This is a genomic window from Flavobacterium sp. B114r, assembly GCF_056824125.1.
Window position 1 is genome coordinate 4,036,998 of sequence record NZ_CP124858.1, and the last position, 115,343, is coordinate 4,152,340.

Here is a 115,343-nt window from a genome sequence, read left to right on the forward strand (position 1 = left end):
TTCCAACTGTTCAACAACACTGTCTATTAATCGGGCAGAATGATTCTCTGGGATCAGATCATTTAAATTCAATGGAAAAAGATCTTGCTGGTGAACCGAATGAGGCTTAAAAACTGGCTGCATAATCATTGATTTTAGTACTTAAATATAAGAAAAATCAATGTGTAAAACAAAAAAAAACTGCCCGAAATTACTTTTCGGACAGCCTCTTTTTTGTGATCTTTAAAAATCTGCGTACAAACCATTCTTAAAGGCTTTAGACAAACATTCTCTAAAAAATTACTCTTTTTTCTTTTTCTTTATTATTTTATTGGCCACTGTGTAAAGTGCTATTAATACTAGAAAATGTATTAAATAAGATTTAGATTCTCCTTTTCCGTTTACTACAGAAAAAACTCGATTCCATCTTACTTTGTTTATACCGCTTCCGTCCTTGTCCCAGCTAAACCAGATAAAAACTGGTTTTCCTATAACATGATCAAAAGGAACATACCCCCAAAATCTTGCGTCTAATGAGTTTTGGCGATTATCACCCATCATCCAGTAGTAATCTTGTTTAAAAGTATAAGTGGTACTGGTTTTTCCGTTTATTGCAATGTCATTTCCATGAACTTTTAAATCATTGTGTTCATATTCTTGGATAATTCGCTTATAAAAAGGAAGTGTTTTTACATCTAATTTTATAGTTGCTCCTTTTTTAGGAATATAAATAGGTCCAAAATTATCTATATTCCAGCCTAAAGAAGGAATATTAGGAAATACACCTCCGTCTTTTCCTTTTGGTTCCAAATATTTTTTTACACCTTTTACTACTGGATTGTTTGCTAATGCAGCGGCCTCCTTATCTGTTAATGTCAAATAATACTGTCCCTCATTTGTAAGTGCAAAATTTCCGTTTTCGTACTTCATACCTTCTCTGGCTCCATATCTGTGCACAAGAGCATCCTGACTAATAGTTGCTCCTTGAGTATCTATAATAAAATTATATTGGGTCTCTGCACTTTCCGGTAATTGTGGTATTTTGCCATTGATATAAACGTTTCCTTCACGGATTTCTAAAGAATCGCCGGGTATTCCGACACATCGTTTTACTAAATTTGTTTTTTTATCAATTGGCTTGTAATAATTTCTATCCGGATGAAAGTTATCCATATCACGCAAAGTATCCGCAGGCTGATTAAAAACTACAATTTCATTACGTTTAATCTTTTCTATTGCAGGAAATCTAAAATAAGGCAATTGAAATTTGTTTAATAAAGACGTTTCTTTTTTTGTCGCATCATCACTAAATAGATATGATTTTACACCCGTTAGAGGGATTGAGTCGTGTACCATAGGCAATGCAACTGAAGTCATTGGAGTTCTTGCTCCAAAATTAATTTTGCTTACAAACAAAAAATCACCAATTAGCAATGTTTTTTCCATTGAGGAAGACGGAATCGTAAAGGGCTGTACAACATAAGTATGCACCAATGTAGCCACGATTATAGCAAATAAAAGAGAACTTATAGTATCTTCGGTTTTAGTACCTGGTTTTAAATCTCTATTCTCAATATAGGTCAGTTTGTCACTGGTATAGTTTAAAAAAGTAATATAAAATCCTAATGTCAGCAAGACTAACGCAGTATCTAATCTTGAATTTTTACCAAAACTTCTAATGGTTTCGATCCATACGACAGGAATTACCAAAAGATTAATAATGGGAATAAAAAGCAACACAACCCACCAACGCGGACGATTTATGATTTTCATTAAAATGATTAAATTATAAATGGGTATAAAGGATTCAACAGGCCTTCTCCCCGCTTTTAAATAAAGTTTCCATGTAGATAATCCATGAACAAGCTGCAGGATTAAAATAAAAACGAGCCATTCTGATACATTCATAATTTTTTTGATTTTTATAAGTTGCTTTTATCTGTAACCATTCTATAAGTAGTCTTTTAACTAAATTGTTACACATCGTCTAAGTTAAAAATCAGTTAAGACTTCTGATCTTTTGATTTTTGTTAAAAAGACGTGTCTTTTATACGATCTGTAAAAGATTTAAACAAGATAACTTCTGGTCTATTTGATGCTATTCTCAATAAAAATCAACTAATTATAGTGTATATATTTCTTATATTCGCTTTGAATAAAAACCATTCAGGAAATAGAAAGCAAATAAGACTTTTCCAGATGCAACACTAATGAACTTGGGCATTTGAGAAAGTTTTGTAATTATTATTTGCAAGATAGATGGAAATAAAACAATCAACATAAATGGAAATATTAATAATAACCGGACCGCCTTATTCAGGAAAAGGAACGCAGTGCAATGTATTAAAAGAACTTCTTGATTTTGAACATATTTCTACAGGAGACAGATGCAGGGAAGAAAAACATAATAAGACCGAAATAGGAAAGATAATATCTGAATACGAAGAAAAAGGAGATTTAGTTCCTGACGCTATAATAAAAGATCTTTTTGATAAGATATTGGAGGAAAACAAAACAAAACCTGGAATAATTTTAGACGGTTATCCCAGAACCAAACCTCAGGTAGACGATTTAATTGGGCTGGTGAATTCAAAAAATATGAAAATTGGAAAAGTTCTAAATATCGATGTTCCAAAATCTGAATTATTGGTCAGAGCTAAAAAAAGAGCCGAAACGTCTGATCGCAAAGATGACAAAGACCCTCAAATTCATATAAAGAGAATTGAGATTTTTGAAGAATCCACAAGACCCGCAATTGAATATATGAAATCAAAAATGAAAGTACTTACTTTTGATGGCCTTGGAACGATTGAAGAAATTACGGAAAGAATCAAAGCGAGTTTGTAATAGCTATTATTTACAATAAATACATTTTTTTTTTGAGAGACAAACGAAAACAAAAAAGCAGAGAAAAAACATCTTTAAAGAACAAGGAGAAAAAAACAGAACGATTACATTATCGCCTTTTAATATTTGCTATGATTTTTTGTATAGTAAATTTAACTTTTATTGAAAATAAAACTATTGGGCACGATCCCAGGTATCAAATTTATGTTTTTTGGTTGCCAACAATTATCGGAATACTATTTTTTGGAATTTATAGAAGAAAATTTTTAATTAGAAAATACCAAAGCTTTAAAGAAGTATACCTTAAAATATATGTGATTGGATTTTATTTGTTACAAGGGATTTTAGTTTCGTATTTAAGTTTTGGTCAAATCGCAGGTATAGTCTGGAATTATATAAATAAAAAGGAAGCAGAAAAAAATCCGACTGAAATAGTAATTTGCAATGTTAAAGGATTTTACACTAAAAAAAATCCAGATATAAGTTTTACTTTTAAAGATAAAATCGAAGTTTTTTCGATTACTTCTGAAATGAACCGCGAAAATTATAATCGTAATCCGAAAGATTTTGCATTAGAAGTAATAGTACAAGAAGGAATCTGGAATTACTATATTGTTAAACATTGGAGTTTAAAGAGGATCAATTAACGATCTGTTACAGTTCGATTTTTGCCATATTATATAATAATAATAAATCAATGTTTACATACATTATAATAGTTTGTAAAAAACAATTATAAAAAAAAAGCTGTCAGGTTTAGACAGCTTTTTTTTCTTATCGAATTAGTTTCACAAATGCATTATAAACATCATCCTTAATAGAGGTTCGCAAATAAACTTCATTTTCATCCTTTGTCTTAAATTCAAATTGAATTAAAGCAGCGTCAGAATAATAAAACAAGGATTCATCCTCTGCAAATTCAAGATTTGAAATAGGTTTCGTTGTTAGTTTTACTTCAAATGCAATTTCACCATTTGCTAAATCTATTTGAAAAAGTTTCGCTTTATGCGTATATCCCCAAATGTTGTCGCTTTCTTCAATGATATAGACGATATTATCACCTTTAAAGTCGGTTTTCCAGATCTGAGTTCCTGTTTTTGAATCCAAAGCATATATCGAAGAGGTCTCTGCTCCTTGTGCTGCAAAATATATTTTTTTGTCTTTACAGAAGATACGTTCCTTGATGCTGTATTGATTTTCATCTAACTTAAATTGCCATAAAACATCAAGTTTATTAGGGCTTAAAGCAAAAAGTGTATTCTTATCATTTGCTACAAATATATTTTCGCCATCTGTTACAGGTTTTCCGGACATATTTTCCTCAAACGTTTTTTGATTAAGGAGTTTTCCTGTATTTGCTTCAAAACTATAGAGATTCTTCGCAGTCTGGGCAAAAACTTTGTTATCAAAAAAGAGAACCGGAATGTCATTTTGTGAAGAATCCAGCTTGTAGTTCCATATTAAACTTCCGTTTTTTATGTCAAGAGCGTAAATGTTATTATTTGGACTTTGTGTAGTTATATATAGTTTTCCATCATTTATAACAGGAACTTGATTTTTTAATATAATTTGATCTGTAATATTGCCTAACCTTGATTTCCAGAAAAGTTTACCGGTCTGGTTATCAATTGCGAAGATTTCACCATTAATAAAAGGAACGTACAAAACTCCGTCTTGCAATGTTATTTGATTGGCGCACATCTCAGTATTAGAGTCTGATGCTTTTACAGTCCAGTTAAGTGATTCAGAATCCATATTAAATGAAAAAAGAGAACCGTCGTAATCATAAACCAGGATCGAATTTTTATCTAATGGAACTTTTTTAAGCGGATTTACAGATGTATTAAAAACCATATCATCAAGCGTTAAAATCTGATTATTTGAATAATTAGTTTTACTAGATTTTGAGATGGTTGGCATTTGCGCAAACATATTTATGACAGTAAACAGGAATAAAAAAGTTATTAGTTTATTTTTCATTTTAAGATTTGGGTTTGATAAAATATCTAAATCAAATATAGTAAAAAATTAAAACTAAATTTTAAAAGAAAATACGCTACATAAAACACATGTTAAGACATTGGAAAGTTTAATCGAATTACCATTTTTTATCGTATTTTCGTTTCCTTTAAAATGCTCTTTTTCTTATTTTGTAAGCGTATAAAAGCTTTAGAATATTGCTGTAATTTTGAAAAATCACAAAGTGTTCAATCAAATAACAGAAAAAAAATAAAACTTAAGCAATTAGAATTTGCTTGTTTATTTAAAACAAATATAACTATCAAATGAAATTTAAGTCGGCTCTCATTTTATTCATTTTAATTGTCAATGTTTCATGTATGAACGAAAGTGATTATTATAATAGAGGAATAGAAAAAAGTAAATTGGGAGATCATCAGGGAGCAATATCAGACTTTTCAAAAGCAATAGCGTTAGACAAAACTTTTGCGGAAGCTTATCGAAGAAGAGGAAGTGAAAAAGCCTATGTAGCAGATTATAGTGAAGCTATAGAAGATTATTCTAAAGCGATCGAACTTAATCCTGAAAACTCTTCTTCTTATTATGGCAGAGGATTAGTAAAAATTGATTTAGCGAATTATCAAGGTGCTATACAGGATTTTACAAAAGATATAAAACTGCATCCTACTTCCTGGCCTGCCTATACCGATAGAGCTTTGGCTAAATATTATTTAAAAAATTATCAAGGTGCAATCGATGATTGTACAAAAGCAATAGAAATACACCAGTATATGGCGGCAGAAGCTTATTACAACAGAGCACTTGCTAAATTGAAACTAGGAGATAAAACCGGGGCTTGTTTTGACTTGAAAAAAGCTGACGAGCATAATTTAATAGACGGACAAAGATGTCGCGATACATTAGAAAAATATTGTAAATAGCTTAAGTTATACTATAAAACTCCTTAGTTTCTTAAGGCGTTTTTTAAATTAGTTTCACAAATGTATTATAAACATCATCCTTAATAGAGGTTCGCAAATAAACTTCATTTCATCCTTTGTCTTAAATTTAAATTAAAGCAGCGTCAGAATAATAGAACAAGGATTCATCCTCTGCAAATTCAAGATTTGAAATAGGTTTTGTTGTTGGTTTTACTTCAAATGCAATTTCAACCTTTTTACTAATTAGATATGAAATTTATTAAGAATTTTAATAAAAAGAATGATCCCAAATGATTTCTACTTACCTTAAAAAAGGTTACTGTTTTGTAGTAAAAATATTTCTTATATTCGCTTCGAAAAAACTCAAATACTATTTAAAAATCAGTAAAGAAAGTGATGCATCTACCACTTTTACGTTAATTATTACTGATTTATGCTACATTCTATAAAAATGCATTTAAAAATTTTAATTATGAAGTCAAACTTTGTTATCACAACACTTTTTATTGTTTTTTCTAATTTTCTCTTCGCACAAAGTAATTTCTCAGACAATCCCTTAGATGCAGTTTTTGAAACAAAAGATTCGAAAATTTTTTGGGAAGCATTTGACAAAATGCAGAAATCAGGACAAAATCCATTTATTGAATATATGCAAAAAGGCTCTCCGGGTGTTAAGGGATTTACTGAAAACAGAATAATCAATGCAGACTCTCTTTTTGCTGTTGTGAAGAAAAGAAAATCAGACTATGAGCTTTCAAGAAATGTTCTTGACGGTATATCTTCCAAAGAAAAAAGAATAAGGGCTATTTATAGCGCATTAAAATATTGGTATCCGGATGCAAAATTTCCTCCTGTTTACTTTGTTTATGGCAGATTTAACTCGGGAGGCACTACTTCTCCCGATGGAATTATTATTGGAATCGAAATGCTTAAAAATCTCGATGGAGTTTCAGGTTTAATTGCGCACGAACTCATCCATTATCAACAAAATATAAAAGGTCAGGATATGCTCTTGAAGTGGTGTTTGCTTGAAGGAGGTGCAGACTTTATTGGCGAACTTATTTCTGGAGAATCTATAAATCAGTTTTCATATAAATACGGACAGCAAAACCTGGATAAATTAGCTCAGGAATTTGTAATGAGATTAAAAAATGTTGATTACCAAGATTGGCTATATGGAACCTCTAAGAAAGATGATCGGCCAAATGATCTAGGATATTGGATGGGCTATAAAATAACCGAATCTTATTTTAACAAACAGAAAGATAAGCAAAAAGCAATTGAAGAAATATTAAATATAAAAGATCCATTGCTGTTTTTAAAACAAAGCGGTTTTTTAGATGCGTATATTGAAAAGTACCAAAAATCAAAAAAAAAAAGTTATGATGATTTTTTCTTGAAAAACTAAAGGTTAGCTTATTTCGCGACGTTAAACAAAGCAAAACTTGAGTTAGAACAATTTTACCTTAATTAATATTCAAATGAAAATCAAAAGAAACACAAACATATGAAATTATCATATCAAATACTTTTAACGACCAATCCAATGGGATTTGCAATCAGTGCCCGCAACAATAGGACATAAAAAAACTCCTTAATTTCTTAAGGAGTTTCTTGGTGGGCGATGAGGGGTTCGAACCCCCGACCCCCTCGGTGTAAACGAGGTGCTCTGAACCAGCTGAGCTAATCGCCCTATTTTACTAGGCTGCTATCGTTATGTGATTGCGAGTGCAAATATACAGCTAGATTTTGTATTTGCAAGCCTTTTTTGAAAAAAAATAAAACATTTTTATATAGTATTATTTATCAGTCTTATATGCGAATTCAAAATGCTTTTGTAATTTTCGTAAGAAATGTAAAATCTAAAACAACAAACTAAAGCATGAAAAACGCCTTAATTTCTTAAGGAGTTTCTTGGTGGAACGTTAGGGATAGTAATCAAACACTTAACTCCAATTTTTGATTTTTTTTCAAAAAATATAATCAAATTTTTGGTAAATTTGCCTTTGTGCTTGTTCTAATATTTTCTTTCAAAAGAAATACCATTAAATCGATATACACCACTTGGACTTGCTCCTCCAAACCACAATTCTCCTTGTTTGGTTTTATATATAGTCCAAATATGTTTACTCTTGACCCCATCCTTTTTAGTGTAATTTTTTACGGATTTGCCATCATATCTCCACACACCAGATTCTAAAGTCCCAAACCAGATGTTTCCCAATTTATCCTCTCCAATAGAAAAGACTCTTTCAAGAGAATTTCCCTTACTGTCTTCCTTTTTTAGTTTTTGTTGCTCTGTAAAATTGATTGCTTTTATTCCTTCATATTTCAAGACGCCAATTCCATTATTCCCAATCCAAAGATTCCCTTTGCTATCCTCCATGATACTACGAATATGTAAATGTCCTGTTTCGTCATTTAATCCCAAAGAAGCATCGTTTATTATTTTAAAATTAGAACCATTATAGCCAATCACAGCACCGAAAGTCCCAAACCAAAGCATTCCATTTTTACTTTTGACAAAAGTTGTTGAAATTGAATAATGATTCTCCTGCCCTGACTTTGTTTTAACTGTCAATGCGCGATACGAAAGCTTTTTTCCGTCATACTGATAAACACCTGGATTTCCTTCCTGTTTGTTGTAAGACTCTATTTCATTACCTTTAAACCAAAGGTCACTGTCATTTAATTTCCACTTGTTTTTTGAATTATAATCTTTTTCTTTAAAAATAGTCATTTGGCCCCCATCATAAGTACTTAATCCTTTGCCACATTCAAACTAGACAATGCCATTCCTGTCTTCATAAATATTTCTGACCTGATTATGACTTAATCCATTTTCTGTCGTGAAATATTGGAGGTTTCCATTTTGAAGTAAACACACTCCTTCGTTGTAACTGCCAAACCAAATATTTCCTTTGCTATCTTCTAAAATTGAACGAATTCCTGTAGTGTATTTCAATCTTATGGTGTTGTTCTTATTCTCAACAGGTTGATTACTTTTTTTAGTTTGATTAGTACAAGAGATTGTTGCAAAAATCAGAAATATGCAGCAAAGGTTAAATATATATTGACTATCTAATTTTAGTTTCATCTTAATGTTTTATTCGTGGCTCACAATTTGTACATACCGTTTCAGAACGATATCTTACTATTATGTTCATAAGGCAATTTACTATAAAGTTTCAAAAATGCCTCTGCAGAATCATTTAATGCTAAAAAAAAGCATTTACATCAAAATTCAGATGTTTCAGTAATATAGAATACCTTTTTGGACTAACTAATATTTACGCTTAATTTTTAATGCTCCACAGGTTTTCGTGTTGATCTACTTATGCTTAATTTTTACGGATCAATCCATATAAACAATAAAACTCATAAAAGTATAAAACAAAAAAAACTCCAAAATCAAGTGACTTTGGAGTTTTTATAATTTTGTGGGCGATGAGGGGTTCGAACCCCCGACCCCCTCGGTGTAAACGAGGTGCTCTGAACCAGCTGAGCTAATCGCCCTGTTTTACCAGGTTGCTATCGTTATGTGATTGCGAGTGCAAACATACAGCTAGATTTTGTATTTTCAAGCTTTTTTAGAAAAAAAATGAAATAAATTTTAGCTTTTTTATTTACTAATCTATTTTTCAAGTTTTTAAAAAATAAATAAAAATTGATAAATCTTTATATTTAGTTAAAAACACAAATCCCTTGCCCTAATTTATAATATTACTTTGTGTTCACTTGCTATAGTCCTATATTTGCATACCTTAATTGTATACTCAAATGGCAAGATTTAAAGAAAATGATTTACCAAAATCAAAAATTACCGCTACTTCACTCAACAAAGCAACAATAATATTCAAATACGCCGGAAACCACCAATGGAAATTTTATGTTGGATTGGTTTTTCTTTTGCTTACAGGAGCCACTGCCCTCGCCTTTCCTAAATTAATGGGAATGTTGATTGACTGCGTAAAAAACAAAAATAACGATCAGGCCAATCAAATCGCATTGGGATTAATTGTTATTTTATTTCTTCAGTCCTTCTGTTCGTTTTTCAGATTGTCATTGTTTGTCAATTTTACCGAAAACACATTGGCAAACCTGCGTTTGTCTTTATATACGAATTTAGTAAAACTGCCAATGACCTTCTTCTCTCAAAAAAGAGTTGGAGAATTAAACAGTCGAATCAGTGCTGATATTACTCAGATACAAGATACATTAACGTCGACAATCGCAGAATTTTTGCGTCAGTTTATACTAATTATTGGTGGGGTTATTTTATTGGCTACAGAAAGTTTTAAATTGACTTTATTAATGTTAGCCGTAGTTCCGTTAGTAGCTGTCGCTGCTGTAATCTTTGGTCGTTTTATTAGAAAATATTCTAAACAAGTACAAGATCAGGTTGCCGAAAGCCAGGTTATTGTCGAAGAAACAATGCAAGGAATCAGCATTGTAAAAGCATTTGCAAACGAATGGTATGAAGTTGCCCGTTATAAAGGAAAAATTAGCGAAGTTGTAAAATTGGCTATAAAGGGCGGAAAATACCGTGGTTATTTTGCATCATTTATCATATTCTGTTTATTTGGTGCCATCGTTGCGGTAGTTTGGTACGGCGTACGTTTGAGCATCGCCGGAGAAATGAGCGTGGGTCAATTGATCTCATTTGTATTGTATTCTACATTTGTAGGTGCTTCATTTGGAGGAATTGCCGAACTATATGCGCAAATTCAAAAAGCAATTGGTGCTACAGAGAGGGTTTTTGAATTATTAGAAGAAACTCCAGAGAAAATAAGCGCTACACAAAACGGAGCTTCTTTAGAAAAAATCAAAGGAAATGTTTCTTTCAAAAACGTAGCTTTTAGTTACCCTTCAAGAAAAGAAGTTCAGGTTTTAAAAGATGTAAACTTTACGGCTGAATTCGGGCAAAAAATCGCCATTGTTGGTCCTAGTGGAGCAGGAAAATCAACCATTTCTTCCTTACTTCTGCGTTTTTACGATATTGAGTCCGGAGAGATTACAGTTGACGGAAAAAACATCTACGATTATGATTTAGAGAATCTTCGTGGTAATATGAGTATTGTTCCTCAGGACGTAATTTTATTTGGAGGAACTATCAAAGAAAATATTGCTTATGGAAAACCTGATGCTACAGACGAAGAAATTATGTTGGCTGCTAAACAAGCCAATGCTTTGAATTTTGTAGAAGGTTTCCCTGAAAAATTTGAAACAGTTGTTGGAGAACGCGGTGTAAAACTATCAGGCGGCCAACGTCAGCGTATTGCGATTGCAAGAGCATTGCTGAAAAATCCAAGTATTTTAATATTAGATGAAGCGACATCATCTTTAGATAGTGAAAGTGAAAAATTAGTACAAGAAGCGTTAGAACTGTTGATGGAAGGAAGAACAAGTATTATTATTGCTCACCGACTTTCGACTATTAGAAATGCGGATAAAATTTTAGTTTTAGACAATGGAAAAATAACAGAAGAAGGTACACACCAGGAATTGATCAATCTTGAAAATGGTACTTATAAAAATTTAAGCAATCTTCAGTTTAGTAACTATTAAAGAGACGAAAACACTATTAACTATTTTAAATTAAAAAAATGCCACACCTTAGAATCGTTTTAATCCTACTATTTATTATTATAAACACAATTAATGTCCTGGCTCAGGAAAAACCTTTTAACGTTGTAAATATCACTCCTGACGGATCAAAATACATCAAATTTGGAATGAACCTTCAGGTTTGGGGAAGATATTCTGAATTGAATCCTAACAGTAAAATAGGAATAAATGAAGTCGACGAAACTTTTGATGTTGTTATCAGGCGTCTGCGTTTGCAGGCAATGGGAATGCTGACAGACAATATATTTTTTCATCTTCAGTTAGGTCAGAACAATATTAATTTTACACAGAATAACGGACCTTCAAATGCACCACTTTCTGTTATGGATGCTTTGGGGGAATATCATTTTAGCGATAAACTTCATATTGGTGGTGGTTTGACAAGTTGGGGATCCGGTACAACACGTTATTCCTCAAATAGTTCGTCAGCCCAACTGACTTTAGATACACCAATGTACCAACAAATTGCAAATATATCCTCTACTTTTGGCAATCGTAACTTGAGTATTTATGCAAAGGGGTATCTTGGAGATTTTAGCTATAGAATTGCGGTTACTAACCCTTACAGAAATACTACGAACAATATCGGTTTTAATTCTACTGTTAGTCCGGAAACACCAAGAGCACAATATGCAGGGATTTTAACCTATCATTTTTTAGAAAAAGAACAAAATCTTGAAGCTTATAACAGAGGAACTTATCTAGGAACTAAAAAGGTTTTTAATGTTGGATTAGGCTATATGACGCAAGCCAATGCAATGTGGCGTTTAGATACTGATGGTTCAGGTTTGGTTCATCACGATGATATGAAAGTATTAGGATTAGATGTTTTTTATGATAGTCCAATTGGAAATAATGGTTCCGCAATTACAGCTTACGCAGCCTTTAATAACAATAATTACGGAAAGAATTATATACAATCTATCTCAATCCCTAATCCTGCGATTGCTGATCCTTCATTAATAAATGGTTCAGGAAGCGGTTTTATAGGTGTAGGAACAGGAAATATCTATTATGCACAAGTTGGTTATTTATTTAAAAATTCAGATAATGACGCAAAAAAAGGTCGTTTTCAACCTTATTTAGCCGCACAAATAGCTGATTTAGACGCTTTGAATACGCCAATGAGCATGTATGAAATTGGTGCTAATTATTATACGACAGGAACTTTTGGGCCAAAATTCAGTTTGAATTATCAAAACAGAGCCGTTTATGATAAGGCCTTATTAAATCCTAAATACACTCAGGCAGACCGTTTAGGCATGGTCGTTTTACAATGTCAGGTTTCTTTCTAAATAAAAAAATACAAGCGCAAAAAAAGCTCCAACGAAAGTTGGAGCTTTTTTTATGTAAACTATAAACTATAAACTATAAACTGCAAACTGAGACTAAAAACTATTTCCCCTTTCTACGTTTACGTTCTGCTTTTATCATTGATAATTCGCGACTTGTTTGTCCTGCTACAGAAGTATTTTCTTCTGCACGACGAATCAGGTAAGGCATAACATCTTTGACAGGACCAAACGGCAGGTATTTTGCAACATTATAACCGTTTTCAGCCAAATTATAACTGATATTATCACTCATTCCGTACAATTGTCCGAACCAGATTTTATTATCGTTTTTAGCAATTCCGCTTTCTGACATCATTTCCATCAATTTATAAGAACTCGACTCGTTGTGAGTTCCTGCAAAAATTGACATTATCTCTAAATGCTCTAACATATAATGTACAGCAGCATCATAATTAATATCTGTTGCTTCTTTAGAAACACAAATTGGCGAAACATAATTTTTCTCTTCCGCTCTTTTGTTTTCTTTTTCCATATAGGCACCGCGAACCAGTTTCATTCCAATAAAAAAGCCTTCTTTCTTAGCGGTTTCGTGCAGGTTTTTCAAATAATCCAAACGGTCCCAACGATACATCTGCAAAGTATTAAAAACAATCGTTTTTTCTTTATTGTATTTGCGCATCATTTCAGTAACGAGATCATCGGCAGCATCCTGCATCCAGCTTTCTTCACCATCAATTAATAAAGCAACATCTTTTTTATGTGCTTCACTGCATATTTTGTCAAAACGAGCAACTACCCTATTCCACTCTTCCTGTTCAGCCGGATTCAAAGTTTGTTTTTCGCCCAGTTTCTCGTACAGTTCAAAACGCCCTAAACCAGTTGGTTTAAATACAGCAAAAGGAATTGCAAGGCGTTCTTTGGCAAAATCAACTGTTCTTAAAGTCATTTCTAATGCCGCATCAAACTGTTCTTCCTCTTCTTTTCCTTCTACAGAATAATCCAATACAGACGAAACCCCTTTGGTAAACATTTTGTCTACTACACTAAGGCAGTCATTTTCGTTTATACCACCACAAAAATGGTCGAAAACAGTTGCACGAATTAATCCTTCTACCGGAAGATTTGCTTTTATGGCAAAATTGGTAACAGCAGTTCCTATTCTTACTAAGGGCTGGCTGTCGATCATTTTAAAAAGAAAATAAGCTCTGTCAAGTTCCGTATCGCTTTTTAACGAAAATGCAACTTGAGTGTTATCGAATATTTTTTCCATTAAGGTCAGTTTTTTGTGCAAATATAGACAGAGTTTTAAATATTATTTACCAAAACATCGCATATTTTTCAATATCGTTAATAACATTATTAAAAATATTACATAATTAAGCATAGGTTTCTTGCCGCAATAGGATTTTAGTTTACTGAAAAATAAAATAAACCGTCTAAAACTCAAATAAAATCGTTCGTTTTAAAACAAATTAGAACAAAACTTTGAATATTATTTAGTTAAAAATGCCTTATTTTGCGTTTTCAATTAACTACAGAAATATGCAATCTATTCAAGCCAATAATTATCTCGTTCATTTTAATCAAAATGCATACGAAGCACTAAATAATCACTTAAAAGAAAATAAATACTCTAATTTGTTTATTATAGTTGATAATGATACAAATGAGTATTGTTTGCCAAAGTTTTTGCCCTTACTTGAAACTGATTTAACAATCGAAATTATTGAATTTGAATCAGGAGAAATCAATAAAAATATTGAAACTTGTATCGAAATCTGGAAAGTATTAACAGAACTAGGTGCAGATAGAAAATCTCTTGTGATAAACCTTGGCGGAGGTGTTGTAACAGATTTAGGTGGTTTTGTTGCTTCAACTTTCAAACGTGGAGTTGATTTTATAAACATTCCAACAACCCTATTGTCAATGGTAGATGCTTCTGTTGGAGGAAAAACGGGAGTTGATTTAGGGAATCTTAAAAACCAAATAGGTGTAATTAACGTACCTCAAATGGTATTAATTGACACTCAGTATCTTGAAACCTTACCACAAAGCGAAATGCGATCCGGTCTTGCAGAAATGTTAAAACACGGACTTATATATGATGCTGGTTACTGGAAAAAGTTTTTAGATTTAAAAGCAATTGACTTTGCTGATTTTGATGAATTAATTTATCGTTCTGTTGAAATTAAGAATGATATCGTTATACAAGATCCAACTGAAAAAAATATTCGTAAAGCATTAAATTTCGGACACACATTAGGTCATGCAATCGAAAGTTATTTTCTGGAAAGCGAAACTAAAAAAACATTGTTACACGGTGAAGCCATTGCTATTGGAATGATTTTGGAAAGTTACATCTCATTGCATAAAAACTTGATCACAGCAGAAGAATACGCTGAAATAAAAACGGCCATTAAAAGCATTTATGATGATGTTATTATAGAGGAAAATGATATCGATCCGATCCTGGAATTACTGATTCACGACAAAAAAAATGAGTACGGTTTAATTCAATTTGCATTAATTGAAGGAATCGGAAAAATAAAAATTAATCAATCCGTTGAAAATAAATTGATTCTAGACGCGTTTCAGGATTATAAATCTTAAACTTTTTTTAATAAAAAGCTTTGCATTAGGTATAGATTATTTTTTACATTTGCCACGATGAAAACAAACAATAAACAAAGACAATTCAGTTCTTATAGAAACCGTCTCAATAGTTCCTTGCTAAGGATGTTGAACCGTTTTTATAATAGTAAAAGTCCGTTCTATTGCGATGTTTTTTTATACTCGAAAGCAGAACATGAAAAACTGCAAATTGTATTTGCGAATATTAGGGTTTGAATTTTAGATTTAGCACAGTTTTCTAAATTAAAAAATACATTTCTAAATATCAAAAAATACAATGAATACAAAATATTCTGATCTAATAAATCAAACGTACTATTTTCCACAAACGGAATTTAAATTAAACAAAGACAATCTGCAATTTCACAATATCGATTTGATGAAGTTAGTGGAGCAATACGGTACGCCATTAAAATTTACTTATTTACCACAGATTTCCGAGAACATCAATAAGGCAAAAGCCTGGTTCAGAAAATCAATGGAAAAGAATAAATACGATGCAAAATATTACTATTGTTATTGTACAAAAAGCTCTCATTTTGAATATATTATGAATGAAGCTTTCAAGAATAACATTCACATAGAAACATCATCAGCATTTGATGTTAATATTGTAGAAAACTTGCTTGAAAATGGCAAAATCAACAAAAGTACTTATGTTATTTGTAATGGTTTTAAAAGAGACGAATACATTACCAATATTGCACGATTAATCAATAGCGGACATAAAAATACTATTCCAATTATTGATAATTATGAAGAATTAGATTTACTTCAGGCTGAAATTAAAGGAAAATTCAAAATTGGAATCCGTATCGCAGCTGAAGAAGAGCCTAAATTTGAGTTTTATACCTCTAGATTAGGTATTGGATACAAGAACATAGTTTCTTTTTATAAAAAACAAATCCAGGAAAATGACCGATTAGAGCTTAAAATGCTTCACTTTTTCATTAATACCGGAATAAACGATACTTCTTACTACTGGAATGAGTTAGTAAAATGTATTAAAGTATATATTGCGCTTAAAAAGGAATGCCCTACTCTTGATGGTCTTAACATTGGAGGTGGTTTCCCTATTAAAAACTCTCTTGCATTTGAGTACGATTATCAATATATGATTGATGAAATTATCAATCAGATTAAAATAGCTTGCGATGAAGCCGAAGTTGATGTTCCAAACATCTTTACTGAATTTGGATCATTTACTGTAGGTGAAAGCGGTGGCGCAATCTATCAGATTTTGTATCAAAAACAACAAAATGATAGAGAAAAATGGAATATGATTGATTCGTCATTCATTACCACTTTGCCGGATACTTGGGCGATAAACAAACGATTTATCATGCTGGCGGTTAACCGCTGGAACGATACTTACGAACGGGTTTTATTAGGAGGTTTGACTTGCGATAGTGACGATTATTACAATTCAGAGCAAAATATGAATGCCATTTATTTGCCTAAATACAGCAAAGAAAAACCATTATATATTGGTTTCTTTAATACTGGTGCGTATCAGGAAACCATTGGAGGTTACGGAGGTTTACACCACTGTTTGATTCCACAGCCTAAACATATTTTAATAGATCGTGACGAAAACGGCATTTTAGCCACTGAAGTTTTCTCAGAACAGCAAACTTCTGATGATGTATTGAAAATTTTAGGATATACTAAAAAAGTATAAAAAAAAACCTGCAAATTAAAAGTTGATATCTATAAAATTATTAATTTGCAGTATCATCCAAAAAGGTTAAACTTTTAATTCAAAAACAAAAAAAAACAAAAAAAAAATGAAAGGACCAATCAGTCAGTTTATTGAAAAACATTACTTACACTTTAATTCCGCTTCTTTGGTTGATGCTGCAAAAGCATACGAACAACAATTGGCAAATGGTGCTAAGATGATGGTAAGTATGGCTGGCGCTATGAGTACAGCAGAAATTGGTAAAATTTTTGCTGAAATAATCAGACAGGACAAAGTTCAGATTATTTCATGTACAGGAGCCAATCTAGAAGAAGACATCATGAATTTAGTGGCACACTCTCACTACGAAAGGGTACCAAACTATCGTGATTTAACTCCGGAAGACGAATGGGCTTTGCTTGAAAGAGGACTAAATCGTGTTACTGACACTTGTATTCCTGAGCATGAAGCATTTCGTCGTTTACAAAAACACATTTACAAAATCTGGAAAGATGCAGATGACAAAGGAGAACGTTATTTTCCTCATGAATTTATGTATAAAATGTTGTTATCCGGTGTATTAGAAGAATATTACGAAATAGATTTAAAAGATAGCTGGATGTATGCAGCTGCAGAGAAAAACTTACCTATTATTGTACCAGGTTGGGAAGATAGTACGATGGGGAATATCTTTGCGTCATACGTGATAAAAGGAGATTTGAAAGCTTCTACAATGAAGTCAGGAATCGAATACATGGTTTTCCTTTCAGACTGGTATCCAAAAAACAGTACTAACGGAATTGGATTTTTTCAAATTGGTGGTGGTATTGCAGGAGATTTTCCTATTTGTGTGGTGCCAATGTTGTATCAGGATATGGAAATGCATGATATTCCGTTCTGGAGTTATTTCTGTCAGATTTCAGATTCGACAACTAGTTACGGATCTTATTCAGGAGCCGTTCCAAACGAGAAAATCACTTGGGGTAAATTAGATATTAAAACCCCAAAATTCATTATTGAGTCGGATGCAACCATTGTTGCCCCGTTAATTTTTGCTTACTTATTAGATTTATAGGATATTTATGAAAAGAGTTATAGTAGACTACGCTAAACTTACCAACGAAATTTTGAACCTTTTGGTAGAAAAATTTCCTGATGGTTATGATGATTCGGATGTTATCCGTTTTAGAAATGCTAAAAACGAATTAATCGAAGCTGTTGAAGTTCGTACTGAAGACACTATTTATTTAGTAAAAATTAGTACTAAACTTGCTGATAGAATTGAGAATTACGACGAAGATGACGACATCGATCTTGATGTTGACACAATCGAACCGGTAAAAGGTCTTGATCTTGATGATGATAGTGATGATGACGAAGACGATGATGCAATTGATAAACCAGATACTGATGGCGCAGATGATGATGACGATGAGGATAGAGATCCGGATGATATTGCTGACGAAGATGATGAAGAAGATGAAGATTAATCTACATCTTTCAAAATAAACTAAAGGAACTCTATTGGGTTCCTTTTTTTATTAAATAACAAAAAAAATAATTAAATATAAGAAAATTACTATAGTTGGTATTTTTTGCTATATTTAACGATCGATAAATATCAGCTCAATGACTTCAGAAGTTTTACACGCCAAATTAAAAGAAAATTTTGGATTTGAAAAATTCAGGCCCAATCAGGAAACGATAATAAATACTATACTTTCCGGCCAGGATACTTTAGCTATTATGCCAACAGGCGGCGGAAAATCAATTTGTTTTCAGTTGCCCGCTTTAGTTTTACCCGGAATCACAATTGTTATTTCTCCTTTAATCGCCTTGATGAAAGATCAGGTTGATAGTTTAAAGACCAACGGAATCAATGCCTGTTATATAAATAGCAGTCAATCGAGTGAAGAACAGCAATTTTATATAGACAACTTAAAATCAAATAAATTTAAGCTTGTTTATATTGCGCCTGAAAGTTTATCTTATTTAGATGTTGTTTTTAACGAATTGGTTGTCAGTCTAATTGCAATTGATGAAGCGCATTGTATTTCGTCCTGGGGACACGACTTTCGTCCGGCATATACGAATTTGGGATATTTAAAAAGCCGCTTCCCTTCTACTCCGGTACTTGCTTTGACGGCAACAGCAGATAAGGCAACTCGTACAGATATTACAAAACAGCTAAATTTAAGAAATCCAAAAACTTTTGTGGCTTCTTTTGACAGGATAAATTTAAGCTTAGAAGTGCGTCCGGCACTGGATCGTGTTAAGCAAATTATTGATTTTGTCGAAAACAAACCCAACGAATCCGGTATTATTTACTGCCTGAGTCGAAAAACAACAGAAGAACTTGCTTTAAAACTTCAAAAAAATGGAGTTAAAGCAAAAGCCTATCACGCTGGTTTAGAAAATAAACTTCGCGCAAAAACACAAGACGAATTTATAAACGACGACTGCCAGGTCGTTTGTGCAACGATTGCTTTTGGAATGGGAATCGATAAATCAAATGTTCGTTGGGTAATTCATTATAATCTTCCCAAAAATATCGAAGGGTATTATCAGGAAATTGGTCGTGCCGGTCGTGATGGATTACCAGCAGAAACAGTTTTATTTGAAAGTTATGCAGATGTGATTCAGCTTCAGAAATTTGCTTCTGAAGGATTGAACTCAGATGTTCAGCTGGCAAAACTGGAAAGAATGAAACAATATGCCGATGCTTTGAGCTGCAGGCGAAAAATCCTGCTTTCTTATTTCGGTGAATTAGTAAAAGAGAATTGCGGTAACTGCGATATTTGCAAAAATCCTCCAACTTTTTTCGATGGTACGATTCTCGCGCAAAAAGCACTGTCGGCTATAAGCCGTTTACAGGAATCTGAGCCTTTGGCTGTGATTGTTGATTTTCTGCGTGGTTCTAAAAATGCATATATCTACGAAAAAAATTATCAAGACTTAAAAACGTACGGAATTGGCGATGACATATCATGGTACGATTGGAATCAATATCTTATTCAGTTAATAAATCTTGGGTATTGCGAAATTGCATTTCATCAGCATAATAAAATTTTGCTGACTCCTTTTGCGAAGAAAGTGTTATTTGAAGGTGAAAAAGTCAAGTTGAATACTGTCGTCAAAAAAGTAATTGACAAAAGTGAAATCAAGGAAACAAAAACTAGAGCAGCCAAAAATTCTCTTTTTGAAATTCTGCGAAAATTACGTTATGAAATTTCTAAGGATGAAGAAGTTCCCGCTTATGTAATTTTTAGTGATGCCGCTTTAAGACAAATGGAAACTTTGCGCCCAATGAGCGATGAAGAGTTCCTTGCAATCGATGGTGTTGGTAAAGCAAAACTTGAAAAATATGGTCAGGAGTTTATAGATGCCATTGTTTATTACGAGAATGCAAAAAAGACAAAAATTAAATCTAAAAAAGAAGGTAACACATATAAAACAACTTTAGAGTTGTTCCAAAATGGAGTTTCTGTAAAAGAAATTGCTGAGCAGCGAAATTTAGGATACACAACTATTATTTCGCATTTAGCAAAATTATATGTAGACGGAAGTGATATTGATTTAAGTTCGTTTGTTTCAGAAAAAGAAGTGATGCAGTTGCATAAAGCCCAAATTGAACTTGAATATCCAACGGCATTAAAACCATATTTTGATCACTTTGAAGAAAAACTTTCTTATGATAAAATTAGGTTAGGTCTTGCTGTGGTGGAGAGAAATAAATAATTTTTAATGAATTATTCTTTTTCGTATCAAATCACCAACTTTACTCAAGCTTATTAAAAGCGACAAATCCGACAGATTTTTAAAACCTGTCGGGTTTACTTTTCCGTGTGATTCTGTCATTTCGAACGAAGAGATACCCGAGCGATAGCGAACAGACGAAGTAAATCACGCTAGAAACTCCGTACAGAATATCGTCATTTTTTTTGATCAGCTTACGCGACTTCTCTCCCGAAGTTTCGTCAGTAAGAAATGACATAAAATTGAGCTAAACAAAAAAATCCTGTAAAGAATAAACTTCACAGGATTTTTTTATTTTTAAAAAGTAAACTTATAAATACCGCTCTTCAAAAACTTTTTGATGGTGCTTTTGATGTCCGATAATCACAAACCCTAAAGCACCGGCAGAAATATGAAACGTTGATGCGGTTCCTATTCTCCTAAATTGTTCCTGAGATAAGCTTTTGTAAAACAACAAAGTTGAATGCCTTAAAGCGGAAAATTCAGTCAGTAAATCCTGAAGACTTCTTTTGTTTGCATCTGTATTATCTACATAATCATTTTCTTCAAATCCCGGTAATGCAGTTTTATCATTTCTTGAAAACCGCAGAGCTCGATAAGCAAAAATGCGTTCGCAATCAATTAAATGTTGAATAATTTCCTTAATCGTCCATTTGCCTTCGGCATAGCGATAATCGAATTTATCCATTGGAATATTTTGCACAAATCTGATAAAATCATGAAGAGAAATTTCAAGCTCTTCAATCAAATTTATTTCTCCGGCTTCAAGAACATAATTGGCAAAAGGACCGGAATATTCTGTTTCTAATAATTGACTTGAATTCATTTTTTACAATTTTTAATATCCTTAAACTCTTTCAATCCGAATCTTTATGCTGAGTTTCTACTCGCATTCGTGTTCCCGAAAAGTGATCTTGTTACAATTTTTTCATACACTTTTACAAGCTCTTCATTTACTATTTCTTCTTTGTTCAATTCATTAATTCTTAACAAAGCATATTGTTGTATTGTTAACAGTGGCAATACAATACGTTCTCTTACCTGAATAGATGCTATACCATCAGGGTAATTTTCCATAAGCGTTTTATGTCCTGCAATTTTAAGCAACAAACGTTTTGTTTCCTGAAATTCATCATAGATAATTTGCCAGAATTCGCCAAACTCAGGATCGTTTCTCATATATGCCGTTAGTGGTAAAAATGATTTTGCCAATGACATCATACTGTTTTCAAGTAACGTTTTAAAGAATAAAGAATTGTGATACAAATCATGTACTTTATCCCACTGATTGGTTTCTTCAAAATGTTTTAATGCAGATCCTACACCAAAAAATCCTGGTACATTTTGTTTTAACTGACTCCATGATCCTACGAAAGGAATTGCTCTTAAATCAGCAAAATCCAATGATTCAGATTTACTTCTTTTAGATGGACGGCTTCCAATATTTGTTTTAGAATAATACTTAAGCGTACTCATCTTTTCTAAATACGGAATGAACTTAGGGTGATTTTTAAAACTTAAATATTTTTCATATCCTAAATCTGCCAATTGAGTTAAAATCTGAGTTTCTTCAGAACTTAATTCATTTTTTCCTTTACTGAAAACCTGATTTGTAACACCGGCACTTAGTAAATTCTCGATATTGTAACGACAAGAATCTAAAGTTCCAAAATTTGAACTAATAGTTTGTCCCTGAACAGTAATTTGAATTTCGTTATTTTCGATTTTTGGCCCTAAAGACGCATAAAACTTATGAGTTTTTCCACCACCACGAGCCGGAGGTCCGCCACGTCCGTCGAAGAAAATAGCTTTTATACCATATTTTCTCGAGATTTCAGTAAGAGCAATTTTTGCCTGATAAATACTCCAGTTTGCCATTAAGTAACCGCCATCTTTAGTTCCGTCAGAGAAACCTAACATGATAGTTTGCTTATTGCCTCTTGCCTGCAAGTGTTTTGAATATTCAGGATTAGTATACAATTGCTCCATTATTTGATGTGCATTTTGCAAATCGTCAACAGATTCAAAAAGCGGAATGATATCTACAGTTGGGTTTTCCCAATTATTTAATCTGATCATTGCAAAAGTTTCCATTACATTCAGGGCGCTTTCATTATTACTAATGATATAGCGGTTCGCACCAAATTCTCCGTTTGCTTTTTGAATAGTTTTGATAGCCTGAACTGATTCAAGGGTAGATCTTGTAATTTCATCAGCGAAATCGGCAGGATTTAAATCTCCTTTTACCTTAGATAAAACTATAAGTTTTTCGTCTTCTGACAATTCAAAATAATTGGCAGGAAATATTTCTGAACCGGAATTCAGATAATGATTAACGACATCATTAAAAACGGCATCGTGAATTTTACTATTCTGACGAATGTCTAATGTTGCAAAATGAAAACCAAAAAGATTGATTTTTACCAAAAACGCTTCCAGCTCATCTAAGTATAATGACTGATGTTTTTCGATAATTATATCTCTTATAAGATTTAATTGAGATAATAACTCTTCTAAAGTAATGTAAATTTCACCTTTAGAATAAAATACAGAACGATAAAGTTTATGTTCAAGATCAGCTACCAAAGTATCTACGCCGGAGAAAGTTAACTTACGTTTTAAACTTCTCATTTCGATATAATAACATTTCAAAATTGAAGTACGAAGACGGTCTGCAACTTTCAAAGTGATTTCGGTAGTTACGAAAGGATTTCCATCGCGATCTCCTCCCGGCCAAAATCCAAGTTTGATTAATTGATTTTTAATGGCGCTTCCCTGAAGAATATTTTTTTGCAAATAATGAACAATTTCTCCTGAAGTAGCATAAAATACATTTTCCAGATACCAGATCAAACTAACCGCTTCATCATAAGGATTCGGTTTTTCATTTTGGATAAAAGGTGTTTTTCCTAACTGCGCCAATAGTTCTTTTATTTTTAATAAATCATTTGAACGAATTGCTTCAGTCAAATCATTTATAATCCCTAAAACCGGTCCAGGGTAAAACTGCGTTGGATGCGCTGTTAAAACGGTTCTGACATTAAATTCTTCCAGGAATTGGATCAATTCATCGTCTTTCTCCTTAGCATCTGATTTTTCTTTGATATCACGCAAAGAACCTCTTCCTTCCATATTGTTAACCTCAGGAAAGGCAGCGTCTTCAATGGCATCAAACAATACAATCTGACGCTCTATGTATTGAATAAATCGAAACATAAGATCGATTTTTTCTGTTTCAGAAGCTTCGTTTATATACCTGTTAGAAAAGAAATTAAAAATCTCTTTAGGTGTTTCATTCTTTTTAAATCCCGTTTCGCATGTCTCAGTAAATAAAGGAAGTAAAACTCCGGTATTATCTATTGAATCAAAAGGCAATGTTATAAATACACTATTATAAATGTGGTATTTGGAGAGAACGTCTTGATTAAAACGTTCTATTTTAGGCAACGTATACATAATTCTGTTGTAGTTGGTTGGTTAATTAGTCATAAAAAAACCCCAAGAATAAACTTGAGGTTATATTTTAATATAGCATTCAAGAAAAAATTACATATTTTTAAAAATAGTATGCATCAAACGCTTCTTATCGTTTATACTTTCTTCTAATGAAATCATAGTTTCTGTTCTGTAAACACCATCAATATCGTCTATCATAAAGATAACCTCTTTTGCGTGCTTAGTATCTTTTGCTCTAATTTTGCAAAAAATATTGAATTTCCCAGTCGTTACAGAAGCTACTGTTACGAACGGAATTTGATTGATTCGCTCTAATACAAATTTAGTTTGCGACGTATTGTTAAGAAACACACCTACATAAGCAATAAATGAATATCCTAATTTATCGTAATCTAAAGCCAATGAAGACCCCATTATTATCCCTGCGTCTTCCATTTTCTTTACCCTAACATGCACTGTACCAGCAGATATCAATAGTTTTTTTGCAATGTCAGTAAACGGAACTCTCGTATTGTCTATTAACATATCTAAAATCTGGTGATCTACTTCATCTAAACGAAATTTACTCATAATTCTTTAATTAATATTACTAATTGCTATTACAAAGTATAAAAATATATATAAAAAACAACAAATTCACATAAAAATTAACTTTTTATCAATCCGTTAACAAATTTAACATTTTTATTTAAATAAAAATTTGCTTTTTGATTCAATTTGGGAAAATTAGTAAAGTCATCGGAATAAACTGCTCCTTTTGCATCATATTCATAATGTCCGAAATAATTTTCTAACTCACCTACTTCAACTATATAAGCATTAAAGTGAATCTTATTTTCAATCAATTCTTCTTTGTATTGTGCGACAAAATTCGTAATAATTTCGATACCATCATAATTTATTTTGATATTTTTATACATAAAATCATAAAAAACCACTTTATTTTGTGAAATATTCAAATAATCATTAATTCTATTGTCAACTAAATCGTTTTCGCAAATTAGCTCAAAGCTTGATAAAAGTGAGAAAAATATGAATTTTCGGGTGATCTCACGTTCGTAATCATTAGGAAAATGACCTGCTTCAAACAAAATAGTTGGTACTCCCATAAACTGAAAAGTATCTCCTATACAATTGATATTAAAAGAATCATCAAAACGACCAACCTGTCCGGGGATATATTCCTGCAAGACATCATTTATCCCGGCAATGATGTTAATTGCTTTCAATCTGGTCTCATTTACATCTCTTTCTTCATTATAAGAAGGAGCTAAAAATGATACTGTAGCTGGTTTTCCCGTTGTTCCTGCTCCAAAAATAGTACGCTGATCATGAAGATTGAAACAAAAATGAGGTTTAAACGCTTCAAATGTCTCTCTTAAAATTTTACTTTCCGGCTGTGTCAGATTTTGAGAGTCACGATTCAAATCTACTTTATTGGCATTTTCACGTGTATAAAGTCTGGCTCCATCAGGATTTAGGATAGGAATTGCATAAAACGTAAAGGTTCTAAGCATTTTTTTGGCAAATTCTGATCCACTGTTTAGTACATTAATATAGTCAAATAATGCTTTTGTTGTTGTGCTTTCATTTCCGTGCATCTGCGACCACAGATAAATACGAATGTTTCCCGTACCAATTTTATAACTATAAATAGGTTCGTCTAAAACTGATCTTCCAATTATTTGAACTTGGTTATTAGTATTTAGTTTATCTAATAAAGGTTGAATATGATCTAAAGTCAAGTAGCGACCTTCTATTGATTTTTCTTTGTACTGGCTGAATAATTCTTCTAAATTCATTGTCTTTTGATTAGTTTACAAAAGTAAACATCTTTATTTTTACAATTGTAAACAAGTAAAAAACCGAGTAATTTATAATTGTAAACATGATTTTGTTCAATATTTAGCGCTGTGTCTGAATTAGAGTTAACAAATGTTATTACTTTAAATAAAACAAAAATAGTTATTGTATATTAGATAGTTATGCTATATTAATTAATGTTATAGTTTATATATTAAAGTCTGCTTTTTATAATTTACAACTGTAAAATTGCTTTATCAACTTCTTTTAGTTACATTTGTAAACAACGATTCAAATAACAATAATTTACAATGGTAAACATCGATGATTTTGTAAAACGTCTTGAAATCATACTTGAGTATTATACTCTAAACGCCTCTTCTTTCGCAGATAAAATTGGTGTGCAACGTTCAAGTATGTCTCACCTGCTTTCAGGAAGAAACAAACCCAGTTTAGATTTTGTGATGAAAATTTTGGAAGTTTTTCCGGATGTAGACTTGTATTGGATTCTAAATGGTACAGGAAGTTTTCCGAAAAATAATGAAGAAAAATCAGAAAATATAAAAACCCCGCCTCTCTCCTCTGTGAAAGAAAATTTAGCAGGCGGCGATTTATTTTCTGAGATTTATTATAAGCAAGCTGAAAAATCAGAAAGTAAATCTTCTCCGGAAATTAAAAGTCAAAATTTAAATACCGAAGAAGGTGAAATTGAGAAAATAGTAATTTTTTATAAAAACGGAAAATTTAAGGCATATAACCCTTAACGTGGAAAACTCGCATATTTCAAAAATTTTTAAAATAATTTTGATTTAAGGGATTCTCGCGTAATCTAAAAAACATAGAAAAATTAAAGCTGAAATCCATTTTTTGGAATTTTTCCTATAACTCCATCATAATGTTTTTTCAAGACTAATAAGTCGGCTTCATAATTTCCAGTAGGAAAAAAGGGTTTTCCTAAATTGACTTCTTTTTTGCTCCAATCAAAAGCAACCGGCACTATCGGTACATTTGCTTTAAGTGCAATATAATAAAAGCCACTTTTAATCTCAGTAACTTTTTTGCGCGTACCTTCAGGAGCAACAGCTAATCGAAAAACTTCTTTCCTTTTAAAAATAGCTGCAATCGAATCTACTTTATTCAATCCGCCGGAGCGATCTAATGGCTCACCTCCTACACTTCTAAAATAATAGCCAAAAGGAAATTTAAACAATTCTTTCTTTCCAACCCAGTTCATCTCTAATCCGGAGATTCCTCGGGTAAATATTCCTAAATAAAAATCATGATTACTTGTATGGGGCATCACCATCATTACACATTTTTTCACTTCCGCATTTTCAATACCTACTATTTTCCAGCCCATTAGCTTAAAAAAGATGAATTTATAGAATTGTTTCTTCATTAAAATTTATTTTTTGTTGCAAAATAAAAGATTTAAAGTGGTAAATTTGAGTAAAAGCATTTAAAATGATCCAAAAATTATTCAGTTATATCATTCCAATAAAAATATTTAAAAAAAAATCAGAAAGAAGTAAGATTATAGAAATTACGTGGTCAAATGGAGAATTGGTTCTGGATTCTGAGAACACCAATTATTCATACGGAAGTTTGCAGCGTATATTAAGGTACGGACTTAGGAATATTGGTTATGAGGCCATTCTTAAAATGGATCACATTTTATTATTAGGAGTTGCGGGCGGAAGTGTTATCAAAACATTAGTAGACGAAATTGATTATAAAGGAAAAATTACTGGTGTCGAAATTGATCCGGATATGATTCAGATAGCAAATCAGTATTTTAACCTTGATCAAATTAAACAATTGGAAATTATTATTGATGATGCTTTTGAATTTGTTTTAAAGACAAAAAATAAATACGATCTAATTATTATTGATATTTTTGAAGATATCAAAATGCCAAATTTTTTATTTGAAAGTTTTTTTAGCGGACGCATTTGTTCTCTTTTGCAAAATCAGGGTTTCGTTCTTTTTAACACTATGATTCTTGATGAAGCGCACAATGTTCGAAACCGAAAATATATTTCTGAAATAAATTCTGAATTATTTTCTTCAAAAATGCTGCCCAGGATAGAAGTGCATAATGAATTAATAATTATTGAAAAAGTTGCCTAAATTTTAAAATTGTATGAAACCTCTCGTCTCCATATTAAAAGCCTTACCACCTACTAAGATTATTGATGCTGATATTGATATTTCAAAATATATTCCGCTTGATTTATCAGTGACCAATCAGGAGCTGGTTCAGGTTAAACCTGAAAGTGCTGCCGAATTTGAAAATTTCATTTCAAATTATTTAGAAAAGAATAATGCCGAAGTAGCATTTGGCGGCTATATCGAAGGCCGGACATTGTATAAACGAAGTACAATCTTTAAAAATGATGCCATCCCTGAACGCAATATTCATATAGGTCTGGATTTATGGGCAAAAGAAAATACGTCAGTTTTGGCACCAATAAACGGAATAGTGCACAGCTTTAAGAATAATATTGGTTTAGGAGATTATGGTCCAACAATAATTTTAGAGCACATTATCGAAAATGAAAAATTTTATACTTTATACGGGCATTTATCGTTAGAAAGTATAGAAAACCTTAGTGTTGGAAAAGTTTTTAATAGAGGTGAAATCATTGGAACCTTAGGAAACTCTACAGTTAATGGCGATTACGCACCACATTTGCATTTTCAGATTATAAAAAATATTGAAGCATATTATGGTGATTATCCCGGAGTTTGTAATACAAATGATTTGAATTTCTATATAGAAAACTGCCCCGACCCCAACTTATTATTAAAAATTACTTAAATAGTTATGAAGAAAGCAGGATTGATTATATGTTTGTTGTTGTTAATTGGATGTAAATCGAAAACAATTAGTAGAGATACTGAAGATTTGAAGATTAAGAAAATTTCCAGTTCAGAAATTAATTCCAACCAACAGCAAAAAGCGTACGAATTAGGAAAAAGAGTTTTAGAAACTTGCAATACCTCTAAGTTTAAACCTTTTAATGAAACTGAAGTTACGGCATCGGTTAGGGAAAACACAACTGAGGAACGTCTGACCAAAACATGTCAGCGTTTTAGACAATATTACGGAAGTTTTATAGACTTAAAATTAGATGGCGTTTACAAAACTAAACAAGAGATTGTTTACCGTTATCGCGCCTTATACACAAAAAAAATAGCCAATAAAGAATTGCGCGTTTTTGTAAATGAAGATAATTTGGTTTCTTCCATTAAATCAATGGATTGGGACGAAAAATTTGATTCAAAACTAACTGAACAATAAAGTAACACTATGAATTTAAAATTGCCTTTTTTAATATTACTGTTAATTTCAACATTTGCAAATGCTCAGCAAACAATGAGTATAAAAGGATCAAAACCTTATCCTGCGACTGAGAATTATACTTTCATAGTCGAAAAATATGTTTATACAGGCGAAGCTAATGTTCAGATTGCAAAAACAGAAAAAGGAGGCGTTTTAAAATTAACCATTAAGACTACGGATGATAAAACCAGAATTTCCGGAGGTTTATACGTTGATTTGGCCAATGCCGATGTAATACCTTGTGTTGACAAAAATACCAATGAAAATGCCGATGGCACAACATCAACATATTATTATTTTACACCGGCCGAAATGGCAAAATTAAAAAAGAATGATATTAGAGGCATTAGATTTATCCTAAAAGGAAGCTCTAATGCATTTGGAGATCAAACCGGATATTTTACCGCCTTAAATAAAATGACATATTTTTCTACGGCTTTCGATAAATCTAAAAAATCATTTGATACTGCAGCAGCGATTAGCGCTTTGTAAATAAATTATTTTGATCTAATAAATCCTATATTTATACTTTTAATTTATTCCTTATGGATGCTAACGAAGCTTTGATCACAAAATTTTATACTGCTTTTGCAAATAGCGATGCTAAAACTATGAGTGAATGTTACCATCCTAAAATTCATTTTACAGATCCTGCTTTTGGTTTGCTAAAAGAAAATCAGGTTTCTAAAATGTGGGAAATGCTAATTTTAAAAAGCAAAGGAAATATTAAAATAGAGTTTTCAGATATAAAAGCAGATGATTTTTCAGGCTCAGCGAAATGGGTTGCTTCCTATAATTTTAGTAAAACCAATAGAAACGTAGTCAATAAAATCACGGCAAAGTTTACTTTTCAAGACGGATTAATCATCACGCATATTGATAGTTTTGATGTTTGGAAATGGTCTAAACAGGCTTTTGGTCCTATGGGTTATTTGTTAGGCTGGACAGGCTTTTTTCAGAAGAAAATTCAGCAACAAGCCTTATTGTCACTCAAAAAATTTCAGGAATCCAAATAATTTCTATAACTTAGAAATTCAAAAATACGCACATTAGCTAAAATATATTTTTAGTCTTTATCAATATATCTGCCACTCTTAAGAATTTGCTTGCTTGTTACTAGTTTTGTTGAGTTAATCGTGTTTTAATCTTGAATTACTATGAAAGAACTTGTACACAAAAAATTAAACCAGCTGCAGGCAACAGCAATTTGCGGAAATGATATTAGCTCTTCTTGTTTGTATGTTTCAGCATTAACTATTTTATATGCAGGTCAGTATGCCTGGATTTCTTTATTAATTGTTGCAATTGTTTTATTCTTATTCAGAAAAATTTATGGAGAAGTTGTTGGTGCAATTCCTTTAAACGGTGGTGCTTACAATGTTTTATTAAATACATCGACAAAACGATTGGCATCATTGGCTGCAACATTAACCGTTTTGTCTTATATGGCAACAGCAGTAATTTCGGCATCAGAAGGAATGCATTATCTGCACGGAATTTTTCAAAGTTTAGATGTAACCATTGCAACAGTTGTTGTTTTAATTCTGTTTACCGGACTTGCAATTTTAGGAATTGGCGAATCTGCATTTGTTGCGGTTATTATTTTTATAACCCATCTGGCAACTTTAAGTTTACTTGTTCTGGCATCGTTGTGGTTTGTCCTGAATAATGGTTTAGAAACTTTTTATATCAATTGGCAAGCCCCCATTGCATACGGAAATATAAAAACTGCGCTTTTTCTGGGATTTTCGGCAGCAATGCTTGGAATCTCAGGTTTTGAAAGTTCAGCCAATTTTGTTGAAGAACAAGAGCATGGGGTTTTTCCAAAAACACTGCGAAATATGTGGGCGATCGTAAGTTTCTTCAATCCTGTAATAGCTATTCTATTAATAAGTATCATTCCGCTTGCAGAAGTTGGCGAAAACAAACAAGCACTCCTTGCCTATTTAGGACAAACAACCGGCGGATCCTGGTTGGCATGGTTAATTTCTATCGATGCCGTTTTAGTATTATGCGGAGCTGTACTTACTTCCTTTGTTGGGGTTTCCGGATTATTAAACCGAATGACATTGGATAGAATTCTTCCCAATTATTTCCTGAAACAAAATAAAAGAGGTTCGCATTATCGAATCGTTATCAGTTTTTTAGTCCTTTGTATTTCTGTGCTTTTTGCTACCAGCGGACACTTAGAATCATTAGCCGGTGTTTATACATTTTCATTTTTGGCTGTAATGGCATTATTCGGAATTGGAAATTTATTACTTAAATTTAAGCGTAAAAAATTACCAAGACCTCAGCGCGCGCGCGGGATTGCAGTAGTTGTAGCAGTTTCATTTATTATCGCCGCTTTTATCGGGAACATGAAATTGAATATCAATTCATTTTATACATTTCTAAAATACATGGTTCCCTCTTTGATTTTTATCGGAATCATGCTCAATCGTGTCATTTTAATTCGGCTATTAATTCAAGCTTTAGAATATTTCTATCAGCCTTTACGAAAAATGGTAATTCTAAGTAATCGTTATTTACAAAAACTTAGTGTCGAAATAAATTCGCAGGAATTTGTTTTTTTTACCAAAGGCGATGATATTGCTATTTTAAATAAAGTGCTTCAATATGTTCAGGGAAACGAAACGACAAATAAATTAAAGATCGTATATGTAACAAACAATACTTCAAGAAACGAAGCTTTAATAAAAGATCTCGAAGTTCTTGATCGCGCTTACGACGAAATAGATTTGGAATATCTCGAAATACAAGGTGTTTTTGGTCCTGAAATAATAGACGAATTATCCAAAAAATGGAAAATCCCAAAGAACTTTATGTTTATAGGTTCGCCCGGAAATAAATTCTCTTACAGAGTTTCTGATTTAGGCGGAGTTCGTTTGATTATGTAATTGTATATGTTCCGTAGCAGATAAATCAGGTTTTCAAGACTTTTAGTCCCGCTTTCGCCTTTATCTTTGTTCGTTCCTCTCAAAGGATACCGCCAATATCCTACCGTCTGGACACAAGCACAAAACAAACACGAATTTCACTAATTGACACTAATTTAGTTTGTGGAATTAATTTCACAAACTAAATTAACCTATTAAAATTTGTGCAAATTCGTGACCCGAGACTGAAAGTCGAACAGGCGAAGCAAATTCGTGTTCAAAATTGATTAATAATATATTTGTATCCAGACAGTAGGGCTCTATCTGGGCTAATCCAAAAATTTATTATTCATAAGAACCAAAAAAAAGGAGTTTGCAAACTAGATTGATTTTTAACCTGCAATTTTATGAAAAAGATCCTTTTTACCACAAAGATCTCAAAGCTTTTAAATTAAGCACTTTTATAAAAACACAAAGTTCGCAAAGCTTTGTATTAAATTAGCTTTGCGAACTTTGCGAAAAATCTTAGCACCCTTTGCGGTTAAATTTAAGTTCCTAAAATAAAAACTTTAAGATTAAAAAACATTACGAATTAAACCAACCAGCAACCAATTCATCCTCAAATGAATTTGCGTTTTTATGAATAAACTCGTTCGTGTTTTTATTATACGAATAATCCAAAGCCCATAATTCATGGTTTTGAGCTAAATCTTTAATGCTTTCGCAAACAAAAGCAATTTCTTTATCAGTCGTAGTTGGGTGAATTGACATTCTGATCCATCCCGGTTTTTTGATTAAATCGCCAATAGTAATTTCATCAACCAATTTATTTGAAGTTTCCTGATCTACATGCAGTAAAAAATGTCCATACGTTCCCGCGCAGCTGCATCCTCCCCTGGTTTGAATTCCAAATTTGTCGTTCAGTAATTTTACTCCCAGATTAAAATGTAGATTTTCTACAAAAAACGAAATTACACCTAAACGATTCTGGTGCTGTCCTGCCAAAATTTTAATATTAGAAACAGGATTCAATTCGTTAAAAACGTAATCAACAATTTCATGCTCACGCTGCAGAATATTTTCGATCCCCATTTCTTCTTTCAGCTCGATGGCCAGTGCAGTTTTAATAACCTGCAGGAAACCTGGAGTTCCACCGTCTTCACGATCCTCGATATTATCGATATATTTATGTTCTCCCCAAGGATTTGTCCAGCTTACCGTTCCTCCGCCCGGACAATCAGGAATCATATTATTGTATAGTTTTTTATTAAAGATCAAAACGCCTGAAGTTCCCGGGCCTCCCAAAAATTTATGAGGAGAAAAGAAAATAGCATCAAGATAAGATTCAGGATCTTCAGGATGCATATCAATTTCGACATAAGGTCCTGAACAAGCAAAATCTACAAAACAAACTCCGTGATGTTTGTGCATTAATTTTGCAGCTTCATGAAAAGGAGTTTTTAATCCCGTAACATTTGAGCATGACGTAATCGAAGCAATTTTGATTGTTCTGTCAGCATATTTTTCTAATAATAAAGCTAAATTATCCAAACAAAAAAGCCCTTTTTCACAAGACGGAATAATCTCAACATCAGCAATCGTCTCTAACCATGAGGTTTGGTTAGAATGATGTTCCATATGCGAAATAAAAACAATTGGCTTTTTTTCTGCCGGAACATTAATAAAGTCTTTTAAATTCTCAGGGATTTTAAGACCTAAAATACGTTGAAATTTATTAACAACACCCGTCATTCCGGTTCCGTCTGTAATTAAAACATCATCATTATTGGCATTTGTATGACGTTTGATGATATTTCTGGCATGATGGTATGCTTTTGTCATGGCAGTACCTGACACAGTTGTTTCTGTATGTGTATTGGCTACAAAAGGCCCAAAATCATTCAGAAGTTTATCTTCAATAGGGCGATATAACCTTCCGCTGGCAGTCCAATCAGTATAAATGATCTTTTTTTTGCCATAAGGTGAAGTAAATTCCTGCTCAATTCCAACAATATGTTGTCTAAAATCCTGAAAATAAGTTTCTAAAGTGATGGTACTATTTTTGCTATTCATTAGTGTGCCTGTGTTTGATTGCAAATATATTGCTTTTTAATAGAATTGCGAATTTATCAATTGTAAACTTCAAATATTAAATAACCAATTGATATATTTAATTAAACAGCTTATTTATTAGCAATTTATCATAATATTCTATCGGATTAATAGGGCAATAGAAACTTAACAATACTATTTTATGGAAAATTTATCAATAGCTACTTTTGGTGGTGGATGTTTTTGGTGTATTGAGGCTGTCATTCAGCGTTTAAAAGGAATAGAATCCTTGAAGTCAGGATACTCCGGAGGTTTTATTAAGAATCCGCCTTATCGCGAAGTTTGTACTGGCAGAACCGGTCATGCCGAAGTGATACAAGTTACTTTTAACCCTGACATAATTTCATATCATGATCTCATTTTCATATTCATGACAAGTCACGATCCTACTACCCTTAATCGTCAGGGAGCTGATGCAGGAACGCAATATCGTTCTGTCGTATTATATCATGATGCTGAACAAAAGGAAATAGCTGAAAAAGTTTTTGAAGAAGTTACACCTTTATACGAAGATCCAATCGTAACTGAATTGATCCCTCTTGAGGTATTTTATGAAGCCGAAGAAGATCATCAAAACTATTACAATAACAATCAGGACGCCCGTTATTGCCAGATCGTAATTGATCCGAAAGTACAGAAATTAAAAAAAATGTACGCAGATAAATTGGTTGACTAATAAAAGTTTTTGCTGCAGATTAGAAAGATTGCAATGATTTTCCTTACTTACTTTTAAATCTATCAAAGATTTAAAAAGAATCATTTTAATCTGTATAATCTGTGGCTTAAAAAATTATCCAGATGAAAAATTTAAAAATAAATAACAGATTTACTGCCGAATTACCTGCAGATCCAAACGAAACCAATGAAACTCGTCAGGTTTCTAATGCGGTTTTTTCTTATGTAAATCCAACAAAACCGTCTAATCCTAAACTTATTCATGCTTCTAAAGAAGTAGCTGAACTGGTAGGTATTTCTAAAGATGAAATTAAGTCTGAAGCTTTTTTGAATACTTTTTCCGGAAAAGAAATTCTTCCTGAAACACGTCCGTATGCTATGTGTTATGCTGGGCATCAATTTGGGAACTGGGCTGGACAATTGGGCGATGGCCGGGCTATTAATTTAACCGAAGTCGAACATAATAACGATTTTTTTACACTTCAATTAAAAGGAGCAGGAAAAACACCGTATTCCAGAACTGCTGATGGTTTAGCGGTTTTGCGCTCTTCTGTCAGAGAATACCTTTGTGCTGAAGCAATGTATCATTTAGGAGTTCCTACTACCCGATCGCTTTCGCTGATGTTATCAGGTGATCTAGTTTTACGTGATATTTTATACAACGGAAATCCAGCATACGAAAAAGGTGCAATTGTTTGTCGTGTTGCTCCTTCTTTTATTCGTTTTGGAAGTTTCGAAATGCTGACAGCCAGAAATGAACTCAAAAATTTAAAAGATTTTACAGAATACAATATCAAACATTATTTTCCGGAAATTAAAGGTGAACCTAAAGAACAGTATTTGCAGTTTTTTAAAACAGTAGCTGACAAGACCCGCGAAATGATTCTACATTGGCAGCGTGTTGGTTTTGTACATGGTGTTATGAATACAGATAACATGTCGATTCACGGTGTTACAATTGATTATGGTCCTTATGGCTGGCTGGAAAACTATGACCCAAATTGGACGCCAAATACTACGGACAGTCAAAATAGAAGATACCGTTTTGGAAATCAGCCTCAAATTGCTCAATGGAATTTATATCAATTAGCAAATGCTCTTTATCCGTTAATTAACGAAGCTGAGCCTTTAGAAAAAATATTGGAATCATTTTTTACTGATTTTGAATCTGATTATAAAACAATGTTTTTAAGCAAATTAGGTGTTTTTACTTTAAGTAAAAATGACGATAAATTAATTACTGCTTTAGAAACAGTTTTACAATTATCTGAAACTGATATGACAATCTTTTTTAGAAATTTAAGCACAATTCAAAAGATAGATTCAGTCGAAACTGCAATAGAAAAAATTAAGAATTCCTTTTATATTCCTGAAGAAATTTCAGGAGATATTCTCGATTCCTGGAAAAAATGGTTTGCTGTTTATCTCGAAAGATTAAAAACCGAAGAGTTGTCAGATGAAAATCGTTCAGAAAAAATGAATGCAATAAATCCAAAATATGTACTGAGAAATTATATGTCTCAATTGGCAATTGATGCCGCTGATCAAGGCGATTATTCTTTGATAGACGAATTGTATTTATTATTGCAAAAACCATACGATGAACAGCCGGAATATGAAAAATGGTTTGCAAAACGACCGGATTGGGCACGATCTAAAGTGGGCTGTTCTATGCTTTCTTGTAGTTCATAAGCTGACGAGTATTTCGAATTTGCTTGAAGCCAGTAAGATTTCTTTTTGCCACGAATTCAACGAATTAGCACTAATTGATTCAGTAAGATTGTCTCATTGAGCGAAGTCGAAATGCGTAAAGTGTTCTCTGCTTCGCTTGAAATGACAGTAATATCATTTTTTTTGCCACGAATTTCACGAATTCGTACTAATTTTTTATTTGAATTACTAAAAAATAATTCACTTGTTCGTTATCGCGAAACTCATGGCAAACTTTTTTTACTCATAAGTAATGTAATCCACGATCATATTGGCATGAATACGGGAATTTTCTATGAACCATTTATGCGTCTGCATTCCGCCGCAAACAACTCCTGCCAAAAACAAACCTTTTATATTTGTTTCCATTGTTTCAGGATTGTACATTGGCGTTTTTAATTCATCATCTGATAATTGAATCCCCATTTTCTCAAGAAAAGTCAAGTCTGGTTTATATCCTGTAAGTGCTAAAACAAAATCATTTTCTATCGTAATTTTTCCATTTGGAGTTTCTATCTCTACTTCCTTTTCCCTGATTTCAGAAATATTAGATTCGAAATAAGCTGTAATACTACCTTCTGCAATTCGGTTTTCGATATCAGGTTTTACCCAGTATTTTACCCGATTGTTGATTTCGTTTTTGCGAATAACCATCGTCACATTTGCTCCTTTTCTCCAGCACTCCAAAGCGGCATCAACTGATGAATTATTTGCGCCAACAACTAAAATATTTCTAAAAGCATATTCATGAGCTTCCTTATAATAATGGCGCACTTTTGGTAATTCTTCTCCTTTTATATTCATTAAGATCGGAAGATCATAGAAACCTATTGCTATTACAACATTCTTTGCTTCATAGGAAGATTTATTTGTTGTAATTTTAAAAAGTAAATTCTCTAATTTTTTAACCTGAGTTACTTTTTCAAACAAATGAATTGAAAATTTAAAATAACGATGAATGTTTCTGTAATATTCTAAAGCTTCTTGTCTACCAGGTTTTGGTGCGAGACAATTAAACGGAATATCCCCGATCTCCAGTCTTTCAGCTGTTGAAAAAAAGGTCATATACAAAGGATAGTTGAAAATACTATTTACAATTGCTCCTTTTTCGATAATTAAGTAACGTAAGTTTTTCTTTTGAGCCTCGATTGCACAAGCTAATCCAATAGGACCGCCTCCAACAATGATCAAATCATATTGTTCTGTCATAACTCTTTATTTTCCCCATTGTTTAAAAGGATTTTTACTCAAATAAGCATTGTAATATCTTTCGTCATTTGTTACTTCTTCTCCCAGCCATTCCGGTTTTTCGAATATTTCGTCTTCAGATGCTAATTCAATTTCTGCCATAATTAAACCTTCGTTTTCTCCGTAAAATTCATCGACTTCAATAATATGATTTCCTGATTTTATTTCAAAACGGGTTTTTTCTATTTTGCCTTTTTCGCATAATTTAAGCAGCTCTTGTGCTTCGTCAAGAGGTATTTCATTCTCCCATTCAAAACGTGACATTCCACCTTGCTGACTAATTCCTTTTATCGTAATAAAGCCTTTATTGCCTTTAATTCTAACTCTGACAGTTCTTTCAGGAACGGAACTTAAATATCCCTGCGCTATTTTATTTTGAGTAAAAGACTGCTCTTTAAAATCAGCTGATTTTACGAGAAATTTTCTTTCTATTTCGACCATTTCGCTTCCTTATATTAATTTTTTATGCAAGTTACTCAATTTAGTTCAGTCCTAAAATGGAGATTTATTAATATATCATGTTTTTAAGTCACACTTGTAAACAACTCAAAATTAAATAGATAAGTTGAAAATATCTGATTATTAATGTATTCTGTATTTATTTTTTTGTTAAATTTGATAGAATCTTAACTTCATTCCTTATGTCTAAAAAAGCACTTTATCTATTAGGCATTGCAATAACAATCATTTTGGGTACTTTTTTGTATGTGAAATTTTGTTGCAATTGTACTATGAAAACACCAACAGTTGATACCGAAAAAGTACCGGTTGTTGTGGCTCAGGACGCTATTTTTGTCCCTTTTATTCTAAATGGTTCAGGAATTGATTATCATACCAATGATAATATCAAGTTCCTTAAAAACAGTTTTGCAGTAGTTCTGCCTGTTAGTGATTCTATATCAATTGGAATTGAAAATCTTAAAACATTTTTAATTGCAAATCCAAAGCAAAAAATAACCATAACGGGTTATGCTACATCTGACGAAAAAAACACGACAAGTTTTGAGAATCTCGGTCTTGCGAGGGCAAATGATATTAAAAAATATTTTGTCTCTAAAGGTTTATTAGCTTCTCAGTTTGATACAAAAGGAACAATAACGGACAAATGGAAAACAAGTTCTGATACACTATTAGGACCTGCGGAATACAAATTTGAAGCTTTAGAAGCTGCTCCCGCCGTATCAACTGATGAATGGGTGATTTTGAAGGATAAAATTAATGGTGATCCGCTAATTCTGCATTTCAACACTAATAAATCAAGTGATAAATTAACTGATGTTGAGAAACAAAAAGTGGCAGATTTAGTAAAATATATGGAACACGTAAAAGATGCGCTTATTTTAGCTGTTGGACATACTGATGATGTTGGTAATCGCGATTCTAATGTTGCTCTTGGTCAAAAACGTGCGGAATTTTCTAAAAATTACTTATCTAAAAAAGGTATTGACGGCGCTCGTATCACAACAGAATCAAAAGGTCCGGATGAACCAATTGGCGAAAATACAACTAAAGAAGGTAAAGCAAACAACAGAAGAACTGTAATTACTATCAAATAATTAATCAAAAATGTACTATTATGAATATACCTTGTATCTTAATACCTGCACTAGTGGGGTTAATCTGTGGAATTTTAGGTTACTTACTGGGAAAAATGAATTCGAAAGGAGATGATTCTCTTGCATTGTCATTACAAGCTGATTTAGATGCGTGCAAAGCAAACACAAGAAGTTTAAATGCTAAAATTTCTTCACTCGAAGCTGATTTGGCATCAAAAGCTTCTGTTAGTACACCTACACAATCTTTTGCCTCTAATGTTGCCACTGGAATATTATTCGATGGTGCTTTGGCAGCAACTGTTTATGGCAAAAAAATAAAAGAAAATGATCTGAAGGTTGTCGAAGGAATTGGTCCTAAAATCGAAGCATTATTTAATACTGCAGGAATTACCACCTGGCGTGAATTATCAGAAACTCCAACTGAAAAACTACAATCAATTTTAGATGCCGGCGGCGAAAACTTTGCAATTCACAATCCAAGTACCTGGGCAAAACAAGCCTTGTTGGCGTATCAGGGAAAATGGCAGGAATTAAAAGACTGGCAACAAAATTTACTTGGAGGAAAAGAGTAAAAAAATAATTTTAAAGGTTCAAAGGTGCAGATTTACAAAGGTTCAAAGGCTTTGTACTCTGTACCTTTTTTAATATGGAATTTTCAGCTTGTTTTTTATGAATTTTCCAAAAAAGAAGCGTCCCATTTTTTACTTGTATTGTACCATAATTTCCCTTGTAAAACTTCAAGTGGGCAATCAAAATTATTGGTATAAAGTGCTCCGGTTCCCAAGCCTTGCGGCATTTTTGAATTTTGAGTGAATGTCCATTGTGCAATCGCATTTAGTCCAATATTACTTTCTAATGCTGAAGTAATCCACCATCCTATTTTAAATTTTTCTGCTAAATCAATCCATTCTTTTGTCCCTTTGAAACCACCAACAAAACTTGGTTTAAGAATGATGTATTGAGGCTTAATTTCCTGTAGCAATTTTTCCTTTTCCTCCAGGGAGAAAACACCAATTAATTCTTCATCCAAAGCGATAGGAAATGGAGTATTTTTACACAAACTTGCCATTGCATCAATATTTCCTTTTTTTATAGGTTGCTCTATACTATGTAATTGAAATTGATTTAATTGATTCAGTTTTTCTAAAGCTTCACTTAAAGCAAAAGCGCCATTGGCGTCCACTCTTATTTCTATTTGATCTGCGGAAAAATGGGATCTTATAAAACGTAATAATTCTAACTCTTTATCGAAATCTATAGCACCAATTTTAAGTTTAATACAATTAAAACCATCTGCTAATTTTTCTTCGATTTGCTGTTTCATATACGCCTCCTCGCCCATCCAGACTAAACCATTTATGGTAATTGATTTAGAATTATTAGTAAAATCAGATGGAAACAATAGGAATGGATTTTTACTGTTAAGGGATAAAAAAGCCATTTCGATTCCGAATTGTATCGACGGAAATTCTAATAATGCTTCCCAAAGAGCTGTTTCTCCCAAATGTATATTCTGGCAAGTCCAATTGAGTTTTGCTTCGTAATCGTCGCGATCATCGGCACTTAAACCACGGAGAATTCCGCACTCGCCTATTCCTTTTTTTCCGTTTTCCTCAAGGACAATAAACCATGTTTCTTTTTCGGTCATAACACCCCTGGAAGTTCCGGAAGGGCGTTTAAACTCTAACATGTATTTGTGGTAAGTTGCTTTCAAAATATCTTATTTTTTGGCCACAGATTGCACAGATTAATTTTTTTTTTTAAACATTAGATGTTTTATTTTTTTTACCATTAAGAGATTAAGAAAATTAAGAAGAAATGCTTAATTTTCTTAATGGCTTAATGGCTCGTTTAAAATAATTATATTTAATATTTCGTTACTCTTTTTAATCTGTGTAATCAGTGGCGAAATTTTTATTAATTGTATAATTTTAAAACTCTTTCAAAATCTTTTGATGGCAGACCTGCTTTCTCAAAAACTGTGAAGTCTTGTTTTGTTTTTTCTTTCCAGCTTAAACTGTCTGTAACATTTTGTGTCTGGTATTTTTTATAGATTGCTTTTGCTTCACTGTAATCATCACTCACTAAATAAACATGTGCCAGATTTAATTTTACCAATAACTCTGTGTCATCTAACTTTTCGCCTTCTTTTAGAAATTTTATTGCTTTTGCGTATTGCCTGGTCAAAATATAGCAATATCCAATAGAGCTATAATCGATCGCAGTTGCTTTTCCGTCATTAATAATGACATTCAGCTTTTGAATCGCTTCGTTGTATTTTTGCAGTTTTATTAAAATCGAAACCTGAGTTCTTAAGTCGTTGTAAACGTTTTTAGAAATATCAGCATCTTTATAACAGTTGTTTCCAAAGTCTTTATAAGCTTTATTTTTTTCTATTGGCAATAATTTCTGAAACTCGGAATAACGGTATTGTTTGCTGATTTTATCAAGTATACAAACACAAAAATCATCAGAATTGGCCATTTTCTGAGCCATCGTAGAAGTTTTACAAAGACTTATAATCTCATTTTTATTGTCCTGATTCCATCCTCGATTTAATTTTGTGTCTACCCATGGCACAACTTCTAAGACAATTTTTTGATTTAAAAGCCAGTTTTTGCTATGAAAACCAAACCAGATTGTATTGATGTCTTGTCCTAAACAAGATGATTTATCGAGAGATAATCGTTTAGCATCTTTACTCAGTGCAACTTCCTGAGCATAACATGCCTTATCAGTTTTACCATCTGCAACGTATTTCTTTGCATTTTCATTTGAAGTAAAAAGTGCATATGTACAGGTATCGTCGCCAGAAATTTTAGACATTAAAAAAACTGCTCCCGCAGATCCCTGGCTAATTCCGGTGGGATCGGGAATTGACTTTAATATTGAAACCAAACTATTTGACATTTGTTGATTTTCGTCTAAAAGTGTAATTCTATATACGATTTCTGTAGTGCCAACTGGTAGATCTTCTGTTTTTAGAAGAATTCTGTCTCGTGCCGAAACTATAATTTCCTTTGTTGTAGCGCGCTCTTTGTCCCAATAACCATCTTTTTGAGCGAAAGAATTGTATGATGATACAACGAAAAGAAATAAAAATATTTTCTTGAAATTCATTTTCTATAAATTTTAAAACCTAATTTGCTTTCAATATGTTTTCTGTAAATCTAACCCAATCATAATCCTTAATAGTTTTATCAATGTAAAAATCTGGCTGAATACCTTTTTGATCAACTTCCATATCTGGAATTCTTAAACTTTTTGAAAGCGAATATCCCAGTTTTAAATCTTTGCACGGAAAATCAACAAAATGCATGTTAGAAATATCCAAAACACCTTCTGTTGTAGTTCCAAAAAGTTTTACTTTTTTACTTTGCCTGGCTATCAACAAGAACTCTTCTGCTGTGCTTCCATTATTTTCATTGATAATAATACCAATGTTTTTTGGATTTTTATAAACGATATCTAACTTGCTTTCCTCAACTGCGCTATCGTCCAGATTTACAAATTTACCCATATTAGCATTTAATTTCTCTAATCCTTTTCTTGCCCACTCTTTATCTTCGGGAGACCATTCAGGATTTGCTATAAATTCGTCCATCCTTTTATTATTCTGGACTGTAGATAAATATTCTGTACCAACCGTTCTGATTGGATTTGTGTATAGATATGGGATTATTTCTCTGAAAGTAGCGTCAGACCCTCCTCCATTATTCCTTACATCAATTATTAAATTTTCTTTTGACAAAATTACTTTTTGGTTTGCTGCAAGTATACTGTCAATGGCTTTTTTATTGGAATAATTAAATGACGGTATACGTAATAAAACTGTCGAACTTGATATTTCTTTAAGAAATGGTTTTTGGGTCATTAGTGACTCAATATAATTGGTTATTTCCATGTTGTTCTCCTGATAATCAGGAAAACTTCTATTTAACGAGACAAAGCCCATTTTTAAAAAATTATTTCCAATAAGCTTAGCTTCATTAAATTGTTGAGCGGAATAATCTCCTAAATAGTATACCGCACTATATTTCTTGTCAGGACTTTCTTTTATTTTAAATTTTACCTGATATTGCTCCCATTTTGTGCCTTTTGCATCTAGAATATAGCCAATATATTCGTTACTTCTTTTTACAATTCCGATAGTATAAGGTGCAGAAATCCAGATACCTTCAAATCCGGGTTGTGACATATTTGATAGATTCTTTTTTAATTCATCTTCAGTTATTTCTACTTTCTCCCATTTTTTTTCAGATTCAGTATTGGTTTTAGGAAGTGATTTGTTTACAAGATCCTGGTTTATCGTTAAAGATAAATGTCCTGGTCGGAAAAATAACATCCAATCAAATAATACATTTCTGCAATCGTTCAAATCTTTTATCTTTTTTACTTTTTTGCTAAAAAGATTATTATGATTTTGATACTCAGTCAATCCCTTTTTGTCAATTACATATTGAAAACCGGCATCGTTTTCTTCGAAGTTTTTTTTGAGCCAGTTAAAATTATCTTCACATGAGCATTTTTGTGCAAAAGCGGCATTTGAAACAATAATAAAAACAAACAAGAAAACTGTCCTTAAATTCATACCTATGTAATTTGATTGGTTGATTGCATCATGCTTTTAATCCTTTTTTGGGCTTCTTCTTTTGTAATACCATCATAATAATCTTTTACAAAGGGATGCTCGGAATCTTTATGGGGGAAAATTTCAGGTCTGTCATTACCGGATTTTGTAACAACTGTTGTTGGAATGCTTTCAGGAAATTCATATTCTGGAATATAACTCGAGAGCCAGCCAAAATATTGTGTTTCATGGTTTTCATTATCGAAGTTTTCAAGATAATCGTCAAAACTTTTTTCGCTTAATGAAACCCAAAAACCATATTCCAGGTTTTCGCAATGATCTTTTACTTTTTGAACTAGAACGACTCTTATAAATCGGTCAATGTCATTATCAGCATATTTAACGACACAAAAATCCTGATCAATTACTGCAATCTCTTCTTTTTCCTGAGGGGAAAGATTACTATAACTATAAGGGGAATTATAAGTTATTGCGGGCCAGCTTTCATGTTCTTTGCCGCAACAATCGCAAATGAATTTAATCGTATCGTTCATGTAAATTTCTTATGAAAACTAAAATTATAGCCCCGATAGAGGTGGTATCCTTTTTTGAGAAGATTTTTTATCTTCTCAAAAAAGATATAGCCGAAAGCGGGAAACAGCTCCTTAAAAAATTCTAAAAAGCCTGCCACGATCTTAATTATTACAATTCAATTGATTCTCCTATTTCAAGAAGCATCAAGTCTTTTCCTTTATCAAAAAATTGACGAATAGCATCTTCATGATTGATTTCGATGTAACCAAAAGTATCAAAATGATATCCAAGGATTTTGTCGCATTCAATAAAGTCTGAAGCAATAATAGCGTCTTCGACATCCATTGTAAAGTTATTTCCTATTGGCAGAATTGCCAAATCTAATTTTGTTCGCAACGGAATCAGTTTCATATCGAAGGTTAGCGCTGTATCTCCTGCGATGTAGATATTTTTATGTTCGCTTTCGATCACAAAACCACCGGGATTTCCTCCATAAGTTCCATCTGAGAAGGAGCTTGAGTGAATTGCGTTTACGTATCTTACTTTTCCAAAATCGAAATTCCAGCTTCCACCGTGATTCATTGGGTGCGCTTTTAATTCTCTTTGAGCGTAGTAACTTGTAATTTCGGCATTAGAAACAATCGTTGCATTGGTACGTTTTGCAATAGCTTCAACGTCCAGAACGTGATCGCCATGTGCATGTGTAAGCAAAATATAATCTGCTTTTAGTGTATTTATATCAATTGCCGAAGCCTTTGGGTTTCCTGTAATAAAAGGATCAACAAGAATGTGTTTCCCTCCCACTTCAATGCCTAATGATGCGTGTCCGTAAAATGTAATTTTCATTTTGTTTAAATTTTAAAGTTGAACTTTTGTTTTATCTTCCGCCTAAGAAAAGGTTAACAATAATGTCTGAAATCAACGAAATCATACATACTGTGAGTAAAATCGAAAGTAAAAATGTACTCAATGCGAGTATTTTTAATTCCGGATCTAAAAGCTTAGGATCTTGATTTTTATAAACGGTAATTAAATGTTTGGTTAAAGGTATATAAGCTAATAAAAATAAATACTGATCGAAATTATAATCGCTTAAAATGGCAAAAAGCACCACTGCTACCATAGCGGTAATGATAAGCGTAAAATGATATATTTTGGCTTTTGCCCCGCCCATTTTAACAACGATTGTGTTTTTTCCTGATTTTCGATCTGATTCTTCATCACGCATATTATTAAGATTTAAAACCCCTACGCTTAATAAACCAATGGCAACTGCAGGAAGAATTAAAAGCGGATCAATTTCTTTAGAATATAAAAAGTTCACTCCTAAAGTACTTACTAATCCGAAGAATACGAAAACAAACACATCGCCTAATCCTTTATATCCGTAAGCAGAATTACCTACTGTATAGCGAATTGCTGAAACGATGGCAGCTATTCCCAGCAATAAAAAGAAAATTGAATAACCGAAATTGGTTTCGCCAAAGGCAAAATAAATTAAGGTAATGGCAGACAATAAAGTCAATACAGCTGTAATTGTTATCGCTTTTTTCATGGCCTGAGGTGTAATAACTCCACTCTGAATAGCACGCTTTGGCCCTACTCTGTCTTCGTTATCTGTACCTTTTACACCATCTCCGTAATCATTGGCAAAATTGGATAAAACCTGTAAACCTAATGTTGTTAATAATGCAAAACCAAAAATTTTCCAGCTGAATACTTCTGTCGGTGTATCAATGGTTGCGGTTGGATTTGAAAGCGCGTAAATACTTCCAACTATAATTCCGGAAACTGATAAAGGCAATGTGCGCAATCGTGCGGCTTCAATCCAATGTTTCATGCGTATTTTTTGTTAAATTTATTTTCAGGTTTCAAATTACGAAACCTGGAACTTGGAACTATTTTATTTTTTTATGGCAACCATTTGTTTTCGCCAAAGTTTGGTTTTCTTTTTTCTAAGAAAGCATTTCTTCCTTCTTTTGCTTCTTCTGTCATATAAGCAAGACGGGTTGCTTCTCCGGCAAAAACCTGTTGACCAACCATTCCGTCGTCGGTTAAATTCATTGCAAATTTTAGCATTTTGATCGAAGTTGGTGATTTTTGAAGAATTTCCTGCGCCCATTCGTATGCAGTATCTTCTAACTCATCGTGTGGAATAACAGCATTTACCATTCCCATATCCATAGCTTCCTGCGCTGAATAGTTTCTCCCTAAAAAGAAAATCTCACGTGCTTTTTTCTGACCTACCATTTTTGCCAGATAAGCAGATCCGTAACCACCGTCGAAACTAGTTACATCAGCATCTGTTTGTTTAAAAATGGCGTGTTCTTTACTGGCCAATGTCATGTCGCAAACTACGTGTAAACTATGTCCGCCGCCAACTGCCCAACCCGGCACAACTGCAATGACTACTTTTGGCATAAAGCGAATTAAACGCTGCACTTCAAGTATATTCAAACGATGTTGTCCGTCTTCGCCAACGTAACCCTGATGTCCGCGAGCATTTTGATCGCCTCCGCTGCAAAAAGAATAAACACCATCTTTAGTCGATGGCCCTTCTGCCGAAAGCAACACTACTCCTATCGAAGTATCTTCTTGTGCATCGTAAAAAGCCTGGTATAATTCTGAAGTTGTTTTAGGACGAAAAGCATTTCTAACATTTGGTCTGTTGAAAGCAATTCTTGCAACCCCGTTACATTTTTTATAAGTTATATCTTCAAATTCTCTGGCAGTTATCCAATCCATTTCTATTTGTTTTATTTTAAATAATTATAGTGTAAAAATAAAGCATTTTTATATTTTTACCTACTCAATTTAATTTAAGTCTGTGAGAAAATGACTTCTAATGTTAACAATTGGTGCCTGCCGACAAAAAATAACATTTTTTAACATTAGTTTCGAAAAATAATAAGTAATTTTACACCCTAGAAATCAATGAGATACATTTTATTTCGTCGATTTTAGATTGATTTTCTTTCACTGATTTATTAACCTAAAAAATGATTTTTTTGAGAAAATTTAAAAAATTTGTCGCTCATTTTTTTACGGTTTTTATTAGTAAACCCTTAAATAATGAGCAAATGATTTATTCATTTGTTGAAACTTCGAAAAGGAGAAAGTAACACCTAAGGTTAAATGCTGGAATTGTTTAGTAATTAGTATATAATTGATTACGAAAAGAGGAAAAAATGCTAACTAAAACTTTCTATAAGTTATTTTATCAAACCAAATGGACAACCGTGAACTTGATGTTTCGCTTTTAATATGAATGTATAGATTGTTTAAAGACATACCGATTCAGGAAGTAATTTCTAAAATTTTTAAAGCTGTTATTTTTTGAATGGATTCGAATTTATTTTATTTCTGTTTTTTTTTAATTACAATTTTTTTTTAAAACTAGAATAAAAAGGGAAAGGCTACTTGTAATGAGTAGCCTTTCCTGTTATTAGTTAAAACTCCAAATTCCAATATGAACGTTTATATTGGAATTTGATTTCAAATACTAGTTACTCTGATTAAGCAAACCTCGCTTAATCTTTTTCTCAGCAAATAGCGAACGGTTTCAACCATTTGGACACAATATTTTAGCACAACCCGTCCCCAAGGTTGAAACCTCGGGCTATGATTTAAATAAATTCCAAATTTTTTAAATTCCAAATTCCAATGTAAGCGTTAATATTGGAATTTGAGATAAAGTACTAGTTAAACTGATCAAGTAAATATCATTTAATGTTTTTATCAGCAAATACAACATAGCGAACGGTTTCAACCGTTTGAACATAATATCTTAGCATAACCCGTCCCCAAGGTTGAAACCTCGGGCTATGTTTTAAATAAATTCCAAATTTTTTAAATTCCAAATTCCAATGTAAGCGTTAATATTGGGATTTGTGTTCAAATACTAGTTAAACTGGTCAAGTAAATCTTGTTGAATATTTTTTGGGTATTTCGGTCGGACCGTGCCACCCATTTCGGTTGAAATGGTGCCACTTTGAAAGAGATTACAATAATACAAAAAAGTTTGTTCAGTTTAAAAATTTGCTTTTCTCATAGACTCGCCTTGCAGATTTATTCTATGAGAAGAATTTACAATACGATCTAGGACTGCGTCAGCAATTGTCGAGTTCCCAATTATATCATGCCATGCAGATACAGGTATTTGAGAAGACAGTATTATTGATGCTTGATTGTACCTTTGGTCAACAATGTCCAATAATGCTTCCCGGGATTGGTTATCGAATGGTTGTAAGCCAAAGTCATCCAGAATAAGTAGATCTGATTTTAGTATCTTTTTCATTTCCCTTAGGTATGTCCCGTCTAATTTACTTATTTTTAATAAATTAAAAAGATTAGCAGTGTTATAATATAAGACTTTATAATCCATCAAACAGGCTTGGTATCCCAGAGCCTGAGCAAGATAACTTTTTCCAACTCCGCTGGAACCAGTTAATATTACATTCTGTTTTTTGAGAATAAAATCCAATGTTCCTAGACGGGTAAACATATTTTTATCTAGATCTCTGTTTTGAGTATAATTCACATCTGGCATACTTGCACTTTGTCTAAATTCAGCCTGTTTAATTAGCCTTTCTATTTTTCTATTTTGTCTATTTTCATACTCGTGATCCGTCAATAAACCAATGTACTCATCAATAGTAAATGAGGTCATTGTGTTGTTTTTAATGTGACTGTGATGTAGCTGTGCCATGTCGTTAAGTCTCATGGTCTTTAGCTTTTCGATAGTTTGATTGTTGTCCATATTATAATATTTAAGATTAATATTTATTGATACGCTGAGGCTCCTCTGATGTTTTGATGTACTGGGATGTGATTAGTGTTAGCGTCTAGTTCTTGGAACATAGCTTCTTTGAGATCCATATTATGACGCAGGATGTTTTTGATATGGGTGTAGGTTGCAACATTAGCATTCAATGCAATCTCACAAGCTTTATCCAGTCTTTGTGATCCATAACTCTTGTGTAGTTGTATTAAGCCAATCACCCTCTTGTATCCAATCTCATGGTAATCGACATTACACAGAATCTTCTCTACGCATTTGACTAAATGAACACCATGTGGAGCTGCTTGATTTTTAAAATACTCAGGACTCCAACTGGTATAGCTTTGATGCGTACTGGATAAATGTTCCTTAATTGTATTGTAATTCCCTTTTTTCGGGTTTCGTTTATGTATTGCAATGCGTAAATGATTATAATAGATCTCTACTGAAGTATTGGTGTAGTGAATCATTGTATGATGGCCTATGTAGCGATAAGGAACGCTATAATAACTCTTGTCAGGTGAGAAATACACATAACCTATCTTCTGAACTTTAGCTCTTTTATAATCCTTTATTTGATAAGTAGTACAGGGTAATGCTTTTAAATATTGTCTTTCCACAGATTGAAAGAGCTCTACACGACTTGCTTCTTTACGTTGAAAAAGTAATTGGTTGTAAGTGATTAGCATACGTCGTAGCTCTGCATTGAGCTCTTCTAAAGAGAAGAAAGTCATCTCCCTGATTGGGTAGTAAATTCTTTGGTAGACAAGATGTACTGCGTTCTCCACTAACGCCTTATCTTGGGGAGCATAAATACGAGTTGGATTGACTATTCAGTTATAGTGGCTAGCAAAGTCTTTAAAGCTTCTGTTTATTTGTGATTCATATTTACTTGCGCGAGATACAGCTGATTTTAAGTTATCGGAGACTATTGCCAAGGGAACACCTCCATAAAAGTTTAGCGCATTAGTACAGCATATAATAAGATCTTCTGTCTTCTGACTCGGACAGGCTTGCACATAGGTATATTGGCTATTAGGAAGTATAGCCACAAAAACTTCTACAGATATAATTTCTCCTGTGTTTTGATCAATATATGAGAGTTTTTTACCTGCAAAATCAATGTACATCTCTTTACCAGGTTCATGCTCTAACTTCATAGAGCCTTTTACTTCTTTATATTTCCGGTTATAATGCTCCATAAACTGTGTGTAGCTGTAGGGATTAGCTACTGTCTGAGCATATTGAGCATAATGATATAGAAAAGTAAATCCAGGATGATTCCGAGCTTTATTAACCGTCTCAAAATAGAGCATTAAAGAGTTATGTCTTTGAGTGTCTACTGTCGTAAAGCTAGAAAAGAGCTCTGATAGTTGTTCAATATCCAACGTCAGCAACTGTTCTAAAGAGTATTTAGAGCCTTCGAAAAGCTGCATATAAGTATTTACAGTATTGCGAGAAATACCTAATGTACTTCCAATTTTACGATTGCTATAACCGTCCAAATGTAAAGTAATGATTTGTTTTAAGTCCATAGGATCAAGTTTATTAGCCATATCGTATTGCTTTAGATAACAACAAGATAGTAGCTGATTTTGATCTTTCAAAGTGGCACAAATCGAACCGGAAAACTATGACTTATTAACCGAGTGGCACAAATTGAACCGAAATAGTGGCACTATTCAAACCGAAATAGTGGCACAAATTCACCGAAATGGGTGGCACGGTCCGACCGAAATCACTGGCACAAATCGAACCGAAATATCCATTTTTCTGAACAAATACAAACATAGCGAACGGTTTCAACCGTTTGGACACAATATTTTAGCATAACCCGTTCCCAAGGTTGAAACCTCGGGCTATGTTTTAAATGTGATGCAAATAAATTCCAAAATAAAAAATTTCCAAATTCCAATATAATCGTTAATATTGGAATTTGATCTTAAATACTAGTTACTCTGATCAAGCAAACCTCGCTTAATCTTTTTCTCAGTAAATACAAACATAGCGAACGGTTTCAACCGTTTGGACACAATATTTTAGCACAACCCGTCCCCAAGGTTGAAACCTCAGGCTATGTTCTAAATGTGATGCAAATAAATTCCAATATAAAAAATTCCAAATTCAATATAACCGTTAATATTGGAATTTGATCTCAACTACTAGTTAAACTGTTCAAGCAAATCTTGTTTAATCTTTTTCTCAGTAAATACAAGCATAGCGAACGGTTTAAAGCGTTTGGACAATATTTTATCATAACCCGTTCCCAAGGTTGAAACCTCGGGCTATGTTTTAAATGTGATGCAAATAAATTCCAAAATAAAAAAATTCCAAATTCCATATGTACGTCTCGTATTGGAATTTGGAATTTTTTTATTTTGGAATTTTAATCTTTTTAATTGTTTTCTTTTACAAGATAAATCCCATCGTCTTTAATTTCAATGAGTTTGTCTTTATATAAAGCTCCAATCGCTTTTTTGAAAGTCTTTTTACTCATTTTCAGAACTGTTTTTATATCTTCCGGGTGCGAAGCGTCATTTAGACGTAAAAAACCGCGATTGGCTCTTAATTCATCTAGTATCTTCTCTGCGTTTGGTTCAATACTCTGATAACCTTGTACTTGCAAAGCCACATCTATTTTATTGTCAGGACGAATATTTTTTATAAATCCTATCATTCTGTCTCCGGTTCTGATCGCGTCATCGTAAACTTCGTCTTTGTACAACAATCCTTTGTGCTGCTCATTGATAATCACATTGATACCTAATTCGGTAATATGCGAAACGATCAAATCAACTTCTTCTCCTTTTTCAACCGTCAGGTTTTCATTGCTTAAAAATTGATTCAATTTACTTGAAGCTACCAAACGATTGGTTTTTTCGTCCATGTAAAGGTAAACGAGGTAACGTTTTCCTTTTTCCATAGGGCGGGCTTGTTCCTTGAACGGAACGAGAATATCTTTTTCCATTCCCCAGTCCATAAAAGCACCAACCTGATTGGTGTAATTCACTCTTAAAAGAGCAAATTCATTCAATAAAATATAAGGTTCAAGTGTTGTTGCGACCGGGCGTTGTTCGTGGTCCAAATAAACAAAGACAATTAATTCCTCGCCTATTTCAAATTCATTGGGAACGTATTTATTGGGTAATAAAATATCGTTAATCCCTTCCGGATCTTCTTCAGGATTTCCTAAAAATAAACCAACTTTGGTATCACGTAATATAGTAAGGGTATTGTATTTTCCTATTTCAATCATATTCTTGAGATTCTAAGCTAAAAAGTAGCTGAGTTTTTAAAGTGCAAATGTACGAAGTTTGAAAATGGTACGACGAAAAATGTTTTGCATAAATAATGAAGAAAGATCTTTTTTCGGATTTCTCTTTTTTTAATTAAATTTGAGCATCTAAAATTAATTCCAAATCAATGAAAAAACCTCTTTTTTATTCTGTTTTTGCTTTTCTGTTTTTTACTCAGATTGCCCTTTCTCAAGTTGCCGAAGATCCGGAGATAAAAAAAATGATAACCGAAATTAAAGCCGAAAATCTGGAAGCGACTGTTCGTAAGCTAGTCTCTTTTGGAACAAGGCATACACTAAGTGATACTAAAAGTAAAACTAAAGGAATTGGCGCCGCACAGCAATGGGTGAAATCTGAGTTTGACAAATATGCTTTAGAGTCTAACGGAAGATTAACTGCTACAATTGATTATTTTACTGTAAAAGCAGATGGAAAACGTATCAATAAAGACAGTGAGCTTGGTAATGTAATGGCAACCTTAAAAGGAACTGATCCAAATGACAATCGTGTCCTTATTATAAGCGGACATCTTGATTCCAGGGTTTCAGACGTTATGAATATAAAATCAGATGCTCCGGGTGCAAATGATGATGCGTCAGGAGTTGCTGCTGTAATGGAACTGGCTAAAGTAATGAGTAAAAGAGCATTTTCTGCTACGATTATCTTTGTTGCTGTAGTCGGTGAAGAACAAGGTCTTATTGGTGCTCGTCATCTTGCAGAAACAGCCAAAGCAGCAAATTGGAATGTCATTGCAATGCTAAACAATGATATGATTGGAAATAGTCTGTCAAGCGGAACAAATTTGAGAGATAACACGCAAATAAGAGTTTTTAGTGAGACAATTCCGTTCATAGAGACTGAAGAGGAGGCTAAAATGCGTAAAGCAACAAATCGTGATAATGATAGTCCGTCGAGATTATTGGCGCGTTATATCAAAACTGCTACAGAACAATATGTAGATCAATTGACTGTGAAATTAGTATATAGAAATGACCGTTTTTTGCGTGGTGGCGATCATACACCATTCAGCCAGAATGGTTTCACAGCGGTTCGTTTTTGTGAAATGAATGAAAATTTCGATCATCAGCATCAGGATCTAAGAACAGAAAACGGCATTAAATATGGTGATCTCGTTGAATTTATGGATTTTGATTATCTAAGAAAAAACACCTGTTCTAATTTAGCCACTTTAGCCAACTTAGCATCGTCACCAAAAGCACCGATTAATGTAGGTATAGAAGTTAAAAACCTTTCTAATTCTTCGACTCTGTCCTGGAATGCTCCTGATGAAAAAGCACAATTTGGCTATCAAATTTTGATGAGAGAAACGGCATCGTCTCATTGGGAAAAAACTTTTTTTGTAAAAGATACAAAGGCAGAAATACCCTATTCTAAAGATAATTACTTTTTTGCTGTTCAAGCGGTTGATGCTTTAGGACACGCAAGTTTACCTGTATTCCCTATTCCAATTCGTTAAGTATAAAATATGAGGCTGTCCGAAAAGTAATTTCGGGCAGTTTTTTTTTGTTTTACACATTGATTTTTCTTATATTTAAGTACTAAAATCAATGATTATGCAGCCAGTTTTTAAGCCTCATTCGGTTCACCAGCAAGATCTTTTTCCATTGAATTTAAATGATCTGATCCCAGAGAATCATTCTGCCCGATTAATAGACAGTGTTGTTGAACAGTTGGAAATTTCCGAGATTATATCACAGTTTAAAGGCGGTGGAAGATCCAGCTACCATCCTAAGATGTTATTGAAAATATTGTTTTACGGATATCTCAATAATACCTATTCCAGCCGAAAGCTGGCTAGAGCCGTGAAGGAGAATATATATTTTATGTGGCTCTCGGGAGGACTTCAGCCGGATTTTAGAACTATCAATGACTTTAGAGGAAAAAAATTAAAAGGGAATATCGAAAAACTTTTCAGCCAGGTCGTTCTGATGATGGTAGATTTAGAGCTCATTAGCCTGGAGAGACAATTTATTGATGGTACTAAAATAGAAGCCAACGCACATAAATACAGCTTTGTGTGGAAGAAAGCAGTTGAAAAACATAAAGACAGGCTTCAGGGAAAAATCGATGCTGTTCTGGCAGATATTGGTCAGGCTATCGAGTCAGACATTATGCATACTGATAACCAAACTGATACCAAGGTAGACAGTAAGAAATTAGAAGAAAAAATACACGAGATCAACCAAAGTGAAAAAAAGCAGAAGCTGAGTAAACAGCAGAACAAATCACTTCAAAAACTCGAGAAAGAACAGCTTGTAAAACTTAAAGAATATGAGAAACATCTCGAAATTCTGGGGGATAGAAACAGTTATTCGAAAACCGATACCGATGCTACTTTTATGCGCATGAAAGAAGATCATATGGGCAACGGACAATTAAAAGCGGGTTATAATATTCAGATTTCTACAGAAAATCAAATTATTACACATTACTCCACCCACCAGACTTCTACTGATTTTACCACATTAAAGACTCACTTAGAAGGATTCAAAAGCAACTACGGCAAACAATCTGCAAAAGTTATAGCCGATGCGGGCTATGGAAGTGAGGAAAATTATCAACTCCTTGAAGACAAAGAAATTGATTTTTTTGTTCCCTACAACATGTACCGTATCGAAGAGACCCGTAAGCATAAAAACAATTTATTCCACGCACAAAACCTGTTTCATAATAATGAGCAAGACTTTTTGGTTTGTCCAATGGGGCAGCAAATGCCTCGTATCTTTACTAAGAAATCAAAAACTACAACTGGTTTTGAACAGTATCATTCGGTATATGAGGCTTTAAATTGCGCAGGATGTCCTCTGCGGGGGCAATGCTTTAAAGCTAAGGGGAACAGACGGATAGAAATTAATCACAATCTTCAAAGACTGAAATTCAAGGCAAGAGAGAATTTAGAAAGTGAATTGGGCAGGGAAATTTATAGTAAAAGATGTATTGAACCAGAGCCGGTTTTTGGTAACATCAAGCAAAACAAAGGATTTAAAAGATTTACACTTACCAAAACAGCCAAAGTAAATACTGAATTTGGCCTGATTGCTATTGCTCACAACTTTTCTAAATGGATCGCTAAAATCCGTTTGGGCAATTTTAACCTCATTTTTGATCTCGTAGAAGCTTTAGAAAAGTTTATAGAAGACCATTTTAGCCCAAATTTACATTTTTCAAGAAACACTCTGTAAATTTACTAGTATAATAAAAGAAAGAGGTCGTCTTTTCAGACAACCTCTTTATTATAGAAATATACTCTGATATTTTCTGTATTGTAATATAAAATCTTACGTTAGCTCTTTAAAATATTGTTTTAGAACAACATCATTTTCAAAAGTTGGTGTAAAAATTTCTAAGATACACGGTTTATCATTCGCTTCGTATAACGCTTCGATATTCCTGGTTAGAGAATCTTCATTAGTTGCCGAAAAATAATTCATCTGATACATCTTAGCCAAATGTTCAGCTGTTAAGTTATGAGAAGTTTCGAAAAAAGTATTAAAAACGGGCTTCTCTTCATGTCCCGGAAGAATTCTAAAAATGCCTCCTCCTCCATTATTAATTAAAATAATTTTGAAATTTTCAGGAATATAAGAATTCCACAAGGCATTGCTGTCGTAGAGAAAACCAATATCTCCGGTAATAAATACAGTTTGTTTTCCACTTCCAACGGCTGAGCCAATTGCGGTCGATGTACTTCCGTCAATACCACTTGTTCCTCTGTTGCAAAAAACTTCTATAGACGGATCGATATCTATTAATTGAGCGTAACGAATTGCAGAACTATTGCTAATTTGCAATTGACTTTGTGTTGGCAAACTCTCAATTACTTTTTCGAAAACTTTGAAGTCTGAAAACTGAATTTTACTAAGATATTCGTTTCTTCGAATTTTTCTTAACTCATAAATTTTATCTGTTTCGGCAAAATAAGTACTTTCTGTAAAAGCGGTTTTAGCAAGCAATTCTTTGAAAAAATCATTGGGCTGCATCACAAAATGCTGCGTTAAAGCACTAAAAGTGTCATATGCACGCAAAGTATCAATATGCCAATGTTCTTTTGGTTTGTATTTTCGTAAAAATGCCTTGATTCGTTTAGAAACGATCATTCCGCCAAAAGTAATTAAAATTTCCGGCTGAAAAGCCTTAAAATCAGCATCATCAAATGGAGTAATTAAAGTATCTATACTATTAATAAAACCTGGATGATGCAAATTTGATGTTGTTTCTGTCAATACAACAATTGACGGATCATGGGCTAAGTTATCTATTGTTTCCTGATCAATACTATTTGCTTCATCAACGCCAACAAGAACAAGCTTTCTTTTTGCAGAATTCCAAAGTGAAGTAAAATCTTTTAAATTTTCGATAATTTTTGTACCTATAATTTCCTCAGAATGTGTGATTTTTGATTGTACAGAAAGTGTATCAACCATTTCGTATAATGGTTCTTCGAATGGAGCATTAATATGAACCGGACCTTTTTGAAGAATAGCGGTTTCGATTGCTTTATTGATTTTTAAATCATTTTCAACAGAAGCATCTTCGGTCAAATTAGCATTGAAAACAGAATGGTTCTGAAAAACATTCTCCTGACGAATCGTTTGCCCGTCGCCAATATCAATCTTGCTTTGAGGACGATCTGCAGAAATCACGATTAATGGTATCTGACTGTAAAATGCTTCGGCTACAGCAGGATAATAGTTCAACAATGCAGATCCTGACGTACAAACAATTGCAGTTGGCAATTTGGTTTGTTGTGCAATTCCCAGTGCAAAAAAAGCTGCACAGCGCTCGTCAGCGATGCTGTAACATTTAAAATCAGGATTTTGAGCAAATCCTATCGTTAAAGGTGCGTTTCTTGATCCCGGAGAAATTATAATATTGGTGATTCCTTTTGCTGAACAAATTTCGATAATGCTTTGAGCAAGCGCTATTTTGGGGTAAATCATTATTATGTCGTATTACTATTGTAAAGAAATCTAAAAGTCAAAGATTTCTTTTTGATATTACAAAGTTACAAACTTCGCGGTGGATTTAACTTATAAATAGGAAGATATTAAGGCTGTTTTTAGAAAAAGGGGATATATTTGTAAAACAGATTTTTTAATAAAATAAACTCGATATGCGTTTCTTCTACCTATTTTTTCTTTGTCTTTCTTTGCAAATCGCAAACTCTCAAAATCAGTTTGTTCCAGTTGATGTACCGTATAAAACAGCGATAGAAAATGCAAAAATTCAGGGAAAACCTCTTTTTGTAATGCTTTATGCTGATTGGTGCCCACATTGTAACCAAATGAAAAAAGAAGTATTTAGTGATCCTGCAGTAATGGATTTTTTAAATAAAAATTACGTTTGCGTTTGGAAAAATGTAGAAAAAGAAGAAGGAATTGCGCTTAAAGATAAGTACAATACTAAATCATTGCCTACATTTTTATTTATAGATCCAAAAACTGAAACGCTTTTATATGCTTTAAAAGGAGAATCTAAAAAAGCAGATTTTCTGACCGAAGCTAATTATGCTTTGAATTCAAGAATGCAATTGCCTTATTTAGAAAAAGAATTTCTTGCAGATCCAGGTAATTCAAACAAATTTTTCGCCTATTTAAATACATTAAAAAAAGGAAAAGACCGTACTGATTTGTCTATTCCAACTCATATTTACCTAAATACGCAATCAGATGCTCAGTTGGTTAGCGAATTGAACTGGCGCGTGATTGCAAACGGAGTCACGGATATTAAATCAAGAGAATTTCAATATGTTTTGAATCACCAAAAGGATTTTGCGGCGGTAGCTTCTCAAAATCGTATTGATCGCAAAATCGAAAGTATCGTTAATGAGTCGCTTCGTCCTTATGTTGATAATTTAGATACGATAAACTATTATAAACAAAGAGAAATAGTAAAATCTATTCGCTTGCAAAAAACAGATTCTCTCGTTTTTAAGTTTGATTTAACTTTAGCAGAAAGAACTGAAAAATGGGATTTTTATAAAAAAGTGACGCTGGAAAATACAGAAAAGTTAGTTTGGAATGATGCCAGTTTCCTTAAGGATATCGGACAAACGTATTTGAAACATATTTCAGATGCTGAAGCATTGAAAAAGGCAATTTCGTGGGTAAAACACTCTATAGAGTTAAACGATTCTTATGATGGGAATTTACTTTTGGCAAGACTTTACAATAAGATAAAAGATAAAAAATCAGCTTTAAAGTATGCCAAAGATGCTAAGGTTATTGGTGCCGAAATGGGCTGGGGCACTAAAGATGCAGATGATTTATTAGCAGAACTCAATAAGAAATAGGATTGAATTTCAATAATTATCCCAAAGCGTACTGTGCCAAGTAAAATTTAAAAAAAACAACAATTAAAATAGCCATGAATACACGAATTAATTTTGCTAACTAATTTGTGTATTCGCAGCAAAAAACTATCAAAAAAACCATGAACGTAATACTTAGACCGGCAACAACTAACGACTTAGAAAAAATCTTAGAAATTGTAAATCATTCAATTTTACATACAACTGCAAATTATAATTATGACATTCAAACTCTTGATATACAAACAAAATGGTTTGAAGATAAAACAGCTAAAAATCTTCCCGTTGTCGTTGCTGAGTTAGATAAAGAAGTGGTTGGTTTTGGGAGTTATGGTCAATTTCGTGAAAAAATTGGTTATCAATACACAATCGAACATTCCGTTTATGTAGTTGATAATATCATAGGAAAAGGTATTGGGTCGAAACTATTGACGGAATTGATTCGTCTGGCAAAAGAACAAGGTTATCACGTAATGATTGGCGCTATCGACGCTGATAATGCAGGCAGTATCGCTTTTCACGAAAGATTTGGTTTTGTTGCAACAGGAACTATTCGTGAGGTTGGTTATAAATTTGATCACTGGCTTGACTTAGTCTTCATGCAATTGATATTGAGATAGTAGGATGGCACGCGGATGATACGGATTCGCTTATACGAAAATACTGATGGACGCGGGTTTTATTCTCATTTTTAATACAAGAAACTCTATCTCCAAAAACGCTAATCTTTATCGATCAGCTAGTATGATTTACTGCGTCTGTTCGCTATCACGCAGGTCTCCTTCGTAGAAATGACAAGATTATGATAAAATCTATATAAATACATTATTGTAAATGCGCAATGGAGTTCGCAAAACTAAGTTAATACAAAGCTTTGTGAACTTTACAATTTTATAAAAGCCCAGAGTAAAAAAACTTAGCGTTCTTTGCGGTAAATTTTTTCCTCTCCACAGGTTTTCATATTGATTCATCTTAAATATGCTAAAAAATTAGCATAACTAAAAAAAATCCACAAACTTGAAAATTCAAATTTGTGGATTTTTTGGTTGAGATAGTTATTAATTAACTTTTTATCCAATTGATTACTTCAGGTTCTGTAACTAAAGTTCTTGGTTTAATTACTTTAACCAATTCGCCCTTTTCGTTGATTAGGTATTTCTGAAAGTTCCATTCAACTTCAGAATCCTGTAAACCATTTTTAGATTTTTGCGTCAGGAATTTATATACTTCGCACATATCATCTCCTTTTACAGAAACTTTATCCATCATTGGGAATGTTACACCGTAATTTTGCTGGCAGAATGTTTCGATTTCTTTGTTTGTTCCCGGTTCTTGCGAGGCAAAATTATTAGCAGGAAAACCTACAATTACAAAACCTTTGTCCTTGTATTCTTTGTAAATTGCTTCAAGATCTTTGTATTGAGGTGTTAAACCGCATTTTGAAGCTGTGTTTACAATCATTACTTTTTTACCTTTTAAAGAAGCGAAATCGAATGTATCTCCTGATAAATCCTGAACCTTAAATTGGTAGATGTTTTCTTTTGCCATGACCTTATCTGTTTTAGATACTTTATTTTTACTCGTTTGAGCCTGAAGTTGCGAGCTTAACAATAAGACTGCCCCAAAAGCTATTAATGCTATTTTTTTCATCGTTTAATTTTTTATAAAATTAGTTAAAATCCGTTTTCTTTAAATACTTTGATTGCTTTATTTTTATTAAACAAAAGTTAAATAAAAAATTGAAGCCTAGCGTTAATCAGACGCTAGGCTTCCCCCCATACAAACAAATCAAACCATGAATTAATTGTTGTTTTTTATTTTATTCTGTTAGTTAAAATTATAGTTGATGTCTCTCTGTTTATACTGAAAATTATTTTTAGAATCATATAACCTTAATATATATCTTATCTAATCTTTTTTATTGGCGTTTATTATTATGAGTGTAAATTGGGCATTTAATATTCTATTCATTTTCAGTTTGGAAGTCCGGAGACACCAACTATTTTTTTATTTTAACCTACCTGATTAAAATTTGAATATTTATTTTTTACAATATTATTTTTGAAATCATTACCAGTAAAGCTTGTTAATGCAAGAACGGTCGTTAAACCAACAACCAATATTTTTAAATTATTTATCTTAGTCATGACGCTGAAATTTTATTTATTGAGATTTGTTTTACTTTTTTATTATCTGATTGATAATAAATTTTATGCTCTCTCATCATGATAAACACCTCCATATTTTAAAATTTGAGGTTGTTTTCTTTCCTTCTGCTATTTTTCAAAATTATTATGTGATGTTATAATAGCATTTACGTAACTGGACTACTTTTGGTTTTCAAAAAATGAAAAAAAAGCAATATTTATTTTAAATGCTTTATTTTCCTAGGTTTAAGCCTGTTAAAAAAATTCTATTTTTCAAGAAAAAATAAATTATCTTTATCTCAGGTTACACATTATATACTTGAAAATTTTGTTTAAGCTTAAAAATCCACATCTATGAGTCAGGAAGAATTATTAGTTTTAATTTACAAGAAAGACGAAAGAGCTTTTACCCATTTGTACGATATGTACTCAAAAAGTTTGTTTTCGGTCATCAATGTTCTTATAAAAAACCGTGAAGAGGCAGAAGATGTTTTGCAGGAAGTTTTTGTCAAAATCTGGAAAAACATTGATTCTTATAACGAGAGTAAAGGTCGATTTTATACCTGGATCCTTAATATTGCCCGAAATACGTCTATCGATAAATTAAGATCTAAAAATTTTAATAACAGTCAAAAAAACCTTTCTTCAGATAATTTCGTAAATCTGTTAGACGACAGTAATAAACTTACTAATAGAATTGATACAATTGGAATTCAGGAATTTGTAAAAAAATTGAAACCAAAATGTATTGAGATTATTGATTTATTATTTTTTAAAGGATATACCCAACAAGAAGCTTCAGAAGAATTGGCAATGCCATTGGGAACTATCAAAACGCAAAACAGAAACTGTATTAACGATTTACGTAATTATTTAAAAATATAATGGAAGCACAAGAATATATAGAATCAGGAATTCTGGAATTATATGTTTACGGTTTATTGACCGAAACTGAAAATCTGGAAATAGCCGAAGTAGCTAAAAAGAATGTTGAAGTTGATCAGGAAATTATTTCGATAGAAAAAGCGATTGTCGCTTTATCGTCAAGTTTTTCGCCTTTTCATTCGGTAGCTAATTTCGAAAAGATAAAAGCTCGTTTAGAACTCAAACATGGCAAGGTTGTCGATATGAAACCAGCATCAAACTGGTCTCAATATGTGGGTTGGGCTGCGGCTGTATTGTTGCTTTTAGGCCTTGGATATCAGACATTAGAGCTTACAAAAACAAAAGAAGTGATCAGTGCTGTTGGTACGGAGAAAAATAAAATCGAGAGAGAATATGCTTTCTTAGACCAGCAAAATAAGGAAACGGAAAAAAACTTAACAATTGTTAGAGACATTAAAAATACTGGCGTAACACTTGGTGGTCAGGCAGTTTCTCCTAATTCATTTGCAAAAGTATATTGGAACAAGGAGACGAAAACCACTTATATTGATGCGGCGGGTTTACCAACACCTCCAAAAGGAATGGTATATCAGGTTTGGTCTTTAAAATTAAGTCCTGTTCTTACGCCAACAAGTATTGGTTTACTGGATAATTTTGAAGGAAATAATCAAAAAATATTTGCAGTAAGCCAAACAGATTCAGCAGAAGCTTTTGGGATTACTCTTGAACCTGCAGGAGGAAGTTTAACTCCTACAATGACACAATTGTACACATTAGGAAAAGTTTAAAACTAAATTTAGCATAAATATCTGAGCGCATATTAATTTATTTTAATATGCGCTTTTTTATTATTTTTAATACACATAACTACCACTAAACCAAAACCAGTTAAATCATGAACGGAACTTTGATTTTACGACTTGCAGTTGCTATTATTCTTCTCTCCCACTCTGTTTTGGGGATATTTAATAACGGAATTAATGATTTTGGGAATTTATATCTCAATCAGATTGGTTTTGCTCCTTTTGGTGTTCTTATCGCCTGGCTAATTAAATTGTCGCATATTATAGCTGCAATACTTTTAGTTTTGAATAAATATATTAAGCTTGCCGGATTTGTAACTATTTTTGTACTGATAATGGGAATTATACTCGTTCATTTTCAAGAAGGATGGTTTGTTGTTGGCGGCGGAAGAAACGGTATGGAATATAATTTTTTACTCATTATTGTTTTACTTGCGATTATGTATCCTCAAGGATTTGCAAAAAGCACAATCAAATAAAATATAACTGAGAATGGAGATCATCTGTAAAAATTGCCATCAAACTTACAAAGGGCATTATTGTAATAATTGTGGTCAGCCTGCAGAAACGCATAAAATAAATGGGCATTTTTTATGGCATGATATACAGCATGGCTTATTGTATTTTGACAAAGGGATTCTTTATTCTTTAAAGCAATTATTTACAAGGCCCGGAAATTCTGTAAGGGAATTTATCGAAGGAAAAAGAGTGAATCACTTTAAACCTTTGTCTCTGGTAGTGATTTTAGCCACTCTTTACGGTGTTCTGTATCACTACTTTAATATTAATTTATTATCAAATACAGCAAATAATGATTTTAATTATAATAAATTCAACGAATGGATGTCTACGCATTTTTCATGGATAACAATTGCTATAATTCCTTTGTTTACCATAGGAACTTATATTTGTTTTAGAAAGCAAGGCTATAATTTTGTCGAACTTTTTGTTCTGAATACTTTTAAGGCTTCTCAAAAGCTTTTTTCACATCTCTTATTATTTCCGTTGCTGATCTATTATAATGGAACACCTGAAATTCAAAAGGCTACAAGTTTTATTTATGCAATTGATATTGTCCTGACAATGTGGACTAATATTCAATTTTTTAATAAAATATCAAAAATCAAAGCATTCTTTTTATCGGTATTAAGTCACATCATTTTTTTAATTTGTTTTTTAATAATCATGGCTATTATACTGATAGTGACCGGTAGACTTTTTTAAAATATTCTTAAATAACAAAATTATAACATTTTTTTTCTTTTTTTACTTCAATCTATATCGTAATATTGCAATATAAAAATAAAACGATGGGGGCTACAAAATCAGATCACTTTACAGAGAAACAAAACGAGTTGGCTATTTTGACCAAAGCATTGGGGCATCCGGCAAGAATTGCCATTATAGAATATTTGCTTAAGGTAAATACCTGTATTTGCGGCGATATCGTAAACGAATTACCGCTTTCGCAGCCAACAGTTTCTCAGCATTTAAAAGAATTAAAGAATGCAGGACTCATAAAAGGAAATATTGAAGGAAATGCGATATGTTACTGCATTAACGAAGTTGGCTTTGAAAAAATCAAAGTTTTCTTTACGCAAATAGACCTTCATTTAGAAAAAAGAAAAAACGAATGTTGTTAACCATTAAAATAAATTATTATGAAACTTTCAGAAATTAAAAACATACTTACTACTGTTGAAGCAGTAAATTTTCAATTACCGGATGGAAACTTTGTTCCGGAATATTTTCACGTAACCGAAGTAGGTTTGGTGACCAAAAACTTTATCGATTGTGGCGGAGTTGTACGTAAAGAAACTGTAGTGAACTTTCAGCTTTGGGATGCAAACGATTACGAACATCGTTTAAAACCTAAAAAATTAGTACATATTATAGAACTGTCTGAAAAAGTTTTGGGAATTGAAGATTTTGAAATAGAAGTCGAATATCAGAATAATACCATTGGCAAATATGATCTGGGTTTTAACGGAAAGGATTTTCTGTTATTAAATAAAACTACAGCTTGTCTGGCTATGGATCAATGCGGAATTCCGTCTGAAAAACCAAAACTTAAACTGACTCAATTAAATACGGATGATGCTAATTCCTGCACACCTGGAGGAAGTTGTTGTTAAATTTTAAAAGATTATAAAATGCAGGATCAGAACCCTTTATTTCCAAAAATTCAATCTTTAGTTTTGTCTTTTGATTTTACAGTAATTTCTAAAGATCGTAAAGATACATTGCAGCCACTTGTTGAGTTTGTTCAGTCGAAATTTGACTATCAACAAGAAATCAGGTTGAATTTAATTTGTACACATAATTCGAGAAGAAGCCACTTAGCACAAGTTTGGGCGCAAACCGCGGCTCATTATTACGGAATTGGAAATATTTTTTGCTATTCTGGCGGAACCGAAGCTACTGCGTTATTTCCTAAAGTTACTGAAACATTAGAAAAATCAGGTTTTAAAATTAAGGTGCTTTCTGAAGGAAATAATCCTGTTTACATGATAAAGTTCTCTGAAAATGAAATTCCGGTTATAGTTTTTTCCAAAACTTATGATGATGATTTTAATCCTCAAAATAGATTTGCCGCTATCATGACCTGTTCTCAGGCTGATGGCGGCTGTCCTTTTATAACTGGGGCAGAAAAAAGAATTGCGATTACTTATGAAGATCCAAAAGATTTTGATAATACTATTGAACAAACCGAAAAATATCAGGAACGCAGTTTGCAAATTGCCACTGAAATGTTTTATGTTTTCTCTCAAATAAAAAAATAATATGACTGTTAATCATTGCTATCCTGTAGCGGAAAGAAAAAAATTAAGTTTTCTTGATCGTTTTCTAACGCTTTGGATTTTTATCGCCATGGCTATTGGTGTTTCGATTGGTTACTTTTTTCCATCAAGCGGAAATTTCATTAATTCGTTTTCCAACGGTACAACTAATATTCCGTTGGCTATTGGACTAATTTTGATGATGTATCCTCCATTAGCAAAAGTGAAGTACGAAAAAATGGGAGAAGTTTTTAAAAATACGAAAGTATTGGGTGCTTCTTTATTTTTAAACTGGATTATTGGACCAATTTTAATGTTTGCTTTAGCGCTCTTATTTTTAAAAGATTATCCTGAATATATGATCGGGTTAATCTTGATTGGCTTAGCGCGTTGTATTGCAATGGTTGTAGTCTGGAATGATTTAGCAGATGGAAACCGGGAATATGCTGCCGGCTTAATTGCTTTAAACAGTATTTTTCAGGTTTTACTTTATAGTGTTTACGCTTATATATTTATCACTGTCCTGCCACCCTATTTTGGATATACAGGTTTCAATGTTACTATTAGCATTTTTCAGATCGCAGAAAGTGTTGGAATTTATTTAGGGATTCCGTTTGCACTTGGAATTATAAGCCGTTACGGATTAATAAAACTTAAAGGTGAAAATTGGTTTCAAAATAAATACATTCCATTTATTTCTCCTGTTACTTTAATTGCATTATTATTTACTATTGTTCTCATGTTTAGTTTAAAAGGAGAATTAATTGTTGAGATTCCGATGGACGTGATTCGGATTGCAATTCCATTAATGCTCTATTTTGGATTAATGTTTGTGATTAGCTTTTTTACCGGAAAGTATTTTGGTGCTGATTATTCTAAAAGTACTGCAATTGCTTTTACGGCTACCGGAAATAATTTTGAATTGGCAATTGCCGTTGCTATTGGTGTTTTTGGTATTAATAGTGGTCAGGCATTCGCAGGTGTTATTGGTCCTTTAGTCGAAGTTCCTGCTTTGATAGCTTTGGTAAATGTTGCTTATTGGTTTAGGAAGAGATATTTTTTGTAAGAGATTCTAAGGCTCTGAGAGTTTAAGTTGCTAAGTTTTTTTTTAGATTTTGGTTCTTTCGTATTCAACTATTGCCCAATGTCATTAGGTTAGGCTTTTTAGTAAATAAAATTAATCGCACAAAGGCGCAAAGTTTAAACACAATCTTTCATTCGGCCGATAGAGCCGAGCGATAGTGAACAGACGCAGTAAATCACACTCGTAACTCTATAAAGATTGGCGAATATCTGAAAGCAAATACTAGTGCGATCTCTCCTTGGTCGAGATGACAAACTTTGCTATTACTTCTCTGTCTTTTTACTAATTCCTTAACTTAATGACATTGAACTATAGTCCGAGGTTTCAAAAGGATGCGGATTATGATAATGTAATTTATTATTATGTGTTATTCATATAATACCTTCAAACGGTTAAAACCGTTTGCTATGTTCAAAAGATGGCATTTTTATTTTTAATCAGTATTAGCTACTGGCTTTATTTTACAGGTTTTGTTTTATTTCTTTACTTTTAATATGGTATTATAAAAACGAATATCCTAGCCCTGATAGTAGTGGAAATCCTTTTGCTTTTTTCTTTAAAAAGCAAAAGATTGGAACGAATAGCAGGAAATAGCTCCTAATGTGAAAGTTTCAAATTTCTATTGATAAAAACGACAAAGGTTCAACTTGACAGCTGAACCTTTTATTATTATTAACCCGTTGGGTGTAATTAAAAAAACATATATTTCGACGCGGATTTGACGGATTCGTTATCACGAAGACACGGATTTAAACGGATCTTTTTTAAATTCTATATAAAAATCTGCGAAAATCTGCGTTTTGCAAAGCAAATCTGTTTTATCCGCGTTCTAATTTATACGGTTTGTATTTTTAACTTAATTGCACCCAACGGGTTATTATTATTATTATTTAATCCAGGTCAGAAAAACCAAATTCTTCTTCCATTTCCAATAAATCTGATTTTGTTGGAATAGAAACAAACAAAGGATAATCTTCAGATAAATTTCCCTGATTGTCAGTATAGTACCATATTAATTTTCTGTTATTCTCATAGATAATCCAATTATTATGGTCCACGACTTTTTGCCAGTCTTTTGTTTTTATTTCTTCCAAAAATTCTAATAATTCATCCTGATCCATATCATAGATCGCTCCTGAAAATTCATATCCTCCTTCTGCACATTGGCCGTATAAGATCATTTCTATGAAATGAGAAAGTAAAATTTCCTCAGAGTGCCATTTAGCATCTTCTGCATTTTGAATTTGAAAAACTAAAGGATTCCCGTCCGGGCTTTCTAAACTAATCCCCCAATAACATACCCCTTGATTTTCTTCTAAAAAAGACTAATTTTTCATCTTCAAAAAATAAATCTTCAGGTTGAATAAAACGTTGAAATGAAGACATGAAAATATCCAGTTTTCCCACAGCCAGATAAAACTCTTTTAAGGCAACTGGAATTTTTTGCCCTAATTTAATTTCTGTTTTATGGATTGTGTCGCTATCAAAACCATCTTTATTGGTTAGTGAGCGTCCTAATAATTTTTCTGCGATATCTTTTATCATAACTTTAATGACTTTTAAATCATAGGATCAAAAATAACAAATCCTAAATGTTTTCTTATTTTATAAGAGGCAAATTTTAATCTAAAAAAAAGGTTCAACCGTTAAGTTGAACCTTTTTTACGAATTAATAAAACTCCTTATTTACTTATTTTTTCTTTTTATAATACTTGCGGTATTTTGGATAGGTCAGGATTCCAATAAGCGAAATAGTTCCTAATGAATACCAGGTCCAGCTCAATGAATGTGCGTCTCCACTTGCATATGAGTGTAATCCTACCAAGTGAAAGTTTACTCCGTAATAGGTAAACAAAATTGAAACAAAAGCGTACATACTCATTAAATTAAAGAACCATTGTCCTCTTAACGAAGGAACAAAACGAGCGTGAATTACAAAGGCATACACCATAATCGAAATTAAAGCCCATGTTTCTTTTGGATCCCATCCCCAGTAACGTCCCCAACTTTCGTTGGCCCATTGTCCTCCAAGAAAGTTACCAATAGACAACATGATCAGACCAATCGTCAAGGCCATCTCGTTGATGTACGTAATTTCTTTGATATTCAAATCCATTTTGGCTTTGTTTTTCTCGTTGGTAAAGAAGATCAGTATCAACGATACAAAACCTAAAATCATTCCCAATGCAAATGGTCCGTAACTTGCTACAATTACTGCTACGTGAATCATTAACCAATAAGAGTTCAAAACCGGCTGCAGGTTTGCGATTTCAGGATCGATCCAGTTTGCGTTTGCTGCCATGAAGATCATAGAAGTAACAAATGCTGCTGATGCAACGGTAAGTTTTGATTTTCTGTCGAAAGCTAACCCAAAGAACATCGTTGCCCATGCTACATACACAATTGCTTCGTAAGCATTACTCCAAGGTGCGTGACCTGAAATGTACCAGCGGGCTATTAATGCGACTGTATGAAATGCAAATATTATCCCGATTAATACATGAAAACCGTTTACTGTTATGCGTAAAAACTTTTTATCGAAGAAAACATTAAACAAGGTAAAAATCAACATAAAAATTCCGGCAAGAGAATACCAATAGAACATCTTTGGTAAAATGTTATACGTATTATAAGCAATCTCAAGATCGATTTTTTTATCGCTTGGACGTACTTTACTTCCAAATTTCTTCTGAAAACCATTAATACTTTCTACCAAATGATCAGCAGTTTTAAAATCTCTTGAAATAGATCCGTTGTTCAAAGCACTAAAATACATTGGTAAAATCTGCTTGACATAAGTAGAATCCATTCCTTTTAATCCTGCATTTTGCAGTTCTAAATAAGAAATCCATTTATTGTTTGGATCGTTTGGAATCGGGAAAATTTTAAGAATACTTCCGCTTAATGCAGATTCCATTAAATTTACTTTTTTATCAGTTTCGATAAAATCTTTTTCAAAACTGTTTGGATTCCCTGCTTTGTAAGCCGCGTCTAAATAAGGAGATAATTTGTAATTTCCGTTTTCATCAAAGAATTTTACAAATGGTACCAGTTTTGCTTTTCTGTCTACGCCAATGATTTTACGAATACTATCATCTTTTGTATTTAAATAAATAAGCGGAACCTGGATCCAAACCTGAGCGTATTGCGTCATCGACAAGAAAACCTGATCAGAATTCATTCCGTTATACGTATCGCTCTGGCTTACTTTTCTCAACAATTCAGATGAGAAAGTGTTAATAGGTTTCATTCTACCACCGGCATCCTGAATAATCAGGCGGCCAAATTTAGCGGCATGTTCTACCGGAGCTTTGTAAATCGTCAACAGTGAATCTATTTGTTTCTGGCTTGGCGCTGCAGTTACATGATTGGCATGATCGTTAGGATCTGCAGGCGCATGATTATGATTGTGATCATGATCATCACCTGGTGTGTGAACGTGTGGCGCCTGAGCAAAACCACTAAAACTTAGCATTAAAATCAGGATCGTAATTAGTTTCTTCTTTTTTACATTCTCTAATTTGCGTTTTAGATCAGCAAAACGTGAATGTTTGGTAAACATAATCGCCATCAAACCAAAGTATAACATAAAATATCCTAAATAAGTAATAGAAGTTCCCCAGAAATCGTGATTTACAGACAATACTGTTCCTTTTTCGTCCGGATCAAATGAAGATTGAAAAAATCTGTATCCTTTATAATCTAAAACGTGGTTCATATAAATGTCAGCATCAAAAGTTTCGGTTGAATCCTGAACAGTTACTTTACTTTCAAAAGCGGAATAGCTTTTCTCTGTTCCTGGATATTTTGTTGCAATAAAATCATTTAATTTTATTTTAAAAGGCAGGATATATGTTTTACTTCCGTAGAACAAGCTATACTCTACTTTACCAATTTTTACAGTTTGTGGCTCCCCTACACTACCTTTAGAACCTAAAAGTCTTACTTCTTTTTCCTGACCGTCCGCTTTAATTTTTACAATTAAGGCATCGTGATGCGTTTTTGCTTTAAAGTCATTGTTCGATTCATAATCTACAACTCCTCTTACTGCAGGATCCGGGAAAACAATTCTAATATCTCCAATACTATATAAAGAACGCATCATAAGTGGCTGTACATTGTCTTTGGTAACAGCACCTTTTAATTTATCAGCCATTCTCATAAACTCTCCTTCAAAAGGAGTCTGAATAGTATATTTATCACCAGTGGTATTAATGTTGATTGCGCCATCAGTTGGTTTATTCAAAGCAAATAATACATTATGAATATTCTGAACTTCTCCTTCTTTCAGGAAATGCTCTTCACGTCCGCCAGCACCCGCTTCAACAAGTTTAAGGTATAAAGTCCCTTTTGGGTCCGGTTTTATCGTTTCTTTTGCTCCCATAATATAATTAACATAACTCACTTCAAAAGGAGTTTCGTCAAATTTACCTGAAAGTGTAAAATTGTTATTTGTTACAGGTGAAAACAATAACGCTTTATCAAAAGATCTGCGTTTCATTTCGCCTTTATATTCTCCGTCTGCAAAAACAGTTAAGAATGTTTTGTCTGAGTACACTTGGTTTTCGGCAGCACCTTCACGAATTGGCATCATGCCTTCGTAGCTGATGTAACGCGTAATAAATGCTCCTAAAAGAATAAAAATAAAGGCAAGATGCAGTATAAGCGTTGCCCATTTTTCTTTTTTATGCAATTGGTAGCGTTTGATGTTTCCGAAGAAATTGATCATAAAAAACACCATTATCGCTTCAAACCACCAGGTATTATAAATTAAAATTCGGGCTGTATCTGTATTGTACTTACTTTCGATAAAAGTACCAACACCCATTGCGATTGCAAATGTTAAAAAAAGAACAGACATTAATCGTGTAGAAAACAAAAAAGAGAATATTTTTTTATCCATTTTTGAGGAATTACATTGTATAAAAGTGGCACAAAAGTACTTAAAAATGTTGAGTTCCAATATTTGAACTTTGTTAATAAAAACTAAAAAACAAATCGGCATTACAGTTAAATTCGCAAAAATGTACGCTTAATTTTACAAACCAATATTGAGTGATATTTATTAGAGACTTTGTTATTAGATGAAGATTTATAAGTTCTTTATAATAGAACGCTGTTTCATCACGTTATGAAATCAAAGCTTAATTACTATCTGGCTCTGTAACAGTGTTTGCATATCGTTAACAAAATAATATCGGGTCAAAATACATTTAATCTGCGCAAACTGTGGCTAAACTTTACTATGACTATTCTCTTTAAAAAAAATAATGCTAATTTTGCGCTATGATTCGAATAACGTTAATTGGTTCCGGGAATGTTGCCCAACATTTGATAAAAACTTTCACTAAAAGTGAACTTGTTGAAATTGTACAGGTATTTTCGAGAAAGAAGGAAACACTGGCTTCCCTGATAGAATTCGATAAAATTGTAAACGATTTTGAAGATCTAAAAGAGGCTGATTTATACATTATTGCTGTTTCTGATAAAGCTATTGCAGACGTTTCGAAACAATTACCTTTTCAAAACCGAATTGTCGTCCATACTTCGGGTGCGGCTTCGCTTGATGTTTTGGATTCAAAAAACAGGAAAGGTGTTTTTTATCCACTTCAGACATTTTCTAAAAGTAAAGAAATTGATTTCTCAACAGTTCCGCTTTGTTTAGAGGCTGAAAACACTTTTGATTTTCGCGTTTTAGAAACTGTTGCAAAAAGTATTTCGAATGCTGTTTTTGCAATTAATTCAGATCAGAGAAAAGCGTTGCACGTTGCGGCGGTTTTTGTCAATAATTTCACGAATCATTTATATCAAATAGGACAGGAAATTTGTGAAGAACATCAGGTTCCGTTTGAAGTTTTGAAACCTTTAATTAAGGAAACTGCAGAGAAAATAAATACACTCGATCCCGTTGATGCTCAAACAGGACCTGCAAAACGTCATGATTCTAATACAATAGAAGCGCATTTGGAGTATTTAACCAAAGAAAATCAAAAAAATATTTATAAAATACTAACACAATCTATACAAGATAATGGCAAAACATTTTAAAGAGATAATGAACGACATCACAACTTTTGTTTTTGATGTTGATGGCGTACTTACAGACAGTTCGGTTTTTGTAACCAACGAAGGAGAAATGCTTCGTACCATGAATATTCGTGATGGTTATGCGATGAAAGCAGCTGTTGAAAGTGGTTTTAACGTATGTATTATTTCCGGAGGAAGCAATGAAGGTGTGCGTGTTAGATTAAAAAACTTAGGAATTACAGACATTCATTTAGGAACTCCTGACAAAGTAAAAACCTTTAAGGAATACACTGATTTATATAACATTAAACCTGAGCAGGTTTTGTATATGGGCGACGATATTCCTGATTTTCATGTAATGAAATTAGTAGGATTGCCAACTTGTCCGCAAGATGCAAGTCCTGAAATCAAGAACATTTGCCGTTATGTATCTCACGTAAAAGGTGGCAGAGGTGCCGCGCGTGACGTAATTGAACAAGTCATGAAAGTACAAGGAAAATGGATGGAATATTTTAACGGGCAGCACGATTAAGTTAATATTGTTTCGGGTTTCAGGTTTGAAATTACACAAACTGTTTGTGGATCAGTAAAACCTTAAGCGAAGAAAACCTAAAAAAAACTTTGTAACTCTGCCTCTTTTAACCTTTTTTATCTTTTAAAAAAAAACTTAGTCCATTACCAACTTAGCCACCCAGAACCTCAAAAAAAATGAAATTCCTAAAACTCATTCGATATAGAAACTTAATACTGCTTGCTTTTATGCAGGCATTATTTCGTTATGCATTTTTAAAAGAGCAAAATATACCTCTTGCTTTAAACGACTGGCAATTCGGATTATTGATTTTGAGTACGGTTTTACTGGCGGCAGCGGGTTATGTTATTAATAGTATTTATTGTGTTGCAGCTGATACGATCAATAAACCCGAAGATGTAGTAATTAACAAAGGTATTTCTGAAACGGCAGCTTATAATATTTACATAGGACTTAATATTACTGGTGTTGCCATTGGTTTTATTTTATCGAACATTATCATGAAGCCCAGCTTCGCTTCTCTTTTTATTCTAATTGCTTCTCTTCTTTATTTTTATGCTACTACCCTAAAGCAAATCATGATTTTAGGTAATTTTGTAGTGGCATTATTGCTTGCATTGAGTATTCTTATCATTGGTGTTTTTGATATTTTTCCGGTAATTAATCATGAAAATCAGGCACAAATGGCAAGTTTATTTTCCATCTTAACTGATTATGCGATATTTGCTTTTCTGATTAATTTTCTTCGCGAAATTATTAAAGATATAGAAGATGTAAATGGCGATTATAATCAAGGAATGAATACGTTGCCAATTGCAATAGGAATTAGCAGAACATCAAAAATTGCTATTGGTCTTGCTGTTATTCCGTTTCTTTTATGTTTGCTTTATATCAATAAATATTTCGTTCAGAACAAGCTTAATATTGCTACATTTTATGCCTTTGCTTTTGTTTTGGCACCACTTTTATATTTTATTGTAAAAATATTTTCAGCAAAATCTAAAAACGATTTTCATCATTTGAGTACCATCCTCAAACTGATTTTGTTTTTCGGAATCTTAACTATTTTAATTGTCCCCCTAAACATCAAGTACAATGCTTAAAGAAAAACTAAAACAATATACCTTAATTCTTGCTTCAGGATCACCTCGCAGACAGCAGTTTTTTAAAGACCTTGATCTTGATTTCGAAATTAGATTAAAAGAAATAGAAGAAATATATCCGCCGGAACTGGAAGCGGTTGAAATAACGGATTATTTAGCAGCGCTAAAAGCCAGTGCTTTTGATGGGGAATTAAAAGAAAATGAAATTTTAATAACCAGCGATACAATTGTCTGGCATCAAAACAAGGCTTTAGGTAAACCAAAAAGTCCCGAAGAAGCTTTTGAAATGATCAAATCTATGTCTGGTGCCACACATGAAGTTTTTACTTCAGTATGCTTTAGAACAAGCTTTACTTCGACTGTTATCAATGACGTTACTAAAGTTACTTTTAATGATTTATCAGACGAATCTATTTTATATTACATAGAAAACTACAAACCTTATGATAAAGCCGGTGCTTATGGTATTCAAGAATGGTTTGGTTTTATGGCAGTTGCAAAAGTCGAAGGCTCTTATACAAATGTTATGGGCTTGCCAACAGCTAAAGTTTACGAATATTTGAGTACTTTAGTTTAAAAAAAATATTTATGTTTTCCTTAAAAGAATATAGTCACGAAATATTAACTACGATAGTGCTACTTTTTGCTTTAGCGGCATTAAGAGTCATTATCGCAAAATTAATTCGTCGTTACGCCAGTACAAGCCAATTATTAGAGCATCGAACAAATCTCGTTATCAAGTATATTCATATCCTGATGAACATATTGGTAACGATTAGCCTGATTGTAATTTGGGGAGTCGAAACAAAAGATATCTTTATAACAGTTTCTTCTATTGCAACCGTAATTGGAGTCGCAATGTTTGCACAATGGTCGATTTTAAGCAATATTACTTCAGGAATGATTTTGTTTTTTTCTTTTCCTTTTAGAATTGGTGATACTATTAAAATTCATGATAAGGACTTTCCTATCGAAGCAGAAATTGAGGATATCAGTGCTTTTCACGTTAATCTAAAGACAAAAGAAGGAGAAAAAATCATTTTTCCAAACAACCTGCTGCTTCAAAAAGGTATTTCGATAATGCCAGCGCATTACGAGGACAAAGAGTTTTATGATTAAATTATAATGGGAATTTTATAAACTAATACTAAAAAGCTAAAACGATATTTTTTAAATAAAATATAATATTTGTTTTACCAATTACTAGTTTATTAAATCACCCAACAAAATGATTCATTCCATAAAATTACCATTTTATGCTAAACTTGCCTTAGTTTTAGTTAGCTTAATCAGTTTCGCTTTTATTTTTTGTATCGGAAAAGATATTATTACCCCCGTGCTAATGGCATTTTTATTTGCTGTATTATTAGTACCGATTTTTACTTTTTTGCATACCAGATTAAAATTTCCAAGACATCTTGCAGCTGCTTGCTGTATCTTGATTTTTGCCCTTTTTATTATTGGCATATTAGTTTTTATATCCTATCAGGTAAGCGATATTGCAAACGATTTTGAAACAATAAAGAAAAATGCCAATTCTTTTATAACAGACATCCATAATTTTATAAAAGATAAATTTCATGTCAGCATCGGGGAACAGAAAAAATATCTTGATACCGTAACCAAAGATTCCGTACAGAACGGAAAAGCCACAATTGGCTCTGCAATATTATCTATCAGCGATCTGCTTTTAGATTGCACTATTATCCCAATTTATACTTTCTTATTCCTTTTATATAAAGATCATTTTATATTATTTCTGGCTAAACTGATTAATAAAGAAGATCATTCTGCTTTAAAAGATATTTTATCTCAGATAAAAGTTTCAATCAACAATTATATTCTAAGTTTAATTTTTGAAATGATCGTAGTTTCCATTTTAACCGGTTTAGGACTTTGGATTATTGGCGTAAAATACTTTGTTTTATTAGGGTTGATTACCGGAATCCTGAATATGATTCCGTACATTGGTATTTTAATTGCAGGAATCATTACAGTCATGGCTTCTCTTACAGGAACTCCGGAAACATCTATTATCCTGGGTATTCTAATTGTAAATATTATTGTTCAGTTTATAGATAATAATATCCTTGTACCATTAATTATAAATTCTAAAGTAGAAATTAATGCTTTTGTTTCTATTATGGGAATTATCGTTGGAGGAGCGGCTGCCGGAATTTCGGGAATGTTTTTAGCCATTCCGCTTTTAGCCATTCTAAAAATTATATTTGACAGAATTGAATCTTTAGAGCCTTGGGGGTATCTTATGGGTAATCATATGCCTAAAAGATTTACATGGAGAATCCGAAAACTAAAAGCTGAAAACTAAATAGTGGTTAAATATTAAAAATAATCCGACAAATTTCTTATATTCATATCAAAATCAACTTTTAAGCCATCATCAATTATCTAATGTCTGTAAACAAAAAAATAGTAGTTTTCATTTTATTATGCTTCTGCTTACCAAATGCCTATGCCCAGACAGATAAGGTAAGAGATGCTCATGATAAAAAAGACAGTATTCAAGTATATAACAAGATTAAGAATTATTCTAAAAAAAATAAATTCACACAAACTCTGCATAAATTATTTTTTCGCGGAAGCAAAACCAGAAAAAAAGAAATCCTGGTACAAAATGACACTACAGATTTTAGCGGAAAAATTATTCGTAATATCAATATTGTAACCCTGGACCCCTTTGGACATTCTGTTAATGACACCACTCAAATGCCGAGAAACTGGGGAGAAAGAACAGGAAACAGGTTACACTTAAAAACAAAAAAGATTGCAATACTTAATTTGTTATTGTTTAAAAGAAATGCTGTTTACGACACATATAAAGTACAGGAATCTGAACGTTTAATTCGTTCTCAGAAATATGTAACAGCAGTGAGAATAACCAATAAAGTTGTTGGTGTAGCCTCAGATTCTGTCGACGTGACCATTCGGGTTTTAGATTCATGGAGTACTATTCCTAAATTTTCAATTTCCAGTAATCAGGTTTCTCTGGGGGTAAAAGAAAAAGACTTCTTTGGTTCAGGCCAGCAACTAGAATATCAATTTACGAATAGGTTTGATGATGGACGAAATGCTAATGAAGTTACCTATACTATACCTAATATCAAGAATACTTATATTGCAACTACTTTATTTTATAAAATGGATCTCGACAATAATTATACTAAAAGTATAAACGTCGAACGCCTTTTTTACTCTCCTTTAACCAAATGGGCTGGTGGTGTATATGTAGGTCAGAATTTTAGGAGAGATACTTTGCAGGCGCCGGATATGTCTTATGCGTATCAGCCTTTCAAAAACAACTTTCAGGATTTATGGGCAGGACATGCTTCAAAAGTATTTGAAGATGAAAGCGGTATAACAAATTTAGTAGCAAGCGCACGTTTTCTGAATATAAATTATAGTGAATCTCCATCTGATCTCTACGACCCTACGCGATTCTACTCTGACGAGAAATTTATCTTGTCCGGAATTGGACTTAACAGGCGTAAATTTATCAAAGACAGCTACATTTTTAGAAACGGACAAACTGAAGATGTACCTATTGGACGCATTTACGGAATTACATTAGGATATCAATATAAAAATACGTTTTGGCGGCCTTATGTTGGTGCACAATTCTCTTTTGGAAATTACTATCGATTAGGTTTTTTGAGTATGAATTTTGAAGCCGGAACATTTTTCCATCAGGGTAAAACTTATCAGACGGCATTTTCGATGGAAACCAATTATTTTACAAAACTTTACAGCATAGGAACATGGAAACTAAGACAGTTCGTGAACCCACAAGTTGTTATTGGTATAAATCGTGAAGATATTATTGGTGATCAACTGAATATAAATAATCAGAATGGTTTGGCAGGTTTTAATAGTGCTGTTTACGGTACCAATAAAATGCTTTTATCACTACAAACACAAACATACTCACCTCATGCCCTTTGGGGATTTCGTATGAATCCGTTTTTTAATTATGCAGTAGCAGTATTAGGAGCTCCAAAGAATGCGATGGGAAGAAACAAAGCATATCAAAAAGTGACTTTAGGCTTATTGATCAGTAATGACTATTTAGTATTCAGTTCATTTCAACTTTCAATTTCATATTATCCCACAATCCCTTATCAGGGAGACAATGTATTTAAAACAAATACTTTTGAAACTACTGATTTTGGTTTACAAAGTTTTGAGTTGGCAAAACCAAGAACTGTCGAATATAAATAATAAAAAAATACGATTCTTAACCAAATCTTAAGACGACAGAATCTTTTAAAAATCAAAACTTTACAATACAACCAGCAATATTCAATCGTTAAAATGCATACTTTCTCCGACGAAATACACTGAGTTTTCATTTTTTGGCACAGTATATGAATATTCATAAACAGAATAACATTAATATTAAAACTAAACAAAATGAAAACAATAAAAATAGCAATTGCGGGATTATTCCTTTTGGTTGCAAGTACCACACAAGCTCAGGTATCAATAAATGTTAACATAGGATCACCGCCTGCCTGGGGACCTGCAGGATATGCTCAAATGGAATATTATTACTTGCCGGATATCGAAGCTTATTATGATGTTAGAGCTTCTCAGTTTATTTATTTTGGAGGAGGAAGATGGGTAAGAGCGAGTCGCCTGCCAAGACAATACAGTAATTATGATTTGTACGGAGGTTATAAAGTAGTTCTTAACGATTACCACGGAAGAACACCATATACATACTTCGATCGTCACAAAGTAAGATATTATAAAGGATATCACGGAGCTCCTCAAAGACCCTACAGACCAAGAGAAGTTTATGGTTACAACGATCGTCGTAATGATCACAGAGATTATAAGCATTATGATAACAAACACTACGACAAACACGACAAACACGATAAACACGACAGACGTGATGATGATCACAGACATGGTTCAGGAAGAAGATAATCAATATCTAAATAAATTTTCGACACAAAAAGAGTATCAAATAAATTGATGCTCTTTTTTTTTGAATCAAATTTTCTTAAAAAAGAAAATCAATAACCAAACATTAACATTTCATTTAAATACGGTTCAAAGATATAATTAGTATTTTTGAAGCAGTTTCAAAACACTAAAAGACATTATGCGAAAAATCCAGATACGAATTCTTCTTGTTTTTTTAACAGGGATTTCCCTTTCTTTTGCACAACAACCACAAAAATTAAACTCTGTAGAAATTTATAATCAAATAAAAAAATTGAACTTTTTAGGTTCCGTTTTGTATTTGGCAGCACATCCGGACGACGAAAACACCCGTTTAATTTCTTATATTGCAAATGAGATGAATGCGCGAACAGGATACTTATCCTTAACTCGTGGCGATGGAGGTCAGAATTTAATTGGTCCGCAATTGCGTGAATTATTAGGAGTTATAAGAACTCAGGAGCTAATCGAAGCCCGAAAAATCGATGGTGGCGAACAGTTTTTTTCACGTGCCAATGATTTTGGTTATTCAAAAAACCCTGATGAAACTTTAGAAATCTGGGATAAAGATAAAGTACTTGCTGACGTGGTATGGACTATTAGAAAATTTCAGCCAGATGTAATCATAAATCGATTCGATCACCGCTCACCCGGAACAACACATGGACATCATACATCATCAGCGATGTTAAGTGTTGAAAGTTTCAAGCTTACAAATGACCCAAAAATATATCCTGAACAACTAAAACATGTAAAACCGTGGCAGGTAAAACGATTGTTTTTTAATCCTTCGTGGTGGTTTTACGGAAGTCAGGAAAAATTTGATGCCGCCAATAAATCAAAATTCACTAAACTGGAAACCGGTGTATATTATACAGGAATTGGAAAATCGAATCAGGAAATTGCGGCGTTAAGCCGAAGCAGACACCAATCACAAGGTTTTGGAAGCACAGGTGTTCGTGGCGAAGAAACTGAATATCTGGAACTTATAAACGGTGACAATTCTAAAGAACGTGATAATATATTCGAGGGAATTGATACTTCATGGAATCGTGTTAAAAACGGAAAACCAGTTGGCGATTTGATCACTGCTATTATTGCAAAATATGATTTTAGCAATCCATCAGCAAGCGTTCCGGATTTAGTTAAAGCCTACACTATGATCGAAGCACTAGAAGATGATCATTGGAAAACTATAAAATCAGCGGCAATAAAAAATATAATTGCATCGTGCTCAGGATTGTATTTAGAAGCAGTTGCCAGTGAGCAGGAAGCAACGCCGGGAAGTGCGATAAGATTAAGCCTCGAAGCGATTAACAGATCTTCTGTAGAAATGCAATTGATGAGCGTTACTTCATTACCGGATAATAAAAGTACGATTCAGAATATTCAATTAAAAAATAACGACGATCAGAAAATAAACTTACAAATTCAGCTTCCAGACAATATTGAATACACACAACCTTACTGGCTTAAAGAAAAGGCAAGTGTTGGAATGTACACGGTTTCTAATCAGGAAAACATAGGTATTCCGGACATTATCAGACAGGTAAAAGTCGTTTTTAATATTAAAATAAATAGTATTGAAATTCCGTTTGAACGCACTGTTGTATATAAATATAATGATGGCGTAAAAGGCGAAATGTATAACTTTCTGGATATTGTTCCCGAAGTTACGACTTCGATACTGGAAAAAGTGCTGATTTTTGGAAGTACCGCCAGTAAAATGATCCCTGTAAAAGTACGAGCAGGAAAAGATGGCATCAAGGGAAACTTACAATTAGAATTGCCTAAAAGCTGGAATATTTCTCCAAAAGAAATCCCTTTTACTTTAGATAAAAAAGGAAACGAGCAAATCTTTTATTTTGAAGTTACCCCGCCCGTAAATCCGGAAGAAGCAATTGCTAAAAGTGTTGCAATTGTTGATAATAAACGTTTTGATAAAGATCAGACTATTATTGATTATAGTCATATTACCAAACAAATGGTTTTAAAACCGGCTGAATCAAAATGCATTCGAATTGACTTAAAAACAAACGGCGATGCGATAGCTTATATTATGGGAGCCGGTGATGAAGTACCTGAAAGTTTAGCTCAAATGGGATATAAAGTGAGCATAATAAAACCGGAAGAAATCACACCGGAAAAACTGGATTCATTTAATGTTGTAATCACCGGAGTTCGTGCTTATAATACCGTAAATGCTTTAGCTAACAAACAAAATATCCTTTTCAATTTTGTAAAAAGCGGTAAAAATATGATCGTACAGTACAATACTTATGGAAAAACTGTAACAGATCAGATTGCGCCATATCCTTTAAAAATATCAAATGACCGTGTGACTGAGGAAAATGCCAAAGTAACTTTTCTGGCGCCCAATCATCCTGTATTAAATACGCCAAATAAAATCAGTTCTAAAGATTTTGAAGGCTGGACACAAGAGCAGGGTTTATATTATCCTAATCAATACGATCCCGCCTTTACTCCTATTTTATCGTCTCACGACAAAGGCGAATCGCCTAAAGATGGCGCCTTATTGGTGGCACCGTACGGAAAAGGATATTATATTTACACAGGATTAAGCTTTTTTAGAGAATTACCTGAAGGTGTGGCCGGTGCATATCGATTATTATCGAATATGATTTCGTTAAAACAGCCAGTAGAAGCTCCAAAACAAGAATTAAAGCAATAAAACATTCAAAAATGGAAGCTAAAAAAACAAAAAAATGGAAGAAAAGCTACACCTATGTTTTGGTAGCGAATGCAATTTACATTCTTATTTTTTTCTTAATCATGCAATTATACTCATAACCTATGCAACTATTTGACTGGATCGTACTTATTGTTACACTTTTATTTATTGTTGGTTATGGATCCTGGAAAACCAAAGGAAGTAAAAATGTAGAGGATTTTATTCTGGGCAATAACGAAACACCCTGGTATACAGTAGGACTTTCTGTAATGGCGACGCAAGCCAGCGCTATTACGTTTTTATCTACTCCGGGACAAGCGTATCATGACGGAATGGGTTTTATACAATTCTATTTTGGGTTGCCAATTGCTATGATTGTTATTTGTGTAACCTTTATTCCGTTATATCATAAGAACAAAGTATTTACCGCTTATGAGTTTTTAGAGAAACGATTCGATTTAAAAACCCGTTCACTTGCTGCTATTCTGTTTTTAGTTCAAAGAGGTTTAGGAACAGGTCTTACCATTTATGCACCAGCCATTATTTTGTCAGCTCTTTTGGGGTGGAATTTAACATTGATGAACATCATGATTGGTGTTCTCGTAATTATTTATACTTTTTCAGGAGGGACAAAAGCGGTAAACGTAACACAGAAACAACAAATGTTCGTGATTATGTCCGGGATGTTTATTACGTTTTTCCTGATTTTGCATTATTTGCCAAACGACATGACTTTTACAAGTGCATTGCATATTGCAGGTGCAAATGATAAAATGAATATCGTAGATTTCTCGTTTAATCCTGAGGAAAAATATACTTTCTGGAGCGGAATAACAGGTGGTTTTTTTCTGGCTCTTGCCTATTTTGGAACTGATCAGTCACAGGTAGGACGTTACTTGTCTGGAAAATCGGTTCGCGAAAGTCAAATGGGATTGATTATGAATGGTCTTTTAAAAGTACCAATGCAATTTTTTATTCTGCTGACAGGAGTTATGGTTTTTGTGTTTTTTCAATTCAATCCCGTTCCTTTAAATTTTAATCCGAATAATAAAATTGTAATCGAAAAATCAGCATATAAAGAGGAATATCATGGTTTAGAGAAAAAATTAAGCACACTTTCTGAAGATAAAAAAGTAATTAATTTATTGTACATCGATCAGTTGAATCAGGATTTTGACAATCCAATTTTGCGAAAGGAATTAGTGACTATATCCAATAAAGAAAAAGACCTCAGGGATCGTGCCAAAGAAATCATCTTGAGAGCAGACCCAAATAGTGAAACCAATGATAAAGACTATGTGTTTTTTCACTTTATCCTGCATTATTTACCTAAAGGTCTTATCGGTTTATTACTAGCTGTAATTCTTTCAGCAGCAATGTCGTCAACGGCCTCAGGATTAAATGCTTTGGCATCTACAACGGCAATTGATATTTATAAACGTAATCTGAAAACCGAAAAATCGGATAAGCATTATTTATATGCAACAAAGTTCTTCACTTTATTCTGGGGAATTGTAGCGATACTTTTTGCCTGCGTTGGTACTTTGTTTGAGAATTTAATTCAATTGGTAAATATCATTGGTTCTATTTTCTACGGAACTGTTTTAGGAATCTTTTTAGTTGGATTTTATTTAAACAGAGTAAAAGCAAAAGCAATGTTTATTAGTGCTATTATCAGTCAAATTACTATATTCATCATTTACTATTTTATGATCGCAATTTACCCAAGTGGTCAGGAAAAGTTAGGCTATTTATGGCTGAATTTTATTGGAGCAATGTTGACGATAATATTATCTCTTGTGCTTCAGTTTCTGTTTTTCAGAAAAGAACCCGATAATGAGGAAGTGGTTTTGGAATAAGAAATTTTTTATTGAATTATGATCGAAAAATTTCTTTCCCTACTATTACTAATTTTATGCTCTCAGGTAAAAAGTCAAAATGCTACTGCTCAGAGTCGCGAAATTGAAGACAATTCGATCTCATATCAACTTTTTACAAAATGTTTTGATAATTTGAATCAGGGTTCTGAGATTTTAGAGAAGTATCCTGCTCTTAAAGATGCAAAACTTTGTTCTCTTTTGTATTGCATGCATCTTTTAGCATATCCTGAGAAAGATATACAATTTGCAGCTGAAAATAGACTAATAGGAATTGCAACACAACTTTATAATGAAAATACTCCCGCTATATTGATTATGGGTTTGGATAGTTCCAGAACTGCTAAGGAGAGAAATAAAAATCTGGAGGACGATAACAATATTGTTTACATCAGTTACGGAGAATGTACAAATCCGGCGTTTTTAAGAGAAGGTGCTGACATTGTAAACAAGCAGACAATGCAATTGATTAATAAAAACTCTCTTAGATAAATTTTCTTTTAAAAAGAGATTCCCTAGCCCAGATAGAAGCGGTATCCTTTTTCTTGCTCCTTTAGCAAGGAAAAGATACAAGTGAATAGCTGGAAATTGCTCCCGAAAATTATAATCCTAAAATACCATACTCTGTTTATTGACGTTCAACATATCTTCGCTAAACTTTAAAACTTTACCAAAGATTGTAAAAGCTAAAACATTTTGATTCTACCCCAAAAATTATATCTTTGAGAAACTAAGTATTTACAAATTAGCAAAAACACATCACTATGAAGGACCTGAAGAGATATAGCAATAAAACTAAGGCCGCTTTTATTTTACTTATTGTGATGCTGATCATTTTGCTGGGGAATTTTAATACACTGCAAAATTCAAAAAACGTAAACAAAAATATTAATGAAATTTATAACGACCGATTGGTTGTAGCGCACTATATTTTTCAATATTCAAAAGAGCTTCATTTCATAAAAGCCGAAGCGGAAAAACTCGATTTAAGCGATAATATCAAAAAGGACGAGATCATTCATACTTTGAGTATTATTCATAATATTGATGATTTATACGCAAAGACTGTACTGACCAATAAAGAAAAACAATATTTCGATATTCTCTTAAGTACGTGTAAAGAAATTGACAAACAAGTGGTTAACAAAGACTGGAGCAAGATTGCCAACCTAAGTCATTATGCTTTAACGACTTTAGAATCTTTATCGCAAATCCAGATCCAGGAAGGAAAGGCAAAATTGGCAAGCGCTAATGCTATGTATAGTAAAAATAACAGTCTGGGTCAATTGCAAATTGCGTTGCTTATAATTTTGGGCGGAATCACTTTTTATCTGTTAATCGTAAAAAAAATTAAGAGAAGTATCAAAATTCCGGAGCCGCCAAGTATGAACTAATTCACTTTTTTCGGTTTTGTATCTTCTCCCTTAATTACAAGATCGTTTATACTGGAAAATCACCAAAAAAAAATCCAAATTCCAAACTTCAACAAGTTTAGAATTTGGATTTTTAATATTTAGATTTTAATAATTCAAAGAATTATTATCTGCTCCATTCAGCAATACTGTCTTTATTCAATTTTACGTAATCCTGATTATTAGCAGCTTCAGCAGCAGCAAGAGAAGCTTTTGCAGTTTCAACAGCTCCTTTTTTATCACCTTGTTTTGCCTGGATCTGTGCTTTTAATCTTAGTATAAAGTATGGTTTCTCAGTACTCATATCTAATGATTTATCTACGTAAGTTCTGGCTGTTTCGATGTTTCCATTAGATTGAAACAAATATGTCGCTGCAGCAAAATAGTCGTTAGATGTTGGTCCTGCTAATGTTTTTTCGATACTTGCCGTTGCAATTTTTGCAGTAGGAACTTCAAATTTTAAGGCTACATGAGAGTTTTCCCAAGCCATGTCCAGATATCCAAAGTTTGGATCTAAACCATTAATTCCAATCGTAAAAGTCTCAAGAGGTGTTGATAAAGCATCTTCTTTTACCGTAGTTCTCAAAGCTACATACGAATCGCTCCAATTTTCAGGCAATCCCCAGTTGTCAGTAGAAAGGTAAAAAATCACTTCCCAGCTTTCTATTTTCGGAATTGTATAAATTGCATATTTTCCTTTCTTCAATGTTTTGCCATCGATCACAACATCATCACTAAAATTAATGATTGTGTTTTCGTTAGCTCCGGTTCTCCATAATTTACCAAACGGAACTAAATTTCCAAATACCGCTCTACCTCTGGCGCCTGGTCTGGAATATGTAACTTCGACATCAGTTAATCCTACAGTTTGCTTAATATAACCTTTCGGACTCGCTTGTGGTGTTTTTATTTGTGCTTCTGTAGCAAATGGAGCCAAAACAATGGCCAATGCAATAAGTAGTTTTTTCATGTTTGAGTATATTTTGTTTGTTCAAATTTACAACTTCAAATACTGAACAAATGTTAAATTTTCTATAATTCAGCCCTGTAACTGTGATATTTTTTGAGCATTTAACTCGTTAAAATTATTTATAATTATATCTGCCTCAGATAGATCCTGCAATTTAGAATGATGGCTGTTATAACCAACACAAAAGATACCTGCCGCTTTTGCCGCTTTTACCCCATTTGTACTGTCCTCAATGATGATACACTCTTCTTTTGGAGCTATTGATAATGAAGCGGCGTGCAAAAAAATGGCCGGATTTGGTTTTGACTGCGGAAAATCTTCCCCACTCACAATATCCGTAAAATACTGATGTAAATTGAATCTCGTAAAAACACGTTCAATGGTTACTTTTGAAGCTGATGAAGCTAAAATCAATTGTATTCCGCTCGCATATAAATCTTTAATAAGATTTTCGACACCTTCTAATAAATACAAATCTTCTTTAGTATCAAAAGCATCATTAAATATGCTTCTCTTTCTTTGTATCAGATCTTCTACCTCGTGCTGTATCGTTGGAAAAAATCCTTTTAGGGTCTGAAACGTATTACGAGTCGAAAATCCGGTAAACGAAGTATACATTTCTTCGGTTACTTCTATTTCTAATTCAGAAAATTGTTTGTAATAGGCATAACGGTGAACAGGCTCAGTGTCAACAATTACACCATCCATATCAAAAATTACTGTTTTTATCATTTTTTTTAAGTTACTAAGGTTCTGAGTTGCGAAGGCTCTAAGTTTTTTTGTTTCAGGTTTCTCCCTTGTGATATCCTTGTTAAAGTTTAAAACTTTGACAAAAATTGCCGTGTTCAGAACTTGAAACAAATAAAACCTGAAACCTAAAATAAATCTATTCTTTCTTCAACAAATATCTGATCACAGTTTCGGCAGCATACAGGCCAAATAATCCTGGCATATAACTGTTGGTTCCATAAAACGATTTTTTAAAGTTTTTCCCGTCAGTCAGTTTTAGGCTTTTTTCGTCTTGGATTTCAGAAGAGAAAACCACTTTCAATTTATTAATATTTTCTCCTTTTAATCGTTTTCTAATGGCTTTAGAAAGAAAGCAATTCATAGTTTTAGAAATATCACTCACTTTTACTTTAGACGCTAACATTTTTCCACCAGCGCCCATACTGCTAATGATTTTAACCCTTTTACGTTTTGCTCCAATGATTAAATTCAATTTTGGAGTTACACTGTCAATACAATCCAGTACATAATCAAAATCAGGTGAAATGATTTCAAAAGCTCTTTCCGGAGATAAAAATTCCTGCACGCGTGTTAGTTTCAATTCAGGATTAATATCCATCAAACGGTCTCCAACAATGGTTATTTTAGGTTGCCCAACTGTAGAATTTAGTGCCGGTAATTGTCGGTTAATATTCGTGATATCCACTACATCTCCATCTACAATAGTCATGCTCCCTACTCCTGCTCTTGCCAAAAATTCAGCAGCAAATGATCCAACTCCTCCTAATCCGACTACCAAAACATTCGAGTTTTGCAAGTTATGTAATCCCTCTTTTGTAAATAAAAGCTCGGCTCTTTCTGTCCACTCTGCCATATGTTATTTTGTTATTTTTTACTTGTTTTAAAATTTTGCTTCAAGTTAAGATTCGCCAGCTTTCAACAAACCCAACAGCTAATCTTGCTTCTTTCTTCTATTCTCTATTCTCTTTTCTTTATATTCTATTCTCTATTCTCTATATTCTCCTTGTCAAACACTTTTCTATATTTAGACTCGCCAGCTTTCAACAAACCCAACAGCTAATCTTGCTTCTTTCTTCTATTCTCTATTATCTATTCTCTTTTCTCTATATTCTCCTTCTCAAACACTTTTCTATATTTAGATTCGCCAACTTTCAACAAACCCAATAGCTAATCTTGCTTCTTTCTTCTATTCTTTATTATCTTTTCTCTATATTCTCCTTCTCAAACACTTTTCTATAATTACTTGAGATAATCTCTTGTAATTCATTAATTGTTATATTTTTATATTCTGATGCTACATTATAAACTTCGCTAATTCCTTCTTCGATCGTATCCGTTTCAAGAAAAAACCGATCGTTTGGAATATCCTGAAAAACAGTTTTTAAATCTGGTTTTTTAAGTAAATATTTCCCAAACGAAATATAAAAGCCATCTTTAATGAGTTGATTCGCAATTTGACTATTTTTAGAAAAACCATGAATAATCATCGGAACAGAGATATTCAGCTTCTTTTTAATCGCAATTACTTCCTGAAAGGCAGCGACACAATGTATTACTACAGGTTTACTATATTTTTCAGCCAAAGCTAATTGCTTTTCGAAAACTATAATTTGTTTCTCTAACGGAATTTCAATTCGTTTGTCTAAACCACATTCACCAATTGCCAGACAATTTTCAGTTTGTAATTTTTCTTCTATAATTCTCAAATCCTCATCAATTCTCTCATCTTTAATATACCACGGATGAATTCCTATGGAATAAAAAGGAATCGAAACATCAAACTCATTTGGATATTGATTTACTAATTCCAAAATATGAGCTTCATTCGTGAATTGATGTGTATGACAATTAAAAAATTCCATTAGTGAAATGTTTTTACACCTGCATTAATTGCTACACTCAAATCATTTTCTAAAGGAACTAAAGGACATGAATATTTATGATTATAAGCACAATACGGATTGTACGCCTGATTAAAATCGACTGCGATCGTATTCCCTTTCGGTATTTTCAAATCGATATATCTTCCTCCAATATAACTTTCCTTACCACTGGTTAAATCTGAGAAAGGAAGGAACAAATGATCTTTATATTCTTTCTTTTTCGAAAGCTCAATATTTCTATAGACATTCAGTTTAAGAGCAACACCATCTATCGTAAAATACAAAGTTCCGTATTTTATATATTTTGGTGTTCTCGTTCCTGTAGTTTTCATTTCAAAAACCTTTTCGTCCTTTGCCTTTTCAAATTTTGCATTCACGAAGTAGTTGGAATTTACAGGAAAAAAATCCAGCGATTTAAAAGTTTTTAAATCTTCTTCCATTAACGGACTTTCTTTAGGATCAGCATATTCTGAGTTTATCTTCTTTTGAAATTTTTCAGTTTCTTTCTGATCAAATTTATTCTGGCCAAAACAGAAATTTACAAGTAACAATACAAGAAAAGCAATAACATTTTTCATCTTCGAAATTTTGAGCAAAAATAGTTTAAAAGTAACAAAGCAGCAACGGATGATCTCTACAAAGTTTCTTAACTTTGTTGCAAATAACATATTTGTAATGCTCAAAACCGCTTTTAGTCACTATATCAATAATTTTAAAGGATTTTCAAGAGAAATTTGGATACTCGCAATTGTTACATTTATAAATCGTGCCGGAACGATGGTACTTCCTTTTCTGTCAAAATATTTAAAAGAAGACCTTCATTTTACTTATAATCAAGTTGGTTGGATTATGGTTGCGTTTGGTCTTGGGTCAATGTTAGGTTCGTGGCTGGGTGGAAAATTATCTGATAAAATTGGTTTTTATAAAATCATGATTTTTAGTTTGTTTACGAGCGGAGTTTCACTTTTCTTTATTCAATATATCACTACTTTTTGGACTTTATGTTTCGCAATGTTTTGTTTAATGACTATTGCAGATATGTTCAGGCCGGCGATGTTTGTTTCTTTGGGTGCGTATGCAAAACCCGAAAACAGAACCCGTGCTTTGACTTTGGTACGTTTAGCGGTAAATCTGGGTTTTGCTGCAGGACCTGCTTTAGGAGGTTTAATTATTATGGGAATTGGATATTCAGGATTGTTCTGGATTGATGGTGCATCGTGTATTGTTTCGATTTCGATTTTTGCCTTATTAGTTAAGGAGAAGAAAAAAACGGTGCATGAAGATAAAGCGGAAAGTGCAGCAGATATAAAATCAGTTTTTCATGATAAAATCTTTTGGGTTTTCTTATTCGTGAGTTTTGTGACGGCTATGATTTTCTTTCAGCTTTTTACTACGTTACCTTTATATCACAATGAAAAATTTGGCTTAACCGAATTTCAAACGGGTTTATTGATGACTTTAAACGGACTTTTAATATTTGCTCTCGAAATGCCAACAGTTGGTTATATGGAGAGAAAAGGTTTTCCTAAAATAAGAATAATTATTCTGGGGTCTTTTGTTATGGCTTCGAGCTTCTTTTTATTATTAATAAATGTTTGGGCCGGAATTCTTGTTATTAGTATGATTTGTATCTCGATTGGAGAGATCCTGACTTTTCCGTTTTCTAATGCTTTTGCATTAAGCCGTGCGCCACGTGGACAGGAAGGACGTTATATGGCGCTTTATACAATGAGTTTTAGTTTAGCACATATTATTAGTTCTAAAGTTGGTTTCGAGATTATCTCTCGATTAGGTTACCAAATCAATTGGCTTTTTATGGCCTGCATTGGAGTTATTGCAACGCTGTGTTGCTTTTGGATCAAAAAAGAATTGCTCAGAGAAAAAATCTCTTAAAACTAAATTTTACCACACAGGTCTATAAGATTTTATCCGGAATAATCTTGACAGCTCAAAGTTTGCAAAGCTTTTATCAAATGTAGCTTTGCGAACTTTGCGTTTTTATAAAACTACTTAATTTTAAAATCTTCGCGCGTTTTGCGGTTATTTTTTTCACTCCTATTTCAACCTCCGGATTTACAAGGCTAAAGCACTATTTTCTATACTTTAAAATCAGACCAAACGTCTTTTTTAGTTAAATAACTATATTTATAGTTGCGTAACTATAAATATAGTTGTACGTTTGAATTAAAATTAGAAAACATGCAAAAGTTAACAAACAAAGAAGAGGAAATCATGCAGATTTTATGGAAGCTCAAAAAAGCATTCGTAAAAGAAATTCAGGCAGAAATCACTGAAGACCAGCCACATTATAATACACTTTCGACTATTGTGCGTAATCTTGAAGAAAAAGGTTTTGTTGCTCATAACGCTTTTGGAAACACGCACCAGTATTATCCTGTAATAACATTGGAGGCTTACAGCAAAAAATATATGAATACTGCCATTGATAACTATTTTAATAGCTCATATAAAAACATGGTTTCATTTTTTGCTAAAGAAGAAAAAATTTCAGCAGCCGAATTACGTGAAATCCTGGCCATGATTGAAAATCCTAACGAAGAAAAATAATCCCTTATGGAAACACTTTTCATATTTATCGGAAAATCAAGTGCATTACTGGCTTTGTTTTATTGCGCTTATTATTTTTTATTGCGCAAAGAGACTTTTTTCAATAATAACAGATGGTTTTTATTGTCCGGTTTATTTACTTCGATAATCTTACCATTCATAGTTTATACTAAAATTGTCTGGGTTGCTCCTGCTCCAATTTCCAATATAAACTTTTCTGAAATTAATGAAGTGCAAAATATTGAAAATAGTGTTTTGCAAATTAATCTCAATGTAGTTTTGCTTTCCCTTTACAGTATTGGATTCCTCGCGTTATTAATAAAATTCGCTATCGATTTCTATAGTTTAAATACTGTTTTAAAAGGTAAAAAAGTAAAACAACAAGCTGATTTTAAATTCATTGATACAAATCAAAATATTGCGCCTTTTTCTTATTTCGACTATATCGTGTACAACTCATCACTGTATACTGCAATAGAATTAGAAAGTATTATTGAACATGAAAAAGTGCATAGTGAGCAAAATCATACTATCGACGTGTTAATATCAAGAATCTTTTGTGTCTTATTCTGGTTTAATCCTATAGTTTGGCTTTACAAAAAAGCGATCCTGCAAAATCTTGAATTCATTGCAGATAATGAAGCTGCACAAAAAATATCCGATAAAAAAGCATATCAATACACGCTTTTAAAAATAACAACACATGAAAACTGTGTTGCCATTACCAATCATTTTTATCAATCATTAATCAAAAAACGAATCATTATGTTAAACAAAAATCAATCAAAAAAGAGAAATTCATGGAAATTTTGTGTTGTAATTCCAGCACTTGCAGCTTTTGTACTTTTATTTCAAATTGAAGTTATTGCAAAAGAGAGACAGCAAATTATAAAAGAGCTTTCTGGAAAAATTAAATCTGTGGACGTTTATAAAATCAAAAAGAATTCTACCGATGCTGAATTAAAAGAAATCAAAGAGAAATTAAAAACAATTCATAATGTTGACTTTGAAGCTTCTGAAATTAAGAGAAATTCTTTAAGCGATTTAACATCACTTAAAATTGATATCAAAAACGGAAATCAGCAAACACAATCTATTCAGACTGGAGGAAATAAAACGATCCAGGATTTTGGAATAATTGTTACAACAGACAACGATGGCAGCAAAAAAGTAGGTATTCGTACGGCTGATGAAACAGATAAAGATCAAAAAATTGTTGCTCGCAAAAACCTGAAAAATGTTGTAAACACAAGCGATAACACTAATTCAACCACTACAAAAACCAATTCTAATTCTGATAACAATGTTAAAGCTAATTCTAATACTAATAAAAATGTTAGTGCAAACACTAGTACAACTAATGTAAATACTGATGCAAGTACAAATGTCGATAGTTCAGTCACTGTAAATGTGAATGATGATGCTAAATCAGGAACTACAGTTAAGATATCTTCTAAAAAATCAGGGTCTCAGAAAAATTTAGATCAATTAGTAATTGTAGATGGTGTCGTTATTAATGAAAAAGTAACAACTGACGATCTTCAGGAGCTAAATATAAAAAGCATGGAAATTTATAAAGGAATTGACGCAATTGTAAAGTATGGCGAACAAGGAAAAAATGGCGTTATTATAATTGAAACCAGAAAATAGTTTCAGTTTAAAAAAATCCGGATCACACGGTAAATAACCAATTATAGAAGAAGAAATAATCCAATTTTTATGGAAGCACTTTTTATTTTTATCATAAAATCGAGCGCGCTATTAGTGTTGTTTTATTGTGCTTACTATTTTTTATTAGACAAAGAAACCTTCTTCAATAGCAACAGGTGGTTTTTATTAGCCGGCTTATTCACATCATTGATTTTACCTTTTGTAGTTTTCACTAAAATAGTCTGGATCGATCCGGCGCCTGTTTCGATTTTAAATACAAATGCAATTTCAGTTCTAAACAAATCTCAGATTTCTTTCTATCGCAGTGCCCAAATAGAATCTTTCGATATTAATTGGAGTTACATTTTACTAGCCATTTACAGCATAGGATTTTTAACCTTATTAGTAAAATTTGCTATTGATTTCTATAGTTTAAATTCTGTTTTAAAAGATAAAAAAGTACAACAACAGGCAGATTTTAAATTCGTAGATATTAAAGAAAATATCGCTCCATTTTCTTATTTTGATTATATCGTGTACAACTCATCAATGTTTACGGCCTCAGAATTAGAAAATATTATCGAACACGAAAAAGTACATAGCGATCAAAATCATACTGTAGATGTTTTAGTTTCAAGAATATTCTGTATACTATTTTGGTTCAACCCGATAATTTGGATGTACAAAAAAGCGATTTTACAAAATCTTGAGTTCATTGCAGATAATGAAGCTGCGAAGAAAATATCAGACAAAAAAGCGTACCAATACACGCTTTTAAAAATAACAACACATGAAAGTTGTGTTGCAATCACCAATCATTTTTATCAATCATTAATCAAAAAACGAATCGTCATGTTAAACAAAAATCAATCAAAAAAACGAAATTGCTGGAAATACTATACTATTATTCCAGTACTTATAGCTTTTGTGCTTTTATTTCAAATCAGGACAATAGCACAAGAAAAAGAGAGAAAAGATCTTAAAGAGAATACTCAAAATGAGACTCCGGTTTATGTTTTAAAAATTCGAAAAAACACGACCGATCAAGAACTAAAGGAGATGGCCGAAAAATTAAAGAAAGATCATAATATTGATATGGTGGTATCAAATGTAAAACGAAACACTCAAAATGAGCTAACAGCTATTAAAGTTGATATCAATAAAGAGACAGAAAATGCTCAGAGCATTGAGGTAGAAGGAGATGAAGCGATTAAAAATTGTGGAATTATAGTTACAACTAAAGATGGTTTAAAAAATATTAATTTGCTTACTGATGGTTTAATTGATGAACCAGCGACTATTAGAAAACGTATTGCAGAAATAAGCCAGACGAATGGTTCTAATCTTCTTCCAGCTTCTCCTGTGTCCCCAACTCCTCCAGCTCTTCCTGCTTTCCCTACCGAACCAATACCTCAAGCTCCAAATGCTGATATATCTAAAATGCCAAATCCCCCAATAGCGCCTGCAGATCGTAAAGATAAAGTAGCAATGGCTAAATTTGAAATAGAAATGGCTGAGTTTGAGAAAAAGATGGAAACTTTTCAGCCTGATATGTCAGCTTACGAAAAACAAGTAGAAGAAATCATGTCGCAAAGAGAAGCTGCGTACGAAAAAGAAATGGCAAAATACAATCTTGCCATGGACAAGTTTAGTAGTGATATGGACAAGCTCAATATTGAGATGGAACAAAAATATGGAAAGGATTCTAAAATATACGAAACCAGCATGAAACAACGGAACCTGGAAATGAGGAGACTGGAGATAAACAAAAGACAACACGAGAAAGATGTCCTGCTTCATGAAAGGGAACTTCAGAAAATAGAAAGACAAAATAATAGATTTTAATTTTAAACCCTCATAAATCTTAATTAAATACTCAAAAAACAGAATAAATTCCTGCGTAACATACTAGGAAAAACTCCAAGAAAGACTTTGCCCAACCGCAAAGTCTTTTTTTATATCTTTGAGGAAAATTAACCTTCCATGTATAAAATTTTAGCCAAAATAAATAAAATCCTTCTGCCCAGTTTTACCAAACAAGGTCTGGACATCTCTAAAGCCAAAAAATGGCAAATGGCTATTATTGGTTATCGTGCTTATGTTACAAAACGTGCTTTAGAATAATACAAACCTTATAGGTAAACAGTTGATTTTAAGCTCAAAAAACACTTTTTTAAGAAATAAGAAATAGCTTACTCTAAATACATTTCTTATTTCATTACATCTTTCTCATGAAAAATAAAGAATTCAATATCCCTCCTATTTACGCCGTACTTTTAGCTATTGTCAGTGTGCAATGTGGAGCCGCAATTGCTAAAAGCCTTTTTCCTGCAATTGGTGCTGCGGGAACAGCATCAATTCGAATTGGGGTTTCGGCAATAATTTTATTAATAGCCTATAGACCAAACCTAAAAGCCATTACGCCAAAACAATGGAAAATTGTAGTTCCGTACGGTTTGTCTTTAGGCGCCATGAATTTGATCTTTTATCTCGCAATAGAAAGAATTCCAATTGGTTTAGCCGTTACATTAGAATTTATAGGTCCTTTGTTAGTAGCCATTATTGGATCAAGGCGTTTAATAGATTATTGTTGGGTTTTGCTTGCAGCAACTGGAATTGTCTTAATAGCCCCCTGGTCAAATGATCGGGTCGATATATTAGGGGTTGCTTTTGCACTCTTAGCCGGTGCTTTTTGGGCAGCATATATTATTTTAGGAGGTAAAGTTTCTCAGATTATGAATGGAGGACAAGCAGTATCAACCGGAATGTTGTTTGCTGCTATTTTAATTCTTCCTGTTGGTTTTTATGAAAACGGATTGGTCAATCTTACTCCAAAACTTTTTGGTATGGGCGTTGCATTGGCATTGCTGTCAAGCGCTATTCCGTTTACGCTTGAAATGAAAGCCCTGGGTCAACTTCCTCCACGAACTTTTAGTATTTTAATGAGCTTAGAGCCTGCAGCGGCTTCTATTTGTGCCTTTTTATTTCTACAGGAAAAACTGGACCTTTATGAAGTTCTGGCTGTGTTTTGTGTGGTTGTAGCTTCTGCCGGATCAACATTGACAGCTAAAAGATAAAACTTAAAAAGATTAAAAATCAAAAATTCCAAATTCCAATTTAAAAGTTGGGATTTGGAATTTTTAATTATTGCAATTTTTATTAATACAGCTATTATTTTTTTGGCAATAATACAGTATCAACTACATGAATTACACCGTTAGACTGATTTACATCTGCAATCGTAACTTTAGCATTATTTCCGCTTTCGTCAGTGATGTATAAATCTTTTCCTTTCATCCAGGCAGTAAGAGTTCCACCGCTAACAGTTTTGAAAGTAGCTTTTCCTTTTCCTGCTTTAATTGCTTTTGCAATATCAGAAGCATTCATTTTTCCTGCAACAACATGATAGGTCAGGATTGTTTGCAACATTTTTTTGTTTTCAGGTTTCAATAATGTTTCAACAGTACCTTTTGGTAATTTATCAAACGCTGCATTTGTTGGGGCAAAAACGGTGAATGGTCCTTTGCCTTCTAGTGTTTCAACTAATCCGGCAGCTTTTACAGCAGCTACTAATGTCGTGTGGTCTTTTGAGTTTACGGCATTTTCAATAATATTTTTGTTTGGGTACATTGCAGCTCCGCCAACCATTACAGTTTTCTGTGCAAATGAAGTAAATCCAAATCCTAATGCTAAAATTGCTACGGCTAAAAATTTTCTAGTTTTCATGATTAAATATTTTAAGTTATAAGCTCATTTACGGGGTAATAATTGTTTTGGTTTTATTAAATATCTAAAAAAGATAAAAAAAAGTTAAAAAATTCACAAAGAAGGCTGTAAAACAAGCCTTTAATCCCTAAAATTATTTTTGATTATTTTTAAATTCAGAAGGGCTTTCGTCTTTTTATTATTACTAATTTTAAGTATAAAATTTAATTTTAATGGAAAATCAAAACCAATCCGATCACGGAACTAAACATATTATACAAAGTTTACTCGTAAATGTTGTCATTGCAGTATCAAAAGGATTTGCTGCATTTATGACCGGATCCGGTGCAATGCTTGCTGAAACTATTCACTCTACCGCAGATTGTGCTAATCAGCTTTTACTATTGCTTGGGGTAAAACAAGCTAAAAAAGATGCCGACTCTGAACATCCGTTCGGATATGGAAAATCAGTTTATTTTTGGTCTTTTATGGTAGCCATGCTGTTATTTTCTATTGGTGGAATGTTTTCTGTCTATGAAGGTGTGCATAAATACAACAATCCCGAACCGGTACACAATATTGGCTGGGCGATTGGAATTATTATTTTTTCAATTTTAATGGAAGGTTATGCTTTAATTTCTAACATTAAAGAAATCCAAAAACGCAAAAAAGCAATTTCATTTTTTCGTTATCTCCATGTTACAAAAGACAGCGATTTGATTATTATATTTGGAGAAAATGCGGCAGCTGTTTTAGGATTATTCCTCGCTTTAATTGCACTTTTGGTATCACATTATACAGGTGACAGCCGCTATGATGCTATTGGCTCTCTTTGTATTGGCCTTGTATTGATTGCCGTTGCAATCTTTCTCGCAAGTGAAGTAAAGTCATTATTGATTGGAGAAAGTGCTGATCCTGAAATCTTAGAAATGATACATGAAATAGCCAAGGCAGAAAATAATATCACCGAAGTATTAAATTGCAGAACGGTTCAGCAAGGCCCGGGAGAAGTTTTGGTATGCATTAAAATAAAAATTGTTCCGGATCTCAATACTCAAAGTATTAGCTTACTAATTAATGATTTCGAAGAAAAGTTACGAACAAAACGACCTGATGTAAAATGGCTCTATATTGAACCTGATTTTCAGGAATGGAAAACAATTTGAAATTAAATGTCATTTCTATATTAAAATTATTATATTTATTTAACATTTTTAGTAAAAACAGTTCTGTTCTTAATTTATTTAAAATTTGATTTATTATGATACCAAATAAAGTTAGAAGTAAAAAGTTAAGTACAAGGGTTGATTTAACCGCAATGGTCAGCGTTTCTTTTTTGTTGATTATATTTTTTATGGTTGCAACTGAATTAAGGAAACCTAAAACCGCTGATTTAAGTTTGCCTCCAAAAGATTTGGATGAAGAATGGAGTCGTGTAATTAGTTGTGGTGGAGATGCAAGCCGCATTATAACAGTTTTACTAGATGATAATGATAAAGTAATTAGTTATTCCGGACTTTTATTTACTCCAATAACAGGCCCAAAAGAATTAAGTTATGGAAAGAATGGAATCCGTAAAGAACTTTTTAGCAGAAGTAAAACTATTCATGAATATTCGGCAGCACTTGGAAAACCAAGAAACGGTCCGATTGTAATTATAAAACCAAGCAAAAAATCAAACTTTAAAAATTTAGTTGATATTCTTGACGAAATGGCGATTGCTAAAATTGAAACTTATGCGATTGTAAATGATTACACTCCTGAAGAATCAAAATTATTGGCTTCAAAATAAATATCTTTTGAAAACAAATGCCCTAGCCCTGATTGAAGTGGAAATCCTTTTTATTTTTTCCTTTAAAAAATAAAAAGATTGAAGCGCAAAGCAGGAAACAGCTCCTGATTAAACAAAAATTAATTCCTAAATTTCTAATCTCAATGCTTAAATATTGCTTTCTAATAGAAATGCACTTCTCCCGAAGCCTCGGGACACTGAGCGTGACAACTTGAAACTTAAAACAAACAAAACCTGAAACAAAATAACATAAAAAAAGTCCCACATTGCTGTGGGACTTTCTATTTAGAGGAAACTAAGAATTATTTTTTCTCAGTTTTTTCCATTTTAGCTTTCAATGCAGCTAATACATCATTGTTATCTCCTAAAGTTGCAGCTGGTGCATTTGTAGATGAGTTAGATGAAGTATTTTCAGTTTGAGTTTTTACATTTTTCTCTTCTTCTTCACGGAAGATAGCAGTGTGAGATGCAACTACTCTTTTGAATTCTTTGTTAAATTCGATTACTTTGAAATCAGCAGTATCACCTTTTTTCAATTTCTTTCCGTCTTCTTTTTCAAGGTGACGAGTAGGAATGAAAGCAACGATATCATCTCCGAATTCTACAGTAGCTCCTTTGTCAACGATTTCAGAAATTTCACCATTGTGGATAGTTCCTACAGCGAAAGAATCTTCGTATTGATCCCAAGGATTAGCAGTAGTTTGTTTGTGACCTAAAGATAATTTACGTCCTTCAACATCTAATTCTAATACTACTACATCAAGTTTCTCACCAACATTTACAAATTCAGATGGGTGTTTGATTTTCTTAGTCCAAGATAAGTCAGAGATGTAAATTAATCCATCAATTCCTTCTTCTAATTCTACGAAAATACCAAAGTTTGTAAAGTTTCTAACGATACCTGTATGTTTAGAACCTACTGGGTATTTAGAAGTAATGTCAGTCCATGGATCCTGAGTCAATTGTTTGATACCTAATGACATTTTACGGTCATCTCTATCTAATGTTAAGATAACAGCTTCAACAACATCTCCAACTTTTACGAAATCCTGAGCAGAACGTAAATGAGTTGACCATGACATTTCAGAAACGTGGATTAAACCTTCAACACCTTCAGCAACTTCGATAAATGCACCGTAATCAGCGATTACAACTACTTTACCTTTTACTTTATCACCAATGTTTAAGTTAGCATCTAAAGCGTCCCATGGGTGAGCGTTTAATTGTTTCAATCCTAATTGAATTCTTGTTTTCTCATCATCGAAATCAAGGATTACAACGTTTAATTTTTGGTCTAATTCAAGAACTTCACTTGGGTGGTTGATTCTACTCCAAGAAAGGTCAGTAATGTGAATTAATCCATCAACACCACCTAAGTCAATAAACACACCATAAGAAGTAATGTTTTTAACAACACCTTCTAATACTTGTCCTTTTTGTAATTGACCGATGATTTCTTTTTTCTGTACTTCGATATCAGCTTCGATAAGCGCTTTATGAGATACAACAACGTTTTTGAATTCGTGGTTAATTTTTACCACTTTGAATTCCATCATTTTGTTTACGTATACATCGTAGTCTCTAATTGGCTTAACGTCAATTTGAGAACCAGGTAAGAAAGCTTCAATTCCAAAAACGTCAACGATCATACCACCTTTAGTTCTGCATTTTACAAAACCATTAACGATTTCTCCTGTTTCGTTTGCAGAAATAACTCTATCCCAAGATTTGATAGTACGTGCTTTTCTGTGAGATAATACTAATTGACCAGTTTTATCCTCACGGATGTCGATTAATACTTCTACTTTGTCACCTACTTTTAGGTTTGGGTTGTAACGGAATTCGTTTAAAGAAATAACACCTTCCGATTTTGCATTGATATCAACGATAACGTCTCTATCTGTAATTCTAACAACTACACCTTCTACTACTTCTTCTTGATCTGTAGCGATGAAAGTTTTTGATACTAAGTCTTCGAATTCTTGTAAGTTTTTCTCATCTACTGCATCGATACCTTCTTCGAAGTTATGCCAGTTAAAATTTGCTAAAAACTCTTCTTGTGATTTTAATTGTTCAGACATGCTGATAAAAAATTTGTATTCTGCTTTTCTTGAGTTTCATAAAGCGATAGAAAAAACAGAAGTTGTTTTACATAAATAGTTGATACCTAATGGAAACTCTTCTCTGCCAAAAGGTTTGCAAAATTAATACATTTTTCTGTAATAGCAAAACAATTCTAAATGATTATCACTCTATTGTTCAGGAGCAGCAAATTTAAGGGTTTTCAAGGCCTGAAGTCCCGCTCTCGCTCCTATCTTTTTCTGTCTAAAGAAGCCAGAAAAAGGATACCCGCTCTATCGGGGCTAGATTAGAGGTTTTGTGGTTTTAAGAAACTATAAATTATTAGGAATTTAAACTATTTAATAACGCAAAAATAAAAATATTATAATTTACTCCCTTGTCTCCCATTCTTACTAATTTGCTTCCAAACTTCTGCGTTTGAAAATACTTGCTTCTTAAAAAACAATTGTACATTAGGAAACTCATCATAAAAACGCTCAGTCCCCATATCAAAACTTATTGTAAAATAAGATGATGAAAAAGCTTTATCGTAATCTGATGACCAAGATAAAGTGAGTGTTGAAAAATGAATTCCTTTAATTTTTTTCAAAATATTTTTTTCTACAAACACTCTTTTTTTTTTGCACATTATATCAATTGAAGTGCAATTTTCCCCATCAAATTTAACATTTACTACTTCTCCTGTTTTATAAGTTACATACGCTTCAGTTAATTTCCTTTTTCCGGAAATTATTTCATCACAAATATTTCCTAATCTCGAATCATCGTAATTCAAGACTAAAGGCTCTTTGTCATCAAAAATAAATTTAACGCTTTTTGGATACTCTCCTCTATCCTTATGAGCATATATAGAAGCAAAAGCCAACAATGAAAAAATCAAAAAAAACACTTTTAAATTTCTCATAAATATTTTTATTTTTTACAATTCTTTATTCATCAAAGTAAGTAGGCTAATTTATGCAATAAGTTTTAATTACTTACTTTTACTTTATGACCATGACACTCGACCAAATAAAACTAAAAATTGAAACTTTCCATCAAAACGGACAAGTCATCAACGCCGTTTATTGGCTTTTAAAAAAGTACAACCTCAAAAACAAGAATTTAAAAAGATTTGAGTTTAGAGAAAAAGCAAAACCTGACTTTATCCTAATGACAACTGAAGGTGAATTTGGCGAACCACAAATTATCAGAATCCCAGAAAACACTTTTGAGTTTCCACTAGAACTAATGCTGATTCTTATTGTGCATGAAATGGTTCATGTCAATCAAAAAACAGCAAAACCATACGTATTGGATAAAAACGAGCGGGAGTGGCAAGCGTATTATGAAATGAACTTTCGCAATTTATTTCCGCAAGTTCCTCAAATATCTAACTTTCATAAGAAATTCTTCGCTCAAAAAGGCTTAGAATATTACAACCGAATGGGCGAAGGTTCTGAACTACAAAAAAAATACGCCATACAGAAAAAACAAGTCGAAGATTTGATTGAGTCATTGCCATAATTTTTTTAGACGCCAAACTTCAACAGGTTTTAAAAATCAATAGAACTCACTATATGTAAAGATCTGTTAATAAATAAGTTTAAAACCAAATAGAGTTAATTACATAAGAATTTTATGTCTTATTTTGATAGTTTTGAGATTATTTAAACCGTTTCGGGACAAATGCGTGATAAATAAAATTATATTTTGCCTCCTATTTAAATATAAAAGCAAAAACAATGAAAAAAAACATTTTTCTCCACTCTATTCACAATGATTATCTTATCAGTTAATGCACAAAAATCAACAGTGAAAATCCTAAAATATTCGGATCATGAACCACTCGGCGGAATGCGAACCCGATTCATAAAAGAAGTTTTCTTTCCTGCAATTGAAAAAGAATCAAAAGGACGCTTAAAAATAGATGATCATTGGGGAAGCGAAATTGCAACTGGCTACGATGCTTTACAAGCAACGGGGAAAGATAATACTACAGACATGTCTATTGTCGTTCCTGAATATGTAGCAAATAATCTGCCCTTACATCAAATCTTTAAAAGTTTTCCAAAAGGTCCAACCGGAGATAATCAAGTAAAATTCTTTCGTCAAGTAAATGAGAAAATTCCAGCTTTTCCGGAAGAATTAGAAAAACAAAACGTAGTCAACGTATTTTTTGCAACTGGATTTCCAGTAGCTTTCTTAAGTACAAAACCATTAAATAATCTCCAGGACATTAAGGGCGAAAAGTGGCGATCTGCCAGTTTTTGGCACAAAGATTTTCTACAAAATGCAGGAGCTATTCCTGTTACGATGCCATGGGCAAAGGAGTTTATGGTGCTTTGAAAGAAGGCACTTTAGACGGGCTTATGGTAAACATTGATAGCGGACATGATATAAATGCTCATGAAGTCGCTCCTAATGTTGTCGCTTCAAAAGAATTATGGCTAGGACACGTTTATCTTCTGGTCATGAATAAAGATACATGGAACAGTCTTGCAAAAGAAGACCAACAAGCCATTCAACGCGCTGCTGAAAGTGCATATAAAACTTTAGGTGCTGTAATGGATAAAATCTTTACTGCTATGATAAAAAGCATGAAAAATGATGGTGTAAATATCCGAATTTTAAAATCTAAAGAAGTTAAAGAATGGCAAGACATGACTCGTTATAAAGAAGTCCAACGCAATTGGGCAAAAGAACAAGAATCAAAAAACATTAAAGACGCCAGTACTATTGTTGAAAAAGTCAGCGTTATTTTAAATGATTTCACTAAGTAAAATTTCCAAAAAACAAAAATCCCGTTTTCAATAAATCGAAAACGGGATTTTTATATATTATAAAGTCATTAATGACTTAAATTTTCTATTTCCTTTGGGTCATGTTTATGCTTGAATAAAACAGCAAAAGCAATTGCGATCACCAAAGCATAAGCCGCAAACGACAACCAGATTGTATGCCAGTCTTTCATTAAGATTGGATTTGTGAAAATTCCGTCTGTCGAAATTGAGTTTCCTTGTCCTTTTACAAATTCCAGCATTTTAGAATTCGTGCTGTCTGTTTGTAAAAAACCTGCTAATTCAGTTGTATTAGTAAATGATTTTGTAAAGAAACGATCAATAGCCCAACCTGAAGTTAAACTTCCTAAAACCGCTCCTACTCCATTGGTCATCATCATAAATAACCCTTGTGCTGATGAACGTATTTTAGAATCGGTATTACTTTCTACGAATAATGAACCGGAGATATTAAAGAAATCAAATGCCATACCGTAGACAATACAAGACATAATAATCATCCACAAACCACCTACAGGATCTCCAAAAGCGAATAATCCGAAACGCAAGACCCACGCCAGCATACTAATTAGCATTACTTGTTTGATACCAAAACGTCTTAAGAAAAACGGAATTGCCAAAATAAACAAAGTTTCAGAAACCTGAGAGATCGACATAATAATAGTCGAATATTGAATTACAAAAGAATCTGCATATTTAGGAAAATGTTTGAATTCATCCAGAAATACATCTCCATAAGCATTTGTCAATTGTAATGCGCCTCCCAAAAACATAGAAAACACAAAAAATAAAGCCATTTTATAATTTCCAAATAGCTTAAAAGCTTCCAGACCTAAAGTTTCTACTAACGTAGCATCTTCTTTAGTCAATCGCTGTGGTGCACATTTTGGCAATGTAAAAGCATAAACCCCAAGAATTAACGCACCAACTCCGGCAATATAAAACTGATATTCAGTTGCTTTACTTCCACTTAAATTAGTAATCCACATTGCAGCAATAAAACCAATAGTTCCCCAAACACGAATAGGCGGAAAATCTTTTACTATGTTTTTATTATTTAATTTTAGTGAAGTATACGAAATTGAATTACTCAAAGCAATTGTTGGCATATAACAGCACATTGCAGCAAACATTACGTATATAAAATTATCCGGTGTAGTAACTTGAGCAATGCCAAATAAAACCAATGCATAGATTATATGTAAAAAACCATATAACTTTTCTGCGTTTATCCATCTATCTGCAATAATTCCGGTAAGAGTGGGCATAAATAAGGAAGCGATTCCCATGGTTCCAAAAACAAGACCAAATTGGGTTCCTTCCCAATTTTTAGTTCCAAACCAATAATTTCCAATTGTTATAAGCCAGGCTCCCCAAACAAAAAATTGAAGAAAGCTCATTATAATCAACCTGTTTTTAATTCCCATATGATGAAATTGTCTTTTTTAATAAATGAAGCGGTAAAACTACCATTAAAATAAATATCTACAAAAATTTAATTCGTTTTAACAACATCATTTATCAATTCTAAAACAGCTGAAAATTGCTCTTCTCTATTTAAGTAGGAATTATCTATTTCTATTGCATCATCAGCAATTATTAAAGGCGAATCTTCACGGTGTGTATCTATATAATCTCTCTCGACTACATTTTTTAAAACATCCTCATAAGACACATCATCTCCTTTTTCCTGTAACTCATCAAAACGTCTTTGTGCACGGGTTTCAGCACTTGCAGTCATGAAAATTTTAAGTTCGGCATTCGGAAAAACAACCGTTCCTATATCCCTGCCATCCATAACTATTCCTTTGTTTTTTCCCATTTCTTTTTGTTGCTCTACCAATTTAGAACGCACTTCAGAAACTTCTGCTACTTTACTGACAAAACTGGAAACCTCTATAGTTCTAATTTGCTTTTCGACGTTTTCACCATTCAGGTACATTTCGCCAAATCCTAAATCAGCATTGAATTTAAACTCTAATTGAATTTTTGGCAAAGCATCAACCAGGGCTTTTTTGTCAAAAGAATCAGTACCTATAAAGTGATTTTGCATTGCAAAGTAAGCAACGGCGCGATACATTGCTCCAGTATCGACATAAACATACTCCAACTCTTTTGCTAATTGTTTTGCTAAAGTGCTTTTTCCTGTTGATGAAAATCCATCAATAGCAACCGTAATTTTTTTCAATGTTTTATTTTTTAAAGTTTAAACAGTTATGGCTCTTAATAATAAATACTCATAACAATATGTGATTTTGAGTTATCGATTATTTGAGCGATTCGGTCAAAATATTTTTTATTTACCATAGGACAACCGTAACTGTTGCAAATATAGTTATCCTGTTCTTTATATGGAACATCAAAATAATAATGAAATACAATATCACGACTAAATGCATTACTATTTGTCGCGTCTAATCCGTGTAGTCTGTAAGATTTCCCAAACTTCCCGTAATACCGATTTCCTATAGAATATGTGCCTAATGAAGTACTTAGTGAATTTGGGATATTACTAAATTTAAGCTTTCCTTTGATTCCCGTTTCAGAACCGGAACCATGCGCAACGATTCCTCTGTCGATTATTTTATTATTTTTTAAATCATAAACAAAAAAACGAAACTTACCTGAGTGCACTTTCATATCAATAAAAAAAACAAAATTTTTATTATACTTTGCGCTACTGTTTACGATCTTTTTAACAGCATCGATCTGAGCTATGTCAATACTTTTCGTATTAAGCAAAGAGAAATCTTTCTTTTTAAAAATAATTACATATCCAATAAAAAGCGATAACATTAAAAGAAAAACAAAAAAAATCTTCTTCATATTATGCTTACAGTTAATTTATTAAAGATTTTAAAAAGACCAATTGCCAGAAATAAGCACTCACTATTGAGAACTATCTCAATAGCAAACCAAGCACAAGAATATAAGTTGTGTGAAGTATTTAATAGTAAATATCCAAAACGATATTTGACTTAGAAGTATCTATTATTTTTTCGATTCTCTTAAAGAATTGCTCGTTAACCATTGGGCACCCATGGCTATTACTGATATAATAATCCTGCTCCTCATATGGAACTGCTGAATAATAATGCAAAACAATAGCTCTCGACAAAGCATTGTCATTAGTTTGATCCAAACCGCTTAATTTATAAGCTTTGCCAAATCCTCCCTTATAACATTTTCCTATAGCATATCTACCTAATGCTGTGCAATTTGAATTGGGTGTATTACTAAATCTCAGACTTCCTTTTACTCCCGTTTCAGATCCGGAACCGTGAGCAACAAGGCCTTGATCTATTATCTTATTGTTTACAAGGTCATAAACAAAAAAGCGATTTTTGCCTGATGGTATTCTCATGTCAACAAAAAAAGCAATCTTAGTATTGTACTTAGGATCAATACTAATCATGTTTCGTATTTCGCTCACTCTGGTATTCATTCTTTCTACTTCCACAGTAGTCATCACATCATCTTCTTTAAAGTAATGTTTTGAGGCCGTAAAAAACCCTACAGTCACAAATAAAAACAAACTGATTATTTTCATATAACTATTGAAAATTTAAGATTAGACTAAAAAGACTTGTGTTAGTTGCCAATATATATCTTGAATACGAATAATTAAACTTTAACTTTTTCACTTTTAAACCAAAACTGATGAAACTCCTGAGGATCAGGAATTACCAGCGCCAAATTTACATAATTTTTTTTTAATTTTATATAAAAACCACAAATCAATTACTTTGCCAATACAATTATAACTTTCTAATGCTGAATACGCTACCTCTAATCTCACTCTTTATAAGGCGACTTGCAAGCGTGAGAAACCGTTACACAAGCAATTATTCTATAATACCACCTCAGAATTTAGATTCTATGTTTAAATAGCAATTAATTGAAATCTTTATCATAATTTATTGTATTTCCCCTCTTATACACCGCTAGTTTAACGTAACAAATCGTTTTTTAGGATGTTTTACATATGGAAATAACGCAATTATAAATATAAAATTATATAACTTCAGAAAATAATAAAAAAAAAATCCAAATCCCATTGAACAATTAGTCCTGGAATTTGGATTTTTAAGTTTATGATTTTAACTGAAACTATTTTAACTGCTTCGCGTTTTTAACATTCTGATCTGTTATTGCTAAAGCTAAAACTTCACTCATTTCTTTTACATAATGAAAAGTTAAGCCTTCTAAATATTCTGCTTTAATTTCATCGATGTCGCTTTTGTTCTCGTGACATAAAATGATCTCTTTAATATTAGCTCTTTTTGCTGCTAAGATTTTTTCTTTGATCCCTCCTACTGGTAAAACTTTTCCTCGAAGAGTTATTTCGCCGGTCATAGCTAAGCTTTTCTTTACTTTCTTTTGTGTTAGCAACGAAACCAAAGAAGTCAGCATGGCAATACCCGCGCTTGGTCCGTCTTTTGGTGTTGCACCTTCCGGAACGTGTAAATGGATATTATATTTTTGGAACAGCTCTACACTTAATCCTAATTTTTTAGCATTGGCTTTAATGTATTCTAAAGCAATCGTGGCAGATTCTTTCATTACATTACCCAGATTTCCGGTAATCGTCAAAGAACCTTTTCCTTCAGAGATCAATGATTCAATAAACAAAATATCACCACCAACACTTGTCCAGGCCAAACCTGTAACAACTCCGGCAACATCATTGTTTTCGTATTTATCACGTTCTAATCTTGGCACGCCTAAAACCTTAAGAATATCTTCGTCAGTCACTTTTTTATTGTACTCCTCGTCCATTGCAACTGATTTTGCTGCATTACGAATAACCTGAGCAATTTTAGTTTCCAGGTTACGTACACCAGATTCACGTGTATATCCTTCTACGATTTTCTCTAATTGTTTTTTACCAATTGTCAACTCCTTAGTTGTTAATCCGTGAGCTTCTAATTGTTTCGGAAAGAGATGCCTTTTAGCAATTTCTACTTTTTCTTCAATTGTATAACCTGACATTTTAATCACTTCCATTCTGTCACGCAAAGCGGGCTGAATTGAGCTCATATTATTTGAGGTAGCGATAAACATAACTTTAGACAAGTCGTATCCCATTTCAAGGAAATTATCATAGAAAGCATTGTTTTGTTCCGGATCCAACACTTCTAACAAAGCAGAAGAAGGATCTCCGCTATTACCGCTGGAAAGTTTATCTATTTCATCTAAAATAAATACAGGATTTGATGTTCCCGCTTTTTTCAAACTCTGGATAATTCTACCCGGCATTGCACCAATATAAGTCTTTCTGTGTCCGCGAATTTCAGCTTCGTCACGTAAACCACCCAACGAAATACGCACATATTCACGACCTAAAGCTTCGGCCACTGAACGGCCAATCGAAGTTTTACCAACTCCCGGAGGTCCTGTCAAACATATAATTGGCGATTTCATATCGTTACGAAGTTTCAATACGGCCAAATGTTCGATCATTCTTTTCTTAACTTCTTCAAGTCCAAAATGATCTTTATCTAATATTTTCTGAGCGTATTTTAAATCGAATTTATCTTTAGAATATTCGCCCCATGGCAACTCTAAAAACAATTCTAAATAATTACGCTGAATTCCGAAATCAGGCGATTGCGGATTCATTCTACGCATTTTAGACAATTCTTTTTCGAAATGCTTTTGCGTTTTTTCATCCCATTTTTTAGTTTTTGCCTTCAGACCCATTTCGTCCATTTCTTCCTCTTGCGAAACGCCTCCCAATTCTTCCTGAATGGTTTTCATTTGCTGATGAAGGAAATATTCACGTTGCTGCTGATCTAAATCAAAACGAACTTTTGACTGGATGTCATTTTTCAATTCTAATTTTTGCAACTCCACGTTCATATAACGTAAAGTCTCAAGCGCCCTTTCTTTTAATCCGTTTATCGATAACAAACCTTGCTTCTCTTTTACGGATAAATTCATGTTTGAAGAAACAAAATTGATCAAAAACGATTGGCTTTCAATGTTTTTAATAGCAAAAGTTGCTTCTGATGGAATGTTTGGGCTTTCTTTTATAATTTGAATCGCCAATTCTTTTACTGAATCTAAAATAGCTGTAAATTCAGTATCATTCTCTTCCGGACGTTCTTCTGAAACTTCTTTGATAGTTGCATTAATATAAGGATCCTCTGAAACGATCTCATCTATTTCAAAACGTTTTTTTCCTTGTAGAATAACGGTAACATTTCCGTCAGGCATTTTTAAAACACGCAGAATTCTTGCTACAGTACCTATTTTATGAATATCATCTTTTGACGGATCTTCATCTTCTTCATTAATTTGAGAAACAACTCCAATTATTTTACCGCCTGCGTTTGCATCGTTTATTAATTTAATCGATTTATCTCTTCCCGCAGAAATTGGAATTACAACTCCCGGAAATAAAACAGTATTACGTAATGGTAAAATAGGTAACGAAAGCGGAAGCTCTTCATTGTTCATTTCCTCTTCGTCTTCTGGAGTTAATAATGGAATCAATTCTGCTTCTGAATCAAATTCCTGAAGTGACAGATTGTCAATAGTAAGTATTTTATGGTCTGACATAATAGTATATAAGTCGTTTTGTCATTAAATTTTTAATCCTAACTTCAAATGTAGTCTTAGATTCATTAATATGTAATAAAAACATACTAAGCGTCTCATTTACAAGATAGATCTTTAAAAGAGACAATCACTGTGCCAAAATGGATAATATATTATCTATTTAGCGAGCCAATCTAGTAAAATCAAATTGTTTTACCAAAAAAAAATCCACCCAAAGGTGGATTCTTTTTTGCATAGTTACTAATTCAGGTCTACTATACTAATGTCAAAGGATCCTGTGATTGACTTTTTATTAATTTTATCAAAATCACTAACAACAAAACTATAACTGCCTTTCATGCGTGTTGCAGATTTCGAAGTAATAATAACCGAACCTGATTCTAAATTATACAGAGTACCGTTTATCCTGCAATAAGCACTCGCAACATGTACAGTATTCTCTCCGCCATTTAGTAAAACACTAGAAGCTGGATAAGTTCCAACTGAGTATGAGTGATCTATACTAACACCTATACTGTCTGCATTGTCGCCTTTCTTTTTCCCTACAATACTGTAATAAGGATAAGCTCCCAGGGAACTTATGCTGGCCACATCAATTTTGTCTTCAATAAACTCAACTCCGTCTATTTTTGCGGTAAGAAAATGATCAGGTTCTTCAATTGGTAAATTTTGTGTGTAAAATATATTCGTAAATGAATTATTAGTAATTACTTTTGTTTCTGTCCTATTTATTGCTCAACTCTCTAAATCCTGTAAACTGAAAGGTGCCTGAAATAGTTTTTTTGTCTTTGTCTACATCTGTAATTTTAACTATTGCTGTATCTGTATATCCCTGAATTTCAAAAAGTGCCGCGTCCTCCTCTGATATACTTGCAAATGCATCTCCTCCAATTTCTAAAGCATAAGCCAATATAAAATTTTCAGCATCTTCGTTACTGTTTTTCCATGTATATGTTCCTACTTTATTACTTGGCAGAATTATTTGAATTAAATCGCCTTTAGAAGATCTAATACCCTCAATTGCCACATAATCATCAGTTACAATAGCTTGTACCTGATCTCCCACAAAAGCATGTCCTCCCACTGTTGCAGTAAAGATTCCTGTATTAATTGAAGGGTTTCCGTTACCATTTCCGTTCCCGTTATTATAATTTAACCCATCCTCAAAGTCTTTGGTACAAGAATTAAAAGAGATTCCTAAAACAAAAAGTAAAAGGAATAAAATTTATTTTTTTTTCATAAATAATTTATTGTAAGGTTAAAATATTATACCGCTCAAAACTAAGTAAAAAATCTTACAATAAGTATGATTTGCAACTGTAAATTTTATCATATCTAAATTATTAAAGCTATTATCAAAAAAAATACATTTATTTTTATCCAAAGTGTAACAAATCAAAAAAAGCAAAGTCATTATTAAAAACTAGCAATCATTACTTGAATATAACTAACCAAAATATCGAAGAATTAATCGCGCTTTGTAAAGAAAACAATCAAAAGGCACAATTCGAAGTTTACAATCGTTACAGTAAAGCCATGTATAATGTGGCCTACCGTATTGTAAAAGATGAACATTTTGCACAAGACGTCATGCAAGAAGGTTTTCTTAAGGCTTTTACAAAAATTAATGATTACAGACAAGAAGTAGCTTTTGGAGCATGGTTAAAAAAAATAATTGTCAATTATAGTATTGACTTTTATAAAAAAAATAATGCGTTTCAGGTCGAAGACCTAAGTAAAACATTATATAAAATAGAAGAAAACGACAGCTTCTTTTCTGAAAATATAGATTTGAATTCACTTAAAGTGAAACAGGTCTTGGATTCAATTTTAAGTTTAAAAGACAATTACAGGATGGTGTTAACGCTCTTTTACATTGAAGGTTATGATCAGGAGGAGATTTGCGAAATTTTAAATATTTCCTATGCCAATTGCCGGACTACATTGAGCAGGGCGAAAGAAAGTTTGCGAAAAAAATTAGAGGAGATATGAGATTGCTGAAAACAAAAAGTTTGTGCGCACAAATGATTAAAAAAGCGATAGCAGATTCACCATTAAAAAATAAATTTTAGATATATGAAAAAGGAAAATGACGATTTAGATCAATTATTTGAAAAATTCGAGAATCAATGGGATGTTAAAAGAATGAATGCTGACCATCAGGTTGATTTCTTACACAAATTAAACAAAAAGAAACAACCTAAGAAAAAAAATAATGCCGTTTGGGCAATAGCTGCGTCGATTGTAGTATTGCTTGGGATCTCTTTGTTCTATAACAATAATGAAAAACCAAAGGAATTTAAATTCGCATCGAAAGAAACGCAAAGAACAGATTCGATCTTCAGTATTTTAATTGATAATGAGTTGGTTAAATTAAAAGAAAAAAGTTCGCCGGAAAATGAACAAATTATAAATGACGCGTTAAAGCAAATGAAAGTTTTTGATGCTGATTATACAAAAATTATAAAAGAAGTTCAGAAAAATGGCGAAAACAAACAGATTATTTACGCTATGATTAGCAACCTTCAAACCCGAATATCTTTTTTACAAACGGTATTACAGAGAATTGAAGAAAATGAAAAATTTAAAAATACTACAACACATGAAAAAACATTATAGCATACTAATCTTATTTCTTTTGATTCCTTTATTAGGATTTTCAAATGATGACAGCTTTATTTCTAAACAAAAAAACATCAAAAAAACCTATATCGTCAATTCCAATGCAGGAATAGACATCGATAATAAATATGGGAACATCACAGTAAGTACATGGGATGAAGACAAAATCGATGTTGACATTACAATAAAAGTTTCGGGAGGAAATGAAAATTGGGTCAATGAACGGTTAAATAGTATTGATGTTGATATTACTGCTCTTAAACATTTAGTTTCTGCGGTAACAAATCTTGGTAATTCCTCCTTAAAAAGCCGAGGAAGCAGCAACAGTTTTGAAATTAATTATGTAATTAAAATTCCTAAAAACGGAACTGTAAAACTTAATAATAAATACGGGAACATTACAACTCTCAATTTAGAATCTACTGCGGATATTTCTTGTAAATATGGTAAGATCATACTTGGCAAACTTAATGGCGACAGCAATAGAATCGAAATTGGATACAGCCAAAACTCGAGTATTGATTACATTAAAAACGGAAACATTGAAGCACGTTATTCAGGAATAAAAATAAATGAATCCGGAAATTTAAATGTCGATGCAAATTATACTGACGTCTCAATAATGGAGGGGCAAAACATTAAATTCAAAGGGAATTACGGCAGTTTTAAATTTCAAAAAATAAATTCACTCGTTGGCAGCAGTAATTATGTAACAATATCTATTGCAGAGATTTCGAGCAACCTGAATATCGATGCAACTTATTCTAAGATAAATGTAGAATCGCTTAATGAGAAATCAAAAAATGTAAATATCAATACAGGATATACAAACGTATCGCTGGGATACAATGCAAACTTTGCTTTTGATTTTGATATAAATACAAAGTACGGCAGCATAAAAAGTGATAGTTCTTTAGAAGTTTTCGTTAGTGAAATTAAAAATAATGCAAAAAGATTAAGTGGGTACAATAAGAAAAAAGGGCAAAATAAAGTCATTGTAAATTCTAATTATGGTAATGTAATATTAACCAAAAGGCAATAGTTTCGAAAATCAGTCAAAAAATAAAAATCAAAAAAATGAAAAAATCAATTCAATTATTAGTGTGTGGAGCGTTTTTAATAACTTTTATTGCAAATGCACAATGGTCATCTAACGATAAAAAGAAAGGAAATGGTAACATCGTTACTGAGACAAGAACAACAGCTGATTATGATGCTATAAAAATATCGGGCTCTTTTGATGTAGATTTAGTAGCAGGAAAAGAAGGAAAGATCATCATTAAAGGGGAAGAGAACTTAATATCAGCCATAAAAGTTGAAGTTGAAGGAGATGTATTGAAAATTTACACCGAAAAAGGCATAAATATCAGGCCTAGCATGGGTAAAAAGATCCAGGTAACTATACCATTTGAAAAAATATCTGAAGTGACTTTATCTGGTTCAGGAAACGTTCAGTCAAAAGATGTTATTAAAAATGATAAGCTTCTTGCTAAATTATCCGGTTCAGGAAATTTTTATCTTGCTGTTGATTCCAATACTTTAGAATTAAATCTAAGCGGTTCAGGAAATGTACGATTAAAAGGAAATGCAGACAGTTTTACTACAAAACTTTCAGGATCTGGCGATATTGACACTACCGATTTGCAATCAAAAATTGTTGATGTAAACGTTTCAGGGTCTGGAAACAGCAAAATTAACTGCAAGGAAAGTTTAACTGCACGAGTTTCTGGTTCAGGAAATATTAAATACACAGGGAATCCTGAAAAACGTGATGTAAAAGTTTCGGGCTCAGGAAATATCTCAAAAGTATAATTATCTAAAAAAAAACATCATCAATCAAACTATACAGCTTTGTCGTGTTTCATGACAACTTAAATCCCCGAAAGGCACTTTAATTAATTTAAAGTGCCTTTTTTGGTATTCTTCTCAATAGAAAAATGGCTGTGACAAAGAATATTCCCAAAATAACAATCGCAGAACGGGAACTTCCTGTAATTTGGTCTATAATTCCGTAAACACACATTCCTATTACGATTCCTATTTTTTCAGCAACATCATAAAAACTAAAAAAGGAAGCTGTATCTTCTGTTTCAGGTAATAACTTTGAATATGTAGAACGCGACAGTGCCTGAATTCCCCCCATTACAAATCCTGCAATAGTTGCGGCAATATAAAAGTGGATTGGCAAATAAATAAAATAAACAATCACACAAAATACTACCCAAATAGCGTTAATCACGATCAGGGTTGGAATATTTCCAAATTTAGCCGAGGCTTTTGAGGTTAATATTGCTCCGGCAACAGCTATTATTTGTATCAGTAAAATACTAACAATCAAACCAATTGTAGATTCTTCTTTAGACTCCCATTGAATTTCCTGGGCTCCAAAATAGGTGGCTACCAATAATACAGTCTGTACTGCCATACTTGAAACAAAAAAACCTCCCAAATAACGTTTTAGCGGAATGTTTTGTTTTAATAATGCCCAAACCTTCTTTAATTCATTAAAGCCATTAAAGATAGTTGATCTTGTTAATTTTTCATTATTGTTTTTTCTTCCATTCGGCAAGTAATAATAAGTATACTGACTGAATACGATCCACCAGACACCAACCATTACAAACGAATAACGCATTGCTTTCATTGCTGCTTCC

The 115,343-nt window shown here is 32.7% G+C and carries 108 protein-coding genes and 2 tRNA genes (2 of these 110 cut by a window edge); 61 read left to right on the plus strand and 49 right to left on the minus strand.

Going from position 1 to position 115,343, the window contains the following annotated elements:
* Both QLQ94_RS17110 and lepB read right to left on the minus strand, forming a co-directional pair.
* Positions 1–129, minus strand: partial view of an IS1182 family transposase gene (locus QLQ94_RS17110; protein WP_072959494.1) — the start only. It extends 1,506 nt beyond the left edge of the window; only the first 129 of its 1,635 coding nucleotides appear in the window; it begins with the start codon at positions 127–129; the stop codon falls past the left edge of the window.
* Positions 130–279: 150 nt separating this feature from the next.
* Positions 280–1,887, minus strand: coding sequence for a signal peptidase I (gene lepB / locus QLQ94_RS17115; protein WP_271334837.1), 1,608 nt, complete (start codon positions 1,885–1,887; stop codon positions 280–282).
* 375 nt (positions 1,888–2,262) lie between these two features.
* Here lepB and QLQ94_RS17120 point away from each other — a divergent pair, with 375 nt between their 5' ends.
* Both QLQ94_RS17120 and QLQ94_RS17125 read left to right on the plus strand, forming a co-directional pair.
* A complete protein-coding gene (locus QLQ94_RS17120; protein ID WP_271334836.1) occupies positions 2,263–2,826 on the plus strand; it encodes an adenylate kinase family protein in 564 nt (187 codons plus the stop codon).
* Between the two features lie 131 nt (positions 2,827–2,957).
* Complete coding sequence (locus QLQ94_RS17125) at positions 2,958–3,473, plus strand: hypothetical protein (protein WP_271334835.1); 516 nt, start codon at positions 2,958–2,960, stop codon at positions 3,471–3,473.
* A gap of 127 nt (positions 3,474–3,600) precedes the next feature.
* Here the strand turns inward: QLQ94_RS17125 and QLQ94_RS17130 are convergent, their stop codons facing one another.
* Positions 3,601–4,806, minus strand: coding sequence for a PQQ-binding-like beta-propeller repeat protein (locus QLQ94_RS17130; protein WP_271334834.1), 1,206 nt, complete (start codon positions 4,804–4,806; stop codon positions 3,601–3,603).
* Positions 4,807–5,111: 305 nt separating this feature from the next.
* Here QLQ94_RS17130 and QLQ94_RS17135 point away from each other — a divergent pair, with 305 nt between their 5' ends.
* Together QLQ94_RS17135 and QLQ94_RS17140 are read left to right on the plus strand one after the other, a co-directional pair.
* A complete protein-coding gene (locus QLQ94_RS17135) occupies positions 5,112–5,726 on the plus strand; it encodes a tetratricopeptide repeat protein (protein ID WP_271334833.1) in 615 nt (204 codons plus the stop codon).
* Between the two features lie 472 nt (positions 5,727–6,198).
* On the plus strand, positions 6,199–7,134 hold the full coding sequence (locus QLQ94_RS17140; protein ID WP_271334832.1) for a DUF2268 domain-containing putative Zn-dependent protease: 936 nt from the start codon (positions 6,199–6,201) through the stop codon (positions 7,132–7,134).
* A gap of 207 nt (positions 7,135–7,341) precedes the next feature.
* Here QLQ94_RS17140 and QLQ94_RS17145 read toward each other — a convergent pair.
* The 4 genes from QLQ94_RS17145 to QLQ94_RS17160 all read right to left on the minus strand — a co-directional run bounded on the left by QLQ94_RS17145 (position 7,342) and on the right by QLQ94_RS17160 (position 9,242).
* Positions 7,342–7,419 (minus strand) — tRNA-Val (locus QLQ94_RS17145).
* A gap of 324 nt (positions 7,420–7,743) precedes the next feature.
* The gene (locus QLQ94_RS17150; RefSeq protein WP_482497932.1) at positions 7,744–8,466 is read right to left on the minus strand and encodes a two-component regulator propeller domain-containing protein; all 723 of its coding nucleotides are present in this window, start codon (positions 8,464–8,466) and stop codon (positions 7,744–7,746) included.
* Between the two features lie 42 nt (positions 8,467–8,508).
* Positions 8,509–8,823 carry a two-component regulator propeller domain-containing protein gene (locus tag QLQ94_RS17155; RefSeq protein ID WP_427401294.1) on the minus strand — a complete coding sequence of 105 codons (315 nt, stop codon included), beginning with the start codon at positions 8,821–8,823 and terminating at the stop codon, positions 8,509–8,511.
* A 344-nt stretch (positions 8,824–9,167) separates the two neighbouring features.
* Positions 9,168–9,242, minus strand: a tRNA-Val gene (locus tag QLQ94_RS17160).
* 264 nt (positions 9,243–9,506) lie between these two features.
* Here QLQ94_RS17160 and QLQ94_RS17165 point away from each other — a divergent pair.
* Complete coding sequence (locus tag QLQ94_RS17165) at positions 9,507–11,294, plus strand: ABC transporter ATP-binding protein (RefSeq protein ID WP_271334829.1); 1,788 nt, start codon at positions 9,507–9,509, stop codon at positions 11,292–11,294.
* Between the two features lie 38 nt (positions 11,295–11,332).
* The gene (locus tag QLQ94_RS17170; protein WP_427401292.1) at positions 11,333–12,649 is read left to right on the plus strand and encodes a porin family protein; all 1,317 of its coding nucleotides are present in this window, start codon (positions 11,333–11,335) and stop codon (positions 12,647–12,649) included.
* Positions 12,650–12,749: 100 nt separating this feature from the next.
* Here QLQ94_RS17170 and QLQ94_RS17175 read toward each other — a convergent pair whose 3' ends face one another.
* Positions 12,750–13,919: a proline dehydrogenase family protein gene (locus tag QLQ94_RS17175; protein WP_271334827.1), complete on the minus strand. Its 1,170-nt coding sequence runs from the start codon at positions 13,917–13,919 to the stop codon at positions 12,750–12,752.
* A 272-nt stretch (positions 13,920–14,191) separates the two neighbouring features.
* On the opposite strand from QLQ94_RS17175, the gene aroB reads away from it, so the two are divergent.
* From aroB to recQ, 5 genes are all read left to right on the plus strand, one after another.
* Positions 14,192–15,259: a 3-dehydroquinate synthase gene (aroB, locus tag QLQ94_RS17180; RefSeq protein WP_271334826.1), complete on the plus strand. Its 1,068-nt coding sequence runs from the start codon at positions 14,192–14,194 to the stop codon at positions 15,257–15,259.
* 298 nt (positions 15,260–15,557) lie between these two features.
* On the plus strand, positions 15,558–16,961 hold the full coding sequence (locus tag QLQ94_RS17185; protein ID WP_089481697.1) for a type III PLP-dependent enzyme domain-containing protein: 1,404 nt from the start codon (positions 15,558–15,560) through the stop codon (positions 16,959–16,961).
* A 106-nt stretch (positions 16,962–17,067) separates the two neighbouring features.
* On the plus strand, positions 17,068–18,036 hold the full coding sequence (locus tag QLQ94_RS17190; protein ID WP_065450200.1) for a deoxyhypusine synthase family protein: 969 nt from the start codon (positions 17,068–17,070) through the stop codon (positions 18,034–18,036).
* Between the two features lie 7 nt (positions 18,037–18,043).
* Complete coding sequence (locus tag QLQ94_RS17195) at positions 18,044–18,451, plus strand: DNA primase (protein ID WP_271334824.1); 408 nt, start codon at positions 18,044–18,046, stop codon at positions 18,449–18,451.
* A 139-nt stretch (positions 18,452–18,590) separates the two neighbouring features.
* Positions 18,591–20,699, plus strand: coding sequence for a DNA helicase RecQ (gene recQ, locus QLQ94_RS17200; RefSeq protein WP_271334823.1), 2,109 nt, complete (start codon positions 18,591–18,593; stop codon positions 20,697–20,699).
* A gap of 328 nt (positions 20,700–21,027) precedes the next feature.
* Here recQ and QLQ94_RS17205 read toward each other — a convergent pair whose 3' ends face one another.
* The 4 genes from QLQ94_RS17205 to QLQ94_RS17220 form a co-directional block, all read right to left on the minus strand.
* Positions 21,028–21,543 (minus strand): DinB family protein, encoded by a 516-nt coding sequence (locus QLQ94_RS17205; RefSeq protein WP_271334822.1) that lies wholly within the window; start codon positions 21,541–21,543, stop codon positions 21,028–21,030.
* Between the two features lie 44 nt (positions 21,544–21,587).
* A complete protein-coding gene (locus tag QLQ94_RS17210; RefSeq protein WP_271334821.1) occupies positions 21,588–24,173 on the minus strand; it encodes a phosphoenolpyruvate carboxylase in 2,586 nt (861 codons plus the stop codon).
* Between the two features lie 90 nt (positions 24,174–24,263).
* Complete coding sequence (locus QLQ94_RS17215) at positions 24,264–24,743, minus strand: Lrp/AsnC family transcriptional regulator (RefSeq protein ID WP_008468989.1); 480 nt, start codon at positions 24,741–24,743, stop codon at positions 24,264–24,266.
* 77 nt (positions 24,744–24,820) lie between these two features.
* Positions 24,821–25,975, minus strand: coding sequence for a M14 family metallopeptidase (locus QLQ94_RS17220; protein ID WP_427401291.1), 1,155 nt, complete (start codon positions 25,973–25,975; stop codon positions 24,821–24,823).
* Positions 25,976–26,287: 312 nt separating this feature from the next.
* On the opposite strand from QLQ94_RS17220, the gene QLQ94_RS17225 reads away from it, so the two are divergent.
* On the plus strand, positions 26,288–26,740 hold the full coding sequence (locus QLQ94_RS17225; protein WP_271334819.1) for a helix-turn-helix domain-containing protein: 453 nt from the start codon (positions 26,288–26,290) through the stop codon (positions 26,738–26,740).
* Positions 26,741–26,823: 83 nt separating this feature from the next.
* On the opposite strand, the gene QLQ94_RS17230 is transcribed toward QLQ94_RS17225, so the two are convergent.
* Positions 26,824–27,375 (minus strand): 1-acyl-sn-glycerol-3-phosphate acyltransferase, encoded by a 552-nt coding sequence (locus QLQ94_RS17230; protein WP_271334818.1) that lies wholly within the window; start codon positions 27,373–27,375, stop codon positions 26,824–26,826.
* Positions 27,376–27,440: 65 nt separating this feature from the next.
* Here QLQ94_RS17230 and QLQ94_RS17235 point away from each other — a divergent pair, with 65 nt between their 5' ends.
* The 6 genes from QLQ94_RS17235 to QLQ94_RS17260 all read left to right on the plus strand — a co-directional run bounded on the left by QLQ94_RS17235 (position 27,441) and on the right by QLQ94_RS17260 (position 32,222).
* On the plus strand, positions 27,441–28,106 hold the full coding sequence (locus tag QLQ94_RS17235) for a spermidine synthase (RefSeq protein WP_271334771.1): 666 nt from the start codon (positions 27,441–27,443) through the stop codon (positions 28,104–28,106).
* A gap of 13 nt (positions 28,107–28,119) precedes the next feature.
* Positions 28,120–28,797: a peptidoglycan DD-metalloendopeptidase family protein gene (locus QLQ94_RS17240; protein ID WP_271334770.1), complete on the plus strand. Its 678-nt coding sequence runs from the start codon at positions 28,120–28,122 to the stop codon at positions 28,795–28,797.
* 6 nt (positions 28,798–28,803) lie between these two features.
* Positions 28,804–29,280: a hypothetical protein gene (locus QLQ94_RS17245; protein ID WP_271334769.1), complete on the plus strand. Its 477-nt coding sequence runs from the start codon at positions 28,804–28,806 to the stop codon at positions 29,278–29,280.
* A 9-nt stretch (positions 29,281–29,289) separates the two neighbouring features.
* Positions 29,290–29,814, plus strand: coding sequence for a hypothetical protein (locus tag QLQ94_RS17250; protein WP_271334768.1), 525 nt, complete (start codon positions 29,290–29,292; stop codon positions 29,812–29,814).
* Positions 29,815–29,867: 53 nt separating this feature from the next.
* On the plus strand, positions 29,868–30,338 hold the full coding sequence (locus QLQ94_RS17255) for a nuclear transport factor 2 family protein (RefSeq protein ID WP_271334767.1): 471 nt from the start codon (positions 29,868–29,870) through the stop codon (positions 30,336–30,338).
* A gap of 141 nt (positions 30,339–30,479) precedes the next feature.
* Positions 30,480–32,222: an APC family permease gene (locus QLQ94_RS17260; RefSeq protein ID WP_482497939.1), complete on the plus strand. Its 1,743-nt coding sequence runs from the start codon at positions 30,480–30,482 to the stop codon at positions 32,220–32,222.
* Positions 32,223–32,786: 564 nt separating this feature from the next.
* Here the strand turns inward: QLQ94_RS17260 and QLQ94_RS17265 are convergent.
* Entirely contained in the window at positions 32,787–34,274 is a 1,488-nt protein-coding gene (locus QLQ94_RS17265) for an aminotransferase class V-fold PLP-dependent enzyme (RefSeq protein WP_427401289.1), read from the minus strand.
* A 181-nt stretch (positions 34,275–34,455) separates the two neighbouring features.
* On the opposite strand from QLQ94_RS17265, the gene msrA reads away from it, so the two are divergent.
* Both msrA and QLQ94_RS17275 read left to right on the plus strand, forming a co-directional pair.
* A complete protein-coding gene (msrA, locus tag QLQ94_RS17270) occupies positions 34,456–34,989 on the plus strand; it encodes a peptide-methionine (S)-S-oxide reductase MsrA (protein WP_271334764.1) in 534 nt (177 codons plus the stop codon).
* 122 nt (positions 34,990–35,111) lie between these two features.
* On the plus strand, positions 35,112–36,680 hold the full coding sequence (locus QLQ94_RS17275; protein ID WP_271334763.1) for a protein adenylyltransferase SelO: 1,569 nt from the start codon (positions 35,112–35,114) through the stop codon (positions 36,678–36,680).
* Positions 36,681–36,938: 258 nt separating this feature from the next.
* Here QLQ94_RS17275 and QLQ94_RS17280 read toward each other — a convergent pair whose 3' ends face one another.
* Positions 36,939–37,907: a YpdA family putative bacillithiol disulfide reductase gene (locus QLQ94_RS17280; RefSeq protein WP_271334762.1), complete on the minus strand. Its 969-nt coding sequence runs from the start codon at positions 37,905–37,907 to the stop codon at positions 36,939–36,941.
* A 6-nt stretch (positions 37,908–37,913) separates the two neighbouring features.
* Positions 37,914–38,387, minus strand: a complete 474-nt coding sequence (locus QLQ94_RS17285; RefSeq protein ID WP_271334761.1) for a CYTH domain-containing protein — start codon at positions 38,385–38,387, stop codon at positions 37,914–37,916.
* 290 nt (positions 38,388–38,677) lie between these two features.
* Here QLQ94_RS17285 and QLQ94_RS17290 point away from each other — a divergent pair, with 290 nt between their 5' ends.
* Both QLQ94_RS17290 and QLQ94_RS17295 read left to right on the plus strand, forming a co-directional pair.
* Positions 38,678–39,502 (plus strand): OmpA family protein, encoded by an 825-nt coding sequence (locus QLQ94_RS17290; protein WP_271334760.1) that lies wholly within the window; start codon positions 38,678–38,680, stop codon positions 39,500–39,502.
* 20 nt (positions 39,503–39,522) lie between these two features.
* The gene (locus QLQ94_RS17295; RefSeq protein WP_271334759.1) at positions 39,523–40,074 is read left to right on the plus strand and encodes a hypothetical protein; all 552 of its coding nucleotides are present in this window, start codon (positions 39,523–39,525) and stop codon (positions 40,072–40,074) included.
* Between the two features lie 95 nt (positions 40,075–40,169).
* Here the strand turns inward: QLQ94_RS17295 and QLQ94_RS17300 are convergent, their stop codons facing one another.
* The 11 genes from QLQ94_RS17300 to QLQ94_RS17350 all read right to left on the minus strand — a co-directional run bounded on the left by QLQ94_RS17300 (position 40,170) and on the right by QLQ94_RS17350 (position 52,642).
* Positions 40,170–41,216, minus strand: a complete 1,047-nt coding sequence (locus tag QLQ94_RS17300; protein ID WP_271334758.1) for an o-succinylbenzoate synthase — start codon at positions 41,214–41,216, stop codon at positions 40,170–40,172.
* A gap of 203 nt (positions 41,217–41,419) precedes the next feature.
* Positions 41,420–42,622 (minus strand): tetratricopeptide repeat protein, encoded by a 1,203-nt coding sequence (locus QLQ94_RS17305; RefSeq protein ID WP_271334757.1) that lies wholly within the window; start codon positions 42,620–42,622, stop codon positions 41,420–41,422.
* A 19-nt stretch (positions 42,623–42,641) separates the two neighbouring features.
* Positions 42,642–44,093: a S41 family peptidase gene (locus QLQ94_RS17310; protein WP_427401283.1), complete on the minus strand. Its 1,452-nt coding sequence runs from the start codon at positions 44,091–44,093 to the stop codon at positions 42,642–42,644.
* Positions 44,094–44,095: 2 nt separating this feature from the next.
* A complete protein-coding gene (locus tag QLQ94_RS17315; RefSeq protein ID WP_482497944.1) occupies positions 44,096–44,626 on the minus strand; it encodes a DUF2199 domain-containing protein in 531 nt (176 codons plus the stop codon).
* A gap of 148 nt (positions 44,627–44,774) precedes the next feature.
* Complete coding sequence (locus QLQ94_RS17320; RefSeq protein WP_271334753.1) at positions 44,775–45,452, minus strand: metal-dependent hydrolase; 678 nt, start codon at positions 45,450–45,452, stop codon at positions 44,775–44,777.
* 31 nt (positions 45,453–45,483) lie between these two features.
* The gene (gene menA, locus QLQ94_RS17325; RefSeq protein WP_427401282.1) at positions 45,484–46,446 is read right to left on the minus strand and encodes a 1,4-dihydroxy-2-naphthoate octaprenyltransferase; all 963 of its coding nucleotides are present in this window, start codon (positions 46,444–46,446) and stop codon (positions 45,484–45,486) included.
* A 71-nt stretch (positions 46,447–46,517) separates the two neighbouring features.
* Positions 46,518–47,351, minus strand: a complete 834-nt coding sequence (locus QLQ94_RS17330; RefSeq protein ID WP_035681238.1) for a 1,4-dihydroxy-2-naphthoyl-CoA synthase — start codon at positions 47,349–47,351, stop codon at positions 46,518–46,520.
* A 1,285-nt stretch (positions 47,352–48,636) separates the two neighbouring features.
* Positions 48,637–49,365: an IS21-like element helper ATPase IstB gene (gene istB / locus QLQ94_RS17335; RefSeq protein WP_482497946.1), complete on the minus strand. Its 729-nt coding sequence runs from the start codon at positions 49,363–49,365 to the stop codon at positions 48,637–48,639.
* Between the two features lie 23 nt (positions 49,366–49,388).
* Entirely contained in the window at positions 49,389–50,174 is a 786-nt protein-coding gene (locus tag QLQ94_RS17340; protein ID WP_482497948.1) for a Mu transposase domain-containing protein, read from the minus strand.
* A 45-nt stretch (positions 50,175–50,219) separates the two neighbouring features.
* A complete protein-coding gene (locus QLQ94_RS17345) occupies positions 50,220–50,942 on the minus strand; it encodes a transposase (protein ID WP_482497950.1) in 723 nt (240 codons plus the stop codon).
* An 839-nt stretch (positions 50,943–51,781) separates the two neighbouring features.
* Positions 51,782–52,642 carry a CvfB family protein gene (locus QLQ94_RS17350; RefSeq protein WP_482497952.1) on the minus strand — a complete coding sequence of 287 codons (861 nt, stop codon included), beginning with the start codon at positions 52,640–52,642 and terminating at the stop codon, positions 51,782–51,784.
* 167 nt (positions 52,643–52,809) lie between these two features.
* On the opposite strand from QLQ94_RS17350, the gene QLQ94_RS17355 reads away from it, so the two are divergent.
* Both QLQ94_RS17355 and QLQ94_RS17360 read left to right on the plus strand, forming a co-directional pair.
* Positions 52,810–54,159 (plus strand): M28 family metallopeptidase, encoded by a 1,350-nt coding sequence (locus tag QLQ94_RS17355; protein WP_271334750.1) that lies wholly within the window; start codon positions 52,810–52,812, stop codon positions 54,157–54,159.
* A 91-nt stretch (positions 54,160–54,250) separates the two neighbouring features.
* Positions 54,251–55,885, plus strand: coding sequence for an IS1182 family transposase (locus QLQ94_RS17360; protein WP_072959494.1), 1,635 nt, complete (start codon positions 54,251–54,253; stop codon positions 55,883–55,885).
* A gap of 96 nt (positions 55,886–55,981) precedes the next feature.
* Here the strand turns inward: QLQ94_RS17360 and menD are convergent, their stop codons facing one another.
* Positions 55,982–57,643: a 2-succinyl-5-enolpyruvyl-6-hydroxy-3-cyclohexene-1-carboxylic-acid synthase gene (menD, locus tag QLQ94_RS17365; RefSeq protein ID WP_482497954.1), complete on the minus strand. Its 1,662-nt coding sequence runs from the start codon at positions 57,641–57,643 to the stop codon at positions 55,982–55,984.
* A gap of 173 nt (positions 57,644–57,816) precedes the next feature.
* Here menD and QLQ94_RS17370 point away from each other — a divergent pair, with 173 nt between their 5' ends.
* Together QLQ94_RS17370 and QLQ94_RS17375 are read left to right on the plus strand one after the other, a co-directional pair.
* The gene (locus QLQ94_RS17370; protein WP_482497956.1) at positions 57,817–58,995 is read left to right on the plus strand and encodes a thioredoxin family protein; all 1,179 of its coding nucleotides are present in this window, start codon (positions 57,817–57,819) and stop codon (positions 58,993–58,995) included.
* Between the two features lie 140 nt (positions 58,996–59,135).
* On the plus strand, positions 59,136–59,633 hold the full coding sequence (locus QLQ94_RS17375) for a GNAT family N-acetyltransferase (protein WP_271334747.1): 498 nt from the start codon (positions 59,136–59,138) through the stop codon (positions 59,631–59,633).
* A gap of 442 nt (positions 59,634–60,075) precedes the next feature.
* Here QLQ94_RS17375 and QLQ94_RS17380 read toward each other — a convergent pair whose 3' ends face one another.
* Both QLQ94_RS17380 and QLQ94_RS17385 read right to left on the minus strand, forming a co-directional pair.
* Complete coding sequence (locus QLQ94_RS17380) at positions 60,076–60,663, minus strand: glutathione peroxidase (protein ID WP_271334746.1); 588 nt, start codon at positions 60,661–60,663, stop codon at positions 60,076–60,078.
* A 362-nt stretch (positions 60,664–61,025) separates the two neighbouring features.
* Complete coding sequence (locus QLQ94_RS17385) at positions 61,026–61,160, minus strand: hypothetical protein (RefSeq protein WP_271334745.1); 135 nt, start codon at positions 61,158–61,160, stop codon at positions 61,026–61,028.
* A gap of 354 nt (positions 61,161–61,514) precedes the next feature.
* Here QLQ94_RS17385 and QLQ94_RS17390 point away from each other — a divergent pair, with 354 nt between their 5' ends.
* The 8 genes from QLQ94_RS17390 (at position 61,515) to arsB (ending at position 66,694) form a co-directional block, all read left to right on the plus strand.
* Positions 61,515–62,045, plus strand: coding sequence for an RNA polymerase sigma factor (locus QLQ94_RS17390; RefSeq protein WP_068840691.1), 531 nt, complete (start codon positions 61,515–61,517; stop codon positions 62,043–62,045).
* Positions 62,045–62,833: an anti-sigma factor gene (locus QLQ94_RS17395; RefSeq protein WP_271334744.1), complete on the plus strand. Its 789-nt coding sequence runs from the start codon at positions 62,045–62,047 to the stop codon at positions 62,831–62,833. Before QLQ94_RS17390 ends, QLQ94_RS17395 begins: the two co-directional genes overlap by 1 nt.
* 107 nt (positions 62,834–62,940) lie before the next feature.
* Positions 62,941–63,327 carry a DoxX family protein gene (locus QLQ94_RS17400; RefSeq protein WP_482497960.1) on the plus strand — a complete coding sequence of 129 codons (387 nt, stop codon included), beginning with the start codon at positions 62,941–62,943 and terminating at the stop codon, positions 63,325–63,327.
* A 13-nt stretch (positions 63,328–63,340) separates the two neighbouring features.
* The gene (locus QLQ94_RS17405) at positions 63,341–64,072 is read left to right on the plus strand and encodes a DUF3667 domain-containing protein (RefSeq protein ID WP_482497962.1); all 732 of its coding nucleotides are present in this window, start codon (positions 63,341–63,343) and stop codon (positions 64,070–64,072) included.
* Between the two features lie 86 nt (positions 64,073–64,158).
* Positions 64,159–64,491: an ArsR/SmtB family transcription factor gene (locus QLQ94_RS17410; protein WP_271334741.1), complete on the plus strand. Its 333-nt coding sequence runs from the start codon at positions 64,159–64,161 to the stop codon at positions 64,489–64,491.
* Between the two features lie 18 nt (positions 64,492–64,509).
* Positions 64,510–64,983, plus strand: a complete 474-nt coding sequence (locus tag QLQ94_RS17415) for a DUF6428 family protein (protein WP_271334740.1) — start codon at positions 64,510–64,512, stop codon at positions 64,981–64,983.
* A gap of 18 nt (positions 64,984–65,001) precedes the next feature.
* Positions 65,002–65,631 carry a low molecular weight phosphatase family protein gene (locus tag QLQ94_RS17420; RefSeq protein ID WP_271334739.1) on the plus strand — a complete coding sequence of 210 codons (630 nt, stop codon included), beginning with the start codon at positions 65,002–65,004 and terminating at the stop codon, positions 65,629–65,631.
* 1 nt (position 65,632) lies between these two features.
* Positions 65,633–66,694, plus strand: coding sequence for an ACR3 family arsenite efflux transporter (gene arsB, locus QLQ94_RS17425; protein WP_271334738.1), 1,062 nt, complete (start codon positions 65,633–65,635; stop codon positions 66,692–66,694).
* Positions 66,695–67,602: 908 nt separating this feature from the next.
* Here arsB and QLQ94_RS17430 read toward each other — a convergent pair.
* The 3 genes from QLQ94_RS17430 to QLQ94_RS17440 form a co-directional block, all read right to left on the minus strand.
* Positions 67,603–67,893 (minus strand): hypothetical protein, encoded by a 291-nt coding sequence (locus tag QLQ94_RS17430; RefSeq protein ID WP_482497965.1) that lies wholly within the window; start codon positions 67,891–67,893, stop codon positions 67,603–67,605.
* 100 nt (positions 67,894–67,993) lie between these two features.
* Positions 67,994–68,257 (minus strand): hypothetical protein, encoded by a 264-nt coding sequence (locus tag QLQ94_RS17435; protein WP_482497966.1) that lies wholly within the window; start codon positions 68,255–68,257, stop codon positions 67,994–67,996.
* A gap of 145 nt (positions 68,258–68,402) precedes the next feature.
* On the minus strand, positions 68,403–71,615 hold the full coding sequence (locus QLQ94_RS17440; RefSeq protein ID WP_271334736.1) for a cytochrome c biogenesis protein CcsA: 3,213 nt from the start codon (positions 71,613–71,615) through the stop codon (positions 68,403–68,405).
* 383 nt (positions 71,616–71,998) lie between these two features.
* Here QLQ94_RS17440 and QLQ94_RS17445 point away from each other — a divergent pair, with 383 nt between their 5' ends.
* The 12 genes from QLQ94_RS17445 (at position 71,999) to QLQ94_RS17500 (ending at position 85,305) form a co-directional block, all read left to right on the plus strand.
* Positions 71,999–72,760, plus strand: a complete 762-nt coding sequence (locus QLQ94_RS17445) for a Rossmann-like and DUF2520 domain-containing protein (protein ID WP_271334735.1) — start codon at positions 71,999–72,001, stop codon at positions 72,758–72,760.
* Positions 72,744–73,271, plus strand: a complete 528-nt coding sequence (locus QLQ94_RS17450) for a KdsC family phosphatase (protein ID WP_271334734.1) — start codon at positions 72,744–72,746, stop codon at positions 73,269–73,271. Before QLQ94_RS17445 ends, QLQ94_RS17450 begins: the two co-directional genes overlap by 17 nt.
* 176 nt (positions 73,272–73,447) lie before the next feature.
* Positions 73,448–74,374 (plus strand): geranylgeranylglycerol-phosphate geranylgeranyltransferase, encoded by a 927-nt coding sequence (locus QLQ94_RS17455; RefSeq protein ID WP_271334733.1) that lies wholly within the window; start codon positions 73,448–73,450, stop codon positions 74,372–74,374.
* Positions 74,367–74,951: a Maf-like protein gene (locus tag QLQ94_RS17460; protein ID WP_271334732.1), complete on the plus strand. Its 585-nt coding sequence runs from the start codon at positions 74,367–74,369 to the stop codon at positions 74,949–74,951. The genes QLQ94_RS17455 and QLQ94_RS17460 overlap by 8 nt, the downstream gene beginning before the upstream one ends.
* An 11-nt stretch (positions 74,952–74,962) precedes the next feature.
* Positions 74,963–75,493: a mechanosensitive ion channel domain-containing protein gene (locus QLQ94_RS17465; RefSeq protein WP_271334731.1), complete on the plus strand. Its 531-nt coding sequence runs from the start codon at positions 74,963–74,965 to the stop codon at positions 75,491–75,493.
* A 109-nt stretch (positions 75,494–75,602) separates the two neighbouring features.
* Positions 75,603–76,703 carry an AI-2E family transporter gene (locus QLQ94_RS17470; protein ID WP_427401275.1) on the plus strand — a complete coding sequence of 367 codons (1,101 nt, stop codon included), beginning with the start codon at positions 75,603–75,605 and terminating at the stop codon, positions 76,701–76,703.
* 83 nt (positions 76,704–76,786) lie between these two features.
* A complete protein-coding gene (locus QLQ94_RS17475; RefSeq protein WP_271334729.1) occupies positions 76,787–78,610 on the plus strand; it encodes a BamA/TamA family outer membrane protein in 1,824 nt (607 codons plus the stop codon).
* A 192-nt stretch (positions 78,611–78,802) separates the two neighbouring features.
* A complete protein-coding gene (locus QLQ94_RS17480; RefSeq protein WP_271334728.1) occupies positions 78,803–79,324 on the plus strand; it encodes a hypothetical protein in 522 nt (173 codons plus the stop codon).
* A 178-nt stretch (positions 79,325–79,502) separates the two neighbouring features.
* A complete protein-coding gene (locus QLQ94_RS17485; RefSeq protein WP_427401273.1) occupies positions 79,503–82,034 on the plus strand; it encodes a PIG-L family deacetylase in 2,532 nt (843 codons plus the stop codon).
* A 122-nt stretch (positions 82,035–82,156) separates the two neighbouring features.
* A complete protein-coding gene (locus tag QLQ94_RS17490) occupies positions 82,157–83,893 on the plus strand; it encodes a sodium:solute symporter family protein (RefSeq protein WP_271334726.1) in 1,737 nt (578 codons plus the stop codon).
* An 18-nt stretch (positions 83,894–83,911) separates the two neighbouring features.
* Positions 83,912–84,403 (plus strand): hypothetical protein, encoded by a 492-nt coding sequence (locus QLQ94_RS17495; protein WP_271334725.1) that lies wholly within the window; start codon positions 83,912–83,914, stop codon positions 84,401–84,403.
* A gap of 272 nt (positions 84,404–84,675) precedes the next feature.
* Positions 84,676–85,305, plus strand: a complete 630-nt coding sequence (locus tag QLQ94_RS17500; protein WP_271334724.1) for an MCP four helix bundle domain-containing protein — start codon at positions 84,676–84,678, stop codon at positions 85,303–85,305.
* Positions 85,306–85,450: 145 nt separating this feature from the next.
* Here the strand turns inward: QLQ94_RS17500 and QLQ94_RS17505 are convergent, their stop codons facing one another.
* The 5 genes from QLQ94_RS17505 to QLQ94_RS17525 all read right to left on the minus strand — a co-directional run bounded on the left by QLQ94_RS17505 (position 85,451) and on the right by QLQ94_RS17525 (position 89,504).
* Positions 85,451–86,293 carry a DUF2911 domain-containing protein gene (locus tag QLQ94_RS17505; RefSeq protein WP_271334723.1) on the minus strand — a complete coding sequence of 281 codons (843 nt, stop codon included), beginning with the start codon at positions 86,291–86,293 and terminating at the stop codon, positions 85,451–85,453.
* A gap of 69 nt (positions 86,294–86,362) precedes the next feature.
* A complete protein-coding gene (locus QLQ94_RS17510) occupies positions 86,363–87,025 on the minus strand; it encodes an HAD family hydrolase (protein ID WP_271334722.1) in 663 nt (220 codons plus the stop codon).
* 154 nt (positions 87,026–87,179) lie between these two features.
* Entirely contained in the window at positions 87,180–87,896 is a 717-nt protein-coding gene (locus QLQ94_RS17515) for a tRNA threonylcarbamoyladenosine dehydratase (protein WP_271334721.1), read from the minus strand.
* 343 nt (positions 87,897–88,239) lie between these two features.
* Positions 88,240–88,905 carry a TatD family hydrolase gene (locus tag QLQ94_RS17520; protein ID WP_427401272.1) on the minus strand — a complete coding sequence of 222 codons (666 nt, stop codon included), beginning with the start codon at positions 88,903–88,905 and terminating at the stop codon, positions 88,240–88,242.
* Positions 88,905–89,504 (minus strand): DUF1684 domain-containing protein, encoded by a 600-nt coding sequence (locus tag QLQ94_RS17525; RefSeq protein ID WP_271334719.1) that lies wholly within the window; start codon positions 89,502–89,504, stop codon positions 88,905–88,907. Before QLQ94_RS17525 ends, QLQ94_RS17520 begins: the two co-directional genes overlap by 1 nt.
* A 97-nt stretch (positions 89,505–89,601) precedes the next feature.
* Here QLQ94_RS17525 and QLQ94_RS17530 point away from each other — a divergent pair, with 97 nt between their 5' ends.
* The 6 genes from QLQ94_RS17530 (at position 89,602) to QLQ94_RS17555 (ending at position 96,221) form a co-directional block, all read left to right on the plus strand.
* A complete protein-coding gene (locus QLQ94_RS17530; RefSeq protein WP_271334718.1) occupies positions 89,602–90,819 on the plus strand; it encodes an MDR family MFS transporter in 1,218 nt (405 codons plus the stop codon).
* Between the two features lie 306 nt (positions 90,820–91,125).
* Complete coding sequence (locus QLQ94_RS17535; protein WP_271334717.1) at positions 91,126–91,494, plus strand: BlaI/MecI/CopY family transcriptional regulator; 369 nt, start codon at positions 91,126–91,128, stop codon at positions 91,492–91,494.
* Positions 91,495–91,500: 6 nt separating this feature from the next.
* A complete protein-coding gene (locus tag QLQ94_RS17540; RefSeq protein ID WP_427401270.1) occupies positions 91,501–93,144 on the plus strand; it encodes a M56 family metallopeptidase in 1,644 nt (547 codons plus the stop codon).
* Positions 93,145–93,213: 69 nt separating this feature from the next.
* Positions 93,214–94,989, plus strand: a complete 1,776-nt coding sequence (locus QLQ94_RS17545) for a M56 family metallopeptidase (RefSeq protein WP_482497973.1) — start codon at positions 93,214–93,216, stop codon at positions 94,987–94,989.
* 138 nt (positions 94,990–95,127) lie between these two features.
* Positions 95,128–95,268, plus strand: a complete 141-nt coding sequence (locus QLQ94_RS17550; protein ID WP_264537765.1) for an SsrA-binding protein — start codon at positions 95,128–95,130, stop codon at positions 95,266–95,268.
* Positions 95,269–95,375: 107 nt separating this feature from the next.
* Entirely contained in the window at positions 95,376–96,221 is an 846-nt protein-coding gene (locus tag QLQ94_RS17555) for an EamA family transporter (RefSeq protein ID WP_271334714.1), read from the plus strand.
* Between the two features lie 94 nt (positions 96,222–96,315).
* On the opposite strand, the gene QLQ94_RS17560 is transcribed toward QLQ94_RS17555, so the two are convergent.
* Complete coding sequence (locus QLQ94_RS17560) at positions 96,316–96,870, minus strand: fasciclin domain-containing protein (protein WP_271334713.1); 555 nt, start codon at positions 96,868–96,870, stop codon at positions 96,316–96,318.
* A 212-nt stretch (positions 96,871–97,082) separates the two neighbouring features.
* On the opposite strand from QLQ94_RS17560, the gene QLQ94_RS17565 reads away from it, so the two are divergent.
* Both QLQ94_RS17565 and QLQ94_RS17570 read left to right on the plus strand, forming a co-directional pair.
* A complete protein-coding gene (locus QLQ94_RS17565; protein ID WP_482497976.1) occupies positions 97,083–98,015 on the plus strand; it encodes a cation diffusion facilitator family transporter in 933 nt (310 codons plus the stop codon).
* Positions 98,016–98,110: 95 nt separating this feature from the next.
* Positions 98,111–98,641 carry an ExbD/TolR family protein gene (locus QLQ94_RS17570; protein WP_271334711.1) on the plus strand — a complete coding sequence of 177 codons (531 nt, stop codon included), beginning with the start codon at positions 98,111–98,113 and terminating at the stop codon, positions 98,639–98,641.
* Between the two features lie 302 nt (positions 98,642–98,943).
* Here QLQ94_RS17570 and rpsA read toward each other — a convergent pair whose 3' ends face one another.
* Positions 98,944–100,722 carry a 30S ribosomal protein S1 gene (gene rpsA, locus QLQ94_RS17575; RefSeq protein ID WP_271334710.1) on the minus strand — a complete coding sequence of 593 codons (1,779 nt, stop codon included), beginning with the start codon at positions 100,720–100,722 and terminating at the stop codon, positions 98,944–98,946.
* A gap of 362 nt (positions 100,723–101,084) precedes the next feature.
* A complete protein-coding gene (locus QLQ94_RS17580) occupies positions 101,085–101,627 on the minus strand; it encodes a hypothetical protein (protein ID WP_482497978.1) in 543 nt (180 codons plus the stop codon).
* Between the two features lie 86 nt (positions 101,628–101,713).
* Here QLQ94_RS17580 and QLQ94_RS17585 point away from each other — a divergent pair, with 86 nt between their 5' ends.
* The 3 genes from QLQ94_RS17585 to dctP all read left to right on the plus strand — a co-directional run bounded on the left by QLQ94_RS17585 (position 101,714) and on the right by dctP (position 103,485).
* Positions 101,714–102,229 carry a hypothetical protein gene (locus QLQ94_RS17585; protein ID WP_427401267.1) on the plus strand — a complete coding sequence of 172 codons (516 nt, stop codon included), beginning with the start codon at positions 101,714–101,716 and terminating at the stop codon, positions 102,227–102,229.
* Between the two features lie 288 nt (positions 102,230–102,517).
* Positions 102,518–103,051: a type 2 periplasmic-binding domain-containing protein gene (locus QLQ94_RS17590; protein WP_482497979.1), complete on the plus strand. Its 534-nt coding sequence runs from the start codon at positions 102,518–102,520 to the stop codon at positions 103,049–103,051.
* Entirely contained in the window at positions 103,024–103,485 is a 462-nt protein-coding gene (dctP, locus tag QLQ94_RS17595) for a TRAP transporter substrate-binding protein DctP (protein ID WP_271334706.1), read from the plus strand. Before QLQ94_RS17590 ends, dctP begins: the two co-directional genes overlap by 28 nt.
* A 68-nt stretch (positions 103,486–103,553) precedes the next feature.
* Here the strand turns inward: dctP and QLQ94_RS17600 are convergent, their stop codons facing one another.
* From QLQ94_RS17600 to QLQ94_RS17630, 7 genes are all read right to left on the minus strand, one after another.
* The gene (locus QLQ94_RS17600) at positions 103,554–104,930 is read right to left on the minus strand and encodes a nucleoside permease (RefSeq protein WP_427401265.1); all 1,377 of its coding nucleotides are present in this window, start codon (positions 104,928–104,930) and stop codon (positions 103,554–103,556) included.
* Between the two features lie 68 nt (positions 104,931–104,998).
* Positions 104,999–105,691, minus strand: a complete 693-nt coding sequence (cmk, locus tag QLQ94_RS17605; RefSeq protein WP_271334704.1) for a (d)CMP kinase — start codon at positions 105,689–105,691, stop codon at positions 104,999–105,001.
* Positions 105,692–105,726: 35 nt separating this feature from the next.
* Complete coding sequence (locus tag QLQ94_RS17610) at positions 105,727–106,329, minus strand: murein L,D-transpeptidase catalytic domain-containing protein (RefSeq protein WP_427401264.1); 603 nt, start codon at positions 106,327–106,329, stop codon at positions 105,727–105,729.
* A 121-nt stretch (positions 106,330–106,450) separates the two neighbouring features.
* The gene (locus QLQ94_RS17615) at positions 106,451–107,053 is read right to left on the minus strand and encodes a murein L,D-transpeptidase catalytic domain-containing protein (RefSeq protein WP_271334702.1); all 603 of its coding nucleotides are present in this window, start codon (positions 107,051–107,053) and stop codon (positions 106,451–106,453) included.
* Between the two features lie 560 nt (positions 107,054–107,613).
* Positions 107,614–110,067: an endopeptidase La gene (gene lon / locus QLQ94_RS17620; protein ID WP_482497982.1), complete on the minus strand. Its 2,454-nt coding sequence runs from the start codon at positions 110,065–110,067 to the stop codon at positions 107,614–107,616.
* A gap of 240 nt (positions 110,068–110,307) precedes the next feature.
* A complete protein-coding gene (locus QLQ94_RS17625; RefSeq protein ID WP_271334700.1) occupies positions 110,308–110,658 on the minus strand; it encodes a hypothetical protein in 351 nt (116 codons plus the stop codon).
* A gap of 133 nt (positions 110,659–110,791) precedes the next feature.
* Positions 110,792–111,292: a DUF6252 domain-containing protein gene (locus QLQ94_RS17630; RefSeq protein WP_482499990.1), complete on the minus strand. Its 501-nt coding sequence runs from the start codon at positions 111,290–111,292 to the stop codon at positions 110,792–110,794.
* A gap of 212 nt (positions 111,293–111,504) precedes the next feature.
* Here QLQ94_RS17630 and QLQ94_RS17635 point away from each other — a divergent pair, with 212 nt between their 5' ends.
* From QLQ94_RS17635 to QLQ94_RS17650, 4 genes are all read left to right on the plus strand, one after another.
* Positions 111,505–112,059, plus strand: a complete 555-nt coding sequence (locus tag QLQ94_RS17635; protein WP_271334699.1) for an RNA polymerase sigma factor — start codon at positions 111,505–111,507, stop codon at positions 112,057–112,059.
* Positions 112,060–112,143: 84 nt separating this feature from the next.
* Positions 112,144–112,686, plus strand: coding sequence for an anti-sigma factor (locus QLQ94_RS17640; protein ID WP_271334698.1), 543 nt, complete (start codon positions 112,144–112,146; stop codon positions 112,684–112,686).
* A complete protein-coding gene (locus QLQ94_RS17645) occupies positions 112,670–113,731 on the plus strand; it encodes a DUF4097 family beta strand repeat-containing protein (protein WP_271334697.1) in 1,062 nt (353 codons plus the stop codon). Before QLQ94_RS17640 ends, QLQ94_RS17645 begins: the two co-directional genes overlap by 17 nt.
* A gap of 35 nt (positions 113,732–113,766) precedes the next feature.
* A complete protein-coding gene (locus QLQ94_RS17650; protein ID WP_482497984.1) occupies positions 113,767–114,501 on the plus strand; it encodes a head GIN domain-containing protein in 735 nt (244 codons plus the stop codon).
* Positions 114,502–114,589: 88 nt separating this feature from the next.
* On the opposite strand, the gene QLQ94_RS17655 is transcribed toward QLQ94_RS17650, so the two are convergent.
* A protein-coding gene (locus QLQ94_RS17655) for an MFS transporter (protein ID WP_271334695.1) crosses the window boundary here: on the minus strand, positions 114,590–115,343 show its 3' portion. Its footprint extends 566 nt past the window's final position; 754 of the gene's 1,320 nt are visible here — the last part of the coding sequence; its start codon lies beyond the right edge, outside the window; the stop codon is at positions 114,590–114,592.

Excerpts from the sequence above, each read along its gene's own strand:
- QLQ94_RS17230 (WP_271334818.1), bottom strand. The coding sequence starts at position 27,375 with ATGAAGAAACAATTCTATAAATTCATCTTTTTTAAGCTAATGGGCTGG.
- QLQ94_RS17295 (WP_271334759.1), top strand. The coding sequence starts at position 39,523 with ATGAATATACCTTGTATCTTAATACCTGCACTAGTGGGGTTAATCTGT.
- QLQ94_RS17255 (WP_271334767.1), top strand. The coding sequence starts at position 29,868 with ATGGATGCTAACGAAGCTTTGATCACAAAATTTTATACTGCTTTTGCA.
- QLQ94_RS17540 (WP_427401270.1), top strand. The coding sequence starts at position 91,501 with ATGGAAACACTTTTCATATTTATCGGAAAATCAAGTGCATTACTGGCT.
- lon (WP_482497982.1), bottom strand. The coding sequence starts at position 110,067 with ATGTCAGACCATAAAATACTTACTATTGACAATCTGTCACTTCAGGAA.
- menD (WP_482497954.1), bottom strand. The coding sequence starts at position 57,643 with ATGATTTACCCCAAAATAGCGCTTGCTCAAAGCATTATCGAAATTTGT.
- QLQ94_RS17430 (WP_482497965.1), bottom strand. The coding sequence starts at position 67,893 with ATGATCTTATACGGCCAATGTGCAGAAGGAGGATATGAATTTTCAGGA.
- QLQ94_RS17250 (WP_271334768.1), top strand. The coding sequence starts at position 29,290 with ATGAATTTAAAATTGCCTTTTTTAATATTACTGTTAATTTCAACATTT.
- QLQ94_RS17345 (WP_482497950.1), bottom strand. The coding sequence starts at position 50,942 with ATGGCTAATAAACTTGATCCTATGGACTTAAAACAAATCATTACTTTA.
- QLQ94_RS17220 (WP_427401291.1), bottom strand. The coding sequence starts at position 25,975 with ATGAATTTAGAAGAATTATTCAGCCAGTACAAAGAAAAATCAATAGAA.
- QLQ94_RS17395 (WP_271334744.1), top strand. The coding sequence starts at position 62,045 with ATGGAAGCACAAGAATATATAGAATCAGGAATTCTGGAATTATATGTT.
- QLQ94_RS17600 (WP_427401265.1), bottom strand. The coding sequence starts at position 104,930 with ATGGGAATTAAAAACAGGTTGATTATAATGAGCTTTCTTCAATTTTTT.
- QLQ94_RS17185 (WP_089481697.1), top strand. The coding sequence starts at position 15,558 with ATGAATACAAAATATTCTGATCTAATAAATCAAACGTACTATTTTCCA.
- QLQ94_RS17400 (WP_482497960.1), top strand. The coding sequence starts at position 62,941 with ATGAACGGAACTTTGATTTTACGACTTGCAGTTGCTATTATTCTTCTC.
- QLQ94_RS17290 (WP_271334760.1), top strand. The coding sequence starts at position 38,678 with ATGAAAACACCAACAGTTGATACCGAAAAAGTACCGGTTGTTGTGGCT.
- QLQ94_RS17555 (WP_271334714.1), top strand. The coding sequence starts at position 95,376 with ATGAAAAATAAAGAATTCAATATCCCTCCTATTTACGCCGTACTTTTA.
- QLQ94_RS17190 (WP_065450200.1), top strand. The coding sequence starts at position 17,068 with ATGAAAGGACCAATCAGTCAGTTTATTGAAAAACATTACTTACACTTT.
- QLQ94_RS17650 (WP_482497984.1), top strand. The coding sequence starts at position 113,767 with ATGAAAAAATCAATTCAATTATTAGTGTGTGGAGCGTTTTTAATAACT.
- QLQ94_RS17155 (WP_427401294.1), bottom strand. The coding sequence starts at position 8,823 with ATGAAACTAAAATTAGATAGTCAATATATATTTAACCTTTGCTGCATA.
- QLQ94_RS17240 (WP_271334770.1), top strand. The coding sequence starts at position 28,120 with ATGAAACCTCTCGTCTCCATATTAAAAGCCTTACCACCTACTAAGATT.
- QLQ94_RS17280 (WP_271334762.1), bottom strand. The coding sequence starts at position 37,907 with ATGACAGAACAATATGATTTGATCATTGTTGGAGGCGGTCCTATTGGA.
- dctP (WP_271334706.1), top strand. The coding sequence starts at position 103,024 with ATGGGCAAAGGAGTTTATGGTGCTTTGAAAGAAGGCACTTTAGACGGG.
- QLQ94_RS17445 (WP_271334735.1), top strand. The coding sequence starts at position 71,999 with ATGATTCGAATAACGTTAATTGGTTCCGGGAATGTTGCCCAACATTTG.
- msrA (WP_271334764.1), top strand. The coding sequence starts at position 34,456 with ATGGAAAATTTATCAATAGCTACTTTTGGTGGTGGATGTTTTTGGTGT.
- QLQ94_RS17640 (WP_271334698.1), top strand. The coding sequence starts at position 112,144 with ATGAAAAAGGAAAATGACGATTTAGATCAATTATTTGAAAAATTCGAG.
- QLQ94_RS17405 (WP_482497962.1), top strand. The coding sequence starts at position 63,341 with ATGGAGATCATCTGTAAAAATTGCCATCAAACTTACAAAGGGCATTAT.
- QLQ94_RS17615 (WP_271334702.1), bottom strand. The coding sequence starts at position 107,053 with ATGAAAATAATCAGTTTGTTTTTATTTGTGACTGTAGGGTTTTTTACG.
- QLQ94_RS17495 (WP_271334725.1), top strand. The coding sequence starts at position 83,912 with ATGATCGAAAAATTTCTTTCCCTACTATTACTAATTTTATGCTCTCAG.
- QLQ94_RS17315 (WP_482497944.1), bottom strand. The coding sequence starts at position 44,626 with ATGAACGATACGATTAAATTCATTTGCGATTGTTGCGGCAAAGAACAT.
- QLQ94_RS17245 (WP_271334769.1), top strand. The coding sequence starts at position 28,804 with ATGAAGAAAGCAGGATTGATTATATGTTTGTTGTTGTTAATTGGATGT.
- QLQ94_RS17320 (WP_271334753.1), bottom strand. The coding sequence starts at position 45,452 with ATGAAAATTACATTTTACGGACACGCATCATTAGGCATTGAAGTGGGA.
- QLQ94_RS17415 (WP_271334740.1), top strand. The coding sequence starts at position 64,510 with ATGAAACTTTCAGAAATTAAAAACATACTTACTACTGTTGAAGCAGTA.
- QLQ94_RS17170 (WP_427401292.1), top strand. The coding sequence starts at position 11,333 with ATGCCACACCTTAGAATCGTTTTAATCCTACTATTTATTATTATAAAC.
- QLQ94_RS17215 (WP_008468989.1), bottom strand. The coding sequence starts at position 24,743 with ATGAGTAAATTTCGTTTAGATGAAGTAGATCACCAGATTTTAGATATG.
- QLQ94_RS17225 (WP_271334819.1), top strand. The coding sequence starts at position 26,288 with ATGGTAAACATCGATGATTTTGTAAAACGTCTTGAAATCATACTTGAG.
- aroB (WP_271334826.1), top strand. The coding sequence starts at position 14,192 with ATGCAATCTATTCAAGCCAATAATTATCTCGTTCATTTTAATCAAAAT.
- QLQ94_RS17205 (WP_271334822.1), bottom strand. The coding sequence starts at position 21,543 with ATGAATTCAAGTCAATTATTAGAAACAGAATATTCCGGTCCTTTTGCC.
- QLQ94_RS17130 (WP_271334834.1), bottom strand. The coding sequence starts at position 4,806 with ATGAAAAATAAACTAATAACTTTTTTATTCCTGTTTACTGTCATAAAT.
- QLQ94_RS17530 (WP_271334718.1), top strand. The coding sequence starts at position 89,602 with ATGCTCAAAACCGCTTTTAGTCACTATATCAATAATTTTAAAGGATTT.
- QLQ94_RS17560 (WP_271334713.1), bottom strand. The coding sequence starts at position 96,870 with ATGAAAACTAGAAAATTTTTAGCCGTAGCAATTTTAGCATTAGGATTT.
- QLQ94_RS17515 (WP_271334721.1), bottom strand. The coding sequence starts at position 87,896 with ATGGCAGAGTGGACAGAAAGAGCCGAGCTTTTATTTACAAAAGAGGGA.
- QLQ94_RS17150 (WP_482497932.1), bottom strand. The coding sequence starts at position 8,466 with ATGACTATTTTTAAAGAAAAAGATTATAATTCAAAAAACAAGTGGAAA.
- QLQ94_RS17545 (WP_482497973.1), top strand. The coding sequence starts at position 93,214 with ATGGAAGCACTTTTTATTTTTATCATAAAATCGAGCGCGCTATTAGTG.
- QLQ94_RS17175 (WP_271334827.1), bottom strand. The coding sequence starts at position 13,919 with ATGGAAAAAATATTCGATAACACTCAAGTTGCATTTTCGTTAAAAAGC.
- QLQ94_RS17500 (WP_271334724.1), top strand. The coding sequence starts at position 84,676 with ATGAAGGACCTGAAGAGATATAGCAATAAAACTAAGGCCGCTTTTATT.
- QLQ94_RS17385 (WP_271334745.1), bottom strand. The coding sequence starts at position 61,160 with ATGACTAAGATAAATAATTTAAAAATATTGGTTGTTGGTTTAACGACC.
- QLQ94_RS17140 (WP_271334832.1), top strand. The coding sequence starts at position 6,199 with ATGAAGTCAAACTTTGTTATCACAACACTTTTTATTGTTTTTTCTAAT.
- QLQ94_RS17120 (WP_271334836.1), top strand. The coding sequence starts at position 2,263 with ATGGAAATATTAATAATAACCGGACCGCCTTATTCAGGAAAAGGAACG.
- QLQ94_RS17195 (WP_271334824.1), top strand. The coding sequence starts at position 18,044 with ATGAAAAGAGTTATAGTAGACTACGCTAAACTTACCAACGAAATTTTG.
- QLQ94_RS17275 (WP_271334763.1), top strand. The coding sequence starts at position 35,112 with ATGAAAAATTTAAAAATAAATAACAGATTTACTGCCGAATTACCTGCA.
- QLQ94_RS17645 (WP_271334697.1), top strand. The coding sequence starts at position 112,670 with ATGAAAAAACATTATAGCATACTAATCTTATTTCTTTTGATTCCTTTA.
- QLQ94_RS17535 (WP_271334717.1), top strand. The coding sequence starts at position 91,126 with ATGCAAAAGTTAACAAACAAAGAAGAGGAAATCATGCAGATTTTATGG.
- QLQ94_RS17470 (WP_427401275.1), top strand. The coding sequence starts at position 75,603 with ATGATTCATTCCATAAAATTACCATTTTATGCTAAACTTGCCTTAGTT.
- QLQ94_RS17380 (WP_271334746.1), bottom strand. The coding sequence starts at position 60,663 with ATGAAAAAAATAGCATTAATAGCTTTTGGGGCAGTCTTATTGTTAAGC.
- QLQ94_RS17435 (WP_482497966.1), bottom strand. The coding sequence starts at position 68,257 with ATGATAAAAGATATCGCAGAAAAATTATTAGGACGCTCACTAACCAAT.
- QLQ94_RS17285 (WP_271334761.1), bottom strand. The coding sequence starts at position 38,387 with ATGGTCGAAATAGAAAGAAAATTTCTCGTAAAATCAGCTGATTTTAAA.
- QLQ94_RS17330 (WP_035681238.1), bottom strand. The coding sequence starts at position 47,351 with ATGGATTGGATAACTGCCAGAGAATTTGAAGATATAACTTATAAAAAA.
- rpsA (WP_271334710.1), bottom strand. The coding sequence starts at position 100,722 with ATGTCTGAACAATTAAAATCACAAGAAGAGTTTTTAGCAAATTTTAAC.
- QLQ94_RS17520 (WP_427401272.1), bottom strand. The coding sequence starts at position 88,905 with ATGGAATTTTTTAATTGTCATACACATCAATTCACGAATGAAGCTCAT.
- QLQ94_RS17475 (WP_271334729.1), top strand. The coding sequence starts at position 76,787 with ATGTCTGTAAACAAAAAAATAGTAGTTTTCATTTTATTATGCTTCTGC.
- QLQ94_RS17310 (WP_427401283.1), bottom strand. The coding sequence starts at position 44,093 with ATGAATTTAAGGACAGTTTTCTTGTTTGTTTTTATTATTGTTTCAAAT.
- QLQ94_RS17370 (WP_482497956.1), top strand. The coding sequence starts at position 57,817 with ATGCGTTTCTTCTACCTATTTTTTCTTTGTCTTTCTTTGCAAATCGCA.
- QLQ94_RS17260 (WP_482497939.1), top strand. The coding sequence starts at position 30,480 with ATGAAAGAACTTGTACACAAAAAATTAAACCAGCTGCAGGCAACAGCA.
- QLQ94_RS17550 (WP_264537765.1), top strand. The coding sequence starts at position 95,128 with ATGTATAAAATTTTAGCCAAAATAAATAAAATCCTTCTGCCCAGTTTT.
- QLQ94_RS17440 (WP_271334736.1), bottom strand. The coding sequence starts at position 71,615 with ATGGATAAAAAAATATTCTCTTTTTTGTTTTCTACACGATTAATGTCT.
- QLQ94_RS17305 (WP_271334757.1), bottom strand. The coding sequence starts at position 42,622 with ATGAATTTCAAGAAAATATTTTTATTTCTTTTCGTTGTATCATCATAC.
- lepB (WP_271334837.1), bottom strand. The coding sequence starts at position 1,887 with ATGAATGTATCAGAATGGCTCGTTTTTATTTTAATCCTGCAGCTTGTT.
- QLQ94_RS17455 (WP_271334733.1), top strand. The coding sequence starts at position 73,448 with ATGAAATTCCTAAAACTCATTCGATATAGAAACTTAATACTGCTTGCT.
- QLQ94_RS17585 (WP_427401267.1), top strand. The coding sequence starts at position 101,714 with ATGACCATGACACTCGACCAAATAAAACTAAAAATTGAAACTTTCCAT.
- QLQ94_RS17265 (WP_427401289.1), bottom strand. The coding sequence starts at position 34,274 with ATGAATAGCAAAAATAGTACCATCACTTTAGAAACTTATTTTCAGGAT.
- QLQ94_RS17450 (WP_271334734.1), top strand. The coding sequence starts at position 72,744 with ATGGCAAAACATTTTAAAGAGATAATGAACGACATCACAACTTTTGTT.
- QLQ94_RS17505 (WP_271334723.1), bottom strand. The coding sequence starts at position 86,293 with ATGAAAAAACTACTTATTGCATTGGCCATTGTTTTGGCTCCATTTGCT.
- istB (WP_482497946.1), bottom strand. The coding sequence starts at position 49,365 with ATGGACAACAATCAAACTATCGAAAAGCTAAAGACCATGAGACTTAAC.
- QLQ94_RS17210 (WP_271334821.1), bottom strand. The coding sequence starts at position 24,173 with ATGTATACGTTGCCTAAAATAGAACGTTTTAATCAAGACGTTCTCTCC.
- QLQ94_RS17525 (WP_271334719.1), bottom strand. The coding sequence starts at position 89,504 with ATGAAAAATGTTATTGCTTTTCTTGTATTGTTACTTGTAAATTTCTGT.
- QLQ94_RS17375 (WP_271334747.1), top strand. The coding sequence starts at position 59,136 with ATGAACGTAATACTTAGACCGGCAACAACTAACGACTTAGAAAAAATC.
- QLQ94_RS17235 (WP_271334771.1), top strand. The coding sequence starts at position 27,441 with ATGATCCAAAAATTATTCAGTTATATCATTCCAATAAAAATATTTAAA.
- QLQ94_RS17390 (WP_068840691.1), top strand. The coding sequence starts at position 61,515 with ATGAGTCAGGAAGAATTATTAGTTTTAATTTACAAGAAAGACGAAAGA.
- QLQ94_RS17490 (WP_271334726.1), top strand. The coding sequence starts at position 82,157 with ATGCAACTATTTGACTGGATCGTACTTATTGTTACACTTTTATTTATT.
- QLQ94_RS17510 (WP_271334722.1), bottom strand. The coding sequence starts at position 87,025 with ATGATAAAAACAGTAATTTTTGATATGGATGGTGTAATTGTTGACACT.
- QLQ94_RS17350 (WP_482497952.1), bottom strand. The coding sequence starts at position 52,642 with ATGATTGAAATAGGAAAATACAATACCCTTACTATATTACGTGATACC.
- QLQ94_RS17355 (WP_271334750.1), top strand. The coding sequence starts at position 52,810 with ATGAAAAAACCTCTTTTTTATTCTGTTTTTGCTTTTCTGTTTTTTACT.
- QLQ94_RS17460 (WP_271334732.1), top strand. The coding sequence starts at position 74,367 with ATGCTTAAAGAAAAACTAAAACAATATACCTTAATTCTTGCTTCAGGA.
- menA (WP_427401282.1), bottom strand. The coding sequence starts at position 46,446 with ATGAAACATTGGATTGAAGCCGCACGATTGCGCACATTGCCTTTATCA.
- QLQ94_RS17485 (WP_427401273.1), top strand. The coding sequence starts at position 79,503 with ATGCGAAAAATCCAGATACGAATTCTTCTTGTTTTTTTAACAGGGATT.
- QLQ94_RS17135 (WP_271334833.1), top strand. The coding sequence starts at position 5,112 with ATGAAATTTAAGTCGGCTCTCATTTTATTCATTTTAATTGTCAATGTT.
- QLQ94_RS17165 (WP_271334829.1), top strand. The coding sequence starts at position 9,507 with ATGGCAAGATTTAAAGAAAATGATTTACCAAAATCAAAAATTACCGCT.
- QLQ94_RS17125 (WP_271334835.1), top strand. The coding sequence starts at position 2,958 with ATGATTTTTTGTATAGTAAATTTAACTTTTATTGAAAATAAAACTATT.
- QLQ94_RS17420 (WP_271334739.1), top strand. The coding sequence starts at position 65,002 with ATGCAGGATCAGAACCCTTTATTTCCAAAAATTCAATCTTTAGTTTTG.
- arsB (WP_271334738.1), top strand. The coding sequence starts at position 65,633 with ATGACTGTTAATCATTGCTATCCTGTAGCGGAAAGAAAAAAATTAAGT.
- QLQ94_RS17360 (WP_072959494.1), top strand. The coding sequence starts at position 54,251 with ATGATTATGCAGCCAGTTTTTAAGCCTCATTCGGTTCACCAGCAAGAT.
- QLQ94_RS17570 (WP_271334711.1), top strand. The coding sequence starts at position 98,111 with ATGATACCAAATAAAGTTAGAAGTAAAAAGTTAAGTACAAGGGTTGAT.
- recQ (WP_271334823.1), top strand. The coding sequence starts at position 18,591 with ATGACTTCAGAAGTTTTACACGCCAAATTAAAAGAAAATTTTGGATTT.
- QLQ94_RS17410 (WP_271334741.1), top strand. The coding sequence starts at position 64,159 with ATGGGGGCTACAAAATCAGATCACTTTACAGAGAAACAAAACGAGTTG.
- QLQ94_RS17465 (WP_271334731.1), top strand. The coding sequence starts at position 74,963 with ATGTTTTCCTTAAAAGAATATAGTCACGAAATATTAACTACGATAGTG.
- QLQ94_RS17610 (WP_427401264.1), bottom strand. The coding sequence starts at position 106,329 with ATGAAGAAGATTTTTTTTGTTTTTCTTTTAATGTTATCGCTTTTTATT.
- QLQ94_RS17580 (WP_482497978.1), bottom strand. The coding sequence starts at position 101,627 with ATGAGAAATTTAAAAGTGTTTTTTTTGATTTTTTCATTGTTGGCTTTT.
- QLQ94_RS17480 (WP_271334728.1), top strand. The coding sequence starts at position 78,803 with ATGAAAACAATAAAAATAGCAATTGCGGGATTATTCCTTTTGGTTGCA.
- QLQ94_RS17565 (WP_482497976.1), top strand. The coding sequence starts at position 97,083 with ATGGAAAATCAAAACCAATCCGATCACGGAACTAAACATATTATACAA.